At 37.3% G+C, this 115,343-nt stretch carries 102 protein-coding genes and 3 tRNA genes (1 of these 105 running past the window's edge); 60 read left to right on the forward strand and 45 right to left on the reverse strand.

Translation table 11 applies throughout. The annotated features are described in order from the left end of the window. From ACJJVW_RS00025 to ACJJVW_RS00060, 8 genes are all read right to left on the reverse strand, one after another. A partial coding sequence (locus ACJJVW_RS00025) for a choice-of-anchor L domain-containing protein (protein WP_405250313.1) occupies positions 1-3,226 on the reverse strand: 3,226 nt, incomplete at its 3' end. 341 nt (positions 3,227-3,567) lie between these two features. Beyond that, positions 3,568-3,641: transfer RNA gene (locus tag ACJJVW_RS00030), tRNA-Arg, on the reverse strand. A 14-nt stretch (positions 3,642-3,655) separates the two neighbouring features. Next, positions 3,656-3,730 (reverse strand) — tRNA-Pro (locus ACJJVW_RS00035). Between the two features lie 71 nt (positions 3,731-3,801). Then, positions 3,802-3,890, reverse strand: a tRNA-Ser gene (locus ACJJVW_RS00040). A 211-nt stretch (positions 3,891-4,101) separates the two neighbouring features. Next, positions 4,102-5,862, reverse strand: coding sequence for a T9SS type B sorting domain-containing protein (locus ACJJVW_RS00045; RefSeq protein ID WP_405250314.1), 1,761 nt, complete (start codon positions 5,860-5,862; stop codon positions 4,102-4,104). A gap of 97 nt (positions 5,863-5,959) precedes the next feature. Then, entirely contained in the window at positions 5,960-8,644 is a 2,685-nt protein-coding gene (locus ACJJVW_RS00050) for a DNA gyrase/topoisomerase IV subunit A (RefSeq protein ID WP_405224394.1), read from the reverse strand. A 19-nt stretch (positions 8,645-8,663) separates the two neighbouring features. After that, complete coding sequence (locus ACJJVW_RS00055) at positions 8,664-9,089, reverse strand: hypothetical protein (RefSeq protein ID WP_405250315.1); 426 nt, start codon at positions 9,087-9,089, stop codon at positions 8,664-8,666. Between the two features lie 95 nt (positions 9,090-9,184). Beyond that, entirely contained in the window at positions 9,185-11,044 is a 1,860-nt protein-coding gene (locus tag ACJJVW_RS00060) for a DNA topoisomerase IV subunit B (protein WP_298328055.1), read from the reverse strand. Positions 11,045-11,247: 203 nt separating this feature from the next. Between ACJJVW_RS00060 and ACJJVW_RS00065 the strand changes: the two genes are divergently transcribed. Further along, positions 11,248-12,006, forward strand: a complete 759-nt coding sequence (locus tag ACJJVW_RS00065; RefSeq protein ID WP_405250316.1) for a hypothetical protein — start codon at positions 11,248-11,250, stop codon at positions 12,004-12,006. A 1-nt stretch (position 12,007) separates the two neighbouring features. Here the strand turns inward: ACJJVW_RS00065 and ACJJVW_RS00070 are convergent, their stop codons facing one another. From ACJJVW_RS00070 to ACJJVW_RS00125, 12 genes are all read right to left on the reverse strand, one after another. After that, a complete protein-coding gene (locus ACJJVW_RS00070; protein ID WP_298328049.1) occupies positions 12,008-12,256 on the reverse strand; it encodes a phosphopantetheine-binding protein in 249 nt (82 codons plus the stop codon). A 53-nt stretch (positions 12,257-12,309) separates the two neighbouring features. Continuing rightward, positions 12,310-13,581 (reverse strand): beta-ketoacyl-[acyl-carrier-protein] synthase family protein, encoded by a 1,272-nt coding sequence (locus tag ACJJVW_RS00075; protein WP_405250317.1) that lies wholly within the window; start codon positions 13,579-13,581, stop codon positions 12,310-12,312. After that, complete coding sequence (locus tag ACJJVW_RS00080) at positions 13,581-14,015, reverse strand: 3-hydroxyacyl-ACP dehydratase FabZ family protein (RefSeq protein WP_405224380.1); 435 nt, start codon at positions 14,013-14,015, stop codon at positions 13,581-13,583. Before ACJJVW_RS00080 ends, ACJJVW_RS00075 begins: the two co-directional genes overlap by 1 nt. Next, positions 14,012-14,800 (reverse strand): SDR family oxidoreductase, encoded by a 789-nt coding sequence (locus ACJJVW_RS00085; protein ID WP_405250318.1) that lies wholly within the window; start codon positions 14,798-14,800, stop codon positions 14,012-14,014. Before ACJJVW_RS00085 ends, ACJJVW_RS00080 begins: the two co-directional genes overlap by 4 nt. Before the next feature lie 3 nt (positions 14,801-14,803). Continuing rightward, the gene (locus ACJJVW_RS00090) at positions 14,804-15,856 is read right to left on the reverse strand and encodes a type III polyketide synthase (protein WP_405250319.1); all 1,053 of its coding nucleotides are present in this window, start codon (positions 15,854-15,856) and stop codon (positions 14,804-14,806) included. Further along, positions 15,853-16,560 carry a methyltransferase domain-containing protein gene (locus ACJJVW_RS00095; RefSeq protein WP_405250320.1) on the reverse strand — a complete coding sequence of 236 codons (708 nt, stop codon included), beginning with the start codon at positions 16,558-16,560 and terminating at the stop codon, positions 15,853-15,855. Before ACJJVW_RS00095 ends, ACJJVW_RS00090 begins: the two co-directional genes overlap by 4 nt. Beyond that, a complete protein-coding gene (locus tag ACJJVW_RS00100) occupies positions 16,560-17,678 on the reverse strand; it encodes an NAD(P)/FAD-dependent oxidoreductase (protein WP_405250321.1) in 1,119 nt (372 codons plus the stop codon). The genes ACJJVW_RS00095 and ACJJVW_RS00100 overlap by 1 nt, the downstream gene beginning before the upstream one ends. 85 nt (positions 17,679-17,763) lie before the next feature. Beyond that, the gene (locus ACJJVW_RS00105) at positions 17,764-18,474 is read right to left on the reverse strand and encodes an OmpA family protein (RefSeq protein WP_035336740.1); all 711 of its coding nucleotides are present in this window, start codon (positions 18,472-18,474) and stop codon (positions 17,764-17,766) included. A 35-nt stretch (positions 18,475-18,509) separates the two neighbouring features. Beyond that, positions 18,510-18,995, reverse strand: coding sequence for a lipocalin family protein (locus ACJJVW_RS00110; RefSeq protein WP_405250322.1), 486 nt, complete (start codon positions 18,993-18,995; stop codon positions 18,510-18,512). 74 nt (positions 18,996-19,069) lie between these two features. Then, on the reverse strand, positions 19,070-19,231 hold the full coding sequence (locus ACJJVW_RS00115) for a DUF1328 domain-containing protein (protein ID WP_013752004.1): 162 nt from the start codon (positions 19,229-19,231) through the stop codon (positions 19,070-19,072). A gap of 221 nt (positions 19,232-19,452) precedes the next feature. Continuing rightward, positions 19,453-21,456: a thiamine pyrophosphate-dependent enzyme gene (locus ACJJVW_RS00120; protein WP_405250323.1), complete on the reverse strand. Its 2,004-nt coding sequence runs from the start codon at positions 21,454-21,456 to the stop codon at positions 19,453-19,455. Between the two features lie 166 nt (positions 21,457-21,622). Then, on the reverse strand, positions 21,623-22,708 hold the full coding sequence (locus tag ACJJVW_RS00125; protein ID WP_405250324.1) for a methyltransferase: 1,086 nt from the start codon (positions 22,706-22,708) through the stop codon (positions 21,623-21,625). A gap of 284 nt (positions 22,709-22,992) precedes the next feature. Here ACJJVW_RS00125 and ACJJVW_RS00130 point away from each other — a divergent pair, with 284 nt between their 5' ends. Continuing rightward, positions 22,993-24,042, forward strand: coding sequence for a flavin monoamine oxidase family protein (locus ACJJVW_RS00130; RefSeq protein WP_405250325.1), 1,050 nt, complete (start codon positions 22,993-22,995; stop codon positions 24,040-24,042). Positions 24,043-24,145: 103 nt separating this feature from the next. On the opposite strand, the gene ACJJVW_RS00135 is transcribed toward ACJJVW_RS00130, so the two are convergent. Then, on the reverse strand, positions 24,146-24,784 hold the full coding sequence (locus ACJJVW_RS00135) for an SDR family oxidoreductase (RefSeq protein WP_405250326.1): 639 nt from the start codon (positions 24,782-24,784) through the stop codon (positions 24,146-24,148). A 242-nt stretch (positions 24,785-25,026) separates the two neighbouring features. On the opposite strand from ACJJVW_RS00135, the gene ACJJVW_RS00140 reads away from it, so the two are divergent. The 6 genes from ACJJVW_RS00140 (at position 25,027) to ACJJVW_RS00165 (ending at position 31,208) form a co-directional block, all read left to right on the forward strand. After that, positions 25,027-25,977, forward strand: a complete 951-nt coding sequence (locus ACJJVW_RS00140) for an isopenicillin N synthase family dioxygenase (RefSeq protein WP_405250327.1) — start codon at positions 25,027-25,029, stop codon at positions 25,975-25,977. A 2-nt stretch (positions 25,978-25,979) separates the two neighbouring features. Continuing rightward, positions 25,980-26,312, forward strand: a complete 333-nt coding sequence (locus ACJJVW_RS00145) for a translation initiation factor (protein WP_013751998.1) — start codon at positions 25,980-25,982, stop codon at positions 26,310-26,312. A 48-nt stretch (positions 26,313-26,360) separates the two neighbouring features. Continuing rightward, entirely contained in the window at positions 26,361-27,290 is a 930-nt protein-coding gene (locus ACJJVW_RS00150; protein WP_405250328.1) for a DUF1835 domain-containing protein, read from the forward strand. A 3-nt stretch (positions 27,291-27,293) separates the two neighbouring features. Beyond that, positions 27,294-28,184 (forward strand): nucleoside phosphorylase, encoded by an 891-nt coding sequence (locus tag ACJJVW_RS00155; protein ID WP_405250329.1) that lies wholly within the window; start codon positions 27,294-27,296, stop codon positions 28,182-28,184. Between the two features lie 113 nt (positions 28,185-28,297). Then, complete coding sequence (gene ppk1, locus ACJJVW_RS00160) at positions 28,298-30,352, forward strand: polyphosphate kinase 1 (protein ID WP_405250330.1); 2,055 nt, start codon at positions 28,298-28,300, stop codon at positions 30,350-30,352. Between the two features lie 4 nt (positions 30,353-30,356). Continuing rightward, positions 30,357-31,208, forward strand: coding sequence for a substrate-binding domain-containing protein (locus ACJJVW_RS00165; protein ID WP_405250331.1), 852 nt, complete (start codon positions 30,357-30,359; stop codon positions 31,206-31,208). Positions 31,209-31,461: 253 nt separating this feature from the next. Here the strand turns inward: ACJJVW_RS00165 and ung are convergent, their stop codons facing one another. After that, complete coding sequence (ung, locus tag ACJJVW_RS00170; RefSeq protein ID WP_405250332.1) at positions 31,462-32,127, reverse strand: uracil-DNA glycosylase; 666 nt, start codon at positions 32,125-32,127, stop codon at positions 31,462-31,464. 120 nt (positions 32,128-32,247) lie between these two features. Here ung and ACJJVW_RS00175 point away from each other — a divergent pair, with 120 nt between their 5' ends. The 4 genes from ACJJVW_RS00175 (at position 32,248) to ACJJVW_RS00190 (ending at position 37,609) form a co-directional block, all read left to right on the forward strand. After that, a complete protein-coding gene (locus tag ACJJVW_RS00175; protein ID WP_405250333.1) occupies positions 32,248-34,425 on the forward strand; it encodes an endonuclease MutS2 in 2,178 nt (725 codons plus the stop codon). Continuing rightward, positions 34,415-34,831: a thiol-disulfide oxidoreductase DCC family protein gene (locus ACJJVW_RS00180; RefSeq protein WP_405250334.1), complete on the forward strand. Its 417-nt coding sequence runs from the start codon at positions 34,415-34,417 to the stop codon at positions 34,829-34,831. Before ACJJVW_RS00175 ends, ACJJVW_RS00180 begins: the two co-directional genes overlap by 11 nt. Before the next feature lie 93 nt (positions 34,832-34,924). Beyond that, positions 34,925-36,865, forward strand: a complete 1,941-nt coding sequence (locus ACJJVW_RS00185) for a mucoidy inhibitor MuiA family protein (protein WP_405250335.1) — start codon at positions 34,925-34,927, stop codon at positions 36,863-36,865. Positions 36,866-37,057: 192 nt separating this feature from the next. Then, positions 37,058-37,609, forward strand: a complete 552-nt coding sequence (locus ACJJVW_RS00190; protein WP_405250336.1) for a hypothetical protein — start codon at positions 37,058-37,060, stop codon at positions 37,607-37,609. Positions 37,610-37,703: 94 nt separating this feature from the next. Here ACJJVW_RS00190 and ACJJVW_RS00195 read toward each other — a convergent pair whose 3' ends face one another. The 4 genes from ACJJVW_RS00195 to hisS form a co-directional block, all read right to left on the reverse strand. Beyond that, positions 37,704-39,197 (reverse strand): polysaccharide biosynthesis C-terminal domain-containing protein, encoded by a 1,494-nt coding sequence (locus ACJJVW_RS00195; protein ID WP_405250337.1) that lies wholly within the window; start codon positions 39,195-39,197, stop codon positions 37,704-37,706. A 9-nt stretch (positions 39,198-39,206) separates the two neighbouring features. Further along, positions 39,207-40,490, reverse strand: a complete 1,284-nt coding sequence (locus ACJJVW_RS00200) for a glycosyl transferase family 1 (RefSeq protein WP_405250338.1) — start codon at positions 40,488-40,490, stop codon at positions 39,207-39,209. Further along, a complete protein-coding gene (locus ACJJVW_RS00205; protein WP_405250339.1) occupies positions 40,490-42,916 on the reverse strand; it encodes a YfhO family protein in 2,427 nt (808 codons plus the stop codon). Before ACJJVW_RS00205 ends, ACJJVW_RS00200 begins: the two co-directional genes overlap by 1 nt. A gap of 370 nt (positions 42,917-43,286) precedes the next feature. After that, positions 43,287-44,669, reverse strand: a complete 1,383-nt coding sequence (gene hisS / locus ACJJVW_RS00210; protein ID WP_405250340.1) for a histidine--tRNA ligase — start codon at positions 44,667-44,669, stop codon at positions 43,287-43,289. Positions 44,670-45,270: 601 nt separating this feature from the next. On the opposite strand from hisS, the gene ACJJVW_RS00215 reads away from it, so the two are divergent. Then, positions 45,271-46,506, forward strand: a complete 1,236-nt coding sequence (locus ACJJVW_RS00215) for an ABC transporter permease (RefSeq protein ID WP_298327971.1) — start codon at positions 45,271-45,273, stop codon at positions 46,504-46,506. Positions 46,507-46,593: 87 nt separating this feature from the next. Then, positions 46,594-48,027: a sodium:solute symporter gene (locus tag ACJJVW_RS00220; RefSeq protein ID WP_405250341.1), complete on the forward strand. Its 1,434-nt coding sequence runs from the start codon at positions 46,594-46,596 to the stop codon at positions 48,025-48,027. Positions 48,028-48,069: 42 nt separating this feature from the next. Here the strand turns inward: ACJJVW_RS00220 and ACJJVW_RS00225 are convergent, their stop codons facing one another. The 3 genes from ACJJVW_RS00225 to ACJJVW_RS00235 all read right to left on the reverse strand — a co-directional run bounded on the left by ACJJVW_RS00225 (position 48,070) and on the right by ACJJVW_RS00235 (position 50,199). Continuing rightward, entirely contained in the window at positions 48,070-48,453 is a 384-nt protein-coding gene (locus ACJJVW_RS00225; RefSeq protein WP_405250342.1) for a CoA-binding protein, read from the reverse strand. Positions 48,454-48,856: 403 nt separating this feature from the next. Next, positions 48,857-49,474: a trimeric intracellular cation channel family protein gene (locus tag ACJJVW_RS00230; protein ID WP_298327964.1), complete on the reverse strand. Its 618-nt coding sequence runs from the start codon at positions 49,472-49,474 to the stop codon at positions 48,857-48,859. Further along, entirely contained in the window at positions 49,474-50,199 is a 726-nt protein-coding gene (locus tag ACJJVW_RS00235; RefSeq protein ID WP_405250343.1) for an RDD family protein, read from the reverse strand. Before ACJJVW_RS00235 ends, ACJJVW_RS00230 begins: the two co-directional genes overlap by 1 nt. Before the next feature lie 35 nt (positions 50,200-50,234). On the opposite strand from ACJJVW_RS00235, the gene ACJJVW_RS00240 reads away from it, so the two are divergent. The 7 genes from ACJJVW_RS00240 to purB all read left to right on the forward strand — a co-directional run bounded on the left by ACJJVW_RS00240 (position 50,235) and on the right by purB (position 58,016). After that, the gene (locus ACJJVW_RS00240) at positions 50,235-51,227 is read left to right on the forward strand and encodes a stage II sporulation protein M (protein ID WP_405250344.1); all 993 of its coding nucleotides are present in this window, start codon (positions 50,235-50,237) and stop codon (positions 51,225-51,227) included. A 3-nt stretch (positions 51,228-51,230) separates the two neighbouring features. Then, positions 51,231-52,172, forward strand: coding sequence for a hypothetical protein (locus ACJJVW_RS00245; RefSeq protein ID WP_405250345.1), 942 nt, complete (start codon positions 51,231-51,233; stop codon positions 52,170-52,172). Beyond that, entirely contained in the window at positions 52,165-52,971 is an 807-nt protein-coding gene (locus ACJJVW_RS00250; protein WP_405250346.1) for a DUF4129 domain-containing protein, read from the forward strand. Before ACJJVW_RS00245 ends, ACJJVW_RS00250 begins: the two co-directional genes overlap by 8 nt. Beyond that, positions 52,968-54,185 (forward strand): DUF4350 domain-containing protein, encoded by a 1,218-nt coding sequence (locus ACJJVW_RS00255; RefSeq protein ID WP_405250347.1) that lies wholly within the window; start codon positions 52,968-52,970, stop codon positions 54,183-54,185. The genes ACJJVW_RS00250 and ACJJVW_RS00255 overlap by 4 nt, the downstream gene beginning before the upstream one ends. Continuing rightward, entirely contained in the window at positions 54,185-55,252 is a 1,068-nt protein-coding gene (locus ACJJVW_RS00260) for a MoxR family ATPase (RefSeq protein ID WP_339849068.1), read from the forward strand. The genes ACJJVW_RS00255 and ACJJVW_RS00260 overlap by 1 nt, the downstream gene beginning before the upstream one ends. A gap of 8 nt (positions 55,253-55,260) precedes the next feature. Then, positions 55,261-56,595: a DUF58 domain-containing protein gene (locus ACJJVW_RS00265; protein ID WP_405253034.1), complete on the forward strand. Its 1,335-nt coding sequence runs from the start codon at positions 55,261-55,263 to the stop codon at positions 56,593-56,595. Between the two features lie 77 nt (positions 56,596-56,672). Then, positions 56,673-58,016 carry an adenylosuccinate lyase gene (gene purB, locus ACJJVW_RS00270; RefSeq protein ID WP_405250348.1) on the forward strand — a complete coding sequence of 448 codons (1,344 nt, stop codon included), beginning with the start codon at positions 56,673-56,675 and terminating at the stop codon, positions 58,014-58,016. An 85-nt stretch (positions 58,017-58,101) separates the two neighbouring features. Here purB and ACJJVW_RS00275 read toward each other — a convergent pair whose 3' ends face one another. The 3 genes from ACJJVW_RS00275 to ACJJVW_RS00285 are packed head-to-tail and all read right to left on the reverse strand — an operon-like array spanning position 58,102 to position 61,787. Beyond that, complete coding sequence (locus tag ACJJVW_RS00275) at positions 58,102-59,919, reverse strand: hypothetical protein (RefSeq protein WP_405250349.1); 1,818 nt, start codon at positions 59,917-59,919, stop codon at positions 58,102-58,104. A 16-nt stretch (positions 59,920-59,935) separates the two neighbouring features. After that, the gene (locus ACJJVW_RS00280; protein WP_405250350.1) at positions 59,936-61,282 is read right to left on the reverse strand and encodes a GntP family permease; all 1,347 of its coding nucleotides are present in this window, start codon (positions 61,280-61,282) and stop codon (positions 59,936-59,938) included. 4 nt (positions 61,283-61,286) lie between these two features. Continuing rightward, positions 61,287-61,787: a gluconokinase gene (locus ACJJVW_RS00285; RefSeq protein ID WP_405250351.1), complete on the reverse strand. Its 501-nt coding sequence runs from the start codon at positions 61,785-61,787 to the stop codon at positions 61,287-61,289. A gap of 294 nt (positions 61,788-62,081) precedes the next feature. Here ACJJVW_RS00285 and ACJJVW_RS00290 point away from each other — a divergent pair, with 294 nt between their 5' ends. Next, on the forward strand, positions 62,082-62,597 hold the full coding sequence (locus tag ACJJVW_RS00290) for a hypothetical protein (protein ID WP_405250352.1): 516 nt from the start codon (positions 62,082-62,084) through the stop codon (positions 62,595-62,597). On the opposite strand, the gene ACJJVW_RS00295 is transcribed toward ACJJVW_RS00290, so the two are convergent. Beyond that, positions 62,575-62,730 (reverse strand): hypothetical protein, encoded by a 156-nt coding sequence (locus tag ACJJVW_RS00295; RefSeq protein ID WP_405250353.1) that lies wholly within the window; start codon positions 62,728-62,730, stop codon positions 62,575-62,577. The genes ACJJVW_RS00290 and ACJJVW_RS00295 overlap by 23 nt on opposite strands. A gap of 379 nt (positions 62,731-63,109) precedes the next feature. Beyond that, a complete protein-coding gene (locus tag ACJJVW_RS00300) occupies positions 63,110-64,465 on the reverse strand; it encodes an NAD-dependent succinate-semialdehyde dehydrogenase (protein WP_405250354.1) in 1,356 nt (451 codons plus the stop codon). A gap of 162 nt (positions 64,466-64,627) precedes the next feature. On the opposite strand from ACJJVW_RS00300, the gene ACJJVW_RS00305 reads away from it, so the two are divergent. The 3 genes from ACJJVW_RS00305 to ACJJVW_RS00315 are packed head-to-tail and all read left to right on the forward strand — an operon-like array spanning position 64,628 to position 66,336. Further along, entirely contained in the window at positions 64,628-65,527 is a 900-nt protein-coding gene (locus ACJJVW_RS00305) for a mechanosensitive ion channel family protein (protein ID WP_405250355.1), read from the forward strand. Positions 65,528-65,554: 27 nt separating this feature from the next. Then, positions 65,555-65,860, forward strand: a complete 306-nt coding sequence (gene hpf, locus ACJJVW_RS00310; protein ID WP_298327901.1) for a ribosome hibernation-promoting factor, HPF/YfiA family — start codon at positions 65,555-65,557, stop codon at positions 65,858-65,860. 11 nt (positions 65,861-65,871) lie between these two features. Continuing rightward, on the forward strand, positions 65,872-66,336 hold the full coding sequence (locus ACJJVW_RS00315) for an arsenate reductase family protein (RefSeq protein WP_405250356.1): 465 nt from the start codon (positions 65,872-65,874) through the stop codon (positions 66,334-66,336). A gap of 61 nt (positions 66,337-66,397) precedes the next feature. Here ACJJVW_RS00315 and ACJJVW_RS00320 read toward each other — a convergent pair whose 3' ends face one another. Then, positions 66,398-66,994 (reverse strand): nitroreductase family protein, encoded by a 597-nt coding sequence (locus ACJJVW_RS00320; RefSeq protein WP_298327895.1) that lies wholly within the window; start codon positions 66,992-66,994, stop codon positions 66,398-66,400. 278 nt (positions 66,995-67,272) lie between these two features. On the opposite strand from ACJJVW_RS00320, the gene ACJJVW_RS00325 reads away from it, so the two are divergent. Further along, complete coding sequence (locus ACJJVW_RS00325; protein WP_298327892.1) at positions 67,273-68,568, forward strand: OmpA family protein; 1,296 nt, start codon at positions 67,273-67,275, stop codon at positions 68,566-68,568. Between the two features lie 140 nt (positions 68,569-68,708). After that, positions 68,709-69,128, forward strand: coding sequence for a glyoxalase (locus tag ACJJVW_RS00330; protein WP_298327889.1), 420 nt, complete (start codon positions 68,709-68,711; stop codon positions 69,126-69,128). Between the two features lie 169 nt (positions 69,129-69,297). On the opposite strand, the gene ACJJVW_RS00335 is transcribed toward ACJJVW_RS00330, so the two are convergent. From ACJJVW_RS00335 to ACJJVW_RS00345, 3 genes are all read right to left on the reverse strand, one after another. Further along, positions 69,298-69,981: a DUF2461 domain-containing protein gene (locus ACJJVW_RS00335; protein WP_298327887.1), complete on the reverse strand. Its 684-nt coding sequence runs from the start codon at positions 69,979-69,981 to the stop codon at positions 69,298-69,300. Positions 69,982-70,130: 149 nt separating this feature from the next. Then, a complete protein-coding gene (locus ACJJVW_RS00340; RefSeq protein WP_405250357.1) occupies positions 70,131-70,679 on the reverse strand; it encodes a type 1 glutamine amidotransferase domain-containing protein in 549 nt (182 codons plus the stop codon). Between the two features lie 141 nt (positions 70,680-70,820). Next, the gene (locus ACJJVW_RS00345) at positions 70,821-71,600 is read right to left on the reverse strand and encodes a tRNA pseudouridine synthase A (RefSeq protein ID WP_405250358.1); all 780 of its coding nucleotides are present in this window, start codon (positions 71,598-71,600) and stop codon (positions 70,821-70,823) included. 90 nt (positions 71,601-71,690) lie between these two features. Here ACJJVW_RS00345 and ACJJVW_RS00350 point away from each other — a divergent pair, with 90 nt between their 5' ends. The 4 genes from ACJJVW_RS00350 to ACJJVW_RS00365 all read left to right on the forward strand — a co-directional run bounded on the left by ACJJVW_RS00350 (position 71,691) and on the right by ACJJVW_RS00365 (position 75,285). Next, entirely contained in the window at positions 71,691-72,125 is a 435-nt protein-coding gene (locus ACJJVW_RS00350; protein WP_405250359.1) for a hypothetical protein, read from the forward strand. 89 nt (positions 72,126-72,214) lie between these two features. Continuing rightward, positions 72,215-73,018 carry a DUF1853 family protein gene (locus ACJJVW_RS00355; RefSeq protein WP_405250360.1) on the forward strand — a complete coding sequence of 268 codons (804 nt, stop codon included), beginning with the start codon at positions 72,215-72,217 and terminating at the stop codon, positions 73,016-73,018. Positions 73,019-73,146: 128 nt separating this feature from the next. Next, the gene (locus ACJJVW_RS00360; RefSeq protein ID WP_405250361.1) at positions 73,147-73,941 is read left to right on the forward strand and encodes a LytTR family DNA-binding domain-containing protein; all 795 of its coding nucleotides are present in this window, start codon (positions 73,147-73,149) and stop codon (positions 73,939-73,941) included. Positions 73,942-74,043: 102 nt separating this feature from the next. Beyond that, entirely contained in the window at positions 74,044-75,285 is a 1,242-nt protein-coding gene (locus ACJJVW_RS00365) for a hypothetical protein (RefSeq protein WP_405250362.1), read from the forward strand. 60 nt (positions 75,286-75,345) lie between these two features. Here ACJJVW_RS00365 and hisIE read toward each other — a convergent pair whose 3' ends face one another. Together hisIE and hisF are read right to left on the reverse strand one after the other, a co-directional pair. Beyond that, complete coding sequence (gene hisIE, locus ACJJVW_RS00370; protein ID WP_298327865.1) at positions 75,346-75,945, reverse strand: bifunctional phosphoribosyl-AMP cyclohydrolase/phosphoribosyl-ATP diphosphatase HisIE; 600 nt, start codon at positions 75,943-75,945, stop codon at positions 75,346-75,348. Between the two features lie 22 nt (positions 75,946-75,967). Further along, positions 75,968-76,723, reverse strand: coding sequence for an imidazole glycerol phosphate synthase subunit HisF (hisF, locus tag ACJJVW_RS00375; protein ID WP_108879017.1), 756 nt, complete (start codon positions 76,721-76,723; stop codon positions 75,968-75,970). A 215-nt stretch (positions 76,724-76,938) separates the two neighbouring features. On the opposite strand from hisF, the gene ACJJVW_RS00380 reads away from it, so the two are divergent. From ACJJVW_RS00380 to ACJJVW_RS00440, 13 genes are all read left to right on the forward strand, one after another. After that, positions 76,939-77,136: a hypothetical protein gene (locus ACJJVW_RS00380; protein WP_144784234.1), complete on the forward strand. Its 198-nt coding sequence runs from the start codon at positions 76,939-76,941 to the stop codon at positions 77,134-77,136. Positions 77,137-77,180: 44 nt separating this feature from the next. Beyond that, entirely contained in the window at positions 77,181-77,597 is a 417-nt protein-coding gene (locus ACJJVW_RS00385) for a VOC family protein (RefSeq protein ID WP_339849023.1), read from the forward strand. A gap of 3 nt (positions 77,598-77,600) precedes the next feature. After that, on the forward strand, positions 77,601-78,638 hold the full coding sequence (locus tag ACJJVW_RS00390; RefSeq protein WP_298327855.1) for an AI-2E family transporter: 1,038 nt from the start codon (positions 77,601-77,603) through the stop codon (positions 78,636-78,638). A gap of 110 nt (positions 78,639-78,748) precedes the next feature. Further along, positions 78,749-79,495 carry a polyphosphate--glucose phosphotransferase gene (gene ppgK / locus ACJJVW_RS00395; protein ID WP_405250363.1) on the forward strand — a complete coding sequence of 249 codons (747 nt, stop codon included), beginning with the start codon at positions 78,749-78,751 and terminating at the stop codon, positions 79,493-79,495. Positions 79,496-79,605: 110 nt separating this feature from the next. Then, positions 79,606-82,125 (forward strand): M14 family zinc carboxypeptidase, encoded by a 2,520-nt coding sequence (locus tag ACJJVW_RS00400; protein ID WP_405250364.1) that lies wholly within the window; start codon positions 79,606-79,608, stop codon positions 82,123-82,125. A 42-nt stretch (positions 82,126-82,167) separates the two neighbouring features. Then, a complete protein-coding gene (locus tag ACJJVW_RS00405; protein ID WP_339849013.1) occupies positions 82,168-82,428 on the forward strand; it encodes a hypothetical protein in 261 nt (86 codons plus the stop codon). 229 nt (positions 82,429-82,657) lie between these two features. After that, on the forward strand, positions 82,658-83,893 hold the full coding sequence (locus ACJJVW_RS00410) for an MDR family MFS transporter (RefSeq protein WP_405250365.1): 1,236 nt from the start codon (positions 82,658-82,660) through the stop codon (positions 83,891-83,893). A gap of 5 nt (positions 83,894-83,898) precedes the next feature. Then, the gene (locus ACJJVW_RS00415) at positions 83,899-84,657 is read left to right on the forward strand and encodes a DJ-1/PfpI family protein (protein WP_405250366.1); all 759 of its coding nucleotides are present in this window, start codon (positions 83,899-83,901) and stop codon (positions 84,655-84,657) included. Positions 84,658-84,667: 10 nt separating this feature from the next. After that, entirely contained in the window at positions 84,668-85,306 is a 639-nt protein-coding gene (locus tag ACJJVW_RS00420; RefSeq protein WP_405250367.1) for an HAD family hydrolase, read from the forward strand. Between the two features lie 9 nt (positions 85,307-85,315). After that, positions 85,316-85,663: an arsenate reductase (glutaredoxin) gene (gene arsC, locus ACJJVW_RS00425; protein WP_405250368.1), complete on the forward strand. Its 348-nt coding sequence runs from the start codon at positions 85,316-85,318 to the stop codon at positions 85,661-85,663. A gap of 17 nt (positions 85,664-85,680) precedes the next feature. Beyond that, entirely contained in the window at positions 85,681-86,016 is a 336-nt protein-coding gene (locus ACJJVW_RS00430; protein ID WP_405250369.1) for a hypothetical protein, read from the forward strand. Positions 86,017-86,165: 149 nt separating this feature from the next. Continuing rightward, complete coding sequence (locus tag ACJJVW_RS00435) at positions 86,166-87,014, forward strand: universal stress protein (RefSeq protein WP_405250370.1); 849 nt, start codon at positions 86,166-86,168, stop codon at positions 87,012-87,014. Further along, the gene (locus ACJJVW_RS00440) at positions 87,011-89,242 is read left to right on the forward strand and encodes a SulP family inorganic anion transporter (RefSeq protein WP_405250371.1); all 2,232 of its coding nucleotides are present in this window, start codon (positions 87,011-87,013) and stop codon (positions 89,240-89,242) included. Before ACJJVW_RS00435 ends, ACJJVW_RS00440 begins: the two co-directional genes overlap by 4 nt. 53 nt (positions 89,243-89,295) lie before the next feature. On the opposite strand, the gene ACJJVW_RS00445 is transcribed toward ACJJVW_RS00440, so the two are convergent. Further along, positions 89,296-89,649, reverse strand: coding sequence for a 4Fe-4S dicluster domain-containing protein (locus ACJJVW_RS00445; protein ID WP_013751940.1), 354 nt, complete (start codon positions 89,647-89,649; stop codon positions 89,296-89,298). Positions 89,650-89,710: 61 nt separating this feature from the next. Between ACJJVW_RS00445 and ACJJVW_RS00450 the strand changes: the two genes are divergently transcribed. The 9 genes from ACJJVW_RS00450 (at position 89,711) to ACJJVW_RS00490 (ending at position 98,276) form a co-directional block, all read left to right on the forward strand. Further along, a complete protein-coding gene (locus tag ACJJVW_RS00450) occupies positions 89,711-90,790 on the forward strand; it encodes an acyl-CoA reductase (protein ID WP_298327816.1) in 1,080 nt (359 codons plus the stop codon). Between the two features lie 83 nt (positions 90,791-90,873). Next, positions 90,874-91,938 (forward strand): 3-phosphoserine/phosphohydroxythreonine transaminase, encoded by a 1,065-nt coding sequence (gene serC / locus ACJJVW_RS00455; RefSeq protein ID WP_144784248.1) that lies wholly within the window; start codon positions 90,874-90,876, stop codon positions 91,936-91,938. Between the two features lie 50 nt (positions 91,939-91,988). Further along, positions 91,989-92,939, forward strand: a complete 951-nt coding sequence (locus ACJJVW_RS00460; protein ID WP_405250372.1) for a D-2-hydroxyacid dehydrogenase — start codon at positions 91,989-91,991, stop codon at positions 92,937-92,939. Between the two features lie 188 nt (positions 92,940-93,127). After that, positions 93,128-93,763 carry a DUF937 domain-containing protein gene (locus ACJJVW_RS00465; protein ID WP_013751936.1) on the forward strand — a complete coding sequence of 212 codons (636 nt, stop codon included), beginning with the start codon at positions 93,128-93,130 and terminating at the stop codon, positions 93,761-93,763. A gap of 204 nt (positions 93,764-93,967) precedes the next feature. After that, positions 93,968-94,375: a DUF6146 family protein gene (locus ACJJVW_RS00470; RefSeq protein WP_298327802.1), complete on the forward strand. Its 408-nt coding sequence runs from the start codon at positions 93,968-93,970 to the stop codon at positions 94,373-94,375. An 18-nt stretch (positions 94,376-94,393) separates the two neighbouring features. Continuing rightward, on the forward strand, positions 94,394-94,909 hold the full coding sequence (locus ACJJVW_RS00475; RefSeq protein ID WP_339848979.1) for a DUF6787 family protein: 516 nt from the start codon (positions 94,394-94,396) through the stop codon (positions 94,907-94,909). Continuing rightward, positions 94,906-95,238, forward strand: coding sequence for a hypothetical protein (locus ACJJVW_RS00480; RefSeq protein ID WP_339848976.1), 333 nt, complete (start codon positions 94,906-94,908; stop codon positions 95,236-95,238). Before ACJJVW_RS00475 ends, ACJJVW_RS00480 begins: the two co-directional genes overlap by 4 nt. A gap of 38 nt (positions 95,239-95,276) precedes the next feature. Beyond that, complete coding sequence (locus ACJJVW_RS00485; RefSeq protein ID WP_405250373.1) at positions 95,277-97,673, forward strand: TonB-dependent receptor; 2,397 nt, start codon at positions 95,277-95,279, stop codon at positions 97,671-97,673. Positions 97,674-97,712: 39 nt separating this feature from the next. Further along, positions 97,713-98,276, forward strand: a complete 564-nt coding sequence (locus ACJJVW_RS00490; protein ID WP_405250374.1) for a type 1 periplasmic binding fold superfamily protein — start codon at positions 97,713-97,715, stop codon at positions 98,274-98,276. A gap of 70 nt (positions 98,277-98,346) precedes the next feature. Here the strand turns inward: ACJJVW_RS00490 and ACJJVW_RS00495 are convergent, their stop codons facing one another. Then, complete coding sequence (locus ACJJVW_RS00495; RefSeq protein ID WP_298327784.1) at positions 98,347-99,894, reverse strand: NAD(P)H-hydrate dehydratase; 1,548 nt, start codon at positions 99,892-99,894, stop codon at positions 98,347-98,349. A 392-nt stretch (positions 99,895-100,286) separates the two neighbouring features. On the opposite strand from ACJJVW_RS00495, the gene thrA reads away from it, so the two are divergent. Together thrA and ACJJVW_RS00505 are read left to right on the forward strand one after the other, a co-directional pair. Next, positions 100,287-102,722: a bifunctional aspartate kinase/homoserine dehydrogenase I gene (gene thrA, locus ACJJVW_RS00500; RefSeq protein ID WP_405250375.1), complete on the forward strand. Its 2,436-nt coding sequence runs from the start codon at positions 100,287-100,289 to the stop codon at positions 102,720-102,722. Between the two features lie 7 nt (positions 102,723-102,729). Next, positions 102,730-103,701, forward strand: a complete 972-nt coding sequence (locus ACJJVW_RS00505) for a homoserine kinase (RefSeq protein ID WP_405250376.1) — start codon at positions 102,730-102,732, stop codon at positions 103,699-103,701. A 77-nt stretch (positions 103,702-103,778) separates the two neighbouring features. Here ACJJVW_RS00505 and ACJJVW_RS00510 read toward each other — a convergent pair whose 3' ends face one another. From ACJJVW_RS00510 to ACJJVW_RS00520, 3 genes are all read right to left on the reverse strand, one after another. After that, positions 103,779-105,068, reverse strand: coding sequence for an amidohydrolase family protein (locus ACJJVW_RS00510; RefSeq protein WP_405250377.1), 1,290 nt, complete (start codon positions 105,066-105,068; stop codon positions 103,779-103,781). A 1-nt stretch (position 105,069) separates the two neighbouring features. After that, complete coding sequence (locus ACJJVW_RS00515; protein WP_405250378.1) at positions 105,070-108,030, reverse strand: amidohydrolase family protein; 2,961 nt, start codon at positions 108,028-108,030, stop codon at positions 105,070-105,072. A gap of 82 nt (positions 108,031-108,112) precedes the next feature. Next, complete coding sequence (locus tag ACJJVW_RS00520; RefSeq protein WP_405250379.1) at positions 108,113-109,210, reverse strand: DUF3810 domain-containing protein; 1,098 nt, start codon at positions 109,208-109,210, stop codon at positions 108,113-108,115. Between the two features lie 1,082 nt (positions 109,211-110,292). Here ACJJVW_RS00520 and ACJJVW_RS00525 point away from each other — a divergent pair. The 5 genes from ACJJVW_RS00525 to ACJJVW_RS00545 form a co-directional block, all read left to right on the forward strand. Next, positions 110,293-111,894 (forward strand): FMN-binding glutamate synthase family protein, encoded by a 1,602-nt coding sequence (locus tag ACJJVW_RS00525; RefSeq protein WP_405250380.1) that lies wholly within the window; start codon positions 110,293-110,295, stop codon positions 111,892-111,894. Positions 111,895-112,203: 309 nt separating this feature from the next. Further along, a complete protein-coding gene (locus tag ACJJVW_RS00530; RefSeq protein WP_405250381.1) occupies positions 112,204-112,941 on the forward strand; it encodes a hypothetical protein in 738 nt (245 codons plus the stop codon). A gap of 137 nt (positions 112,942-113,078) precedes the next feature. Beyond that, positions 113,079-114,143 carry a tetratricopeptide repeat protein gene (locus tag ACJJVW_RS00535; RefSeq protein WP_405250382.1) on the forward strand — a complete coding sequence of 355 codons (1,065 nt, stop codon included), beginning with the start codon at positions 113,079-113,081 and terminating at the stop codon, positions 114,141-114,143. Positions 114,144-114,484: 341 nt separating this feature from the next. Continuing rightward, the gene (locus ACJJVW_RS00540; RefSeq protein WP_405250383.1) at positions 114,485-114,760 is read left to right on the forward strand and encodes a hypothetical protein; all 276 of its coding nucleotides are present in this window, start codon (positions 114,485-114,487) and stop codon (positions 114,758-114,760) included. Positions 114,761-115,034: 274 nt separating this feature from the next. Further along, positions 115,035-115,343, forward strand: the 5' portion of a protein-coding gene (locus ACJJVW_RS00545; RefSeq protein WP_405250384.1) for a hypothetical protein. 240 nt of this gene lie beyond the right edge of the window; the window shows 309 of its 549 coding nt (coding positions 1-309); the start codon lies at positions 115,035-115,037; its stop codon lies beyond the right edge, outside the window.

The raw sequence follows: 115,343 nt of genomic DNA on the forward strand, positions 1-115,343 counted from the left end.
TTGTGTCATAACAACCTATCGCATTAAACACACGAGCAAAAATGATCTGCTCAAAAGGGTCGTTATTGATATACATTGCTGCGTCCAGCTCTTGGCCTACAGGCGCGTTATCTGCATCTGCTTGGGTGAGGTAATAAGCAACACTTAAACTAGGGTCACCACCAGTAATTTCAGTATCTCTAGATGAAAGCACAAAAAAGTCAAACACACCATCATTATCATCATCACAAGCCTCATAGTCGGCTGGAGTGACAGCCACAGGAACTGGGAAGCTACGAATGCTTAAACTCGTCGTTGAAAAACAACCTGTTGTATTATCAGTCACACGTACTCCTACAATCTGAGGATTGCTCGTGGTGGTAAACATGGTGCTATCTGGGATACTTGAATCACCAGTAGTTGCGCCAGCGGCATCCAAGTGATAGGTCACTGTAAAATTTGCATTAAAACCACTAGTGATTTCTGCATCTTTTTGAGAAAGATCAACCGTTGTAAAGCCATCGACCACACCATCTTCATCACACACTTGAAGTTCTGACGGCGTGATAGCCACAGGATTTTGATTAACAATAGTCTCAAAATTCATCGCAGTATCAAAGGTCGTACATGTGCTACTCGTACTTCTTAAACTATAGAAAATAGTCTGAGGATTACTACTGTTTGAAAAAGAAGTAGGACTTGCAATCGCTACAGGAGGTGTTGCTGTGTAAGCCGCGATACTCTCGTAAAAAGTAACTTCTAGATCTGAGTCTCCACCAGTGATCTCCGCTACATTCTGCGTTAAATCAAAAGTAGCTGCATTTGCTACAGCAGAACAAGTCTCAATACTACTGATTGTAGGAAGGAATGTTGGGTTGGGAGTCACTGTAAGTCTCACGTGCTCTCCAAGGCCTACACAACCATTATCCGTATCTGCCTCTACACGAACCCAAATATCTTGAACGCCACCAGCACTTGTGAATAACGGATTATTGCTATAAGCAGCAGTATCTATAATAGGGTTAATCTCAGATAAGGCTTCTTGCTCTGTTTCATAATAAGCAACAGATACTACTTGTGGTGAGAAAAATGTTTCTATCGTAGCAGTAGCGCCAGAGAAATCAAATACAGCAATACCATCACTATCGGTATCACACTCAATCTCATCTGCAAAGAGTGTTCCTGTTGGAATTTGAGAAGCACTTACAATCACGTTAATAACGCCTTCTCGTGAACATCCATCTAGGTTTGTAACAGTCACAGCAATAGCCTCATTAAAAGGAGAACCACTGTTTATATAAGCCGTAGGATCAGTTATAGGTGTGCCAGAAGCGTCTACATAAGTAAAAGTCTCGTTGGCCGAATTTGTACTCAACTCGCTTTGTGACTGTGTTAAGTTTAAAGTTGTAACACCGTTTGTATCATCATCACACTGACGTAAAGTTACTGGTGTGGTTAGGACTGGGAGCTCACCTACCACAAGTGAAATATTTCTAGTAGCAAAGCAATTTACGTCACTATTATTTTCCACGCGTACTACAATAGTTTCACCACCAGCATTAGAATTAGTGTAAGCAAGTGGTAAAGGATTGTCATTATTGTTAGCATCTACACCTCCACTATGAAAGCTCACATTGAATAAAGTAGGGTCTTGAACTCCTAAAATAGTATCCGTAATACTAGATAGATCAAAAACAGTTATTCCATTAGTATCGTCTCCATCAGTAGCATCGTCACAAACTAAAAATGGCCCAGGATCATTTGCTACAGTTTGGTCGCTTACAGATATTACAAACGAACCTACATCAAAACAATTTGAACTTAGCATGGTCTCTATACGGACAAAAATCTCTTCTGATGGACTTGTGTTTGTATAAGCCCCTGGGTTAGATATGTTATTTATATCCATTTCTGCATCCGATTGAAGCGTATGAAAAGTAACCATTACATCTGTTTGCCCTGAGGTGATAGCGGCTAACTGATCGTTTAAGTTAAATACTTCAACTCCATCGCCAGATGGATCATCGCAAACCATAATATCCATAGGATCATTATACATAGCAGACGCAAACTCTATCGCTACCGAATCCTCACCTATACAACCACTACCAGTATCTACTAAAACTTTATATTGACCATCAACCATTACATCAAGCGTTCCATTAACTTGAGCTGGAACAAATGATTCAAACATACTAGTTGTAGTATTAAATTGTTGCCACTCAAATGTTGTAGTTGCAGTTGTATTATCTGTTGCATCTAGCGTTATAGTCTCTCCTTCACAAGCAGCATTGAAATTAATACCAACTTGATCTGCTCCAATATCTACACCCAAACTCAAACTACCACCACGCAAAAATACAGCTGAGTCAAAACCGTTATCAGAACGATCTGCAATTACCATTTTGAGCGTGTACGTTTCATTAGGTACTATTGCTACTGTCGTTGTGGTCAATACTGTAGTCAATCCATCAAACTGAGTAGGGATATCATTAAGATTATCATTAGAATTACTTACATACAATTCTGGAAAATAATTTACACCTAAGTCCTCTGAACCGCATAAAAATCCATTGATGGCATCTTGCGTAGGATCTAAATGTATTGTTGCTGTACTTACAGCAACATTTGAAGATCCTTGTATAGCAGCAATATTAGTACCTCCAAAAGCAGTACCCGAGTCATCTGGAATTCCTGGACCTTTCACTAAAAAAGCAAAACCATCTCTGAAATTATCATCACACTCAAATTCATTTTCATACTCTTCAGAAGCAAAAATAAATTCAAAATCTACAGTATCGATATTTGAAGAAAAGGTAAATTCAAATACAGTAGCATCATTTGTAACAGCTACTGTACCATATAAGTTGTCTAATATTGTTTGAAGGTCAGTATCTCCATTCCAGCCACCTGCACTATTGCCACCTCCGTCATCATTGGGACCTTCTGCTAGGCGAGCAAAACCCGATGTAAGGATAATTCCATCTTGAAAAGGAAAATTAGAACCGTTTGCATTAAAATACCCCCAACTTTTCTGATTTGAATCTGTAGCACCTCCGGGATTTTCTTGAAAATTAGTAAGCGACACATCGGCACATGAAGATCCACTTATAAGTACATTTTGGATGAGCTCTTCTGCAGTAAAAGCAGATTCTGGATAAACTGGATTATTAACAGCTATACTCTGCGCTGATGAACTATTGTAACAAGAAAAAAATAAAATAATAGCTAGTAAAAATACTCTCATATAAAAATGCTTGAAATTTAAAAACAGAAAAAAAATATCTAGTGTATGAGTTTAGATAGAGATTTTCAAAACCTTCAGTATGTAATTAATAATTGACTATCACTGTTCTGTTTTATAGAACAGTTGAGATTATAAAATCCATAACAAACATTGAAAATTAATTCTCATAATTATTGAGAATACTAAAAATTTCTAAGCTATTGATTTTAAGGTTCGAATATATAAAAACATCGAGCTATAAATAAGAGGATATCCTCATATTGTGACAAAAAGAGTTATTTAATTAAAATCAATCCAAAAAAAAACCACATTCTAAAAAGAATGTGGTTTTTAAAGTGATGTGAGCCCTGCAGGATTCGAACCTGCGACCGCCTCCTTAGAAGGGAGGTGCTCTATCCAGCTGAGCTAAGAGCCCTAATCAACAATAAGTCGGGGTAGCAAGATTCGAACTTGCGACCTCCTCGTCCCAAACGAGGCGCGATAACCGGGCTACGCTATACCCCGAAATATACACTTAGTGTATAAATCTTTAAATAACAAAACAGATGGTTACTCATCTGTTTTGTTATGACTTGCGGAGAGACAGGGATTCGAACCCTGGGTAAGTGTTTCCACCTACGACGATTTAGCAAACCGCTCCTTTCGGCCACTCAGGCACCTCTCCTTTTAATAAAATAATGAACTTGCTTGTTGTAAGCGGATGCAAATTTACATCAACAAATAGAAGAAAACAAGAATAATTTCAACTTTAATTCAAAAAAAAATAAAGATTAAATACCGCACGATTCTATTTGATTAAAAATCAGATACTCACCTCTAATTATTGTAAATAAAATAATTTAAAAAAAATAATATTTTCGCGAAAGCGGTATACCTTAATACCTTCTTAAAGCAAAATATCCAGTAAACGTCACGTTTGAACGCGTATTTGCTTTGTACCAAAAACCATTATCAAAAAGCATTTTACCTTGATAGCTTCCATCCCAACCTTGCCCATAAGGAGAAATGGTTTTGAGACGCTTTCCAAATCTGTCATAAATTTCTATACTCGTAACTGTCTCTCCATTTACCATTACTCCCCTAACCTGCCAGGTGTCATTAACACCATCTCCATTAGGAGTGAAATATTTTGGAAATCCCGGGTCAGGTTTGATACGCCTGCTATCCATTCCACAACCGTTGCGGTCTCTTACATAAACCTGAATATCTGTCGCATCAATATTTGTAAGTAATGCACTAGATTGATAAGGACCATTCTCACTCGTGCTAGAATATTCAAAATCACCTTCCTCTTCTAATTCTACTAGAACGTTTACCGTGTTTCCTTGGTTGGAGATTACTAAGTTATCAATGATGGGAGGATCAATTATAGACACCTCAAAAGAATGTGTAGCGGTACAAATAATAGTACCAGAGTCAATAACTGTTTCTGTGCTCACCTCCACTATATACACTCCTGAAGCATTTATAGTAACTTGAGCGTCTGAGGATATGGTCACCATTTCACCATCATTTATTGTACTCCACACAATGCGCTCATACGGTTCTAGATAGCTCAGGATTAAAGGAGCATTATCTCTGCAAATCTCATAATTTTCGGCGAGATCAATTAAGGGATTTAGGTCAACCATTTCACCTGTAATGCCATCTGTATAAGGACCGCAGCCAAAGGTGGTCGTAAAGCTTGTTTGCGTGCAATTTTGTGCCTCTCCAGCGGCATTAAAAGGTGTTATGGTTACGTAATACGTAGTACCTTCAAGAAAGTCCAGTACCGCTGTAGATGTAGCTAGACCAATATCTGTATTTGCAAGCACGTCTGATCCTCCTGGGATTGTACCTATTCTTATAAGATAACCCTCTACATTAGTCACTGCCTGCCATTCAAGTATTGGTGTGAGCGCAACTTCAGTTGCTCCATCTATTGGCGCTATAAGTTGGGTGCAGTCTGGAACTTCCGTGGCAATATTTTCTGTAGTAAATGAGGTTTCTGTGCAGCCTGTTGCTTGTCCATTCTCATTATATGATATCAGCGTAACATAATACGTAATACCCGGATTAAAGTCTACAGCGCTATTGTAAGTCAACATATTACCCAAGTTTTGACCATTTACAACATCTACCGCTCCAGGTGAAGTACCTATATTTATGATGTAGCCCGTAGCTCTAGGCGCATAAGGCCAACTTATTGTAGTGTTTAAAGAAACGTCTACGGCTCCATTTACTGGAAAACTTACTTGCGTACAGGACGGAATAACGGTAACATCTTCCGTAGTAAAAGACTGACTATTGCATGACTGCGAGCCACTTACAAAAAAGGATCGGACCGTAATGTAGATGATGGTACTTTCTGGCATTCCCTGCGGAGGATTAAAACTCGCTGAAATACCTACACTAAAATTATCAAGTATATCTGTACCTCCTGCAGTAGTACCTAAGTCTATAAAGTAATTAACTGCTCCGGCTACTGGCTCAAAACTTATTGGAGCAATTACAGAAACATTGGTTTCTCCTTGAGCTGGAGAAATAAGCAAAGCACAGCTGGTGTCTTGAACGGCCGCTTTCGCGAAAACGTGAAAAACACAAAACAATCCTATTAAATAGAACCGAAGGCAACTCTCTTTACTGCTCAAGTTCATTCTACAAAGTTTTCAAAATAAAGACTTATCAAATATACTGACTAGTCGTTAAAGCATCTTGTAGGAAAAAATAGGTTGATTTTAAATCAATTAAAATCTAAAATAAAGAGGTTTGCGACTCAGAATCATCATCATCGTTGCCTACTTCACCATCTGCTTTTTTTGCGGGTTGAGAAGAACTCTTTTCTGGAGTTACTTCTTCCTCACCTACCACTTCAATATTTTCTTTTTCCTCTTCTACCTCCTCATAAGGCAAAGACTCCATCCAGTTTACACCTTTAAGCTTTTCTGTATAAAACGTATTACCTAGGGCACTTATACCTTTTACAGCTATAAAGTCTTCCATGGATACAATCTCATTTTCCTTAGCCTCCTTACCTCGTTGCTTATAAAATATCATTTCGGCTACTGGTCGCCAGTCGGTAGAAACTAGTTCTAGCACGCTATTCTCATGATCAGATATAAATGTTTCTTCTTTATCTGGAGTATCTATCAAGAATCGCTTACCATAATAACGATCCTTATTACCATCCCAATAGATAGCTGTAATAGGCTTTTGAGGATTCCATTTTTCTAGTACAATCATATCTTCGTCAAAATGATGTGTCACCTCTGGAATAATCGTGCGCACATTACCATGCTGATTGATAATCAATAAACGGTCATCTGGACGAAATTCACCCAGAAGATCTCCGCGCTCGTCAAGGTTAAGGCGTTGTACTGTATTATCAAACCATATCTTACGTGGTTTAAGTGTAGACAGCCCTTTTTCTTTAAGCTCTACAGATTTTACTGCATTTTTAGAAACGATGTTACCTTTAGAAGATCGGCCTTTTATGATAACATCTGCAAAGTCTATTTCTAATCGGAGCTTCTTTATGGAAGCAACTGCCCTCAAGTATACTGTAACTAGTTCTGCCTCTCCATTAGGATTTGCACTAAAATAAAGCACCTGAGCGCTCTTCTGGTCTCCAGCCAGCTTGTAATCATTATTACGTGTAACAGAGGTAACGTTAAAGCGCTTAACGTACGTAGGCAATCCATTACCTGCTCTGTAAATCATATTGTATGTTGTACGCTTATCCTTTTTCTTAAAAATGGCTACATGTAAAATATCCTTACCAATAAAGGTTTTAGATTCCACCTTTACCACCATCATCGTTCCAGACTTTGTAAATACAATTACATCATCTATATCAGAACAGTCGGTTACATACTCATCTTTTTTGAGAGATGTTCCCACAAATCCTTCTTCACGATTTACGTAAAGTTTCGTATTTCTCAATACTACCTTGGCTGCTTGAATATCATCAAAGATTTTAATCTCTGTTTTACGTTCTTTTCCAGCTCCGTAGTCCTTTTTTAACCTTGTGAAATAATCTATCGCATACTGCGTAAGATTATCTAAGTGATATTTTACTTGAGTGATTTGATCCTCAAGTGCATCTATCTTCTGTTGAGCTTTATCTATATCAAACTTAGAAATTCGCTTAATACGTATCTCCGTTAATCTTGTGATATCCTCAACGGTAACCGCTCTTTTTAAGTGACCTATATGTGGTTTTAAACCATCATCTATCGCTTTAATAACGCCATCCCAAGTCTCTTGTTCTTCAATGTCACGGTAAATTCTATTTTCAATAAAAATACGCTCCAGTGAAGCATAATGCCATTGGTTTTCAAACTCACCTAGTTGAATCTCAAGTTCTGCTTTTAATAAATCTTTTGTGCGGTCAGTAGAGCGACGTAACATCTCTGTTACTCCCACAAAGAGTGGCTTATTATTTTCTATAACGCAACTAAGCGGTGATATAGAAGTCTCACAATTTGTAAATGCATATAATGCATCAATTGTTTTATCTGGTGAGATTCCAGCAGGAAGATGTACTAATATCTCTACGTTTGCAGAGGTATTATCTTCTATTTTTTTAATCTTAATTTTACCCTTATCATTTGCTTTAAGAATAGAATCTATGAGTGATGTTGTGGTCTGCCCAAAAGGTAACTCAGTAATTACAAGCGTATTTTTATCTTGCTGACTTATACGAGCTCTACAACGTACTTTACCACCTCGTAATCCATCTTTATAGTCAGTAAAGTCGGCTATACCAGCCGTAGGAAAATCTGGATATAATGTAAATTTCTTGTCCTTAAGATGTTTGATAGAAGCATCTATTAGTTCTATAAAATTGTGAGGAAGTACCTTTGTACTTAAACCTACGGCAATACCTTCTGCTCCAGATGCTAGAAGCATTGGGAACATTACTGGTAGATTTATAGGCTCCTTCTTACGACCATCGTATGATGCCTGCCATTCTGTTATTTTCGGATTGTAGACAACATCAAGTGCAAACTTGGTAAGTCTTGCTTCTATATAACGAGAAGCTGCTGCACGGTCACCAGTTAGAATATTTCCCCAGTTACCCTGTGTATCAATGAGTAGATCTTTTTGCCCTATTTGCACCATAGCATCACCTATACTCGCATCACCGTGAGGGTGATACTGCATCGTGTGACCTACTACATTTGCAACTTTATTATAACGACCATCATCAAGCTCTTTGAGAGCATGCATAATACGACGTTGTACCGGTTTGAATCCATCTTCTATAGATGGAACGGCACGCTCTAGGATTACATAAGATGCATAATCTAAAAACCAGTCTTCAAACATCCCCGAAACTCGAGTGATGGTTTCTCCTCCACCGTCCACTACTTCAGCAGGAAGTGTCTCTGGGTTTAATTCTTCGTCTTCGTTATGGTCGTTTATTTCTTCGCTCATTAATTGGTTGTAATAACACTTACTTTTCTAATGGTTCCATCGTGTCTTGCCACGGCGTTACAAATACATTTATAAATCTATGGTCGCCATAGGTTTGAACTCGCACTTCCCTTTTGGCTTCATTTTCCTTAAAGCTTGCAATAAAGCGATAGTTCATAGTATCTGAGGTCGTCCCTTTAACACTTTTCAATTTCAACTTTTTTAGAGCTCCTGTTTCGTTTCTTATCGTTTTATAATAAGCTACACCTTCATCACTCTTCAAATATCCCTTCAAATCGCTAGACACAGAAAATTTTCTGAAATCAATTGGCTCATCCCTCATTACGGCTTTGGCAAATCGTTTTGCTTCTCCTGTATTAATCTTCATTACCGTATTAATTACTGCAGAGGCACACCCCATCAATAAAATACTTACCATCGCAATAAATGTTAATCTCCTTATCATATTTCTTGTTTTAAAGTTCTATAACTATAGACGCTTAAAAACTTGTAATGGTTGTCTCAATCTTTCTTTATTCACGTTTTCGCGAAAGCGGACTACTAATCCTCCTCCACTACTCTATCTAATTCTACCTTGAGATTTTCAATAATAAACTTCTGTCTATCTGGCGTGTTTTTACCCATGTAGAAAGACAACAATTCTTCAATCATCAAGGCTTTGTCTAACATTACTGGCGCTAGCCTTATATCTTCTCCTATAAAAAACTGGAACTCATCTGGAGATATCTCTCCAAGTCCCTTAAATCGAGTAATCTCTGGCTTTGCGCCTAAGCGGGCCATAGCATCTGCCTTTTCTTGATCACTATAACAGTACACTGTTTCTTTCTTGTTACGTACTCTAAAAAGGGGTGTTTCAAGAATATATAAATGGCCTTCTTTTATGAGCTCTGGAAAAAACTGCAAGAAGAAGGTTATTAGTAATAATCGTATGTGCATACCGTCAACATCGGCATCTGTTGCGATCACAATGTTGTTATAACGTAAGTCCTCTATAGACTCTTCTATATTAAGTGCAGCTTGCAAGAGATTAAACTCCTCGTTTTCGTAAACGATTTTCTTTGAAAGTCCGTAGCTATTAAGAGGCTTTCCTTTAAGACTAAAAACAGCTTGTGTGTTTACATCACGTGACTTTGTAATTGATCCAGATGCAGAATCTCCCTCGGTAATAAACAACGTAGTCTCGAGGTTACGTTCTTTCTTACTATCTGTAAGGTGGATACGGCAATCTCTTAATTTCTTATTGTGAAGGTTTGCTTTTTTTGCCCTGTCTTTTGCTAGTTTACGTATTCCAGAAAGATCCTTTCGCTCACGTTCTGCTTGTAATATTTTACGTTGCAGTGCATCGGCTACAGGAGTATTTTTATGTAAAAAGTTATCAAGTGCAGTTTTAAGAAAATCATTAATATACGTTCTCACGGTAGGTAACTCACCTCCCATATCTGTAGATCCTAGTTTGGTCTTCGTTTGCGACTCAAAAACAGGCTCCATCACTTTAATACTAATCGCAGATACAATTGACTTTCTAATATCTGATGCCTCGTAACTCTTATTGTAAAACTCACGAATGGTTTTTACTATGCTTTCGCGAAAAGCTGCCTGGTGTGTTCCACCCTGCGTTGTATTTTGACCATTTACAAAAGAGTGATACTCCTCAGAATATTGCGATTTACTGTGTGTTATTGCAACTTCAATATCTTCCCCTTTTAAGTGGATAATATCGTACAGTCTATCTCCTTCTGCGATACTTTCTGAAAGTAAATCTTTTAGTCCATTTTCAGAAAAGAATTTCTCACCGTTAAAAACAATGGTAAGTCCTGGATTAAGATACACGTAGTTCTTAATCAAACGTTCTACATACTCAGAGCGAAATTTGAAATTTTTAAATATCTCACCATCTGGAACAAATGACACTTTAGTACCACGCCTGCGCGAAGTCTCATCTAGTAAATCTTGATTCTGTAATTCACCACGTTCAAACTCTGCACTTGCAGATTTTGCATCTCTAGTAGATTCTACTCTAAAGTAGCTAGATAATGCGTTTACCGCCTTAGTACCTACACCGTTTAGACCTACAGATTTTTTAAATGCACGCGAATCATACTTACCTCCCGTGTTCATTTTTGAAACAACATCCACTACTTTTCCAAGCGGAATACCACGACCGTAATCACGTACGATTACTTTTTCTCCTTGTATGGAAATCTCTATGGTCTTCCCGGCTCCCATCACAAACTCATCGATACAGTTATCAAGCACCTCTTTTACAAGGATATAGATACCGTCGTCTGCGCTAGAACCATCACCTAGTTTACCTATATACATCCCTGGACGCATGCGGATGTGCTCTTTCCAATCGAGCGATCGGATATTATCTTCGTTGTATTGTGTTTCTTGAGTCATAAAATGTCGTGGAGTCGCTAATATAAGGACTTGCAATGGCTTAAAGAACCTCAAAATAAAGAAATAATTAACAATTTTGAAAATAGCATTGTTGATTACCAAATTCTCTATGCTTTCGCGAAAATGTGATTAAATTATTCTCTCTTCTTTTTCTTTACAAACCATGCGATTTGTATCTTTCTATCCTTACAAAGTTAGATTTTATGGCAGTACTAAATGGATTAAATCGAAGATTATTATTAATTGCCTTTGTGGGTGGTGCTATCGCTATATTACTGATTTATAGAAACCAAACAACAACGCCACCCGAAGTTCATACTGCCGAAGATTTATTAGAAAAAGTAATGAACGCCAGTGGGACAAAAGAGCGCTACAACAACATAAAAAACATACGCTTTACAAAAGCTTTTCATTTATACCATGAAAATGGAACTGTAGAAATAGATCGTACTGAGTTACATCAATATGATTTTAGTGAGGGCACTCAACGCAATGTAAGTTGGTCATCAGGTACTACAAATTACAAGCTCATACAAAAGGATTCAGATATATACCAGACTATAAATGACATCAGAGATACCACCACCACAAAAGTTTCACTACAAAATAAACTAAACGCCGCTACTTTCGTTTTAGGACTGCCCTACACTTTAGATAGTGATAGTTCGATAAAAGTATACAATGGCTTACAAGATTTTGAAGGCGTAAAAGCACATGAACTGGTCGTTACATTTACAGGCAGCAAGGATGTCTGGAGTCTTTATTATGAGCCAACAACGTTTGCATGGCTAGGTTACTGGGTGCAAACCTCAGATCACTACAGCCTTGTTGTTAATGATGAAATGACGGAGGTGGATGGATTCCAATTTTCGCGAAAGCGCACCAGTTATCGCACAGATTCCTTAAAAGTGAGACAATACCTAAGAGCAGATTATAACTACTCTAATTATGAAATAAAGTAACCTAAGACTGTACTTTTGCCTCGATAACTTCGATAGCAGACTGCACCGTTTCCATCTTTTCTATCTCATCATCTTCAATAGTAATATCAAAGTGATCTTCTACGTCAAGCACTATATCTACTAGATTTGCAGAGTTTACATTAAGTTCTTGAGTTAAGTGGCTTGTAGGTTTTATATCATCTACAGATACATCTTCTGGTAGGTAAATTTTGATAATATTCTTTAGTGCTTCGTAGTGTTCGTTATTCATAATCTTATGTGTAAACTGTGATGATTAACACAGTATGTTATTTTTATCTCTAGTTATTCAAATTTCTTAAAAATCATACAGCAATTCACATCGCCAAAACCAAAACTAGCTTTTGCCGCTACCTTTACAGGCATATCGATGGTTTTTGTGAGTACTTTATCTTGAGCTACTCGCTCTAATATTTCCGGATGTATGTGAGCAGAGTTAATATTCCCAAAAATACGACCTTCCTCAAGTTCTAAAATAGTCGCTACGGTCTCAATACTCCCAGCCGCCGCGAGACAGTGTCCAGTCATGCTTTTAAGCGAATTGATATAAGGAAAATCCTCTCCTTTCAATTCAAGAGCTTCACTCCAATTTGCAATTTCTGTTGGGCACATCCCAGTAGAAGTGAGATGCCCATTTATGGTATCAATTTCCGTCGCAGATACTCCTGCATTTTTAACCGCAGTTTTTATACAATGCTGTACAGCCTCACTATTAGGTGCTGTCATCGTCCCACCATTACGCTGTCCTCCACTATTTACTGCACCACCTAGAATTTCGGCATATATCTTTGCCCCTCGTTGCTGTGCACTTTCGAGAGTTTCTAGTACTAATGCTCCTGCTCCAGCGCCTGGCACAAAACCATTTGCATCTTCTTGCATAGGCCTGCTTCCAGCTTCTGGATTTTCATTATATTTTTTTGTGAGTACGCGCATTGCATCAAAACCTCCCCAAATGTAAGGACCGCTATCGTTGCAACTACCCACTAGCATTCGCACTGCATCACCGTTGCGCACACGCTCATAGCCCATAAGTACGCTTTCTAGTCCTGTAGTGCAGGCACTAGAATTTGTAGTGACTTGGTTTCCACAACCTAGATACCCTCCTAGATATGCACTTATACCGCTTGCCATCGTTTGCACGACAGAAGTACTACCTAAGCGGCGTACTTTGCCTTCATCAGTTAGGTAAATAGCACTTCTAAATTTTTCGGCGCCTAGTAAGGAAACTCCAAAGACGATTCCACTATCATAATCGACAGTATCTTTATCTGTAGGCGCGAGTCCAGCGTCTGTCCACGCATCTACTCCAGCTATCATTCCGTACTCAATTCCAGAGCTTTGTAAATCTCGAAGTTGCAAGGCTGTAAAGTAGTTTTCGAGCATTCCTTCCGGAATTTCTGGCTGTCCAGCAATCTGACACCCAAAATTGAGGTCTGCTAGTTTCTGGTGAAATTTAATTCCACTTTTACCAGAGAAAATGGCATCAGAAAATGCTTTGAGCCCTATTCCATTAGGTGCACAAACGCCCATTCCAGTTATAACTACTCTATGCTTCATTATTTAGTGCTAAAAATTCCTGCAAGTGTTCCTTTTACACAGACCTCATCTTGTGCATTAAGAAGCTTCACATTACATTTTAATTTATTAAATCTAAAATAGGCCTCCTCTGATACAACAGTCACTTTCTCCCCAGGCATCACAGGTTTTAAAAACTCAACATCTGCGCTAGTAAATGCTACTTTTAAAGCAGCTAAATCTTGACCTGCCAACTTAGAAATACCCAAACTTACTAAACCTATTTGCGCCATGCATTCTGTGAGTATCACACCAGGTGTAACAGGATTACCCTTAAAGTGTCCTTCATAAAAATAAGATTCTCTAGAAAATGTATAAGAACCAACAATATATGAGTCGCCCAGCTCTTCTATCTGATCTACAAATAGAAAAGGCGCCGTATAAGGCAATAACGCTATGATCTCTTCACTGCTCATCGTATGTGTTCCCCTCCGTCTACGGGAATCACAGCGCCATTAATCCAGGCTGCTTCATCACGTGTTAACAAATACACAGCATTACCTACATGCTTAGGCAGTGTTAATCGCTTGTAAGGATTACGTTGCTGTGCCATTTCTTTCATATGCTCGCTCCCTGGTATGAGACGCAAGCTCTCTGTATCTGTCACTCCTGCCTGAATACAGTTAGACGTAAGCCCAAGTGGCGCAAACTCTAGTGCAATCCCTCTAGAAATGGCTTCAAGAGCTGCCTTGGCTGCAGCAACTGCGCCATATTGTGGCCATGCTTTGCTGCTACCTTCACTTGTAAATGCAATGGCTCTTGCAGATGGGGTAAATAATTCCGCTTTCGCGAAAGCGGATACCCAATCATAATAACTCACCGCCATGGCGTCTAGAGTACCTTTGAAATCCTCATTGCTAAGTGTGGCACTATCTTCTGAATATAATGGCTTCAAATTACCACGGGCGATGCTATGCACCACTACTTTTATTGCTCCTGCGCCAACTGTATCCTTTATTTCTGAGATAGTAGCTTGACGCTTATCTGCATTAAGGGCATCTGTATTATATGACAATATGGTCGCTCCAGAAACTTCCATCTCGCGCATAGCGTCTTCAAAAGCTGCTATCACACTACGACGAGATCTGTGAATGATAATAATATTCATTCCCTCATGCGCTAGTTTCTTTGCGGTGGCTAGCCCAAGACCTGAGCTACCTCCTAAGATTACTGCGTATTTATTTTTATAAGATTGACTCATCACTTACCATTTTAATAATACACGTTGCGCCGAAAATCCTGGACCAAAACTTAGCATAATTCCTAAGTCACCTTCCTCACATTCTCTATCAAGAAAACGTTCTAAAACGTACAACACAGTAGCACTACTCATATTTCCATATAATTTAAGTACCTCCTTCGTGTCGTCTATATTCTTTCCAAGCTTACCAAAGAGATCTTCCACCGTTTCAACAATCTTACGCCCTCCTGGATGAAATATAAGATGGTTTACATCTGCTATAGTATATCCATTCTTTTCTAAGAAAGGATGAATTATATCTGGAAACTTATCTGCTATCTGTTGTGGCACTCGCTGGTCTAAAATCATCTGTAAACCACTATTTACAAGCTTAAAGCCCATCATTTCCTGCGCATCATAAAAGTGATACATTTCTGTATCCACTATTTCCGGTCCGCTATCTTCTTCTTTACTTGACATGAGAACGCAAGCCGCACCATCTCCAAAGATAGCTGCACTCACCACGTTTACCATCGAGTAATCATCATGTTGAAAAGTAGCCGTAGGACTTTCTATCGCTATAACAGCTGCTCGTTTTCCAGGATTTGCTTTAAGAAATTCATTTGCATATAGCACACCGCTTACTCCAGCAGCACACCCCATCTCCGTTACCGGTAATCGCACAATGTCTTGGCGTAGTTTGAGCGCATTAATTAAATATGCATCTAGGGAAGGAATCATAATACCCGTACAACTTACCGTAATAATATAGTCAAGGCTAGTACCATCCCATGAAGCTTTAGTAAGCGCTTTAGATAATACCTGCTCTCCTAGCTTTACAACCTCACGAGTATAAATGTCATTCTTCTCTTGAAAACTAGTAGCTGTAAATACCTCTTCTGGCGCCATAATGCTATAGCGCTTATCTACTGCTGCATTACCAAAAATCTTCTTAACCTTTCGTTTAAAACGATCTTCTTGCCCATCTAGCCATATGTCTAGAAAAGGCATTATCTCTGCTGTAGTACGTGAATATTGTGGTAACTGTTTTGCTACCGTCGTAATGGTTACGCTCATATAGTTTTTATCACCCACAAATATCTAAACGCCCATTTCCATTGTATGGAATAGTTGTCTAGTGCAAGTTGTTTTGAATAGGTTTCTAATTCTTTTCTTCTAAAAGAGCGGGCAATGCTCACCCTTCCGTCGTATTTGGCAATCTTACTTTTCATAAATATACCGCTAAAAAGCTGAAATAAACGGTACGCTATCTTACTTCGCTGTAAATCGTTTACTATGATACCAATACTTGCCAATTTTTTAAATTTCTCCATAAACACAAGTAGTTGTTCATCAGAAAAATGATGCATTGTTAAGGTGCAAATAATCACATCACATTCAAAAGTAGTATCATCTATCGTTAATATATTTTGACGGCTAAAGGTTAAGTTATCATAGCCCTTAGATTTCTCTCGGGCACTATCAATACTTTTATCATTAATGTCTACCCCATAAAATGAAATATCAACAGCACTATTTTTAAAGTGCTTTGCTATGTGTCTTAATACTTCTCCATCACCACAGCCCACATCTACAACGTTCCATTTCTTTTTCTCAGGATGTGCGCTTATTAAGTCTTCTAGCGCTGTTATCGTGATATGATTACCACCTAGGTATTTATTTACCGTAGCGAGATCCTTTAATGCTAGATGTAAGTCTACCTCTGGAAGACTGGGATCATCCATTAATTCAGGAGTAGTACTACGATTTTTAAAATTCATTATTTTATAAGATTTCCATGTGTTGACTGTATCACGCTACTCAATAATCTAGGTGATTTTTGAAGTATTCCTACCCCTAGTCTAGTTATTGTTGCGTTATGCAAGCCACGTTGTATAAGCGCCCCGTTACGCATTCTGGTCGCAAAGGTTTGCTTCCACTGCTTCGTATATTCTTTTTCTAGCTGCTCCCGCTTTTTTGAAGTACTTATATGGTTACTAAGACACTCACTTGCAATCTTTGCGCTATGAATTGCCATTGCCATACCGTTACCGCATAAAGGATGTATGAGTCCTGCACTATCACCTATCATTAATAAGTGATTCTCCACCGCAGATTTATCTTGAAATGAGATCTGACTAATGGTGAGTGGTTTTGCAAAAATTGGTTCCGCTTGCGCGAAAAATTCTTTTAAATGACGATTTTGCTCTAACACCTTAACTCGGTACGTATCTAAGTCTTTATGTTTCTTAAACGAATTTACATCTGCTAGGTAACAAACGTTTATCGCATCTGTTTCCACTTTTGATAACCCACAATAACCTCCTGAAAAATTGTGTAATGCCACCAAATCTTCTGGGAATTGTCCAGTATAATGTGCTTTTACACCCATCCAAGGGGATTTTGTACTTATAAATTTTCGCGAAAGCGTGATATCTAATCCGCTCCTCTTACCATAGGCTCCAAGAGCATAGGGTGCTCTAAAACTTTTATCTTTTGTGGTAACCTCAAATTGCTCCCTCCCGAAAGTAACATTTGTAGCGGTTGCCTGCTCAAATACCAATCCTAGGCTTATAGCTCGTTCATACAAAGCTAGATCTAAAGCATACCTGCTGATACCAAAACCTCCTAAAGGAAGTTTGATTTCAAGTGCATTGCCAGAGAGTCCAGAAAATTGAAATCGGTTTATTTTCTTAGCGCCATTGTTTATGGGATAAATACCCAACACGTCTAAATATGGCAATACTTCATTTGAAACATACTCACCGCAGACCTTATGCTTAGGGTATGAATTTTTCTCAATAAGCATCACAGAGAAGTCAGCTTGCAGTAAGTGTACAGCGGCTGTGAGTCCGGCAAGACCCCCACCTATTATTATGATATCGCAATCTTGTTCCACTATGTGAATTTACAGATTAGATCGCATAAAAAATCCCCAAAACATAAGTTTTGAGGATTTTGTGATTTCTGTTTAACAGAAGAAATTAGTTCCCTCCGTTTGCTTCTTTCATAGCATCTTGCTTCATCTCTTCGTTAGGAACAATAGCAAGTTGTACACGTCTGTTTTGAGCACGTCCCTCTGCTGTATCATTACTAGCTGCTGGTTGCGCTTCACCGTACCATACCGTTGTAAATCTTCCTGCAGATAATCCTGTACTTACCATATAGTTAGTCACAGCATTTGCTCTGTTTTGAGATAACGTCATGTTATTTACATCAGATCCTACACTGTCTGTATGACCTGCTACAATTACGTTAGTTTGGTTATACTCCTTCATAATGTTAGACATTTTATTAAGTAATGTCTGACTAGCTGGATTCACGTTATATTTTGCTGTATCAAAATAAACTCCTGAGTTCTCATCAAAAGTTACTACGATACCATCATCTACACGCTCTACAGTTGCTCCTGGAAGTTCTTGCTCGATTTGTTGCGCTTGCTTATCCATTTTGTTTCCAATAAGGACACCTGCTCCACCACCTACTACACCACCTATAACAGCTCCTAGTTCTCCATTGCCACCTTTACCGGCATTGTTCCCTATAATTGCTCCAAGGATAGCTCCTCCAGTTGCACCTATAACAGCACCTTTCTGTTTATTGTTTGCATTTTTTGTAGCCTCACAACTTGTGAAACCTGTAAGCATTGCTGCTCCTAATGCTATTACTGTAATATTTCTTACTATATTTTTCATAATCTTAATTCTTTAGGTTGATTGTTAACTACAGACTACTCTGCAATTTTGGTAAAATTCATTGTAATGTTAAAAGGTTTACCCTCTACGCTTACTGTTTGTGACATTTGTAATTGGTCTTCAGAAAGGTAAGAAAGCGCTACTCTAAAACCAGCGTTAGTTTCAGACTTCATTTTAGCATCTGTTGGCTTCACAAGAATATTATAATTCATATCATCGCCTTCATTATCTGGAATACTCCATACGAAGTAACGCTTCTCTATATCACAGCCTACTCCCGAAAGTTCGTAATTTCCAAAGTTATTATTAGGGATAAAACGCCATGTGCTTCCTTCCATACATTCTTGTGATGCGTCATTAAAAAGGTTAATATTAAAAGTTCCTTGACGATCATAACTTACTTCGTTAAGCGTCCAAGTTCCTTTGAGTGTTTTTTTAGATTGCTTTACCACTTGAGATGGTCCACAGCTTGCCATAGTAGCAACTAAAAGAACGAGTATTACTGATTTTATATATTTCATAATAGTTAGGGTTAAATTAAAAAAAGCAACCTTTCATAAGTGAAAGGCTGCGTTTTAAGTATGTTTAGATAGTCTTATCTTTTAAATAATCTACTTACTAAAGAAAGTAAGAAGAGTACAATAAAGATGAAGAATAATATTTTTGCAATGCTTTCCGCACCTGAAGCGATTCCGCCAAATCCGAAGACTGCTGCGATGATTGCAATGATGATAAAAATAACTGTCCAGCGTAACATAATATATTGTTTTTATTGATTAGTATGATGTAAAAGTATCTGGATACACCGTTTTATTTTTATTCTTTAGCAGCTTTTAACTAGGATCTGTTAACGATACGCCAATAATACTAGCAAACATTGGTTTTTGCTTAAAATATTAACATCCTACATCATCATATAAAAACAAAACCCCCAACTACATGACGTAGCTAGAGGTTTTTAATTTTTTTATCCTTGTCTTAGTAATCTAGTAACTCTTGAAGTGTGGTAGCTAATCGCTCTACAGGTAAGTACTGTTTCTCAAGTTCCGAATCAAAAGGAATGGGAGTATCTAAACTCGCTACTCGCCTAACTGGTGCATCTAGGCTTTCAAAACATTCTTCCATAATCATTGCCGAAATATCAGACATTACAGATCCAAAGGCGCTGTCTTCTGTAAGTAGTAACACTCTTCCCGTTTTACGTACAGAAGTAATAATAGCTTCCTTATCTAACGGCTGTAAAGTGCGTAGATCTAACAAATCTGCAGAGACATTCATACTATCAAGCAACTCAATTGCCCAGTGCACACCCGCACCATAGGTGATAATAGTTACTCGCTCTCCTTCTTTAATTAAAGATGCCTTGCCTAATGGTAATGTATAATAGTTAGTTGGCACCTCTTGACGGATGCTGCGATATAATTTTTTATGTTCAAAAAAGAGCACTGGATTAGGATCCTCTATCGCAGTCGCTAGCAATCCCTTTGCATCTGCTGGAAACGCTGGATATACCACTTTTAATCCTGGTGTATGAGTAAACCATGCTTCATTAGTTTGCGAGTGAAAAGGTCCAGCTCCCACGCCAGCTCCACAAGGCATACGTATCACCACATCTGCTGGTTGTGACCAGCGATAATGTGATTTTGCAAGGTAGTTTACAATAGGATTAAAGCCAGAAGTTGCAAAATCTGAGAATTGCATTTCCATCAGCGCTTTTTTACCATTGATAGCAAGACCCATAGCTGTTTCTACAATGGCGCTTTCACATATAGGAGTATTGCGCACACGATCACGACCAAACTGCTCCACAAAACCATCTGTGATTTTAAAAACACCTCCATACTCGGCTACATCTTGTCCCATAATCACAAGATCATCAAACTTCTCCATAGATTGTCTCAGTCCGTGAGAAATGGCATCAACCAATCGAAGCTCTTCTGTGTCTTTGCTAGGTACGCTTTCGCGAAAGCCAAACGGAGCGTATACATCCTTCATCTCTGTTTCTAGATTAGGAGTAATGTTCTCCTCTGCATATGCCTTATCAAGATGTTCTGTAATTTCCTCTTTAATAGAAAGCTCATAGGACTCTTTTACCTCTTGAGAAAGAATATCTTCTTGTATCAAGTACTTTTCAAAATTAAGTAGAGGGTCTTTTTCTCCCCATGCTTCCATAAGGTCTTCAGGCACATACTTGGTACCACTTGCTTCCTCATGACCTCGCATTCTGAAGGTTTTAAACTCTATTAAAACTGGTCGCGGATTGTTACGTATATCTTCTGTAATTTCTGAAATCTTAGTGTAAACCTCTAGAATGTTATTCCCATCAATGATGTGAGATTCCATCCCATAGCCTTTTGCTCTATCTGCAAGATGCTCACAGTTATATTGCTCCGTTGTAGGTGTAGATAATCCATAACCGTTATTCTCTATGCAGAATAAAACAGGTAACTGCCATACAGAAGCCACATTGAGCGCCTCATGAAAATCTCCCTCACTTGTACCTCCTTCCCCAGTAAAAACAGCGGTTACAGCTTTCTCATTGCGCAATTTATGTGCAAGTGCAATACCGTCTGCCACGCCAAGCTGTGGGCCTAGGTGAGAGATCATACCTACTATATTAAACTCTTGTGTCCCAAAGTGAAAGCTACGATCACGTCCCTTTGTAAAGCCGCTCATTTTCCCTTGCCATTGTGTAAATAATCTATATAAAGGAATCTCACGAGTGGTAAAAACACCGAGGTTACGGTGCATAGGTAATATGTACTCTTCTGGCTTCATCGCAGCAGTAACTCCTACGGAGATTGCTTCTTGGCCTATTCCAGAAAACCATTTTGACACCTTTCCTTGTCTTAGTAAAATAAGCATGCGCTCCTCTATTAATCGAGGTTTAAGCATTGCTCTATATAGTCTAAGTAAGGTATCGTTATCTAAAGATGCTCTATTGTAAATAAAGGGTATGCTAGATTTTGTTGTAGTCGCCATTAGGTTGTTGTCTATTACCTCAAATGTAGCGAATTATAAGAACGAAAACGATATCGCGATTTTAATTTGATTTCGTTTCTAATTTACTGTTACCTCTATTGCATAAAATAGCCCATTATGATACGAGCAACATAATGGGCTATTAGTAAATATTCAAAAAATTCTCCTATTCAGGTGCTACGTATTCTTTATGAGTAAGTATCCATAGTTCAACTTCCTCATCCTCTCGCCAGTGTTGGTCACGTTTTGTCTCTTGAGAGGCTTTTCTAACTTTCTTCTTCAAACATTTTTCTAATTGGAACCTTCCACCTTTTTCAAGCTCTTGCTCTATAGGGTGCGTGTCAATTAGATGTGTGATTTTTGCAAGGTTTGAAAATATGAGTACTAGTTTTCCATCAGGTAATAATGCCTCTTTTGCCTTAGCAAAAAATGTTGGAAAAAGATCTTCATTGTAATACATTGCCTCATCAATATTCTCAAGCTTTTGAGAAGATGGCAACCACGGCGGATTAAAAACAATAAGCTCAGTAGGCTTATTAAATTTACCAAAATACGGCGCATAATCCAGCTCAATCTTACGAGAGAGCTTTGTGTCTCCCATAGATTCTTTTAATCCTATAATAGCATTAGGATTTGTATCTGTACCAAATACTTTTTGAAAACCAGACTGTACCATCTGCAATGATAATACACCACTACCTATACCTACATCAATAGCCGTTTTCTTAGGTCCTTCATAACGCTTTAACCAGTTATCAAAAAGCTTGAGATGATCAAAACGCGTAGGGAAATATGTTCCATAATGTGGATGCACTTTATTACGCAACACAGGGATTACAATTCCATTTTTATACCACTGCCATGCACTATTAAGTCCTTGAACTTGAGGAAACGTAAGTAAAAAGTCTTCTGTTTCTGGATATAACTTTGCAAACCAACCTATAGAAGGTGCTTTTTTTACAGCAAGCGCATGATTAACCACTTCTATCACAATAAAATTTGACATTCTATGATACGCTTCACGGTGCGCACGCTGCTCTTCAAAAGAATCATTAGGCATTGTTCTGTCTAAGTGAACCTTAAGCGCTTTGAGTAGCGTCAACCCATCACTATAAAATGCAGAAATTAAAACCTCCTTACCTTGCTCTAGCAATCTAATGGTGCGTTTTACATCTGTATCACGCTCAAAAGTACCTCTTCTCTTTTCTGAAGTAATCGGGGTAGGTCTATGTAATGGTATGTCTGTACTCATGCTGTTATGTCGTTTAGTATTGGGATTGGAACTCTATAATTATAAGTTGTAGAGAACATCCCATAATCAATTATTGCAGTGCGCGAAGATATAAACTGCTTCTTAAAGGTACGCTATTAAAACCCATCGATATAAAGGCATAAATAAAGTAATTGAAATATTTAAGGATGACTATAATAATGTTATCGCTTTCGCGAAAATGTGAGTAAAAGCAGCCCATCTCTTTATAATAAATCACATAGTTAATAATCTCAACCTATACGCTATTTTTCTACTTTTGTAAGATGGTTATAATTATAGGAGCTGGATTATCAGGATTACTTACCGCATATCGGTTACAAAAACAAGGGATTCCCTATACCATTCTCGAGGCGAGATCTCGTGTAGGAGGAAGAATTAACACACTTTACAATGAGCATCAAGCTCCCGTAGAAATGGGCGCAACATGGTTCGGAGATTATCATACGGAAGTGGTTCGTCTTCTAGAAGAACTAAAAATCTCTCGGTTTAAACAGCACATGGATGCAACTGTTTTTTATGAGCCTGTGGGAAGCAATGGAGCACAGCAAGTAAAAATCCCACCACAAGCCGCAAGTTATAGAGTAGCCGGTGGAACATCTGCTTTAATCAATGCGATTTACAACAAGCTTGATAGCGCAAATGTATTGCTGAATCAATCCGTAAAATCTATACGATACGTCAATAATAAAGTACAAGTTTTAAGCAAAAAAGCCTTTGAAGGAGATGTTGTCGTTCTGGCACTACCGCCTAAACTTTGGGGTTCTCAAATCAATTTTGAGCCGCAGTTATCAAATAACTTAAGACTACTTTCATTACAAACCCACACTTGGATGGAAGACTCCATAAAAGTGGCGATTACCTATCCTACACCTTTCTGGAAAGAAGAGCAAAAGCCTAGTACACTTTTTAGCAACATAGGACCAGTAACTGAATTTTACAACCATGAAAATGTAGAAAAATCAAAATTTGGGCTTTGTGGTTTTATAAATGCCTCTTATAGCAAACTGACTAGTGATGAACGTCAAAAGCTTGTTATAAATCAGCTAGTGAGTGTTTTTGGTAAAGGTGCTCAAGAGTATACAGCATATCATGAATGCGTATGGAGCAAAGAGCCTCAAACTCATATAGTATCTGAGAGTCCATTATTCCCGCATCAAAACAATGGTAATCCGTTGTTTCGTGAATCTCTATGGGATAACCGTTTATTTATCTCAAGTTCAGAAAGTGCAAAAGAGTTTCCAGGATATATGGATGGTGCAATTTTATCTGCAAATGAAACTGCTGCCAAAATCATAAAACAACTAAGCTCATAATTGACTCCTCAATCATCTTAAATAATTAAACTCAAAAATAGAGAGCAAAAAAAAATGCGCCTTCCCTATGGAAGTCGCATTTTTTTTAGTCGGTCGTATTTTATTAATGAACGGCTACTTTATTTAAAGCGTCTGCAATGATTGTTTCACCTTTAATAATTTCAAATGTTGACTTATTAGCTACATCATCATTTAATGTACGCACTAAAGTTTGTGCAACGTCATTACGGCTTATCTCACCTCTTTTATTAAGTTTTTCGGCAAGCTCGATTTTATTTGTTAGTTCGTTATCTGTAAGACTTCCAGGTCTTATAATAGCATAATTCAATCCACTACCTTTTAGATATTCATCTGCGTTGTGCTTTGCTTTCAAGTAATCTTGTAAGTCTTCGGCTTCAGACGGATTATCTGCTCCCATGGAGCTTAACATCACAAATTTTCTGATGTTGTTCTTCTTTGAAGCATCTACAAGGCGTTTTGCACCCTCTTGATCCACTTCTACAACTTTCTTTCCTCCAGAACCTGCTGCAAATAATACTTTATCTATGTTGGTGTTAAATACGTGTGATACATCTTCTTCAAGATCTCCCATTACCGTATCAACTCCTTGTGATTCGAAGAAACTCTTTTGCTCTTCTTTTCTCACCATTGCAATCGGGTTGAAATATTGAGATTCTTTTAATAAGTTAACTATTTTTTTTCCTGTGGTGCCATGTGCACCGGCTACTAATATCTGTTCCATGACCTCAAGGTACGGGCTTACCGCATCTTTTGAAAAAAATGAGGCTCAGTTTAACTATGATTTAATAGTAATACGACAATATTTAAGTTATTCATTAAAGTTATTAACACTATGAGGAAACTTTTAAGAGTGCGCTTTCGCGAAAGCGTAACCCTAAAAAATCACGTCTTCACCCCTATTAACTACTGATAAAACCTACAGAAAATTCTTATCTTCGTAACACAACCCTAAAGAAGGAAAAGATGAATAATATACCAAGTGTAGATCTCGCAGATTTTTTAAGTGAAGATCCTAATCGTAAAGCAAAATTTGTTCAAGAAATAGGTTCTGCATATGAAGACATAGGATTTGTATCACTGAAGAATCACTTTCTAGATGACCAACTTGTAGACGGATTATATAAGAATGTGAAAGGCTTTTTTGCCCTTCCTGAAGATACTAAGAAAAAGTACGAAATAGAAGGTGGTGGTGGCCAGCGTGGTTACATTTCTTTTGGTAAAGAACATGCAAAAGGAAAGAAAGAAGGAGATTTAAAAGAATTTTGGCATTTTGGACAAGAAGCAGACGATGACGCAAACCTTGCCGAAGCATATCCAGAAAACATTGAAGTAGCAGAATTACCTGAGTTCAATGAAAAAGGTATGGAAGCATATCGTATGCTTGAAAAGACAGGTATTTATGTACTTAGAGCACTTGCATTATATATAGGACTTGATGAGTTTTATTTTGATCACTGGGCAAATAATGGAAATAGCATCTTGCGCCCTATTCATTACCCACCTATAAGTGAAGAGCCTAAAGGAGCGGTACGTGCAGGAGCACACGGAGACATTAATTTGATTACGTTATTAATGGGAGCATCTGCTGGAGGTCTTCAAGTGTTACGTAAAGATGGAGAGTGGATAGACGCTATCCCTAACGAAGATGAGCTTGTGATTAATGTAGGTGACATGCTGGAGCGCCATACTAATAATAAGTTACGTTCTACCATACACCGTGTAACTAATCCACCTAAAGAAGAATGGGGAACGGCTCGTTACAGCATTCCTTTCTTTATGCACCCACGATCAGATATGAAACTTAACTGTCTTGATGAGTGTGTAAATGAAGAGCACCCTAAAGCCTTTGAAGATATTACAGCTGGAGAGTTTTTACACCAGCGCCTTGTAGAAATAGGATTGATTAAAGAATAAGTATGGACTTAGGCGATCAATTAAAGAATCTTTTTCCGGATCACACTCCGGAAAAAGATCCTATAGAAAATCTTGACATAGAAGATACGCTCTGGATTCAAAATGACCCACTCATTTGTAAATATGAGAAACGCAAAGGCAAACCCATTACAATAATTGAAGGTTATACTGGAGAAACATCAGACTTCAAAATCCTTGCTAAAGAGATTAAGGTCTTACTAGGTGTAGGAGGAAGTTTTAAAAATGAAAGTATCATCATTCAAGGCGATTACAGAGATCGCATCATGAGCTTTTTAAAAGAAAAAGGCTTCAAAACAAAACGTGTAGGCGGCTAGTACATCTATTATTTAAACTGTTGCCATTTTAAAATATCCCTCCGTATTATGAAGAAAACGTTACACGTTACTAATGGTGACAGTCTTAATGACCGCCTATTAACTATGAAAATAGAAGGTGATTATGCAGTATGGAGAGAGATGCTTTGTGAGGGAAAAACCATAGTAGATCTTACGAGTAGCGCTTTTAGAAAAACACGTGTTGATTTTTTTAAAAACAACTACCCTGACCAAGCAGGAGATTATGATGAGAAATTTGGTAGTCAGCTAGCGATTATTGCAGATGCTCATCAATATGAAGAGATTGTATTGTGGTTTGAATATGATCTTTACTGCCATATTAATATGCTCGCCTGCATAAGTTTCATAAAATCTCGTGGATATAAAGGAAACGTTTATCTAGTATGCAGTGGCAGGGTATTTGGAGAAAAGGATTTATTTGCGCTCTCTCAATTATCTGAAAAACAATTACTGAGTCATTATAATGATAAAGTGCTACTCAATAATCATGACCTTTTTATTGCAGATGATTTATGGAGACTATATTGTGGTAAAGACCCTCTTAAGTTGGATCCAAAAAGAGCCAAAGATTCTAATTTCACCTATCTATCTAATTGTATAAGCGCTCATAAAGAACGTTTTCCTAGTGTAATTACAGGGCTCAATACGCTAGAGACAAATATGCTTAGACTCATAAGAAAATACGATATTAAAACACCACATCAATTATGTGGTTATATGCTCAACTACCAAGGTTACTATGGCTACGGTGATATACAAATCAAAAAAATGATAACTCGCATGTCTCCATTTTTTACGGACACAGAAGGTCGTCTTACCCTCACAGAGAAAGCAAATAACATTCTAGACAATTCATACAATGTTTTTAAAGAAATGAAGTACCCCTGCACATTAGGAGGTGCATCAAAGTATGAATATGTTTACAACAACGATAACCACCAACTTACAAAAGCTTAATACATGGCAATAGCACCATCAGAACTTATACTTAATCCAGACGGTAGTATTTACCACCTAAATTTAAGACCAGAACACCTAGCATCTACCATAATAACTGTAGGAGATCCTGACCGTGTAGATACGGTGACAAAATATTTTGACAGTGTGCGTTTTACCACGCAAAAGCGCGAATTCAAAACAAGCACCGGAACTTATAAAGGAAAAAAAATCACTGTTATTTCTACTGGGATAGGCACAGATAACATCGACATTGTACTCAATGAACTTGATGCGCTAGTTAATATAAACTTAGAAACAAGAGAGATAAATAAAGAGCACACTAGCTTAGATATTGTACGTATAGGTACAAGTGGTTCTATCCAGGCAGACATTCCTGTAAACTCTTTCTTAATGAGCCGCTATGCGATAGGACTAGATGCCCTACTCCACTTTTATGATAGTAAACACGTACAGCATCCAGCAATTCAAAAAGCTTTTATAGAGCACATGTCATGGGCACCAGATAAAAGTGATCCTTATGTAGTGGCTTGCGATGAGCAACTTGCAGATAAATTTGCTTCAGATAAAATGGTCGATGGATTTACTGCTACAAATATTGGATTCTATGGGCCGCAAGGAAGAGTGTTAAGACTTAAAACAACTGACGCTACCATGAATGACAAATTAGGAACTTTTTGCTTTCGCGAAAGCGCAACTAGCAAAGAACTTAAGGTTACTAATCTTGAGATGGAAACTTCTGGAATATATGGCCTTGCAAAATTACTAGGACACCGTGCCGTTTCTCTTAATTGTATTATTGCCAATAGAGCCAATATGACATTTAGCGAGCAACCTACAGAGCAGACCGAAGCTCTTATCCAGTATACACTTGACGCGATTACTAAAGATTAATACGCTTTAGGTCAATATCATTTACTTTAAGAGGAGCATTTATTGCTCCTCTTTTAACATAGACTTAATCCTTTCAGGGTAGTGCTTTTGTACATTTGAGTAAACACCCTGAGATGATTAAACTTACCGATGAAAATTTTAGACATAGAGATTTAAACTGGCTTAGTTTTAACGAGCGAGTACTTCAAGAGGCCGAGGATGTTGAGAATAATCCGCTGTATGAGCGTCTTAAATTTCTAGCGATATATTCTACTAATCTAGATGAGTTTTTTAGAGTGCGCGTGTCACAATTGCGCCAACTCAAAAGAGTTAAGAAAGAAATTAGAAAGCAATTATCATTACAACCTAATAAGATTGTAAAAGAGATAAAAGCAACGGTGCATGAGCAGCAGCAACGTTTTGGTCACACGTTTAGAAAAGTGATTATCCCAGAACTTGAAAAGCATCACATCCACATACTTACTTCAAAAACCTATACAGACAAGCATAAAATTCTTGCAGATGGCTGGTACACTTCTACCATAAGAGAACATCTTGATGTAAAAAAGGTTGACCTTAAGGCCAAGAATGATATTTTTCTAGAAGATCAGTCACTATACTTTTACGTACTCTTTAAAGATAACTCAAAGGTGGGATTTGTCACAATCCCTACTCATAAAGTAGATCGTTTTGTACATCTACTTAAAGATAATGGCGAGCACTATCTTACTTTTATAGATGATATTATTCATTATAAAATGGATACTATTTTTCCTGATGAGGAAATACGTGGGATTTTTGAAGTGAAAATCTCTAGAGATGCAGAGTTATATCTAGATGATGAGCTTGACGGTATTCTTGCAGATCGTATTTATGAATCCTTAAAGAGACGCCACAAAGGGCAGCCTACAAGGTTGCTTTATGATGCATCTATGGATAAAGATGACGCAAAAAAATTGCGCAAGCTCGTGCGTGTCGGTAAAGTTGATATGATGCCAGGCGGTCGCTATCACAACTTTAATGACTTTTTTGCTTTTCCGGATCCTACAGAAAATCCTGAGCTACATTTTAAAAAACAACCATTAATAAAACATAATGCGCTCGAGAAAGCTACAGACTATTTTGAAGTATTAAAAGAACGTGATCATCTCGTACACTTTCCTTTTATGTCTTTTCATTATGTAGAGCGTTTTATAGAGCAGGCCTCAGAGGATAAAGATGTAACAGAAATAAAGATATCCTTGTATCGTGTTGCAAGTGAATCTCCACTTACTTCGGCGCTTCTTAAGGCGTTAGATAATGGTAAAAAGGTGTTCATCTTTATAGAAGCAAAAGCTCGCTTTGATGAAGAGAATAACATTACATGGGGCCGCACTTTTGAAGAAAAAGGAGCCACTGTTATTTATAGCTACCCGCGCATCAAAGTACATTCAAAAATATTACTTGTAAAGCGCAGAGAGGAAGGAAAAAATAGAAGATACATCTACATAGGAACGGGCAACTTTAATGCAAAAACCTCAAAAATCTATGCAGATCATGGATTCTTTTCGGCAGATAAGAAACTGGGCAAAGAATTAAACCGTGTGTTTAAAGTGCTAGAAGGAGACCTCATTGTACCTCGTAACAAGCATTTATTGGTCTCGCCTTTTACCACGCGACGCACTTTTGAAAAGCTCATCAATGACGAGATTGATTTTGCTCAATCTGGAAAACACGCAGAGATCAAAATAAAAATGAATAGCCTTGAGGATAAGGATATGATTAAATTACTCTACAAAGCGAGTCAAGCCGGAGTAAAAATCACAATGCTTGTGCGCGGCTTTACCGCTCTTATCCCTGGAGTAAAAGGACTGAGCGAGAATATCTATATGACTTCAATTTTAGATAGATATCTTGAGCATGGTCGCATTTACTGGTTTAACCATGATGGCGATGAGCAACTTTTTATGGGCAGTGCAGACTGGATGACAAGAAATCTGGATAGACGTATTGAGGTACTTGTTCCTATTACGGACGCAGATTGTCGCAAGGAGTTAAAAGAGATTTTTGACATTCAGCTCTCAGATAATATCAAGGCTCGTATTCAAAATAAAGAAGAGAATAACGCTTTCGCGAAAGCAGAAAAAGAAACACCAAAAATTAGATCACAATATGCTATTTTTGACTATCTAAATGCGAAGCACAATTAAGCATATGACTACAGTACGAATAGGTGGAGTACCAGAACATTTTAACCTTCCATGGCATCTAGCAATAGAGGATGAAATGTTTGTTGAGCAAGGAGTACATGTACAGTGGATAGATTTTCCAGAAGGTACAGGCGCTATGAATAAAGCTTTACGTGATAACGAGATTGATCTTGCAGTTATTTTAACTGGTGGAATCATTAAAGATATCGCAAATGGTAATCCGTCAAAAATTTTACAAATATTTGTTTCTTCTCCACTGCAATGGGGTGTTCACGTTGCTGGCAGCAGTACATTACAATCTATAGAAGAACTTGAGGACAAAGTATGTGCAATAAGCCGTTATGGCTCTGGATCGCATGTGATGGCTCATGTTCAAGCAGAACAAAGAGGATGGAATACGGATGAACTTAAATTTAAAGTAATAAATACCTTAGATGGCGCTATTACAGCACTTACAGAAGGTACTGCAGATTATTTTATGTGGGAACACTTTACTACAAAACCTATTGTAGATAAAGGAGTCTTCAAGAGATTAGGTGATTTTCCTACACCTTGGAGTTGCTTTGTAATTGCGGGTAGAGAAGATTTTATTTCTGAACATAACGAGGCTATTAATATCGTACTAGAAACTATCAATACTGTTTCTGCAGATTTTAAAAATATCCCTTCTATAGATCGTACGCTGGCTAATAGATATGAGCAGCAGCTAGAAGATATTCAGAAATGGCTCACGATGACCACTTGGTCTCAAGAGCAAATCACAAACAAAGAAATTGAGCGCATACAATCTCGACTATCAGATTTAAAAATGATTGCTAACAAGCTTGAAGCGAGTCTCTTTAAAGCAACGCTATAATATTTACTACATCCCTACGCAACCATTCCCATAGATAAGCATCTATAAGGGACAAACTACATATTTTTTCTAATGACCATTTTTTTTAGTGTGATAGCAATCCTTATTGCTATCAATTTTCTGCTGTTGCAATTTTCATGTAATGAGGTTGCTGAACCTGAAGCAGAGGAAGAAGAAGAATAACATTCAACCTTTAAAGTAAACGGCGCTGAAAGCTAATTCAAATTTTCGGCGTCGTTTTTTTTGTCTTAATCTACCATTTAATGGGAGCCTCTCCTTTACTCAATAAAATCTCATTTACCTTACTAAAGTGCTTATTACCGAACCAGTAACCGCGATTTGCACTTAGCGGTGATGGATGCCCAGAGAGTAGTATAAAATGTTTTGAAGCATCTATTTTCTTTCCTTTCCTTTTGGCAAATCCTCCCCAAAGTAGGAAAATAATGTTTTCACGTTTTCGCGAAAGCGTATCTATCACCACATCTGTAAACTGCTCCCAGCCTTGTTTTTGATGTGACCCAGCCTCACCTGCTCGTACCGTAAGCGTTGCATTAAGAAGTAAAGCGCCTTGTGCTGCCCATCTATCAAGATTGCCAGATACAGGTGTTTCAATTCCTACGTCTGTCTCAATTTCTTTAAAAATGTTTTTAAGTGACGGTGGATGAGCAATTCCATCTTGTACAGAAAAACATAATCCGTTAGCCTGCCCTGCTCCATGATAAGGATCTTGACCAATGATGACCACCTTAACCTTATCAAAGGGACAATGATCAAAAGCCGAAAAGATCTCTTCGCCGGGTGGATAACAGATATGTGTATGGTACTCCTGTGTTACAAAATCTGTAAGAGATTTAAAATATGGCTTATCAAATTCTTCCTTAAGTTCTTGCTTCCAGCTTGCTTCTATTTTTACGTGCATTATCCGTATTTTTGTTAAGGAGTTTGTTCTTATTATTAGACAACCCAAAGCTATAGAAAAAGAAAATAATTACAAGAGTCGTTTGTGGCTCTATTACGCTTTCGCGAAAGCGAGATCCCTATGATAAAGATCACTAATAAAACATTACAAGATTTAGAGTTTGATACTGTATGTGAGCAAGTCTCAGAGCGCTGTACTACAGAAAAAGGTAAGGCAAAGGCACTAGCCATAGAGCCATACCCTACACCTAAGCAGGCAATTTTTGGACTTCATCAAACTAATGAATATCTATCTTCACGTACTGCAGATGCTGCGATCCCTAATCATGGTTTTGACAGCCTTGATCATGAAATAAAGTATCTTGCTATTGAAGATAGTACCTTAGAAAAAGGAAGTTTTAAAAAACTTTCTAGTATTTCTGAGACTGTAAATATTCACCTCAAATTCTTTAAGAAATTTGAAGAGCTTTACCCTACTTTATATAATACGGTAAGAGAGACAGAATATACTACAGATATTATTGATACCATCACGCGCATTATTGATAAATACGGTGAGGTACGTGATGATGCAACGCCTACGCTGGGCACATTACGTAGAGCTATAAATCAAACCAAAGGACGCATCAATTCTAGTTTTGCTAGCGCTTTAGGTCAATATGCTGGTTATGGATACCTAGATGATATACGAGAAACTATAGTAGATAATGTCCGCGTGCTTGCTGTTACTGCAATGCACAGACGTAAAGTCAAAGGTTCTATTATGGGAAGCTCAAAGACTGGAAGTATTACCTACATCCAGCCAGAAGCGACATTGCAGGCACAAAGAGAACTTAATAACTTAGTTTTTGAAGAAGACGAAGAGGTAAAACGTATACTCAAAGAGCTTACAAATAGCATGCGACCTTATATTCCGCTTTTTGAAGAATATCAAGAGTTGCTCAGTGATATTGATCTGATTGCGGCTAAAATGAAGTACGCCGAAAAGATGAATGGCTTACTGCCTAAAATCACTACAGATCGAGAGCTCACTATAAAAGAAGCCTATCATCCATTATTACTTTTAAGTAATAATGCGAAAAAAGAAAAAACCTACCCACAAGATATTCACCTAGATCAAGGAAGCCGAATTATTGTGATTTCTGGACCTAACGCCGGTGGAAAGAGTATTACACTTAAAACCGTAGGATTACTTCAATTAATGTTACAAAGTGGGATGCTCATACCTGTACACGAGTATTCACGCATGTGCTTATTTGATAAAATCCTCACAGATATAGGTGATAATCAGAGTATAGAAAATCACTTGAGTACCTATAGTTATCGCCTTAAGAACATGAATTACTTCTTAAAGAAGTGCGATAAAAACACGCTTATCCTCATTGACGAATTTGGTACAGGATCAGATCCAGAGCTGGGTGGAGCACTGGCAGAGACGTTTCTAGAAGTTTTTCACGAGCGCGAGGCCTTTGGAATTATTACCACGCACTACGCAAACCTCAAGATGATGGCAAATGAAACGCCAGAGATTGTAAATGCAAATATGCTTTTTGACGCACGCACGCTTGAGCCGCTTTTTAAACTACATATGGGAGAAGCTGGTAGCTCCTTTACTTTTGAGGTAGCACAAAAAAATGGCATCCCCTACTCGCTTATCAATCGCTCTAAGAAGAAAGTAGAACGTGGTAAAATACGTTTTGACAAGAGTATAGCAAACCTACAAAAGGAACGCAGCAAACTCTCAAAAACTACGAGTTCGCTTAAAGCGAAAGAGCAACAAGCGGCAAAAGAAAAAGAACAGCTTGCCGAAATAAATGAGAAAGTACAAAGCAAGCTCGAGGCTTATCAGGAACTGTATGATAGCAACCAGCGCTTGATTTATCTAGGTACAAAACTAGATGGAATCAGTAAAAAATTCTATCACGATAAGAAAAAGCGCGACCTCATGGACGAGTTTATGAAAATCGTACAGATAGAAAATAGCAAACGTAAAAAACAAAGTGCTAAACAAGCAAAAGCCGAAAAAGCAAAAGAACAAGCCACTAAAAAGGAAGCCGAAAAACACGTACAAGTAATACGCGAGAAAAAGAAAGAGGCTAAGAAAAAAGAACCAGAAGCTGTAAAACCAAAGGTGACTTTAAAAGAAGGAGATCGCGTGCGTATGTTTGACGGGAAGGCTGTTGGTGTTATTGATAATATAGAAAAAGGTAAAGCCACTGTAGATTACGGAATGTTTACTACAAAAGTTTCTGTGGAGCAACTAGAACTTGTACAACGCAAGAAGAAGAATGCAAAATAAAAAAATCATCCTTTTTGACGGAGTTTGCAACTTGTGCAACGGCGCCATCACTTTCATCATACAACGTGATAAAAATGATGTGTTTAGATATGCACCTTTGCAAAGCGAAGTGGGTAAAAATCTTGCCGCAAAACACAATATAGATTTAGATAAAGTAGATTCTATCATACTCGTTACAGATCAAAGTGCCGTCGCAAAGTCTACGGCTGCACTCCGTATCGCAAAGCATCTTTCTGGTGGGTGGCCTTTACTCGCAGTATTTTTTATTCTTCCTACGTTCTTGCGTAACGCAGTGTATGACTTTATTGCTCGCAATCGCTATAAGTGGTTTGGTAAAAAAGATGCTTGCATGATTCCTACTCCTGAGCTTAAGAGTAAGTTTTTAGATTATGAACAGCCACAATAGCTCGTTCACTCATTGAGATGAACCACTCACTCAATAACTATTTTATTTTCATTGGTGTACTTATAGATTTGACCAACTATAAAAATCACACCAATGAAAAGAACTATATTATTACTCGCCTTATGTTTTATGAGTTATGCTTTCGCGAAAGCGTCTTCTACCCCACCACAAACTAAAAGTACTAACCTATCAAAAGTAACTGTTTACTTAAGCGGCGCACAAATAGAGCGTACTGCTGAAGTTATGGTAACAGAGGGAACAAATAGCTTTATATTTAATAACCTCTCGAACGATATTGATGAAAGTAGCATCCAGATTTCTGGCTTAAAAAATGCCTCGATACTCTCTATTAATTTCGGAATTAACTATCTCACAGAACAACTTAACACGAAGAAAGTAGACAGTCTGCGTAGTTTAAAAACAACACTTGAGACAGATATCCTCAAGCTCAATAGCCTCATGAGTGGTTTACATAAAGAGGAGGAAGTAATTACATCCAACCAACGACTAGGTAGCAACACCACCGAAATAGATTTAGCTAAAATCAAAGAACTATCTACCTACTACAGGAAACGAGTAACCGAAATTAAAAATGCTATCCTCGATGCCGAAATTGAAAAAACCAACTTACAGAGACGTGTAAATGATCTCACGAAGCAATTTAATGAGTTTAATGTCACAGAAGAAAAAAGCAAAGGTCAGATTACCTTAAAACTTAACGGTGAGCAGCGAGAGACTTTAAAACTTAAAATCACCTATAATGTAAGCGAAGCAGGCTGGTATCCAGAATATGACTTAAAAGCAATAGCAACAGATGCTCCCTTACAATTATCATACAAAGCCCATTTATATCAAAAAACAGGAATAGACTGGGATGATGTTAATCTTGTATTATCAACAGGAGATCCTAACACTAATAATCTTAAGCCAACTATTGACACAAAATACTTACGCTTTGTAAATCGTAATTACCGTAATAATAGTAATGCTACAAAGGCCTACAACTATAAATACAATCCAACTATTAAAACCATCACAGGGATAGTAACTGAAACTAATGGACCACTACCAGGAGCAACTGTAGTAGTGAAAGGAACAACAAACGGGACGCAAACTGACTTTGATGGAAAGTACACACTGCAAGTAAACGAAGGAGAAACGTTACAGTTCTCTTTTGTAGGGTACAATACAACTGAAATTCCCATTCATGCGAGTATCATCAATGCAAACCTAGAGGCAGATAATGCATTGGAAGAGGTGGTTGTTACTGCATATGCAACCTCAAGCTCTAGGAGAACACAATCATATGCCGTTACTACTGTGGAATCTGAAGATATAAGTAGGACCTTACAAGGTAAAGCTGTTGGAGTTAGAATACGCGGGGCAAGTAGTATCACAACGGCTACAGGTGATCAAAAAACAGAAGGAATTACAACAACTACTTTTGAAATCAATAAGAAATACTCAATTGACTCCGATGGAGATGTGACAGTTATAGAAATTGACAAGTTTGAGGTGCCAGCAACCTATGAATATTTTGTCGCTCCTGCTATTAATGAAAATGTATTTCTTACAGCTTCTATAAAAGACTGGGTGCGTTATAGTTTACTTCCTGGAGAAGCAAATATTTACTTTGAAGGTAGCTTTTCTGGTAAGACCTATATCAATCCGCTAGAGACTACAGAGGAGTTATCTGTATCACTTGGCGTAGATCCTAATATCATTGTAAAGCGCAAACAACTTGATAATTTTAAGTCAACTTCTTTTATTGGTTCGCAACGCATTGTCGATATGGCGTACTCAACAACGGTGAAGAATAATAAAAGTACAGGTATCAATCTAAAGATGGTAGATCGTGTTCCTGTATCTCAAAACAAAGAAATCAAAGTAGATGATATCGAAACATCTGATGCAACTTATGATAAGGATACAGGTTTGCTTGAATGGATAATAAAACTTGCACCATCAGATAGTTCAAAAAAGGAGATTAGTTACGAACTAAAATATCCAAAACATAAGAGAGTAAATCTTTAAAATCGACAAGAAGGTCTTCGCACTGTACACAACAAGTTGCAGATGTATGATTCATTTCACATTTTCGCGAAAGCGTGAACGCCTATGAATACAGCACATAACAGTATTTTTTCATTTTTGGCACGCTGATTGCAAACTACCTAACAAGCGCATACCGAAAGACGGTAACGTACAAACCCTAATACTTTTAATATGAAAAAGCTATTACTCGCAGTATTGTTCCTAGGAGGAATGACTGCACAAGCAAACACAGTGACAGATCTCGATCTATCTATAGAAAAAGGGAAACGTTACAATCAGCCACAGTCTATCACATTTACAGAACGTGGTGTTGAATTTGAAGTTTTTATAAATGGGCAGTTTGATTTTGCTCGTACTGGAGAACGTTTTCAGATTCGCAATCAAGGTCGCAGAGGATATGCTCAAAGTACACCAGGTACAACTTACGGAGTGAGTTTTCCATACAGAGGTAACAGCTTTGTAAAATATGATCGTCGTGGAGACATCTATCAAGTAGGCCGTAATGTGATAAACTATAACCGAAAAGGAAAAGTAAATCAAATAGGTACTGTTGCACTTCGCTACGAGAATGGTAAACTAGCTCGTGTAGGTGACATGCATGTAATCTACAACAGAAGCGGCCGTATTGTGAAGCTTTCAAGATTTGCACGCGGAAACAACGCACCTTATAAAGCAAATAAAATAAAAGTGAATACTAAAAATAATAAGCGTCTTAGAGGTTAGGAATAATCCCGACGATGACTAAACGATAACTTTGGTTGGTTTTTTAAAGCCTCGGTCTGTTTCATTACAGGCTGGGGTTTTTCTATGGAATAAATTATCCTCTTTTTTTAACGATGTTAAGTACTTTATCCATGGCAGTATTAATGTCTTGGGATAACTTGAATACGTAAGAAATCAATAGATATCCTATAGTGATAACCGAGCCTTTTAAAGCAATTGCTACTAGCGGATTTATATTAAAATCCCAAAAATAACAGAGACAAAACACACCTATAATTAGCCCAAAAGTCTTAAGCGAATTTTTTGAAAATGGCTGCATCTTGAATTTAGATTTTACTACAAGAAGCTTAGCAACAGAATATCCTACTGTAGCAATAAGCGTAGCAACTCCTGCACCATTAATACCTAATGCCGGGATTAAAATCATATTCAATATGATTGCTACAATCACGGCAACCACACCTATTACTAGCACGATGCGATAATAGTCGCTATTAAAAATGATGGCATTATTGATACCCAGGCAATTATCTAATAATTTTGAAGCACTTATAAAAAGCACCACATACAAGCCAGTGGCATACTCTGGACCCACAATTAAGTACAAGCTTTTAATATTACAGACTATAAGTAAAAACAACAAACCAGAAATTACCAGCAAGCTAAGACTACTCTTTTTATAAAGTACGCGCATCTCACTCCACTGCTTTTTATTGAGCATCTCTGCAACCATAGGATATGTAATCTGGTGCATCGCTCTAGAAGGCACACCAATAACCGTAGCGATATAAATAGCAACGGCATAGTAAGCCACATTCTCTATTGCCACATATTTCCCTATCATAAACTTATCGATATCTATAAGTAAGGTCGCCACAGATCCTGCGATGATAATAAGTGTTGAATATTTGACAATTGCAGAGCGCTGTACATCCAGTTTTGAAGTGGTATTTGCACGCTTTCGCGAAAATGTGATTACCGGCCTACGCTGCTTGAAGGCATACACCATCATGATGATCATTCTTACAATATAAATCGCAACTATAAGAATTATAAAGGTATCTACATTAATAACAGATAGTGCTAGTAAAACGAGTAGCAGTGTGACTCCCAAGCGATGGAAAACTTCCTTAAGAAAATTACCAAACGTACTTTTGAGTTGCACCTTAGACCAAGAGAAGAAAATCTCAAAATATGCCGAAGACAAGGCTATTATGAAGATATACCAAACATATCCAGCAACAATCTCATTTTTTGACGAAAGAAAGTCTGCTATTTGTTGATGTAAGAAATAGGTGATTCCAGTAAGAGGTATAATTAAGAATAATGGCAATAAGAGCATCCAACTCATAAAGCGATCTTGATCTTCTCCTTCAAAAGAAGAATAAAACTTTACCATCGTATTTTGAACACCAAAAGCTAGAAACGGCACTAAAATAAAAGCCGTAGAAAGAATAAAGCTCACTAAACCATAATACGTATCGCTCATGAAATTCACGTACAGAAACAACGTATTTACCGCTCCTAGTCCAAAGCCTAAGTAAGTCGTTATAAGATTCTGAAAAGATTGTTTTAATACAATTCCCACGTTATGATATTATAGTTGCGCTATTAAATTACTCAGTTGTGCTGTGAGTTCTCTCCTATGATATTTGGTTACTTCGTTTTCATTACTAGCATACTTGTAGTCACCAGTAAATAACTCTTTAATTACTGATTTCAACTTTTTCTCTTGACTGTAATCTACAAAACTGCCTGTTGCTGTTTTTTCTATAATAGCTCCTATGTCTGCACCCTTTGGACCTATAGCGACTATAGGTCGCTGTGCGCTTAGGTATTCAAAAAGTTTTCCGGCTATAATGCCTTTTGTCTTATTGGCGTTAATTTCTATGAGGAGCAAGGCATTTGCTTGTTCTTGTAATCGCTGTGCTTCTTGATGACTTACATAACCTACAAGGTTCAATTGTGACTCTAGACCTGCTGCCATTATTGCGTCAATGATTTCTTGACTTACTTTCCCTACAAGCTGTATTTCTAACGCTCTAGAAAAAGCTGGTAACTCATCACTTAATTCTCTCAACACCTTCCACAACAACTGCGGATTGCGGTCTGAGAGTAAAGAACCTATGTGAGATAATATAAACCGCTCTGTAGGTTGATGCGGATTGATTACTCTATCATCAAACCCATTTGTGATAACGGTAATAGATCTTTCTGTAAGCGATTGAAACTCTCTTTTTGTTCCTGGGCTGGTTACAATTATATGATCTGCAGTGGTGAGTACTTGCTTTTCTAACTGCTTGTGACGCGCTTTTGTTTTGGCGGTCATTAGGAGTTTATCGTGATACCCAATAGTCGTCCACGGATCTCTAAAATCGGCTAACCAATTAAGGTTGGGTTTCCATTTTTTAAGTTGGTTGCCTATGAGATGTAGACTGTGCGGCGGTCCTGTAGTGATGATTTTTTCAATATTGTTTTCTTCGACGTACTTTTTCAAGTACTCCACAGAAGGTGCTACCCAACCTACTCTCGCGTCTGGCACAAAGAAGTTTCCACGCACGTAGAGCATCGCTTTTTGTAACAAGCTTTGCTTTCCTTCCTTAGGTAAAATGCCCGATGAGATGGTTTTAGTTTGCTTTCGCGAAAGCTTACTCGCCCACCCATAAGGTTCTTTAATAGGTTGTTTAATCATAGTCACCTTATCTGAAACCTCAGCAACCAAAGAATCATCTATGATAGGGTAACTAGGATTTTCTGGAACGTAAACAATAGGTTCTATGCCAAATTCTGGTAGGTACTTTGTAAACTTGAGCCATCGTTGCACACCAGGACCACCAGCGGGTGGCCAATAATATGCGATGATGAGTACCTTGTTATTCATTAAGCCTGTGCTTCTGTATCACGGTTTTTTACCGTGTAGAATATTCCTCCCACAACTAGTAAGAAAAGTAATAAACTACTGCCTAGCATAATCATCCCTCCGGTTTTTACCACTTGTGGCTCAAAAGTCATCACCACTTCGTGAGCGCCTGCAGTCACCTTTATACCTCTCAAGGCATAGTTTACTGGTAAAATGGTAGTTTCTACACCATCTACGGTTGCAGTCCATCCATTTTTGTAATAGTTCTCTGCAAAGACCATAAAGCCATCGCTTCCATTTTCTACTTGGTACACGAGTTTGTTAGGCTGTACCTCTTTAGTTTGTACCACAGCTGTGCTATCTCTACGAGGCTGGAAGTTTCCTAGTTCCTCACGATATTCTTCACGGATGAGTACTGTATTTTTTGTATCTACTTTAGCGAGACCATCAAACTCTGCATTATAATCTGGTACGTACTGTATCTCATTTACAAACCAAGCTGGACCGTTTGCTTCTGGGTTTTTGCTTATCCCCATACCCTGCTCGCTGTCTTGAAGGATGTATTTTACATTGTACATATTAAGCACCTCAGCATTACCCTGAGCAATCTGCTGATTGTATAAATCATCAATCGTACGCGGTTGTACAGCTGAATAGCCGTTAAGCGAATTGAAATAGTACGAAGTATGGCTATTATTAAATCCTCGAGCAAGATCAATCACGCGGAAATAGCTATCATCCTTAAGCATCTCCTCATCTGCTGGAGTAATCTGGAAGTTTTGATCATATTGTCGCTGGGTGATGAAGTTTTCTTCATTTACAGAACGTCTATCTACACCTACAAGGTCAAAAACTATAAGCGCACCAATGGTGATTATTGCAATGTTTTCTGAAATCTTTTTCTTGAGCGTTAACCACAGAGCGGTTCCTATAAAAAGTACAAATAGTAAAGACCTCAACACATCACTTTTTAATACAGCGAGACGATCTTCTTTTATGGCATTTAATATTTCTGGTTGCTCGATGGCCATCTGTCCTTCGGCGGCAGAGCGTAGGTTAAATAAGCTTCCGCTAAAAAGGTAGAGTATCACAAAAAGACCTGCTAGCGAACCTATAGCGATGAGCAACTTCTTTTGCTTTTCGGCTTGATCAACTCGGTCGTTTAAAAATCTGTGTAAACCTACCATTGCAGCGATAGGTAACAGTAATTCTAAAATCACTTGTACACTCGTAACCGCTCTAAACTTATTGTACAACGGCACATAGTCAATAAAGAAACGTGTAATTCCTTCTACGTTCTTTCCCCAACTCAGTACTAAGGAAACAATCATACCTGCTAGTAACCACCAGCGCAATCTTCCATTTACTAGAAACAGTCCTAATAATGCAAGTGCAAAAACAGTTATTCCAAGGTATGGAGGAGCTTCTACAAACGGTTGTTCTCCCCAGTACAATCTCGTTCCTTGCGCATAGTAACTTACTTCATTAGGAGGAACTCCTAACTCGCTTAGCTTTTTCGCGAAAGCGGAATCACGACCCAAATCGGCAGCGGTACCGGTTCCCATAAAATCTGATGCAATGAGATTGAGGGATTCTAGCTTTCCATAACTCCACTGCGTTATGTAATCAAACCCAAGACCGTCTTCTACGGCGTCTTTGGCAAGGTCATCTTTTAATAATTGCTCGCCACGTATACTTGTCTCTGCATACTCTGCAGTAGCAAGTAAGGTGGTTGCGTTTGTAGCGAGACCTAATAGTACAGCAATTACTAGTATTCCCGAAGCTTTAAAGAAATGTGGAAGTTGTTTTTTCTTGATAGCATCTATGAGGTATGCAATCCCTAAAATCACACATAACAAGCCTAGATAATAGGTCATCTGGTAGTGATTTGCTTGAATTTCTAGCCCCATTGCAACGGCAGTGAGTAAAAATCCCCAGAGATATCTTTTTTGATACGTGAGTATGATACCCGCAAGTACGAGCGGGAAATACCCTATGGCGTGCACCTTTGAGTTATGCCCTACGCCTATAATGATAATGAGATACGTAGACAGGCCAAAGGCAAGCGCACCAACTACGGCGAGCTTCCAAGGAACGCGCATCACGAGCATTAACGCATAAAAGGATATAAAATAAAGAAAAAGATAATCTGCTGGGCGTGGTAAGAAGCGAATCAAACGGTCCAACTTATCCATCATATCATACTCAAACCTCGCTCCCATCTGGTAGGTAGGCATCCCTCCAAAGGCACTATTAGTCCAGTAGGTCTCCTCACCCGTCTCTGCTCTAAAGTCACGATGTTGCTTTGCCATCCCTTCATAGAGCTTGATATCATTTTGATAAATGCGCTTCCCAGATAACACCGGATTGAAGTAAACCAGCGCCACGACTATAAAGCCAAGTAGAACTAGAATATGCGGAAGGAGTTTTTTAAAATCGATGTTCATAGGTGTTATGTCAATAGTCGTTAGTCACCGAGCTTTCCCCATCCCTGAAGGGTAGCTCGGTTTATTCATTATATTTTTTGTCCCTTTAGGGCTGGGAGAATAAAAAATTTATCGCCGAGCTTTCCCCGTCCCTAAAGGGTGGCTCGGTTTATTCATTATAATTTTTACTCCCTTTAGGGCTAGGGAAAATAAAAATCTATCGCCGAGCTTTCCCCATCCCTGAAGGGTGGCTCGGTTTATTAATTAGAAATTTTTACTCCCTTTAGGGTCGGGGAATAAAGAATTCATCCGAGCTTTCCCCTACCCTGAAGGGTGGCTCGGTTTATTCATTATAATTTTTACTCCCTTTAGGATTGGAGGAAACAAAATTTTATTTCAAAGCTTCTACTAACCCATCAATCCCGACTGTCTCTTGCGAGCCTTCTGCCATATTTTTGAGTGTGTATTGTTTTGCATCCATCTCTTCTTTTCCTGCAAGTACCAAGAACGGAATATTGCGACGGTTTGCATAGGTCATTTGCTTTTTCATTTGCTTATTGCTCGTCACGGCATCTGGATATAACTCGGCTGAGATTCCTGATTGGCGTAGCTTGCTTATCGCTTGCATTGCATAGCTTGCTTCTTGATCTCCAAAGTTTACAAAAAACACTTTTACACCTTCTGTGGCCTCTTCTGGAAATAAGCCTAACTCTTCTATCACAAGGTAAATACGATCTAGACCAAAAGAGATCCCTACACCACTCATATCTTTAAGTCCAAAAATACCTGTAAGATCTGCATAGCGACCACCGCCACCTATGCTTCCCATCTTTACACCTTCTGGAGCGCTTACTTCAAAAATAGCTCCTGTGTAATAGTTGAGTCCGCGGGCTAGTGTTACGTCTAGTTGTAGTGTTGCGGTTTGTAGACCTAAGTTTTCTATAGCATCATTAATAAATAGAAGTTCGTTAATTCCTTCCATTCCCGTCTCAGAATCTGAAAGGAGAGTTTTAAGCGTCCCTAGCTGATCTCCAAAAGAACCAGATAGTGTAAACAACGGTGCAACTTTATCTATCGCCTCTTGAGTAATGCCTTTTTCAAGCATTTCTTTAGTTACGCCCTCTTCTCCTATTTTGTCAAGCTTATCTAGCGCTACGGTAAAATCTATGAGTTTATCACTTGCGCCTATCACCTCTGCAATACCAGAAAGTACCTTGCGGTTGTTCATTTTGATAGTCACTCCTTCTAGCTTTAATGCGGTAAAAACAGCATCATATAACTGTACAAACTCCACTTCTTGCCATAGAGAATCACTTCCTACCACATCTGCATCACACTGATAGAACTCGCGGAAACGTCCTTTCTGTGGGCGATCTGCTCTCCATACGGGTTGCATCTGGAAACGCTTGAATGGGAACACAATATCATTTTGATGTTGTACAACGTATCTCGCAAAAGGTACCGTAAGATCATAACGAAGTGCTTTTTCTGAGATTTGTGGTGTGAGTGCCGTTGAGTCCGCTTTCGCGAAAGCGTCATCCTTCACCTTACGTAAATAGTCACCACTATTAAGAATCTTAAATATCAAGCGGTCACCTTCTTCTCCGTACTTTCCCATCAAGGTGCTGCTGTTTTCAAAACTAGGCGTCTCGATAGGCTGAAAACCAAAACGCTGAAACTGCGTGCGTATGGTGTTCATAATATAGCTGCGTTTTGCAACTTCTTCTGGTGAAAAATCTCTGGTTCCTTTAGGTATAGAAGGTTTTGTACTCATATTATATGTTAGACGTTAATCCTTTACGTTTATATTTTGGTAATCTGGTGATTGATTCTATTAAAATATTACCTACATTTTACTTATGCTAGAAGCTATTACTCTTGCTTTCATCCCTGACTCTCTCTTCATAGAGAAATACTGTTTAGGAGAATGATCTGTTTACGCTTTCGCGAAAATGTGATTTACAAGCACCAAATACTGTTTATATTAATCATTGCTGAGAAGATGTTTACAGTCAAATCCCTGCAAATCCACTACCAATATTACCAAACGGCATTGCACAAATATCTTAAAAAATGAGGGGTTGCGAGCAAGATTTTTAAACTTTGACAAGACTTCTTATTTCATTCTCTTTTACTCATGTGAGTCGCTACGCAAAAACAATGCTCTCTAGCCCCGATTGTAGTGTAAATCCCGAAAGCAATGGCTTGGCCATGCTGAGGAATTGCAACGGAAAGCGGGAGGAAACGCTCGCAAATACACAAAACTTTTGATGCTCCCTATAACTAAAACTGAAAAGAATCTAGAAATAATGGTAACGTTTTGACCACTTGATAGTCTTATTGTAAATTGTTCCAACCAATTCTGATCTAAAAATATGTTTTCACTCTTCCGCGAGAATCTTCGTATTGCCTTTGATAGTATCAAAAGTCAGCTTCTTAGAACTGTCTTAACCGTTTTTATTATAGCGATAGGAATTACGGCTTTAGTAGGTATACTGAGTCTCGTAAAGGCGCTTGAGAATACAATAAGCTCAGATTTTGCAAGTATGGGAAGTAATACGTTCAATGTACAACGTTATGAGTTTACCTCTAGACGCTCTGATGAGAAGCAAGTCATTAACCCGATTATAGGCTATCGTCAAGTAAAAGAATTTACAGAACAATATAACTACCCTACTGCGCTTACGGCTATCTCTTTTCAAGGAACACGAAGTGCTGAGGTGAAGTACGAAAGTGACAAAACAGATCCAGAAGCAAGTGTGGTGGGTGTGAATGAAAACTTTTTAAACAACTCCGGACTCAAGCTAGAAAAAGGAAGAAACTTTACTTCTTTTGACATCGATAATAATACACGAGTGTGCATACTAGGAAGTGATTTTTATAAAAATATCTTTAAAGATGACAACCCCATAGGCAAAACGATAAGTGTACGTGGTACTAAGTTCAACGTAATCGGGATGCTTGAGGAAAAGGGTGCCACCTTTGGAAACAATCAAGATTTACGCGTGCTTATCCCTATACAAGTGGCGAGAACTATGTATACTCAAGCAAACATTAATTATAATGTGAGCGTGATGGTAGAAGATGCCGAATATATAGATAGTGCTGAGGAAGAAGCTATTCTCACCTTTAGAAACATACGCGGACTCTCACCTATAGAGGAGAATAACTTTGGGATAGGACGCAGTGATGACCTGATTAATCAGATTAGTGAGATTACAGGCGTACTAGGTGTTGCTGCCTGGGTAATTAGTATTATCACCATTTTTGGTTCATGTATTGCCCTTATGAATATTATGCTCGTTTCTGTAACGGAGCGTACACGAGAGATAGGTGTAAGAAAAGCACTGGGTGCCAAAAAATCTGTAATTGCCGCTCAGTTTCTATATGAAGCAATTATCGTTGGACAACTAGGCGGACTTCTAGGAATCATACTTGGTATAAGTATAGGAGCACTAATAGCCTCTGTTGCTGGATTTGTATTTACAACTCCATGGGGAGCAATCATTGCGGCAACAATTATAACTTTTGTTATTGCTATTCTATCCGGATTATTTCCTGCTATAAAAGCTGCTAAGCTTGACCCAGTAGAGTCATTGCGTTATGAGTAGTAGGTAGTAATTATCTAGATAATTTTATTCTTACAATCTGCAATTATTTATCAAAAGGTTATATTCGTATGACCTAACGATTCATGTATGCAACCCATTCATATTTTACTTCTCATTGGAGGATACTTCGGTATCTTAATGCTTATAAGTTACCTTACAAGTAGAGGAGATTCTAACACAGACTTTTTTAAAGCTGGAAAGCAATCCCCTTGGTACCTAGTTGCCTTTGGGATGATAGGTGCTTCGTTATCTGGAGTTACCTTTATTTCTGTACCTGGATGGATTGAGGCATCAAGCTTTAGTTACTTTCAAGTCGTACTTGGTTACACTGTGGGTTATGCAGTCATAAGTCTTGTACTCCTACCTCTCTACTATAAGCTCAACCTTACCTCTATTTATACTTATCTTGAAGGAAGATTTGGTACATACTCTTATAAAACGGGAGCCTCCTTCTTTTTATTAAGTAGAATTATAGGTGCAAGTTTTAGATTGTACTTAGTAGCAAACGTTTTACAACTACTCGTTTTTGATGAGATGGGTGTTCCGTTTTTTGTTACAGTTACGATCACTATACTGCTTATCTGGTTATATACCTTTAAAGCAGGTATCAAAACTATTGTGTGGACAGATACCTTGCAAACACTCTTTATGCTTATCGCAGTAGGTGTTGCTATTTACTTTGTAAGTGACGAGATGGGACTAAGTGCAAGTGCCTTAGTCAATCTTATTTCTGAAAGTGATATGAGTCAGATTTTCTTTTTTGACGATTGGAAAAGCGGTGACTTCTTTGTAAAACAATTCTTATCTGGAGCTTTTATTTCTATTGTAATGACAGGACTTGATCAAGATATGATGCAAAAAAATCTTACTTGTCGCAATCTAGAAGACGCACAAAAAAATATGTTCTGGTTTACCATAGTGCTTACCATTGTAAATCTTGTATTCTTAGCACTAGGATTATTACTCACTGTATATGCTTCTCAAAATGGAATCGATGCTCACAAAGACCAACTCTTCCCTACCATTGCTGTAAATAGCGGCTTAGGAATAGGACTCGCTATTGTTTTCTTACTAGGATTAATTGCAGCTGCATATTCAAGTGCAGATAGCGCGCTTACCTCACTTACCACTTCCTTTAGTATAGATATTCTAGAGATCGAAAAGAAATACGACGCAATTAAACAAGTTACCATACGCAAGCGCATACATATCGCTATGTCTATAGTACTTATACTTGTAATCATCATTTTCAAATATGTGATTGCAGATGCTACTGTAATTGCAAAGTTATTTACGTTTGCGGGATATACTTACGGTCCGCTATTAGGACTTTATGCCTTCGGCTTATTTACAAAGTGGAATGTGAACGACAAGTATGTTCCTGTCGTTGCCATTGCTTCGCCTATCCTAGCCTACTTTATAAGCGCTTTTGCTTCTACGGTTGGGTTTGAATTTGGCTTCTTTATATTGATCTTGAATGGCGCCTTAACATTCTTAGGACTACTTTTTATTAAGAAATAATGGGTACGCTTTCGCGAAAGCGTGATTAGAAAAACTACCGCTTTAATATTGACCCGTAGCGAGCATAACAAGGGTGCATGCAGATTCTGTAAGAATACCTTTAGATTGTAATTTCATGGCAAATGCAGGATTCTCTGTTCCTGGATTAAAAATCACACGCCTAGGGTTGAGGTCTATGATAAAATCATAATACTCCTCTTGACGCTGTGGATTGAGATACAAAGTAATGGTATCCAGGTTTTCTTTGAGAGTATCACATTGTGCGACCGCTGTATCAAATGTAATAATCTGCGTAGTGCCTACTTTTCCTTCTCTTAGACCGATTGCAATGACAGGAATGTTTAGAGCGTCTAAACGTATAATTGCACTATGTGAATATCTCTGTGGCTTCAATGAAGCGCCTATAACCATGGTAGCTTTTAACATAAGGTAAAGTTAAATAATAATTATGGTGTAACGTTGACTCAATTAAACCGTCTATAGGGTAAGTTAACTTATTTGTTAGGAACGTTTTTAATTCGTTTTGATGGTTAGTGTTTATTAAAAACGATACCTAGCAAAGAAATCCCGAGAACTCGAGTCTCGGGATTTTGTTTTTTGAGGCTTTTCAGTCCAAATAAGCCTTCCCAGGTTAAAAAATTGTTAATTCAATACATGCCTTGAAACTTTGCTCACTTTTTCTCGTCTATGAGTATATACTGTAGTCTCAACACTGGAACTAACTTTTGGTTTTATAAATTATTTGAATTAGCCTTTAAAATATTTTAAACCTGTTTTCTAAAGAGTCTATTAGGTTTTAAAAGGTTTTTGCTAGCGCAGAAACCTTTTTTTATGCTTGCTGTTTCCTATAAACACTAGGTAAGCTCCATTTCTTTACTACAGCGAGTGTTCTTATAAGAATAGTGATACTGCCTGCAATAAGCATCGCATATACTTTAGGTAAGCCAGAAGTTTCAAGTGACAAATAGATACTTCCGCCTAGTATACATACGGTGGCATATATCTCTTTATGAAAAATCACAGGGATTTCATTACATAATATATCACGCAACACTCCACCAAAACATGCAGAAATAGTACCTAGCACTACACAAATAACGGGATGTAAACCTGCTGCACTTGCTATTTGAACTCCTGCCATCGTATATAAAGCAATTCCAATAGTATCAAACAAGAATAAGGAACGTCTAACATACTTGAGCTGACTTCTAAAAATAATAGCTATGATGGTCGTTCCAAATATTACGTACACAAACGTCATATTGAGCATCCAGCTCACAGGGGTTTTCCCTATGAGTATATCTCTCAAAGTACCACCACCTACAGAAGTGACAAGCGCAATAATAAGAATGCCAAAAACATCCATTTTTTTACGCATAGCCGTAAGCGCTCCGGATATTGCAAAGGATATTGTCCCGAGTATATCAATAATTGTAGTAATCTCCATTATTGCTGTGTATAGTAGTTGTAATCTGCAAGGACACGCTCTACAAATTGAATATTGTTCTCGTCTGGAGTAGTTACATCCATTTTCTCCCTGAGCCTATCTGCTAGTTTTATAATCACATTGTGATTACCATTGCGCTTAGCATTTAAAAATAGTGTTTTAATAAGCTGTACATCTTTATCATTAAAGACGGTAACTTGAGGATAAGTAGGCACGTAATCTAAAGGAATATCTACTATGAGACTATCAGAAAGACGCACACGTTTCTTTTCTGTTATTACGGTAGTTCCTGCTGCCATATCTCCTAAGCGCTGTCCTTTCTCGCTTATTAATATACTAACTACGGCAATACCCCCAGAGGAACCTGCAATATCAACAATGCGCATAATCCACCGTACAAAATAGCTTCCAAAACCTGGTTTTGAACCATCTAGCTTGACTACTCTAATTTTCATTGCCGCTTTCCCCGGTGTTTTTCCGTCCCAGAATGTTTCAAAAAGAATGTAATAAAGAAAAATAGGCAAGCCCAGCACCATATAGTAAACCCATAAATCCCCCATAGACTGGGAGTCTAACCCAAACTGTGCTATTAAAAACAAAGAAAAAATCCAATAAGCAATCAAAATCAATCCATCAATTAGGAATGCAAGAATGCGATCGCCTATGCTCGCAACATTCTGATAAATACTTACATTTTGGGCGGTTTCTATTTGAAAGTTATCCATATATTCTTTTTCTTTACCTCTATAACAAGGTGTATATGCGTGAAGCTGCTTTTGTCAAGCAAAATAAGGATAAATGGTTAACATTTGAAAGTGTTCTGGTCAACAAAGATCAGATTCATCCAGATGAGCTATCTAGTCTTTACATGGAAGTGACAGATCACCTAAGTTATGCGCAAACATTTTACCCTCAAAGCAAGACTTTAGAGTATTTAAATCACCTCGCCTCTCAGTCTCATCAAATCATCTATAAGACAAAACGTGAGTCAAGTAAGCGCTTTATAACATTCTTCACAGAGGAGTTCCCACTTATTATGTATCGCTACCAGCGACAATTGCTTATCGCTTTTTTAACCTTTTTACTGTTTAGTATTATAGGCGCTTACAGCGCTGCAAATGACGGGTCTTTTGTAAGAAGCATTATGGGTGACGGTTATGTAAACATGACACTCAGTAATATTGAGAAAGGAGACCCTATGGGTGTTTATAAGAAGCAAGGAGAGCTCAATATGTTTTTAGGGATTACCATAAACAACATAAAAGTAGCATTGATGGCTTTTGTGTATGGAATCTTCTTAACCATAGGATCGTTGTACATCATCATGCGCAACGCTATCATGCTAGGCAGTTTTCAATACTTCTTTTTTGAGCAAGGCGTAGGCTGGGAATCTGTGCGTACTATATGGATACATGGTACTATAGAAATCTCAGTAATAATCATAGCAGGATGCGCAGGCATGGTGCTAGGTAATTCTATTTTATTTCCTCAAACATACACACGCCTAGAATCTTTTAAAAGAGGAATGAAAAATGGTCTCAAAATCGTTGTAAGCACCATACCTCTTTTTGTGATAGCAGGCTTTCTAGAAGGGTTTGTAACAAGACATACAGAAATGCCAGACTGGCTTGCAATTGTAATTATCGCAAGCTCTCTCGCTTTAATCATATTTTATTACGTGTACTACCCTATTAAAAAACATAAAGAAGAAGCTGCTAGACTAGCGCTTATTCCTAATCTTGAAAATTTATAATTAATGACCTTAACTAAACTAGTGGAATTTAGAAAACAGCGTGAACTTGGCCAGATCATAAGTGATACATTCACCTTCTTACGCCGTAATGCAAAACCACTTCTTTCTGTACTTGTGCGCACTTGTGCCATCCCATTTATTCTTCTCATTGTCGCGGTGGGATTCTATACAAAATCTACAGCGGGTGCAAATTTCTTAACAAGTTTTGGTGATGGATCAGATATGAGTAGTTTCTTCATCTCCGTTGCATGCCTTGCCATTGTGGGTATTATATACAACTCAATGCTTTATGGAAGCGTTTCTGAATATATAAAAGCTTACATCGCTGGAGGTGACGTTCCTGATCCTACTACAGTAGTAGATACTATTAAGTCAAAAACTGGAACCTTTTTAGGTCTAGGTTTTACAAACTTATTGATCATCCTAGTTGTCGCATTAGTTCCTGTGGGATTAGGTGGTGCCATATTTGCAACAGGATCTGAGGCTATAGGTGTCTTAGTTGTGATACTAGCTATCTTCCCATTACTTTATGTTTATGTGAAGCTTAGTGTGATCTTTCCTACGCTTATAAACAAGAATCTTAGCATAAAGGAAACTATAAAAGAGAGTTCAAGCTTGATTAAAGATGAATGGTGGATGACGTTTATAACGCTTATCATCATTGGTTTTTTAATTGGGGTAATTGGCTTTGTTTTTCAAGTTCCCGTGGTTATTTATACGCTTATTAAGACTATAACTAGTGTACAATCTGGTTCTATGGGTGATCCTACAGCGCTTTTTGATAACGTTTATCTTGTGTTACAGGTTCTTGCCTCTGCAATGAACTATATCTTATACACTATACTCGCTATCTCTACAAACTTTATTTATTTCAACCTTAACGAGCGTAAAAATCAGGCAGGAAGTCTTGATCAGATAAACAATATAGGCAGCGATAATGCATAAACTGTGGTTGCTATGTATGCTGTTTCTATGTTCGCTTTGCGCGAAAGCTACTGCTATACAACAAACTAAAGAAGAAACTACTACTGAGGAAATCGTTGAAGAGAAAGTAATCTATCCCGAAAACACCTATCATGATCCTCGTGGTATTGTTTCTTATGATGAGGGAACAGTAATACCGCTTCCCATCTCTGAAAATAGTCTTGATGAGTACAAACAAGACGATGAGTTCAATTATAAAGAAGCGACTCCAGAAGATACCTGGTGGACACGCTTTAAAAGAAAAATTGATGACTTATATAGCGCCTTCATACGCTGGCTTACTGGTGGTAATGAAGCATCTGGTATCTGGGCAGTCGTAGTAGAACTACTACCCTATTTGCTAATCATAGGTTTACTAGTATTCTTTGTATGGCTATTTATGAAAATAGATAGCGGTTCCTTATTAATGGAAAAAATAAAAGCTCCGGAGACATTATTATCTGATGATGAGGAACTCATACAGCGACAAGACCTGGACCAACTCATTGAGCAGGCTATTGCTGCTGGTAATTATAGACTAGCTGTGCGTTTTTATTATCTACGTGTACTTCAGAAAATGAGTGCTCAAGATCTTATATACTGGCAAGTACAGAAAACAAATCATGACTATTTATTCGAGATAGAAGATCTTAATTTAAGAAACCAGTTCAGAAAAGTGACAGATATTTACGACTATATCTGGTATGGAAATTTTGAGGTTGATGAGACCGCTTTCGCGAAAGCAAAAACCTCTTTCACCCAAATAAATAATGAGCTATGAGCAATAAATTTAAAGTAATTGCTGGTGTGCTACTACTTGCTCTTGCACTCGTTATTTATATGGAGTCAAGTACTAAGGAAGATATAAACTGGTATCCAAGTTATACGAAGACAGATAAAATCCCTTACGGAACGTATGTGTTACACGATCTACTAGAAAACAACTGGAAAAAGGATAAGTTTAAGGAAGTGCGCATACCTCCTTATGAGTTTATGTCAGATAGTACGGATGCACGTGGTACTTACTTATTTGTAAATGATTACATCCTTTTTAGTGAAGACGAATCACTCAAACTGTTATCATGGGTAAGTGAGGGCAACACGCTATTTATTGCAGCAAGAGGTATTGGAGAGACTATACTAGATACCTTGTCTCTAGAAACTGATCTATATTATGATTATGATAATTTTGAGCGCAAGCCGCTTGTAAATCTTGTAAACCCAAGCTTACGTAGAGAAACTCCTTATCATCATGACGTTGAGACCACCGCTGCCTTTTTTGAAGAGTTAGATACTATTAATACGGTTGCTTTAGGGGAGTTTGGCCTCATGGTTGACAAAGACACCATAACCGTCGCAGAGCCTAGAATAAATTTTATAAAACAAGATTTTGGTAAAGGTGAGATTATCATCCATCTTATGCCTGAGACGTTTACCAACTATTTTATATTAAGAGAGGATAACTATACATATACAAAGAATGCACTGTCATATCTAGATCAGAATGAAGTGCTTTACTGGGATAATAATTATAAAAATGGTAAAACTATTTATACGAGTCCGCTGTATATATTCTTTCAAAATAGATATTTGAAGTGGGCATATTACATCCTACTTATAGGTGCTTTTTTATGGGTGGTTTTTGAAGGAAGGCGCAAGCAGCGAGCTATCCCAATTATAAAACCACTACCTAACCAGACGCTCACATTTACAAAGACTATTGCGGGAATGTATCTTGATAAGAAAGATCACAAGAGCATCGTGAGCCATCAAATAAGTCATTTTCTAGAGTTCATACGCAGTAACTATGCTCTAGACACCAATGTGATAAGTGAAGGATTTATCAATAAGCTAGCATCCAAAAGCAGCAACACACTAGAGCAAACTAAATTACTGATTAATTATATGGTGGCTTTAAGAGCTAAGCAAATCATAAGTCAGGAAGAATTATTAGAACTTAATAAACGCATAGAAGCATTTAAAAATCAAAAATAATGGACGATATCACACCACAAGATCCAGATAATACAACAGATGGAATCACTAATGCTACTCCTACTCCATCGCAAGATGTAAATCAAGCAGATGAAGGAATCGCGTTTACTAATAGAATCCCATTAGAAGAACTACGCAATGCTGCCGAAGCAATACGAGCAGAGCTTGGTAAAATTATTATTGGGCAACACGAATTTATAGAGCTCCTCATTGTTGCTTTACTTTCTGATGGTCACGTTCTCATAGAAGGTGTTCCTGGTATCGCAAAGACAGTAACTGCAAAGTTATTTGCAAGAACTCTAGACACACAGTTTGGACGTATACAGTTTACACCGGATTTGATGCCAAGTGACGTATTAGGAACTTCGATTCTTAATATGAAAACTAGCGAGTTCGAATTCAAGAAAGGTCCTATATTTTCAAACATCGTCCTTATTGATGAGATTAACCGTGCACCAGCCAAGACACAAGCTGCACTTTTTGAATCTATGGAAGAACGCCAGATTACTATAGATGGCACAAAATATACCATGGAACCTCCTTTTATGGTGCTTGCAACTCAAAACCCAGTAGAGCAAGAAGGAACATATGCACTACCAGAAGCACAGCTAGACCGTTTTCTATTTAAGATTAAAGTAGATTACCCTACACTAGAACAAGAAGTAGCTATACTGCAGAGTCATCACGATCGTAAGGGTGGTGCTCCACAAAAAGGTATTGAGGCTGTACTTAATCCAGCTAAGCTTGCAGATTTTAGAAAGCAAACACAAGAAGTGCTTATAGAAGAAAAGATTTTAAATTATGTCGCAGAGATTGTTGTAAAATCTAGAACGCACCCACATTTATACCTTGGAGGATCTCCTCGTGCATCACTTGCTATCATGAATGCTTCAAAAGCATTTGCTGCCATTGCAGGTAGAGACTTTGTGATTCCAGAAGATGTAAAACGTGCGGTTATACCAGTAATGCGTCACCGTTTAATACTCGCTCCAGAGCGTGAAATGGAAGGAATGACCACAGAGCAAGTGATCGATATGATTGTTCAATCTGTTGAAATACCACGATAATAGTGGCTATTATAAGATTTATAAAAGGTTTTTTTGTTCACCAGCGCCTGTTTTATGCGCTGGGAGTTATCGGTGTACTTTATTTGATTTCCTATTGGTTTAATAGCCTATTTGGAATCACTAATATCTTACTGCTATTATTGGTGCTCGCATTTTTTGTGGATGCATTAGTTCTTTTTCGCGCAAGCGGAAAAATAAAAGGTGTAAGAGAACTACCAGAAAAATTCTCAAACAGTGATGCAAACGAGCTACCTGTAATTCTTGAGAATAAATACCCATTTGCAGTAACGCTTGATATTATAGATGAAATACCAGAGCAGTTTCAAAAACGTGATTTTAGTAAAGTAATTGAGATTCCAGCACGAGAAACAAGATCATTTGTATATTCCTTGCGTCCTACAGAGCGCGGTGAGTACACTTTTGGGCATCTCAATGTGTATGTGAGTACAAAGCTCAAACTTGTAAAACGTCGCTACCGCTTTGAGAAAGATCAGATGGTAAAGGTGTACCCATCTTTTATCCAGATGAAAAAGTATGCATTTCTTGCCCTAGATAATAGACTTACTATGCACGGCATGAAAAAAATACGCCGCCTGGGACACACGATGGAGTTTGAGCAAATTAAAGATTACGTCCCTGGTGATGATGCACGTACCATTAACTGGAAAGCAACGGCAAAGCGTGCGAGCCTGATGGTAAATCAGTTTCAAGACGAGAAGTCGCAACCTGTATATGCGCTCATAGATGCTAGCCGTGTGATGAAGATGCCTTTTAAAGGCCTGACGCTTCTGGATTATGCGATTAACAGTACGCTGGCATTTTCTAATATTGCTTTAAAGAAAAAAGACAAAGTGGGCATGCTCACCTTTGCAGAGACTATTAAAAATCACCTTCCTGCGAGTAGTAAAAAAACGCACTTGCAGACTATTCTAGAGGTGCTTTACAATATTGATACTAAGTTTTTAGACAGTGATTATGGTGCGTTATACAACCAAGTAAAACGTAAAATCACACAACGCAGCTTACTACTATTGTACACAAATTTTGAGCACATAACTGCGCTTGAAAGACAGTTACCTTATTTAAAAGCGCTTTCGCGAAAACATGTCTTGGTGGTTATCTTTTTCCAAAACACAGAACTCGATCAGCTTATTGCAACACCTGCCAAAACACTTCCCGAGGTGTATCACAAAACGATTGCCCAAAAAGCAGATCTTGATAAAAAAGTAATGGTTGCACGACTTGAACAATACGGTATTCAAACCATATTAACTAAGCCAGATGATCTCACGGTAAGTACTATTAATAAATATCTAGAAATTAAAGCAAGAGGCCTATTATAATCTGTCGATTTTTGCATTAGAATTCGGATAGACGAAGTCTTCTATATATATTTGTCCCTTAACTAAAATCACAACAAATGTCGTTGTCACCACTTCAAGCCATCTCACCTATTGATGGTCGTTACGCTTCAAAAACAGAAACTTTAGTTCCTTTCTTTTCTGAAGCCGCACTTATCAAATACAGAGTAAAAGTAGAAGTAGAATATTTTATCGCCTTGTGTGAGCTACCACTTCCGCAACTTGAAGGCGTAGATAAAAGTGTTTTTACCGCTTTGCGCGAAATTTACCAAGACTTCACTACAGAAGATGCGCAGGCAATAAAAGACATTGAGAAAGTAACAAACCACGATGTAAAAGCGGTTGAATACTTTATCAAAGAAAAGTTTGATGCACTTGACCTTTCATCTTACAAGGAGTTTATCCACTTTGGATTAACGTCTCAAGATATTAATAATACTGCGATCCCGATGTCCCTTAAAGACGCGATGAATCAAGTATATATTCCAGAACTATTGGAGGTTGTAGATCACCTTAAGCAGCTTGTAGACGAGTGGGCAAATATTCCATTACTAGCTCGTACTCATGGACAACCAGCTTCTCCTACTCGTTTAGGAAAAGAGATTGAGGTTTTTGTAGTTCGTATAGAGGAGCAGCTTAATCTATTAAATGATATTCCTAGTGCTGCAAAGTTTGGTGGTGCTACAGGAAACTTCAACGCACATAAAGTAGCATACCCATCTATAGACTGGAGAGCATTTGGAAAGTCATTTGTACATGACACGCTTAAAATGCACCACTCCTTCCCTACTACACAAATAGAGCACTATGATCACATGGCGGCATTATTTGATGGATTAAAGCGTATAAATACAATTTTAATTGATCTTGATCGTGATTTCTGGACCTATGTGTCTATGGATTACTTCAAGCAGAAAATTAAAGCTGGAGAAGTAGGTTCTAGTGCAATGCCACATAAAGTAAACCCAATTGACTTTGAAAACAGTGAAGGAAACTTAGGTATTGCAAACGCTATTTTTGAGCACCTTTCTGCAAAGCTACCTATCTCAAGACTACAAAGAGATCTTACGGATAGTACAGTATTGAGAAACATAGGTGTTCCATTAGGACATACATTAATAGGATTACGTTCTACTGTAAAAGGATTGAACAAGCTATTAATAAATGAAGAAAAAATCGCTGCCGACCTAGAGAATAACTGGGCAGTAGTAGCTGAGGCTATCCAAACTATTTTAAGAAGAGAAGGATATCCTAATCCTTATGAAGCACTTAAAGCACTTACTAGAGTAAACAGTAAGATTACAAAGAAGTCTATGGCTGAGTTTGTAGATACACTTGAGGTAAGCGCGGCAATTAAGAAAGAATTAAAAGCAATTACTCCTCAAAATTATACGGGGATATAGTAGTTCGCTTTCGCGAAAGCGCAACACTCATTAAATTAAAAGAGCTAATTTTCATAAATTTAGCTCTTTTTTTTTAATACCTATCTTATTTTTTTATTTGTCTAGGCTCAAAGATACCAGGCTTCTTGAGCTTTAATCTCTCTTCTACAGCTTTATTTTCTCTACTGAAATCTATAGTCCACAACTGGTTATTATTGTTAACATATATAGAACCTGATGAAAGCTCATCTATCGTATTATTTGACAGATTTAAAGCACTAGCATATACACCATAACTTCCACCTGTAATAATCGTTTTTTTGCCAGCTAGTTTGTTATTACTTAAATTCCACTCACCATTTCCATAAGCATATATAGAACCCTCTAAGCGCTTATCAAATGTGCTATTAGTTATACTGATACTATTTAATGTTACATCCATCACTTTACTACTCGGATAAATGGCAAATCCTTTAGGAATTATATTTTTATTATTACTATCAATAGTAAATGAACAATTATTAAAAAGAATTTTATTTTTTATCTTACCAAGCGTTGTTAAATAGGAGGCATTTACAGATTTAATTGTATTAGAATTGATATCGTATGGTAATAAGATTTTACAATTATCAAATACTCCATCTACCGAATTTAGTAGTCTCTTAATCGTTAGCGTACTATTAACGGCTTCAAAGCGGATAGATCTTACTACAAAATCAGTAGAGGTTACATTGTCTACTTTCAATGAACTATACATTGGATCACCATAATCACCTTCCGTATACTCAATAGTGCTAATAGTACTATTTCTCATGATAGCATGCCTCTGCCTTTCTCTTGTAGATACAGAACTCGCGACAGGTTCAACTTGTATATATCTCAAGTCAAGATTCTCCATTAAAATATTATCACTAAAACAGCTTATTTCTAGATCACCTCGTTGTCCATACTTTAAATTTGGACGATTGTAGCCGTTGAAATCTTTTTCTGTGATATTTTCTATAATTACCCGACCCACTTTTGTAGAGGCAGCTGAAAAATTTATACCCGCTCCAATTTTATCAATAATTTCAAGATTCTTAAGTTTGATTGATTCTATTCTTTCTGGAGCATTCTTACTAGATGCCCAAGACCAACCGTGCGCTTGCTCCCATTCATATAGTGAAGATGGAATTTTTGTCAATGATCGTCCATTTTTATCAATTGAAAAATCTGACAGTTCAATCTCATTAATATTATTTTTATTATTCAAATAATGGTAAAATATTTTAGTGTATCTCCCAAAACGTTGTGTCTTACCATCAAGTTCTCTGAAAACAGTTTTATTCTTTCCAGCACCAATCAGTTTAAAACTTTGACCAGATTGAGTCATTTCAATTCTTAGTGATGTCTGTTTTGTTTTAGAATTTATGTCTCCAATTAAATATACTCCTTCATTTACACGTAAATCTAAACCGCCTTTGATTGATGCATTAATGGCATCTTGCAATGGTATTATATTATCAGTGCCATAACTCCCCATGACATTGCTAACATTATTTAAAGCTCGATCATTCAATAATACAGTGGTAGGATTTATTACCTTATAAATAGTGCTCAATAAATGTTGACCACCATCACCTGCACTTGCAATACTTACTATTTTTCCTCTATCCGCATCTGTAAATAATGCCGAATTTGACCTAAGTTCATTTCCTTTTACACTAAAATCAACCAATTGGATAGCATCACCTTTGGCTCCGAAATTTGCAGCTTGGATATATAAACTAGTAACATCTCCTTTTGAATACTCAGGATTCTCTATAGTTTTCCGTTCTAAATCTGTAGGTTTCTCATTTTGAACTTGAGTTCTATTGACTGTTACTAACTCTGCATTGCCACAAGAGCAAATAATAAAACTTAAAAAAAATATTACTATTCTCATTTCGAAGAAATTAAATTTATACTATAAACCAGAGTACCGTAGATACAACAAGTCCTACGATTGCAATGAGTGAAGTCATGACTGTCCATGACTTAAATGTCTCTTTCTCTGTGAGACCAAGGTACTGCTTCACGAGCCAAAAGCCACTGTCATTTACATGAGAAAATATACTAGCACCTGAAGCTATTGCAATTACAAGCACTGCTAGCTGTGGCGCGCTAGTTTCTGTTAAACCTAACAACGGAGCTGTTATTCCAGCGGCGGTAATCATAGCCACCGTTGCACTTCCTTGCAATACTCTTACAATAGCCGCAACGAGAAAACCAAAAACCACAGGAGGAAAGAAGTCACCACTTAAACTCTCGGCAATCATTGTTCCTGCTCCGGTATCTATTAGTATTTGTTTAAAAGCTCCACCGGCACCGGTTAGTAAAATAATAACTCCAGCTGGATAGAGAGATTTTGTTGAAATATCAAGAAGTTCATCTCTAGTAAATCCTCTTTTAATTCCTAAGAAGTACCACGCAACAACATTTGCAATGATAAGTGCAACAAATGGATGACCTAGTAAATTTGCTCCAAAAATCAGCCAACTAGGTAAAGTTCCTTCCTGAAATAGTGGACTGTTAAGTACAGTATTACATACTATTAAGAAAATAGGAATCGCTATTATAAGTAATATGCTACCTGCACTTGGTGCATTTGCTGGCACTTCCATTTCTGTCACCATATCTTCTGGAGATGTGATATGCATCCTTTTTGATAAATATCGTGCAAGTAATGGCCCAGCAATAACAGCCGCAGGTAAACCGGCTAAAAACCCGAATATTATAACATAACCAAGATCGGCTCCTAAAATTTCGGCTACAGCAATAGGTCCTGGTGTGGGCGGTATAAAGGTATGCGTGATTGCTAGTCCTGCAAGCAGCGGAATAGCATAGAGAAGCAAGGACTTTCCCGTTTTCTTCTGCAATGCATAAACGATAGGTATCAAAATGATAAATGCTACGTCAAAAAATACGGGAATAGCCACAAAAAATCCAGTGAGCATGATTGCCCAAGGAGATTTATCTATCCCAAACTTTTTTAATAAGGATTCTGCTAGTCGCTGTGCTCCACCTGATCGTTCTAAAATAGCGCCAAATAAAGCTCCAAGCCCCACTACCGTTGCTACAAAACCTAAGGTCCCTCCCATTCCATTCTTTACGGAATCGAGAATAGATTTCGGTTCCATACCAGCAATTACACCTACTACAATACAAGTAATAAGCAGTGCTAGAAATGCCTGAATTTTAAGCCTAAGGATTAAAAAAAGTAAGACAGAAATTCCAACAATTACAGCCAGAAGTAGTTGATAATCCATAAACCTATTGTTCTATAATTTGTTGTATTCTTCTAATGATGTCTTCTTTTGCTAAGGTTGCTTCCACATGAACACCATAATGGGGTACTTCTAGTGTATCAAACTGTGATTGCAATAATGAAGGATCAAAAAAATGATTCTTTCTAGAAGCTAGCCGTTTGCTTAATGCTTCAAAATTTGCATCAAGATAGATAAAGTTTTGTTTTGCTTTCGCGAAAGCGGAATTAGAAAATAAACGCTCTCTATAACTCTCCTTAAGTGCAGAGCAAGCAAGTACCGCTCCTTTATCACTTGACCACTGTTGTATCTCTAGAGCTAGGCTATCGAGCCACGGCCATCTATCCTCATCTTGCAATGGTGTGCCAGATGCCATTTTATCTACATTAACTTGGGGATGAAAATCATCTGCATCGTAAAAAGGAACTTGTAATTGCTTAGATAACATCTTACCTATGGTACTTTTTCCGCAACCGGAAACGCCCATAACTATGTATACATTCTTCATTAAAATAAGGTATTTACTCCACCACTTGAACTATGAGGGATATGAAGATTTATATCTAATGGTAGGTTGGTTTTCCAAGCCTTCCGCAAATTGCTGCGCTAATTAAAACTTCTGTGAACACTTTTAGGTTTCTCTAAGTTATGATTATCTAAAAAGAAGCAGAATATCGCCACAATTTAAGATGGAAATTATATATTAAAATTTTTGATATTTATAATACAAATATAATTTGTAACACTTTATATTAGATATTATATAATAAACTAATTAACATTGGTTTAAATTAAATTTTAAATGAAAGGAAATAAAACAAAAAAAAATAAAGAAAAATCAATTGATTTTTTACAATACGAAATGTGGAATAACCATATTAATAATGTAAATGAAAATATTAATTATTCCATGAGAAGAATGGATTTATTAATAATAACTCTTTGCGGAGGTGGTCTTTTTGTTTTATTTGAAAGTTTAAAAGAATTAAAACAAAGCGAAAACCTAATCCAATTTAAATCAATAATTTTCCTATCGGGTATATTCTTTCTTATATCCATTATTTTGAATTTTCTTTCGCAACTTAGCTCATACGAAGCAAATATTTATGAAGTTAAATATGCACAACTTCAATTGAAAGATATTGGACACAAAACGTTAGATAAGGGTGAAAAAAAAAGCAGTGAAGAATTTGACAAGAAAAAAAACAAATATGATATGAAAACTAAGTATTTGAATCTTTTCTCAGTATTACTAATGTTATCAGGTTTAATAACTATAGTAATTCTTTATGTCCTTATTTTTTGGGTCGAACTGTAACTCTTAGTCCTTTTAATCCTGCAGCTCCATTTTTTGATGCCTTACCATCAGCAAGTCTGACGATTTTTGCAGAGCCACTTTTGTTATTATTTGCTTTTTTACTTCCTAAATTACTACCATTTTTTTTTGACATATGATTTTTTTTTAAAAATAAAAACAAATCCCTAACCAACAACCTGAATAACAGTGTAGTTATTAACTTTTATCCACACATAATTATTAATTATTAAAAAATATAGATCTTTTTATTTCCCTTTATGTTGCTAATAATATTATTTGATTTGAATCTTAATATTTAAAAAGTACTAGTAGTTAACTCTGGATGTCTACTACGCCAAATTTCATAAACTTTGTTTTGTGTAGCTAAGATAAGATTACTGTTGGCAGTGTAAAGGAGGTATCAGAATATGCCTTAAATTAGAAACAGTATCATTAATATAATCTATAAAATAGCCGATTCATAAAATTATGAATCGGCTATTTATGTTTTGCGCTTTCGCGAAAGCGGGCTATTATTTAATATAAACCGTCTTTTTATTTACAAACTCTTGAATACCGTCTATGGAGAGTTCGCGACCGTATCCCGAAATTTTTGTTCCTCCAAAAGGAAGATTAGGGTTACTCTTAACCATATCATTTACAAATACAGCACCATCTTCAAACTGCGGTATTAAGGTCTCCATGCGTTCTTCACTCTCTGTAAAAATGGATACTCCTAAGCCAAAATCAGATTGATTTACTAGATGTAATGCCTCCTCGTCAGTTTTAAATGTTGTTACTCCTATAACAGGCCCAAAGGTTTCTTCTTTAAATATTGTCATCTCTGGTGTCACTCCTGTAACTATCGTTGGCTCAAAATAAGCCTTCTGTCTGTGTCCACCTATTAAAATTTTTGCTCCTTCGGCAATTGATTTATTTAGTTGGTCTTCTAACTCTTCAGCAAGGTCTTCACGAGCCATTACTCCAATATAGGTATCTTCATCCATAGGGTCACCAGATTTTAATTCTGTCACCGCTTTCGCGAAAGCTTCTAAAAACTTGTCTTGAATACTTTCATGAATAATAAGTCTCTTTCCAGCGATACAACTCTGACCTGTATTTTGAAAACGCGCTTGCACACACGTTAGTACCGTTTCCTCAAAATTACAATCATCAAAAACTACTAGCGCATTACTACCTCCTAACTCAAGCACAGATTTTTTAATCTCGCTTGCTGCCGTGCTTGCTACGGCTGCTCCTGCTGGCTTACTACCTGTAAGTGTTATTGCCTTAATACGAGAATCTCGAACGATATTTTCAATGCGCTCACTTCCTACCGCCATATTTTGGAAACATCCCTTAGGAAGTCCTGCACGTTCAAAGACTTTTTGAATATTTTCTGCACTTTGCATTACATTACTTGCATGTTTTAATACACCTACATTACCTGCCATAAGCGCTGGAGCAATGAATCTAAACACTTGCCAGAATGGGTAATTCCATGGCATTACCGCAAGTACAACACCTATAGGTTCATATCGCACATAACTTTTGGAAGCATCTGTTTTTATCTCTTTAGGTGCTAGTTGTAATGGTGCATTATCTGCATAATATTCACATACCCAGGCACACTTCTCTACTTCGGCAATAGCTTGAGAGATGGGTTTACCCATTTCCTTGGTCATCATCTCTGCATATTCTCGAGCATTCTTTCTTAATTCTTTTGCTACATTATTAAGATGTTGTGAGCGCTCTGCAAAAGAGGTATTGCGCCAAGAAAGAAACGTTTGTTGTGCATTTTCAATTTTATCTTCTATCTCTTCTAAGTTGAGGGCTTTTATTTTGGCTACTTCTGTTCCGTTGTACGGATTTGTAGATACTATATTCATAAGTCATTTTTTTATAAAGTTAATACGTGCCTAGTGGTAAATGAGAAAGGTTAAGAGCATTTTAACTCGCTTGTACTAAAAGGTCTTAACAAAATGTGAATTGATAAGGTTTTAAGAATAAATGCAGGTAGGAGCAGTATTTTTAATGAACCAATCAGAATTATGTCTTTACAAAATACAAAAACGTCTGTTACAGAAGCATTTCAAGACTCTGTAAGCAATTTTATCGATCAGCTACCACAAATAGCAATGGGTATCCTTATTGTTGTCTTGGGGATTTTAATAGCTGGATGGATAGGAAAATTTGCTAGACGAAGAATTTCTGCCAGAACAGAAGATCCTTTGATGAGTAAATTTTTAGGAACGGCAATTAGATACACCTTCATTATCATAGCTATAATGCTCGCATTAAGAGCTGCAGGTTTGGGAGGTATCGCTGCAGGAATACTAACGGCAGCTGGAGCGAGTGCTGTTGTACTAGGATTTGCTTTTAAAGATATTGGTGAAAATTTTATTGCAGGAATTATACTTGCCTTTAATAGACCCTTCGACGTTGATGATACTGTTGAAATAGGCTCGAACTTTGGTAAAGTCAAAACACTTGATCTTAGATATACAAAGTTAAAGACCTTTGATGGCAAAGATGTTTATATCCCTAATAGTGATGTACTTACAGAACCGGTTACCAATTATACAGAAGATGGCTTTTTTAGATGGGATTTTATCATAGGGATTGCATACGAGGATAATATAGAAGGCGCAAAAGAAACAGTATTACAGGCGCTAGCTAAAGAGCCTAATGTAATTAATGATGAAATTCATGAAAACTTTGTCATTGAAGATGAACTTGCCACAAGTACAGTAAATTTAAAAGTATTCTTTTGGGTAGATACTAAAGACTTTAGAAAACAAGCTTTGATTACAAAAGGGAATGTAGTACGCAATGTAAAAGAAGCTTTAGAAGATGCTGGGTATTATATGCCTGCAGATATACAAGAAATTAAACTTTATGGCGGTGTGAAAGAATTTCCGCTTAGCCTTCGTCAGCTAGCTGACAAATAATAACTATCTTAATTAAAAATAAATACTATGGAAGTAATATTTGAATACCACGACGTAACTGCAAGTGCAGAATTAGAAGCTTTCGCGAAAGCGGAATTAAAAAAATTAAGTGATAAATATCAATTTGCACATAGAGCAGATGTTTTCTTTAAAACTGAAAACACATCAAGTGATCAAACTGGAAAAATAGCCGGAGTACAAATAAGTATGCCTGGTCCAAGATTATATGCTGAACATAGCTCTGATGATTTTTATCCTTCATTAAAGGAAGCAATAGGTGAAGTAGAGCGCCAACTTAGAAAAAAGAAAGAAAAAATGCAGTCTCACCACTAACATTAATCACCATGCCAACTGATATGACACTAGCAACAGATAATAATGAACTAATAGTAATCTACTCTTCTGAATCAAGTATTGGAAAACAAACGCTTGGTTATGCAAAAAGTAGCAATGCAAAACTGAATTTAATCAACATTACAGAAGCAGGACTTACTGGAACGCAGTGGAGTGAAGTGGCAGATTTACTTGGTGCAAGCATAGACGAACTAGTTTCTAAAGACCATCCAGATGTGGATGACTTTGCTAAAGATGCAACAATGAGTGATGACCACTGGATTAAATTTATACAGAATAATCCTAATGCTATTCAAAACCCTATATTAATACAAGGGAAACGAGCGAAACAAATCACAACTCCGTCGCAAGCTATGCAATTTATCGACGTTGACTCTGCTGGTCTTGAAAAGCACCCTATAGGCGAAAGCCCTGAAATTTCTTCTAATACAGATGATGAGCATCAAGTAGATTAATTAACAATAAAAAGAGCCACATTTAATATGTGGCTCTTTTAGTTATGGAAAATTTTTAAAATTATTCTCCTTTAAAAGTATCTTCATTAAAGTCTCCATTAAAAGTGAAAGACTCTTGTTTCTTTCTTGAACGAGGTTTTGTTTCTTCTCCTTGTAAATCCTCAGGAAGCTTATCAACATCTCCACCGTAGTATCCTACGGCAATACCAGTCGCAATATGATAATCATCCGGCACACTAAACTCTGACATTGCTTTTTTATAATTTACTCCAGCCATTTGATGCAGTGCTATACCCATGTGCTCTGCTTGTGCAGAAACGTTACCCATGAATAATCCTAAATCGTGCAAAGCATGAAAACTCTCCTTACCGTCATCGTTAGTCTTTTTATAGCCACCTAAAAATAGTGCTTGAGCGTTTTTTGCCCAAGATTGATTGAACTCATCAAGACAACTAAAAATTCGATCAAAAGCAGGAGTTCCCTTTATTCCCCATATAATCAACCAAGGTTGTAAATTATTAGAACTAGCTGCCCACCTACCTGCTTCAAACATCGTACGGAGTTCCTCTTCCTTTATCACATCGTTAGTAAAAACCCTTGGACTCCATCTAGTTGCTAAAATTGGTAATATTTCAAATTCAGTATTTGCCTTTTTCATAATTCTTTTTTTTTTACAAAAATATTTTTATGAATCAATATAGCTCTCTTATTTAATAATAATTAACAAATACCAAAATTAAATTTAGACTATCACAACAATTAAGGATTTCATTAACAATAATGCAAATAATAGCACCATATTTTATGACTAATACTACAATCTACACTTTGTGTTAAGTTTGTGATAATAAGGCGTTAATTAATACTAAATCCCTTGACCAAGACTTAAATATTGGTATTTTTGCGGCTTGAATATTTCAAAACAAATACTTTATTATGAAAAAAATTTCACTTGCTATAGTTGCCCTTGTTGGAATGCAATTAGCATTAAATGCACAAGAAACTGATACTCCTACAAATGACTTTAATAAGTGGTCTGTAGAGCTTACTGGTGGTGTTAACAAAGCTGTAAGACCATTATCATCTGGATTTTACTCTAACACTCCATCTCTTTACACTGTAACTGGCGGAGTAAGATACATGTTCAATGAGAAGTTTGGACTTAAAGGAGGAGTTGCTTATAATAGCTTCAGAAATGATGACGAGAGTCGTGAATTTGATACTGCTCTTTACAATTTTTCACTAGAAGGTGTTGTAAACGCAGGTAACATTCTTGGATTCAGAGAATGGACTGATACTTTCAATGTACTAGTACACGGGGGTATGGGATATTCACAATTAACAACTGATGCTCCTGCAGCAGTAAGAAATTTTGGAGATGGAGACCAAATGTTAAGCTTTATGGCTGGTATTACTCCACAAGTAAAAATTACTAATAGAATAGCACTTGTAGCTGACTTAACAGTAGTTGGAAATGTACGTCAAAATCTGACATTTGATGGTTTACAAGATCAAGGTCAAGTAAGCGGATTTGATGGTTTTTACGTAAATGCTACTGCAGGTATTAATATATATCTAGGTAAAGCAGACAAGCATGCAGATTTCTACTCAAGAGAAAATGTTGCTGAAGAGCAAATCGCAGATTTACAAAATCGTCTTACTAAGTTAGAGACTGATCTTATCGATACTGATCAAGATGGTGTTGCTGATTATTTAGATCGTGAGCCTAACACTGTATCTGGTGTTGCTGTAGATACTAAAGGTATCGCTGTAGACAAAAACGGAAACGGAGTTCCTGATGAATTAGAATCTTCTTTAGATATACGTTATGCTAAAAAAGGAGATATAGTTACTACTCAACCAGAAATGAAAACTGGAGGAGATGTAATCAAGAAACTTATCAATGAAGGGTATGTAAATGTATATTTCCAATTCAATAGTACTAAGCCAGAAACTTATAGCTTAGAATCAATTAACTACCTAATCAAGTACATGTCTGAGAACTCAGGTGCATCTGCTCAATTAGTTGGATATGCTGACGAAATTGGAAATGCATCTTCTAACCAAGGTCTTTCTGAAAGAAGAGCACAAAAAGTAAAGGATATTATGATAGCAGCAGGAATTTCTGCTAGCCGTCTTACTGCAACTGGAAACGGTGAAGATGCTTCTGTAGATAAAGCTTCTGCTCCTGCACGTCAGTTAGTACGTAGAGTTACTTTTAAACTTAACTAGTCGCAAGATTATTTTAAGTGTTAATTGCAGAGCCTCCGATTTATCGGGGGCTTTGCTCGTTAATAAAGTATTGAGAAGTTATAGCATATCAATTGCGAGCCCCCTTATCATTGCTTAACTTTAAATAAAAACAAAGTGCCATGAATGATAGACCAAACGATATTAAAAGGATTAGACCGGAAATACCTAAGGCAAAAGTACATGACCAAATGAGTAATGAAGAGCGCTTTCAGAATGCTACGCTTAGACCCATTGTAAAGCTTCAAAACCCGCTGCTTATAGAAGTATTCAAGTCATACATTATAAAGAGAAAGAATGTCTTTCATAATTTGAGTTTAGAAAAACGATTACTGTATATTGAAAATGCAGTAAACAAGGATATGAAATTTCGCAATAGCATTAGAGGTATGATTGTAGGTCACTTTACTGTAGATGAATATCTACAATATAATAGGGATTCTTCTGCTTATAATAAACGAATCGCTAACTTAATAAGGGAACGTCTTATAAGTCAAGTGCAACTTTTTGACATCCCTAAAGAAACAATAGACACTTTATAGTTATGCAAATACCAACAGACGTACCTAAACCGCAAAATAATAGCCCTATAGATCCTTCATCGCCTATAGAGCTATTAATATTTATAATATTACCTGTTCTTTTAATTATTGTCTACTTCGTAAACAGAAAAAGAGTCAAGAATAAGAATAAGAATAAGCAGAAATAAAACTAAAGTAATGATTCCCCATTGAGGTCAGTAGTTAATACGTCACTCATATAATCAAAAAAGGGTCTTAGTAATCTAAAGTGACTCAAGGCAATCTTTGTGAAATCTGGAGATGTAATTTCTTTATCAGTAAAGTTTTTCCTTACTACGAAGTTTTTGAGCCTTATGAGATCAATATTCGGATCATTTACGTCAAAACCTCTAGGTGCTGTCTTGACAGGATTCCATGCATCAAAGGCGCCTCCAAACGCTTTCGCGAAAGCGGTATCAGAAAGAATCTCCCGTATCTCACTAGCATCCATTTGAAATTCTGTGCGTATACGTTTCAAATCGGCTGGTTCTGGATTAAAAAAACCGCCTGCTATTGCAGATTTATTACCAGGCTCAATTCTTAAATAATATCCACCTCGACGGTGTGCTCCTACTCTACTAAAACTTGCAGAACGATGTACGTTATAAGGAGTTTTGTCATTGCTAAATCTTACATCCCTATTAATACGAAAGACCTTAATTTTCTCAATTTCATCAGTTTCATTAAGTCCATCTACTATAGAGGCGTAAATTTGCTTTAAGGCTTTCTCATTAGCCTGATAATCTTTCTTGTGCTCTGTCATCCACTCACGCGAATTATTCTCACGTAAGGATTCTAGAAAAGATAAAGTAGATTGAGGTATCGAAGTAGTCATATGTTATTTTTGCTGAGTTACTAAATTAGTTATCTAATATTAGAGCTGCAATCCTCAATCTTAAGTAAGGTATGCATTATCTAACGTAAAGGCATTAAAAAACCATCACATTCAAGTGATGGTTTTAATATTGTCAATTTGATAACAAATTATGCATGTTGTAAATCATGCTTTCCCTCTTTAATTTCCTCAATTAACTTAGCGTTAAAGGCTGGTAAATCATCTGGATTTCTACTTGTTACTAACGCTTCATCAACCACAACTTCTTTATCCACCCACAGAGCTCCTGCGTTTTCTAAGTCAGTTTTTATACTATTAAATGAAGTCATTGTTCTTCCTTTTACCACGTCTGCTTCAATAAGTAATTGTGGTGCGTGGCAAATAGCTGCTACTGGCTTACTTTGCTTAAAAAAATCTCTAATGAAGATGAGCGCATCATCATTACGTCTTAATTTATCAGGATTAATAACTCCTCCTGGTAACATTAATGCATTATAATCCTTTGCACTTACATTATCTATTGTATCTGTTACCTCATAAGAATTAGACCAATTTCCATCTGCCCATCCTTTTATAGTTCCAGATTTCTCACTTATAATATCTACGGTGAATCCTTCGGCTTTCATTGCCTCCATCGGTGATTTTAACTCACTTTCTTCAAATCCGTCTGTTGCTAATATTGCTACTCTCTTATTCATAATCTTTCTATCTTTTAGTTATACAATTAATTATGATACAAAGATACTAGCACACTCTAGCTGTGGCCGTTAAAGAGATTATAACAAAAACAAGCTTTGGGTTAAACCTTTATTAATGCAATGAACAATTTGTTAAGATTGTTAAATCTGGACATTTTGAAGCAATAATCCGCTGGCTTGAGCAATTCTAGTCAATTTAATATCATTGCTAGCATCTAGCGTTTTCTTGAAGAAGTCTAAATCTACATTACCCTCGCCTATATCAAACAGCATCCCCATCATTAATCTTATTTGATGTCTCTTAAAACCTTTACCGCTTACGCGAAAGGCAAAACTTTCCTTAGGAAAAAAATTTGCTGTATATAGTTCGTTTGTCTCTATTAGAGAAGAAGATATATTACCAATAGTCTTTGTCTCTGGATTAGGCTTATAAGCATAAGACCTAAAATCATGTTCTCCTTCAAATAATCGCGCAGCCTCTTTCATCAACTCAATATCAAGTGATCCAGCGATATTAATCATGTAAGGTGCTGCAAAGGGATGATTTTTTTCACCGTAAGAAAATAAATAAACATACTCCTTAGCTATAGGAGCATCCATCACATTAAATTTCTTATCTACTTGGGTTATCTCAAGGCATCTTATATCTTGAGGTAAATTATCATTAAGAAGCGTGAGAAATCCATCTTCAGGGAGCGGACTATCATTTAAAAATAACTCAACATAAGCCACATTTGCCGAAACCTTTGCATCTGTTCTTCCAGAAGCAAGTAGTTTAAAGTTTTTACGATCTAATACATATGAAAAAGTACGTTCCATCATACGTTCTACAGTAAGAACGTCTGGCTGTTTCTGCCAGCCATGATAACGAAATCCTAAATATTGAATCTTAAGAAGGTAATAAAAGCGCTTGTCAAACATTCTTCAAAAGTAATAGCCTTACACCAATTAAAGTTTGATAGTTAAAAAATAATTGTAAATTAAAACACAACTATTTAAAAACCAATCTCTATGACGACTTCACAAAAACCCTCTACGCTATTTTGGGTAATAGCAATTGTTTTACTTCTTTGGAATTTTATGGGAGCCAGTGCTTTTATAGTAGACAACTTCTTTACCGATGCACTCGCTGGCACTTATAGTGATGAACAAATGGCTGCTATAAATGCAACACCTATATGGTCAAAAATATTATACGGTATTTCAACAATAGGCGGTCTCCTTGCAGCCATATTACTGATTACTAGAAAAACAAAAGCTGTTCAAGTTTATGCCATATCTCTTATTGCTGTAATTATACATACAGTTTACAATATAGGTTTTGCAGGTGCTATGGAGCTTTTTGGTGTGGGAGAAGGACTCATATTTCCACTAATCATAATTGTACTCGCGATTTTTGAATACTGGTGGAGTCGTTATAGCGCATCAAAAGGGTGGCTCAAGTAAGCCCCAACGCAAATCATTTAAAGAGCTATCCCAATTATTGCGACAGCTCTTTTTGTTTGTTATGGATTCATAATCAGTATTTTTAACTTATGAAGCATATCAATGGATTTTTAGCTACGCCACCACTTTGGACGCAAACAGCATTTGGCCTTTCCCAGTTTGAAATGCCTAGCATTGATCTTTCTACGTTTGTTACGCAGCCTATTCCCTCAAAAATTAGATTAGGTCATCAAATTGAGTATATATTCAAACAACTTTTAAACCACACAGAGCGCTATAAAGTACTGGCACACAACATTCAGATTTTACGAGATAAGAATACTATTGGAGAATTAGATTTTATAGTAGAAGACCGCTTTCGCGAAAGCAAAAAGATCCACATTGAGCTCACCTACAAATTCTACATTTTGGATGACACGATTAAAGAGCCTCTACATAGACTTGTAGGACCCAATAGAAAAGATAGTTTTTTTACCAAAATGGAAAAAACGAGAGATAAACAGCTACCTCTTGTATTCACTCCAGAAGGACGCACTACCCTCTCCACCCTTGATATAGATCCTGACGAATTAGAGCAACAAACCTATTTTCTAGCACAGCTTTTTAAACCTTACGGCCAGCTATCACCTACTATTGAGCCACTCAACGAGCAGTGCATTGTTGGGTATTGGATACGTATGGAGGGTTTAAACACCAGTGACTTTAAAGAATACACTTTTTATATCACGCTCAAAAATGAGTGGTTGCATGAGCCTCATCTTGAGAGAACTTATATAAAGCACGAGGATGCACTTACATCTATAGCCGAGAAACATAACCATAAAAGAGCACCGCTATTATGGATAAAAAAACCAAGTGGAATTATAGAAAAATGCTTCGTAGTTTGGTGGTAAAATCAGTAATACTTAAGTTTAATGGGCTATTGTAAAACGCTTTACGGCAATTACTTTATAAAATGTATTACACACGCATTAAAAATGAAGCATTATATCTCGTTATTTCAAAATTAAATTAATTCATATTGAAAAAACATCCATTTGATCCTTCCATAAAACATCAACTTATTATAGCCTTAGGCATGGCTTTATGGATTTTTACATTTCTATATTTTACAGAGCCACTTGATGTTTCTCAGCTACATGATAGTGAACGTCTCTTTATCTTATCACTTTATGGTCTTCTTGGCGCACTTTGCTATGTAACCATACTTCCATTTCAATACTGGTTATTTAAAAAAACTAATAATCAATGGTTACTTATTAATGAGATAAGCTTTTTTCTTGTCTTTGTTATTTGGTCAATTGTCGTGATGCGTAGTTTTTACATGTATGTCGTAGTACGTGGCGAACCTAATCCGTACTCTCTTTACTATTATCTAACTTCTATTTTTCTTCCAGCGGTCCTTACCATTTTTCCTATAGTTCTCATAGGGCGTTTTGGTTTTGGAAAGTATAAACAAAAGCAAATTGAAGAACAAAAAATAGAAATAAAAGGTGATGGCAATTATGAAGGAATCAGATTATTCCTATCAGATTTAATAGCACTAGAAGCGTCAGATAATTATGTAGAAATTCATTTTCAAGATAATGGCTCGTATAGAAAACAATTAATTAGAGCTCGATTATCTCACCTAGAAAAATCACTACCAAGTATGATGAGAACACACCGCTCTTATTTGATAAATCCATCGCATTTTTTATCCTATAAAACAGAATCTGGTAAGTTAGGTCTCGTTCTCTCTCATGAAATTTTTATACCTGTGTCAAAAACTTTTGCGCCTAGCACAAAAGAAGCCCTGAATTTTACCACAAACTAAGGACATCTCACCCCAAAGCACTGTGTTTATTGAGATTGTTGATTTTGTAATTCTAGATTTGTTTCATCAAGTATTTAGAATTAATCTTTAAAATCATCTATTATGAAAACACTTATCACACTTTCAATAGCCGTATTTTTTCTTTTTTCCGCTTTCGCGAAAGCGCAATCCACTCAAACCTGCAACTGCGTAGAGGAACTCTCTTTCATTAATGAACAAATAAAAGAAATGACTTCTTTTAAGAAACAAATGAAAGGAAATAAACTCTCAGAGTACACAACTACCTTAAATCAATTAGAGCGAGAAGTGAATACACAAATGAGTGTTACAGATTGCTTTTCTAAGCTCAATGCACTACTATCTGTTGTAAAGGATAAACATGCACACATACGTCATATGAAGCCTGTAATCACTTCCGAAATAGTAGACCAAGATGTTGAATTAGAACTTTTTCGCAAAAGCGAACTATTTAAGAATCATCCTAAGAGTAATATGAGCGTTGAAGAACTCATAGCAGAATTATCAGAGAAGTCTTTTGAAAGTCTAGAAGGCATTTATGAGAAAAAGGAATCTATGACGGTAGGCGTTATTAAGAAAGGTGATGCTTATGAAGGAGTTGTCCTTACCTCTAATAATAAAGGCTGGATTCCTGAACAGATTGCTTATAGAATTACGCCAAATGGAGAAAATATGTATGATGTACTTACAAGCGATATTCCTGGCGGAAAGTTAAGATATGTGAGAGGACTTCTATATTCTAATGGACGCTTATGGCATCTTAAAAAAGAAGCTACTAATGTGATTTCTGAGGTTAAGGAAGACCAAATAGATTGGGAATTTAAACAACTTACACCAGACACGCAGTATGTATATATGGGGACATTTTCAAATAATAGTAAAAATGTAGCCGCTTTTAATAAGTTTTATGAGGAAACAAAAGATAAGTTTACTGCAAAAAATATTATCGTAGATCTACGTGATAATTCTGGAGGTAATTCTAAATATTCAGATCCTTTTTATAAAATCTTTAAAAAGAACAAAATGAATGTTTATGTCGTTACAAACTTCTGGTGTGGAAGTAATGGCGAGCAATTTACTCTCAAACTGAAAGGATTAAAAAACGCAAAACATCTAGGCCAGCGCACGTATGGTGCCCTTGCTTATGGTTCTAATTATGGGAATCTAATAGACTCACCATCCGGTCAATTTGCAATTTACCCTACAGATATGAATTTTCATAAATTTATAAATTATGAATATGTAGGCGTACAACCAGAAATCAAATTAAGTTTTGATAAGGACTGGATTACTCAAACCTTAGATATCATTGAAAATAACAACTAATTAAGTGTGATAGCTGGTCAACTGGAGAAGTAGTATTATTGCTACTTCTCCATTGATTTTTTATTTATGTCTAGAGATAAGTGTTTTCTCTACATCACGTAAGTGGAAACCTTTTGCTTGTAGCAATACCATAATGTGAAAAAGAAGATCTGCACTTTCATTTAAGAATAAGTGATCATTATCATCTTTTGCTTCTATTACAACCTCTACTGCTTCTTCTCCTACTTTTTGAGCTACCTTATTGATACCGCTATTAAATAGTGATGCAATGTATGAATCTGCGTTGTCCTTATTATTCCAACGATCTTCTATAATTTCTTCTAGCTGTGTTAAGAAGCTGAAGTTACTTTTATTGCTTTCTCCCCAGCAGGTATCTGTTCCTTTGTGACACGTAGGTCCTTGTGGTGTTACCTGGATAAGCAGTGCATCATTATCACAATCGTTCTTGATGTTATCTAGCAATAAGTAATTCTTAGTTTCCTCTCCCTTTGTCCATAGACGTTGCTTAGAGCGACTAAAGAATGTTACTTTATTTGTAGCAATTGTTTTCTCGTATGCCTCATTATTCATAAAACCTAGCATCAAGACATTCTTAGTTCTTGAATCTTGAATGATTGCTGGTACGAGACCATTCTCGTATTTTTTAAAATCTATTTCCATTACTTTTTTTTATGAACGAGTTTTATGATCTCATCGCTATTCCTTGCGAAGTTAACTCTTGTTTTAAATCTGTTATTTCTATTTCTTTAAAGTGAAACACACTTGCCGCTAGTGCTGCATCTGCTTTCCCTTCTATAAAAGTATCTGCAAAGTGTTGCATGTTTCCCGCGCCACCACTTGCGATTATAGGTATGTTTAAACTTTCAGAAAGTCTTGCTAGTGCTTCATTTGCAAATCCATCTTTTGTACCATCATTATCCATTGATGTAAATAAGATTTCTCCTGCTCCACGAGTTTCCACCTCCTTTGCCCAATCAAAAAGATTTAGTTCTGTAGGTACTTTTCCGCCTACTAAATGTACTATCCACTCGCCATCTATAAACTTTGCATCTATAGCTACTACGATACACTGTGAGCCAAATTTTGCTACTAGTTCATTTATTAATTCTGGTCTTTTTACAGCACTAGAATTAATAGAAACTTTATCGGCGCCATTTTGTAGTAAGATATCTACATCTTCTACAGATGAGATTCCTCCTCCTACTGTAAATGGGATATTTACCTGTGATGCTACTCGCAATACTAGGTCTGCAAGGGTCTTACGACGTTCTTCTGTTGCAGATATGTCTAAAAAAACTAGCTCATCTGCACCAGTATTAGAGTAGAGCTTTGCAAGCTCTACTGGATCTCCAGCATCACGCAAGTTTACAAAGTTAGTTCCTTTTACAGTTCTACCATTTTTAATATCAAGACAAGGGATAATTCGTTTTGTAATCACGCGGAACGTCTAAAAGATTAGTAATTAAGGTTGCAAATTTAAATAAAAGTGCCGCTACTACCCCACAAAATAAAAACTGCTTTTCCCAAAGATTGCCAAAATGTACCTCACATTCATAAACTCCTATTAAAACTGTGATAATGTGATGTTAACTAGTAAATCATCACTCCATCAATCAATTACTTTTAACTTCTAAATAATAAAACGAATAAGTTATGATTAAGATTATAGGAGTAATAGCGTTAATTGCAGGTGCCATTATGTTAGTACTTGGTGTTATGGGAATTTTTGGAAGTTTGAGCACAGGGATGAGCCCGTGGGCATTTACAATACTTGGTGTAGTATTTTTCTTTGCAGGCATCTCATTACTTAAACATAGAAAAGATACAGACGCAATTGCATCTGAAAAATAAACAAAGCAAAAAATGGTGTAAATTAGTACTTCAAAACATCCATTATGACAGTACGACCATTCCACCTTGCTATTCCCGTAGATGACGTAGAGAAAGCAAGAGTTTTTTATAGAGATATTTTAAATCTACCTGAAGGCCGCAGTAGCGATCATTGGGTAGATTTTAATTTTTTTGGGCACCAACTTGTAATACATTATAAAGAAAAATCTACCGTAGATGAAGTTCACAATGAGGTAGATGGTAAAGCAGTTCCCGTCCCACATTTTGGAGTGGTTTTAGAATGGAATCAATTTCAAAAATTTGCTGAGGAAATTGCACCCCACGTAACTTTTGTAATAGCTCCTTATACACGCTTTGAAGGACTTGTAGGAGAGCAATCAACAATGTTTTTTTATGACCCTTGCGGTAATGCTTTAGAATTTAAAGCTTTTAAAGACGATTCTCAAATCTTTGCAACATAATATATGCAATCAATAAAACCTGGATTACTTAGACAAGCCTTTGTTATTTTCCTAATCATACTATTAGGATGGCTTATTTTTAAAGAAATGGCAACGTATCTTTCAGGTGTTCTGGGAGCAATCACGCTATTTGTATTGATGCGTAAATGGCAAGGATATCTTGTAAAAAAACGTAAGTGGAATCCAGGTATAGCAGCAGGATTATTAATGACTGCGTCTTTTCTCGTAATCCTCCTTCCTATCGCTGGGCTAGTACTTATGCTTACCTCAAAAATAAGTAAGGCAGTAGAAAATAGCGGGAAAGTCATAGATATTGTTAAAACGCAATTATCTTCTCTAGAGACTAGGTTTGGGATGGATCTCGCTAGTTCGATAGATACAAGTTCCATTACAGAGTGGGTTAGTAATAATCTTCAAGGCCTCGTAGGAAGCACGTTTAATATCTTTATTGCTATAGGGATCATGTACTTCATGCTTTACTATATGCTCACTAATAGGAGAACATTTAGAGAATCACTTTTAGAGTACATCCCACTTAGTGACAAAAACTTAAAATTAATAGGAAAAGACAGTGTAGATCTAGTAAAATCTAATGCCATTGGTATTCCGCTGGTTGCACTGCTGCAAGGTGTAGTCGCTCTCATCGGGTTTCTGATTTTAGGTGTAGAAGATCCATTTTTCTGGTTTGCAATAGTAACAGTAGGATCTATGATTCCATTTGTAGGGACCGCTTTAGGGGTAATTCCAGTATGTATTATCCTATATGCGGCTGGTGATGTTTGGCAGTCTATAGTGCTTGCTTTGTACGGCATTATCGTTGTAGGATCTACAGATAATTTATTTAGGCTAGTGATACAGCAACGTCTTGCAGATGTACACCCGCTAGTAACTATTATCGGAGTTATTGTGGGTGTGCCGCTTTTTGGTTTTATAGGCTTAATCTTCGGCCCTATTGTAGTGAGTATTTTTCTACTTATTGTAAAAATTTACAAGCAAGAGTACGGTAAAGAGGTTCATGAGGAAGAAAAAGAAGTACTATAACTACCTACTAGTATTTGTTTTACGCTTTCGCGAAAGCGTAACTTAGAGATCATTCTTTGAGTTTTATTCAAAATTCCTATCTTTCACTTCCCAAAGCAAACCATCACTACATGCAAATACTAGGCATAGACATAGGCGGAACCGGAATTAAAGGAGTTCCCGTAGATCTTGAAACTCAAGAATATCTAGGAGAACGTTTTAGAATAGATACACCACGTCCCGCAAAACCCAAGGCTATTGCACAGTGCGTACAAGAACTTGTAGAACATTTTAATTGGACTGGTCCCATAGGTGTAGGTTTTCCTACAGTAGTGGTAGATGGTAAGGCCATGGCTTACGGCAATATGCATAAAAGCTGGCAAGGAGTTCAAATAGACAAACTTTTTACCGAAAAAACAGGACTTCCATGCTCTGCCATAAATGATGCAGATGCAGCTGGCCTTGCAGAAGTAAGATATGGCGCAGGAAAGGATTTAAAAGGTCTTGTTGCTGTGATTACAGTAGGAACTGGAATTGGTTCTGGCTTGTTTTATAATGGCCAGCTCATCCCTAATTTTGAATTAGGTCGTTTACCATACAAAAAAAAGCCTATTGAACAATATGCAGCAAACTCTGTGCGCAAAGCAGAAGACTTGACTTACAAAGAATGGGCAGAGCGTTTTAATTTTTTCTTAAAAAATGTAGAGTTGATTTGTACTCCTAACCACTACATCATAGGCGGTGGCATAAGCAAACACATGGAGGAATTTGAAAAATATCTTACTACAGATATCCCTATCGTAGCTGCCAAAACCAAAAATCATGCAGGTATTATAGGAGCAGCTTGTGGGTATCTTGATAAAATGGAACGCAAGTAATATTAATTTTCATTTACTTGTAGTTATTATTTGAGTTTACACTTCTCACGTGCGAGCACGATTTCTTTTGTTTACTTTTAAAGCGTAACAACTTTAAATCGACCAAAAGAATGCGTTTATTACTTACACTTACTACCCTACTATTAAGTTGCCTTAACACACTTGCTCAAACTGGCAGTGTAGATATGGATTACTACCTTCCTAAAGATGTAACTTATGATCAATCTATTCCTACACCAGAAAGCATTATAGGCTATACGCCTGGAGAATGGCACGTAAGTCATGATAAACTTTCTGAGTACATGCGTACACTCGCAGCTGCTAGTGATAGAATTACAATAGAAAACAGAGGTAAAACTTTTGAGGGTCGCCCTATTCTTTTACTTACAATTACTTCTCCTAACAATCACAACAACCTAGAAGCGATACGCGCAGAGCATGTAAAACTTACAGAAAACGGAAGCGGTTCTTTAAATACTAGTGATATGCCTATCGTAGTATATCAAGGACTTTCTATACATGGTAATGAACCTTCTGGGGCAAATGCTGGACTTGTAGCTGCTTACTATCTTGCCGCTGCACAAGGCCCTAAAATCGATGACTTACTTAAGAACACAGTCATCCTTTTTGATCCATCCTTTAATCCAGACGGTTTACAACGATTTGCATACTGGGCAAATACTAATAAGAGTATAAACATCAATCCTGACCCACAAGATCGTGAATATAATGAGGTATGGCCTGGCGGACGTACTAACCACTACTGGTTTGACATGAATCGCGACTGGCTTCCTGTACAACTTCCAGAATCTCGTGCTCGCATCAATACCTTTCATAACTGGTATCCTAATATTCTTACAGATCACCACGAGATGGGATCTAACAGTAGTTTTTTCTTCCAGCCAGGAATACAATCACGTACACACCCACTCACGCCTGCTTTAAACCAAGAGATCACAAAACAAATAGGTAATTATCACGCGGCAGCACTAGATAAAATAGGTAGCTTCTACTACACAGAAGAAAGCTTTGATGATTTTTACTATGGAAAAGGATCTACATTTCCAGATATAAATGGAGGTATTGGGATTCTTTTTGAACAAGGAAGTAGCCGCGGCCACGCTCAAGAAACAGAAAATGGATTACTAGAATTTAAATTCACCATACGCAATCAGTTTACTGCTATCTTATCCACATTAGAAGCAGCGCAAGGAATGCGTTCAAAATTACTAGACTATCAGCGCGATTTCTTTAATAACGCTCGAGGCGAAAAAGCGAATGGTGCATACGTTTTCGGGAGTGAAAAAGATGCAAGTAGCTCTTATCACCTTGCTGAAATACTAAAGCGTCATAAAATTAAAGTGCATGAAGTAGACAAAGATTTTACCGAAGGTAATAGCAACTTCAAAAAAGGAATGAGCTACATGGTTCCAAAAAACCAAAGACAAAGCCGCCTTATAAAAGCTATGTTTGAAAAACGAACTACATTTCAAGACAGTTTGTTTTATGATATTAGTGCATGGTCTTTCCCACTAGCATTTGGTGTAGACTTCTCAGAAAATGCATCTTTAAATAACGCGGGTAATGAGATTCAAGAGTTATCGATGAAGCCAACGCCTGCCGTCGCTTCAAGTACCTATGCATACTTGATGGAATGGCATGACTACTATACTCCCAAGGCACTTAACAGCATCTTAAATAAAGGAATAAGAGCAAAAGTAGGTATGGAGCAATTCATCCTAGAAGGTGCTACTTATGACTATGGGACTATTATGATTCCTGTGCAAAATCAATCATTGAATCCGCAAGAGTTAAATGCCTTTATAAATGAGATAGCTCAAGATGCACATGTAACTATCAAATCTGTGAGCACCGGGCTTACACAAGGAATAGATCTCGGTAGTAATCAGTTTAGAGCGCTTAAGCCTGCAAAAGTTGCTATTATTGTAGGGGAAGGCATTAACCCGTACGATGCAGGAGAAATCTGGCATCTATTTGATACACGTTATAATATGCGTATCACAAAACTCGACACTAAGAGTTTAGGACGCGCAGACCTATCTCAATACACAGATATCATTCTACCTAATCTCTGGGGAAGCGCTATAGATAAAGGCACTACAGAAGATATTAAACAATGGGTTCGCGATGGTGGTACACTTATAGGATATAAAAATGTAGCCAACTGGTTCAAGGGTAACAAAATGCTGAATATTTCTTTTGAGGAAACTAAAAATCCTGCTAAGAATGTGAGCTTTGAGCAGCGCAGAGATTTTAGCGGTGCGCAAGTAATAGGAGGAGCAATCTTTGAAGCAAAGCAAGATAGATCTCACCCTATTAACTTTGGATATACAGGAGATAAGGTTTCCTTATTTAGAAACACCACTATTTTTGTCAAAGCAGACTCTACTAGTTATAAAAACCCTATCCAGTATACTAAGACTCCTTTGCAAGCTGGTTATATTTCAAAAATTAACCTAAAAGCAATTCCAGAAACTAGACCTTTTGTACATCAAAGTACTGGACGTGGTGAGGTGATTTTATTTACAGATAACACAAACTTTAGAGCGTTCTGGTATGGTACCAATAAATTATTAATGAACGCTATCTTCTTTGGTAGCGAGATGTAATCGCAATATTTAATTTATTTTTAAAACATATCAGTAATCAAAATGAAAATAGATCTTTCTAATAAAACCTCTAACCAACTTCGCTCTAATCTTAACTTGATTACAGTGATTATTGTTGCCTTGCTTATCGTGATATCATTTCTAATTGGTATCTCGATTTACGGGATTACTACAAGGGAAGATTCAAATTCTTTTATAGCTACACTGGTAGTTGGTATTTCTTGCTTGGGTACAGTTCCATTGCAGTTTATTATAAGAGGGGCTATCAAAAAAGAATTGAAATCAAGAGGAGAGATTGTATAAACGTTACGCCTTCGCGAAAGCGTACTCAACTCAATTATTTTTATAACTTTACACATAGTATGATATTAATCACAACATATACATTCATCTCGTGTGCAACGCTGCGCCAGACTTGATATGTTGTCACTATATGATTATAAAGAGTAACAATATAAAAGAGTCCGGCCACCACGCTGGACTCTTTACTTTTATGGTCTAGCGTAGGTCTTTACCATCTAATCTATCGTTTATGAAAACACTACTACGCAACTATACAAATACTTTTAAAGGGCTATCTAGAGAAATCTGGTGGCTATCGCTCATCACATTGATAAACAGAGCGGGCGCTATGGTGATTCCTTTTCTTTCTATTTATTTAAATAAAGATCTCCATTTTAGCCTGCCAGATGTTGCATGGATTATGACGTCTTATGGTCTTGGTTCTTTTGCCGGAGCATGGCTAGGTGGTAAATTGTGTGACATAATAGGTTATTATAAAGTCATCCTTTTAAGTTTAATTTTTACTGGAATAAACTTTTTATGGGTGATGCATGTAGAGACTTTCTGGGTAATGTGCTTCTCATTTTTTATCCTCATGGCACTGGCAGATATGGGGCGTCCTGCGTTTTTTGTAGCGCTAAGTGCCTACTCAAAACCAGAAAATAAAACACGCTCACTTACCCTAATACGACTTGCTATTAATTTAGGTTTTTCTGTAGGGCCCGCTGTGGGAGGAATTCTTATTGCCACAGCAGGATATGATGCGCTATTCTATGTAGACGGCTTGACGTGTCTCTTTGCTGCTATCCTGATGACTCAAGTATTAAATCCTAAAAAAACAAAGGAACTTGATAAAGAAGTCATGATTGAAAACCCTAAAAAACCTTTGCTTGACACGCCTTATGTGCTGTTTCTCGTTGCGCTTGCGTTATTTGGGATTGTCTTTGTACAATACTTTTCGACAGTGCCATTATATTATAAAGATGAATATAAACTTGGTGAGGATGCCATAGGACTTATTCTTGCTCTTAACGGTATTTTGATTGTAGTGTTTGAAATGCCACTCATCGCTTGGATGGAAAAGAAAAACCTCTCTAACGTACAAAGCACCATCTTGGGATTACTCATGACAGGTGCTAGTTTTGTGTTACTACTATGGGAAACATGGGTAGGCATTATAGTCATTGGGATGATTATCGCAACCTTTGGGGAGATGATTTCGTTTCCCTTTAGTAATAAATTTGCTTTAGACCGCTCTAAGTTAGGAAGACAAGGCGCATACATGGGCGTTTACAGCATGTCATTTTCGGTAGCGCATATTTTTGGGCACAATAGTGGTATGCAAATCACAGAAGCATTTGGTTTTCAAACGACGTGGATATTTTTGATAGGACTCACGCTTATCGCTTGGCTATTGTTATATATTGTTAAGCGCATGCTTGCAAATGAAACACCGCCAGAACCTGTATCTTTAACTTCAAAATAAGATTTATGAGAATTATTATTATCATTTTAAGTGCCCTTTTGGTACAAGCATGCAATACTAATAAAGACGATCAAAAGTCATTACAAGAGCATATTACAAATGAAAATAACGCTTTCGCGAAAGCGCAACCTGTATTAGATACATCTAGGTATAACGTAGCTTTCTTAATTATGGATGGCACTTTTAATACGGAACTCACGGCGCCTTTTGATATTTTTCAGCACACGATTTACAGAGATAGTATTAAGGCAATGAATGTGTTTACCGTTGCAAATACACTGGATCCTATTAGAACATTTGAAGGTATGTACCTCCTACCCGATTTTGATTATACACAGGGAAATATGCCTAAGATTGACATTCTAGTAATCCCTAGCGCAGAGCATCACCTAGATACAGATCTAGATGATGCGGCGATGATTTCGTTTGTTCAGAAAGTAGATAAAGAAGCTCTTTTTATGACTTCTCATTGTGACGGTGCCTTTGTGCTTGCAAAGGCAGGACTTCTCAATGATAAAGTTTCTACTACTTTCCCGAGTGATATAGATAAAATGAGAGCTAAATTTCCAGCACTAGATATTAGAAAAGAAACCCTATTTGTTCATGACGGAAAATACATTACCTCTGCTGGTGGTGCCAAAAGTTTTGAGGCTGCACTCTACCTTACAGAACACTTATATGGTGCAGAAATAGCACGTTCACTAGCAGGAGGATTAGTGATAGACTGGAATCTAGATACCGTCCCACACACGATTATTGACTAAAAAAAGAGCTATGAAAGAACAAAATATTAATACTATTATTTTTGATCTAGGCGGTGTACTTATAGACTGGAGTCCAGAATACGTTTATCTCAAAGAATTTAGAGGAGATCGAGCAAAGATGGATTGGTTTCTCAATCACATTTGCGCATGGGACTGGAATGTTAACCAAGACGCTGGTTATTCTCTAGAGAAAGCTACACAAGAACGCATAGCAATGTTTCCAGAATATGAAAGGCTCATAAAAATGTATTATGGGCGATGGGAAGAAATGCTCGGTTTTACTCATGAAGGCACGCTACAGGTTCTTAAAGAACTTATAGATAATCCCGACTATAGAGTGCTTGCACTTACTAACTGGAGTGGTGAGACATTCCCTATTGCGCTTAAAAAGTTTCCTTGGTTGCAATGGTTTGAAGGAATTCTAGTCTCTGGAGATGAGGGAACTCGTAAACCCTTTAGAGATATCTATGATCTTATGCTGGATCGTTATAAGATTGAACCGTCTCAAGCTATATTTATAGATGATAGTCTAAAAAATATCCAAGGTTGCGAGGTGGCTGGAATAACAGGTATTCATTTTACAGATGCACAAACACTTGCGGTCCAACTTAGATCAAAAGGAGTACACGTAACACTACAAGAAAAATAACTATTACATATGATTAAAATATATCACAATCCTCGCTGTTCAAAGAGCAGACAAGGTCTAGCTTTGCTAGAAGAGTCCGGAAAAGAATTTGAAGTAATAAAATATCTTGATAATCCTCTTTCTGAAACAGCGCTTGCATCTCTTATTGATATGCTTGATATATCTCCTATGGAACTCGTAAGAAAAGGCGAAACTATCTGGAAGGAAAACTATAAAGGAAGAGAACTTAGCGATACGGATGTTATAGCCGCTATGTCTCAACATCCTAAATTAATAGAGCGTCCCATTGTAGTTCTCGGAAAAAAGGCCGTTATTGGACGACCTCTAGAAAATATAGAAAAGCTCTTGAGCTTATAATTTTAAAAATAAATATTATGAAAATAATTATCGCATTAGTACTCTTTGCCTTTGTTGGAATATCAAATGTTCAAGCACAAAGCCCTAGCATAAGTACTACAAATACAGAAAAAGTAAGTGAGATTGACATGCTTAAACAGAAACTCAATCTTAGCTCAGAACAAGTAGCAAATATTTCTAAAACTATAAAAGCATTTAAATCTACAGAAGATAGACTTAGAGCTGGAGGTCTTAGCGCTGCAGATAAAAAAGAAGAGCTTGCTAAACTTGCCAAACGTAAAGATGGTAATATGCAAACGTTTTTAACTGAAGAGCAATATGCTATATACAGTAGTCTCAAAAACAGTAATTAAAAACTAAGTTTAATAACATCCAGATGTTCAAGCATTTGGATGTTCTGTTTTACAACAGCTTGTTGTCATCATATCTGGAAAGTCAGGATATACATCATTATTACGTATAATTATGTTACCTTGACTCACTCATAAAACTAAACGACTCTGTGAGTCCCAATCCCTTTAAAATTATAGGCGTAGGCGCCACCTTCTCTCCTAACCTCAAAGCAAATTTGTATGAGGCTGCTAGACTATGTCTTCATTTTAATGCAACGTTAGTAGTGATTCACGTAGGTGATCATACAGATGAGAAACATCAATCTTTTGAGAAATTACTCACTAGTTTTCATCAAGAAGGTCTTAAATCTGAAATAGTATTTAAGCCTGGAGACCCTGTTAAAGTGATGATAGAAGCTGCCAGTACTTTAAAGATTGATTTACTCATTGTTGGTGCGCTTCAAAGAGAAAATTTTGTCAATTACTACTTAGGGTCTATTGCCAGAAAAATAACGCGAGGTGCCTCTTGCTCTGTGCTCTTACTTATCAATCCCTCTGTAACACGTATTCCCTGTAAACATGTAGTTGTAAATGGCCTTGAAGACCCCAAAACAGAACAAACCATAACCACTGCCTTTTACGTTGCTCACGGTCTGAGTGCAGATAAAATGACCATCGTAGAAGAAATTACTGAGAACGAAATTCACGTAAATGTAGATGATGATACCTCACTACGCCGAGCAAATATTGCTAAGGAAAAACTGCGTAGACGAGAGGAAAGCAGAGTACAGCAAATTATAAATAAAGTGCCTCAAGAAATACAGCAACGTGTAGATGCAAGGTCTCAAGCCATTTTTGGTAAACGAGGATACTCCATTGGTCATTATGCGGAGGTCGTAAGAGCAGATTTATTAATCATGAACGCCCCATCAAAAACATCATTTTGGGATCGTTTATTTCCACATGATATTGAGCATATTCTCACAGAACTCCCTACAGATGTATTAATTGTACGATGAGTCCAAAAGAGAATTCTATAAATATTTTTTTTAAAACGCTTCCGCGAAATATTTTTTCGGGATTTGTAGTAAGTCTAATTGCACTACCATTAGGTTTAGGACTTGCAATGGCTAGTGAGGCTCCGCCTATCTCAGGAATTATCACTGCTGTTGTAGGAGGAATATTAGTATCCATACTTGGCGGAAGTAATGTAACTATCACAGGACCTGGGAATGGTCTTGTGGGAGTAGTACTCATAGCAATTACAGCCCTAGGATTAGAAAGCACGTATGCTGCTATTATTTGTTCTGGTGGACTACTTATGTTATTAGGTTTTCTGCGTATGGGAAAACTAGCAGATTTCTTTCCCTCTTCTGCGATACAGGGGATGCTAGCCGCCATCGGTCTTATTATTCTAGGAAAGCAGTTCCACATCATGCTAGGTAATAAAATTACTCGCGACGGTAGCCTTGACTATCTACTGGAAATCCCAAATTCAATTATTGGCGTTTTCAGTTATACAGATACAGGACTCATCTTTGCCGCTATCTTTGGCTTAGGCAGTCTTGCAATTATGATTTTTTATGGAAAAATCAGAAACAAATATTTACAACTCGTCCCTGCACCTATGTGGATTGTGTTGCTTTCTATAGGTTTTAGTTATTATTATGAGCTTGTACTTGGTTTACCTAACCCTATTGCTCAAGAATATATGATAAGTGGTATCCCAGCACTAGGAGATATCGTAGAGGATTTACCAATACCTAATTTTGGGTCTGTTGGGACATTTACCTTTTGGGCAAGTGTCTTGTCACTTACCCTCATCGCAAGTATAGAATCGTTGCTTAGTATAAAAGCAGTAGATAAGCTAGATCCCCTCAAACGTAGGTCAAATATTAATCGTGACCTCAAGGCCTTAGGTCTGGCAACTGTAGGATCAGGGTTTTTAGGTGGTCTTAACGTAGTTACTGTTATTGCTAGAAGTTCTGTAAATGTAAATAATGGTGGTACTAATAGAAGTGCCAACTTTAGCCACGCTACATTCTTAGTCATTTTTATCGCATTATTTAGTACGCAACTTACGCGTATTCCCTTACCGGCTTTAATGGCTATTCTTGTGTATACAGGATATAAGCTTGCATCACCTGTAGTTGTGAGAAAGATGTTTACTATTGGTAAAGAGCAAGTACTTATTTTCTTTGTTACGCTATTGACTACGTTGTTTGTAGATCTTATATCTGGTATTCTAGCAGGTATTGTCATCACATTTATCATTCATATTCTTTTAAATAAAAGCACAGGGCTATTTCTTAGAAACATGTTTAAGCCAAACGTGTTGATGTTCCAAGAAACGGGAGACAAAGGAGGAAGTAACTATTATGTGAGTGTAAAACACTTTTGTACCTTTTTAAACTTTTACAAACTCAAACAAAAGCTAGAAGCTATTCCTGAGAGTCAGGACGTGGTGGTAGATTTTTCAAAATGTAGCTTTGTAGATCACACAGTCATGGAGAATCTTCACGACTTTCAAGAAGTATTCAGTAAAAAAGGTGGGCACTTTGAGGTTGTAGGCCTCGATATGCATGATACAGACTCTTCACATCCTTTTGCACTGCGCAAGATGATAACAGTGCCTAAGATGTTTACAAAGAGTAAAACCAAACGCCAAGTATCACTTGAAGAACTTGCTCAAAGCTATAATCTAGAATATCATCCAGAAAAAAATGAAGATGTTCATGAGCTTACAGATTTTCTTTATTTCCAGACAAAACATATAAATCACTCATATAACGAGTTTAAGGATGATGATAATGTCCTGCATCTCTTTGATATTATTTACTCAGAAGGAGAATTTATAGCACAGGGAACCGTACGCTCAACTATGATCACCATAGACTTGCCTACTCCTATTCCATCGTTTACAATAGATAAAGAAGGATTTTTAGAAAAGTTTTATGCGATAACGGGTTGGAATGACATCAACATTGATGGTCACACAGACTTTTCTAATCGATTTTTTTTATTAGGAGAAAACGAGTATGCCATTAAGAGTTTCTTTTCTAATGAGCTTATTCATTTCTTAGAGAGCAATCCTTATTACCACATAGAATCAAAAGGAGATCAGCTACTTATTTTTAACAAAGAGCGACCTGCCACGATTAAAGAAATTAAAGCGTTGCTGGACTATGCTAGAAGATTACAGCAAGTTATCCATAACATTACCGGAGAACTTGTAGCGGTTATTTAAAACAACAACGCCATCCTTACAGGATGGCTTTGTTGTTTTATAGAGCATAATACTTATGCATCTTTATGCATAAATGATTGTTTTGCTAGCAATACCTCCTCTGTTTCTACATGCTCATCATCCGGTACACAGCAATCTACTGGACATACTGCAGCACATTGTGGCTCGTCATGGAAACCTTTACATTCGGTACACTTATCTGGAATGATATAGTAAATCTCATCACTCACAGGTTGTTGTGCTTCATTTGCATCTACTTCTTTTCCGTTAGGTAAGACAACATTTCCTTCTAGGTCTGTTCCATCTGCATAGCGCCAGTCATCTGCGCCTTCGTAAATGGCAGTGTTAGGACACTCAGGCTCGCAAGCTCCACAGTTTATACATTCGTCTGTTATGATAATTGCCATAGTTTTCTTTTTGGGTAACTTTGCACAAAAATAACGCCTAGACACCGATTTGCCAAAACCTATGACACTTCAACTACGAATTAACGCTTTTATTGAGCTAGGAAAATTTTTAAGTCAGTTTACACGTGACTCAATTGCCCAAAAAGAAGGAGTACTACACAATGATCTCTTCTTTGACGGAATGCAGCATCAGTTTAAACTAGCCAGCGAAAACAACGGCTGGTTCACTAAAGAAAATATACTCTTCGCTTTAGAAGGCTGGGCACAGTCACTTACTCAAGAAAAACTTACTGAGTGGCTTGATGGGTACGATACCGCTTTCGCGAAAGCGCAACCACAACAAACCGTTGCCGTAATCATGGCAGGTAATATCCCATTAGTAGGCTTTCATGACTTTATGTGCGTATTAATTGCTGGGCATAAATTTGTAGGAAAACAATCGTCTAATGATAAGCACCTCCTACCCTTTCTTGCAAAATATCTAGAATATGCAGAACCTGCTTTTAAAGAAACCATAAGCTTCACCGAAGATAAATTACCAGCCTACGATGCTGTAATTGCGACAGGAAGCGATAATACTGCTAGGTATTTTGAATATTACTTTGGTAAAAAGCCTAACATCATCCGTAAAAACAGAAATTCTGTTGCAGTACTTACAGGTAATGAAACAGAAGATGAGCTTATTGCGCTAGGTGAAGATATATTTAGATACTACGGTTTAGGATGCCGTAATGTATCAAAATTGTATGTGCCACAAGATTACAATTTTGATGCCTTTTTCAAAGCTATTTATCACTGGAGCGATATTATGAATGGTGCAAAGTATGCCAATAATTATGACTACAATAAAGCGGTGTATTTAATGAGCCTCTTTGAGCTCTTAGAGAATGGTTTCTTAATGCTCAAGGAAGATGAAAGCTACGGCTCACCTATCGCGACTTTATTTTATGAAAAATATGAATCAATGGAAAGCCTAGTTGAAAAGCTTGAAGCAGATAAAGATCGTATTCAATGTGTTGTGGGGAATACAGCACTAGAAAGCCAAGTTAAGGAGCTCACTCCAATAGGAAAAACTCAAAAACCTGAGCTTTATGATTATGCAGATGGAGTTGATACTATTACATTTTTGACATCATTATAGCCAATATTTTATCGATTTATCTATTGCTTTTTATAACGTTTTGGGCATCTTTGTAAAGCACAAAACGCATAAAATAGCACACCATGAAGAAGCACAACTTTAGCGCAGGACCTTGTATCTTACCTCAAGATGTTTTTAAAGAAGCATCACAGGCTATATTAGACTTTAATGATTCCGGACTTTCTATTCTTGAGATTTCTCATAGAAGCAAAGACTTTGTAGATGTAATGGACGAGGCTAGAAATCTAGCATTAGAATTACTGGGTTTAGAAGGCAAAGGTTATAAAGCACTTTTTTTACAAGGTGGAGCGAGTATGCAATTTTTAATGGTAGCATACAACTTACTAGAAACAAAGGCTGGTTATATTAACACTGGAACTTGGAGTGATAAAGCTATCAAAGAGGCAAAACTTTTTGGAGAGGTTGCTGAGGTTGCATCTAGTAAGGAGGCAAATTTCAATTACATACCTAAAGGATTTATACTTCCAGAAAACTTAGACTATCTACATCTCACAAGTAACAACACTATTTTTGGGACACAAATTAAGCATTTCCCAGAGGTAGATTGTCCTCTTATATGTGATATGAGTAGTGACATTTTTTCTAGAGAGATTGATTTTAATCAATTTGACTTAATCTATGCAGGTGCTCAGAAAAATATGGGACCAGCAGGAACTACACTTATTATAGTAAGAGAAGATATTCTTGGTAAAGTGACTCGTAAGATTCCATCTATGCTGGATTATCAAACGCACATAAGTAAAGGAAGTATGTTTAATACGCCTCCTGTATATGCAGTATATATCTCAATGCTTACTATGCGCTGGTTAAAAGAACAAGGTGGCGTAAAAGCGATTGAAGAAATCAATAATAAAAAAGCAACACTACTTTATAGCGAGATAGAACTTAATCCACTATTTAAAGGATTCGCTGCCAAAGAAGATCGTTCTACCATGAACGCTACATTCTCACTTACAGATGGTGATCTTAAAGATGCCTTTGATGCCATGTGGAAAGAAGCAGGCATTAATGGTTTAAATGGTCACAGAAGTGTAGGCGGTTATAGAGCTTCTATGTACAATGCCCTATCTATGGATAGCGTAGGTGTACTAGTAGACGTAATGAGCGAACTAGAAAGAAAAGCTTAAATCCACAAGGACAAAACAACAATATTAAACCGCATATAATAGCATTTACTATGAAAGTATTAGCAAACGACGGAATATCACAAACGGGAGTAGACGCTCTTACAGCTGGAGGATTTGAAGTAATTACAACAAATGTTGCTCAGGACCAACTGGAAAACTACATCAATGAAAAGCAGATTGATGTTATTTTAGTAAGAAGTGCTACCACAGTGCGTAAGGAACTTATTGACGCTTGCCCATCTATAAAAATTATAGGACGTGGTGGCGTAGGAATGGATAATATTGATGTGCAATATGCCAGAGATAAAGGACTTCATGTAATTAATACACCAGCAGCATCGTCTGCATCTGTAGCAGAGCTCGTATTTGCTCACTTGTTTAACGGAGTTCGTTTCTTATTTGATTCTAACCGTAACATGCCACTTGAAGGTGATACAAAATTTAAAGGATTAAAGAAAGCTTACGCGAAAGGAACCGAGCTACGTGGTAAAACACTAGGTGTAATTGGTTTTGGTCGTATAGGTCAAGAGACTGCAAAAATTGCTTTGGGAGTGGGAATGAAAGTTATCTTTCATGATCCGTTTACAGAAAAAGCGACAGTTACTGTTCCTTTCTTTGACGGACAGTCTGTAGCGTTTGATCTTACTTCTGCATCAAAGGAGGAAGTTTTAAAATCTGCAGATTTCATAACACTTCACGTTCCTGCACAAAAAGACTATGTAATAGGTAAAGCAGAGTTCGATCTTATGAAAGATGGCGCTGCACTAGTAAACGCTGCAAGAGGTGGTGTTATAGATGAAGTAGCTCTAGTAGCTGCTTTAGATAGCAACAAACTTTCATTTGCAGGTCTAGACGTTTTTGAAAACGAACCTACTCCAGCGGTACAAGTACTTATGAATCCTAAGGTGAGTTTAACTCCACACATTGGAGCAGCAACTGGTGGAGCCCAAGATCGTATTGGTACAGAACTAGCAGAGCAAATCATAAAAATCCTTAAGTAACAATAGCATTTACAAATGCAGTAAGCTTAAACATTCGATGTTAGTTTTACTGTTTATCGATTTAAAATTGATTTTAATCGACAAGATTCTAAAAAAACCATCCAAGAGGGTGGTTTTTTTATGTCAGCAATTTTAGAACTTATAATATTTTGTACCTTGAATTTTGTAAACATTAAAAAACAACAACGATGGCAGGATTATTAGATTTATTAAATAGTGATATAGGAAAATCTCTTATTAGTGGAGCAAGTGCAAAATCAGGACAATCTGAAGGTGCAACTGCGCAGGTTTTGAGCATGGCACTTCCAGTACTTATGGGAGCCATGAAGAAAAACGTACAGACACCAGAGGGAGCAGCTGGATTAATGGGCGCTTTATCTGGAAAGCATAGTGGTGGTATTTTAGACCAACTTGGAGACCTTATGGGTAACGGAGGACCTAGTGACGACGTAGTAAATGATGGTGCTGGAATTTTAGGACACCTTTTAGGAAACAAACAACCTGCTGTTGAAAATGCATTAAGTAGCAAGTCTGGTGTAGACGCTGGATCTGTAGCTCAAATATTAAAAGTTGCTGCGCCTATCCTTATGGGAGTACTAGGAAAGCAAACTAAAGAAAATAACGTAAGTGATGGTACTGGTATGAGTGCTTTATTAGGCAGCATGCTAGGTGGTCAACCTCAAGAAAATCAAAGCCTAATCACTACTCTACTAGATGCAGATGGAGATGGAAGCATCTTAGACGACGTAGCAGGAATGGTACTAGGAAGCAATAAAAAACAAGGTGGTATAGGAGGTCTTCTAGGAGGACTTTTTGGAAAATAATCCATAAATCATCTATTCATATATTAAAGAGTGCCTGAAAAGGCACTCTTTTTTTGTTCCCTCATTGAGAGGTCTCATTTACTCATTGTAGCTTTAAATAAAGGTTACTGCTTAGTAAGTTTACACGGTATAACAATTAGTACTATCGTTAATACTACGATAAAACAAACCTGTATCACAGGTAAAATCTTTAACTTTAAGATTATGAAAAAGATAATTTACTTAGCAATTCTTACCGCTACCATAATAGGTTGTGCAACTACAAGTGGTACAAAAGACATAGGCAATACTGCAGATAATGCATCAGACACGATACGTATTGCAAATGACAGTCTAGAATATGAAATTATTATTATAGAACCAGGGTTTAATACATGGCTAGTTACACAAAGACCTAGAGGGTTTTATGGACAGTTTTTCTTAGAAAATAAAAATAGGTTTTATGTTACTGAATATAACAACAGAGTAAATAACATATCACAATACGACCCTAATCTATATATACAGCGCATAGATTACAATTCGAATACCGATTATGGCTATGAAGTAAATTACCTATTATATAATTGGTTTGAATTTTTTCAAGAACGCAACAATCAGAAACTACGATAATCGTATTTTTGCAGCGTTATGAAAGACTTTAAAAAACGCTGGGAAATTACTCAAAACTGGCAATTTATACATATTATTCTTGGCTTGATAGCTGCTCTTTTTTCGGCATATTTAATTGCTCGAGCTATTTATGTGCCTGCATATGATACTTCTGTACCCGTAGCAACTATTTTACTTAGTTTGCCTATAGCTTTCTTAATTATATGGATCACGCTTTGGCTATTTAAAAAGCTCTATTCAAGATGGGGAGTTACTTATCGCTGGGAGCTCGTAGCAATATTTCTTGCATTTGCAGTAACCGGTTCAACAGCTGGAAGACTTTCTAATCCTTTAATGGATCTTATAGGCTTAGGTAAGGATATTACAACTGGTTGGATTTACTGGCCTGTTAGAATCTTGTTAATTTTTCCTATTTATCAAGTGCTTTTAGTGATATTTGGTTGGCTATTTGGTCAGTATGCGTTCTTTAAAGCGTTTGCTACAAAAATGGTTTCCAGATTGGGACTAGGATTTTTATTTTCAAAAGAAGCTTGAAGAAAGACAGTACTCATATAATTATAAGACTTACAGCATTGTTTACAATGCTTGTATTCTTGTTACCTAGTGTAGTATCTTTTTCTCACAGCACAGCAGACCATGAACATTATGATACTTGTAAATTTACAGGAGAAGTACACGTTCATGAATCAAAACTAGATTGTGATCTTGGTGATTTACACGTTGTTAAAGCAGGAGTTTACGCTTTCGCGAAAGCGTACCAATCACCCACCATACATATCTCAAAAGAAGTAGATGTTCTATTACAGACATCATACACAACCACCATCTTAAGTTCCTCAGACCGTGGTCCCCCGTTTTGTTAAGCATTGAATTACATTCAATAATTAGCAAAACAAATTTTATGAAATTTTATTTATGGCTTAGCATTGCCTTGCTGAGCATTACGAGTACAGCACAAGAGTGTACCTATACCCTATCTGGTTATGTTATAGACCTGCACGATAATGAAGTATTATCTGGTGCAACCATTATTGTTGCAGGGTCTGAAGACGCTGTAATGACAGATAGCCTAGGCAAATATGTTATCACAGGACTTTGTGCCAACAATTACACACTACAAGTATCACATCCAGCATGTGAGACACAAATTATAAAAGTAGATGTAAGTAGAAATACTACTCGCAACATCAACATGGAGCATCATCTAGAATCTCTAGGCGATGTCCAGATTGTTGCACATGCTCATAAAAGCAAAAGCCGTACAGCGACAGAAGCTGTTGTAAACCACAGCTTACTTGAAAGTAATAGTGCAGCCTCACTAGGTGATGCTCTTAAAAACCTAAGCGGGGTTACCTCATTAAATACAGGTAACTCTGTAGTAAAACCGGTAATACAAGGGCTACACTCTAGTAGGGTTGTTCTTATTACAGAAGGTACGCGTTTACAAGATCAAGAATGGGGTGTAGAACATGATCCTAATATTGATGTGAATGCTGCTGGCGAAGTCACTGTTATTAAAGGTGCCGCAGGATTACAATATGGCGGTGATGCTATAGGTGGTACTATAATTATAGAACCAGAGCAGGTGCCTGTAAAAGACACTATTTTTGGAAGAACTATTATTACTGGTGCGACCAATGGTCGTGGAGGTTCTATTACAACTTCATTGATAAAATCTTATAATAATGGCTGGTATGGTGGCATAAACGGGACTTTGAAACGTTTTGGAGATTTTGAAGCGCCAGATTATGTCCTAAGTAATACAGCCTTGTATGAGAGAGACCTTTCTGCACGTATAGGAGTTAATAAATATCGTTACGGTGTGGAGGCTAGCTACTCGATTTTTGACAAAGAATCTGGTATTTTGCGCTCATCACACGTAGGTAATGCTGCAGATCTCTCGGTTGCAATAAATAGCCAAGAGCCATTTGTGGTAGCGCCATTTACGTACGATATTAATGCCCCTAGACAGGAAGTAAAGCATCAAATTGCAAAACTTAAATCATTTTATCGTTTTGATAACTTTGGAAAATTAAGCGCACAGTATGATTACCAGCGCAATAATAGACTAGAATTTGATATACGTAGAGATAGTGATGATTTACGACCTTCTATCGACTTACAACTTGAAACTGTAGGCGGTAAAATTGATTTTGATTACACTGCAGACAATACGCTTACAGCAAAAATAGGCGTGTCTGGAAGGTATCAAAAACATTTTCCTGATCCATCTACAGGGGTAAGAAGACTCATACCAGATTACCAAGCTCAAGATTTTGGTGTTTATGCATTAGCATCTAAAGACCTTGGAAAATGGACAATAGAGGCTGGTGCTAGATATGATTACAACAGAATCTTAGCCGAAAAGTTTTATACTACGAGCTTATGGGAAGAAAGAGGATACAATGTAGACTTTGCTCAGTTTGTACGTCAAGAATTTGATAACCAAATTTTTGTAGAGCCAGATTTTGAGTACAAGAATATATCTGCCACTGCAGGAGTATCTTATCAAATCTCTGACGCAAGTACTATATCTTTTAACTATGCGCTCGCATCTCGCTCACCTAACGTGTCAGAATTATTTTCTGACGGGTTACACCAGAGTGCTGCACGTATAGAGCTAGGTGACCTAAGTTTTAATCAAGAAGTCGCAAATAAAATTTCATTAAACTTTACAAAATCTACAGACACTTGGAGTTTTACTATTGCTCCGTTTGCAAACTTTATCGAGGATTTTATCCTCATTGAGCCTACAGGCGTACAGCAAACTATAAGAGGAAGTTTTCCTGTATGGGAGTATAGGCAGACACAAGCTAGACTGTTAGGTTTTGACATAGACAACAATGTTCAAGTAACAGATCGTATTGAGTTTTCTAACCAATTTTCGTTAGTAAAAGGAAAAGACATAACCTTAGACAATGCTTTAATTAATATGCCTTCGGCGAGTACGCGTAACACCATTACATACCGTATTCCTGAAGTTAAAAATTTAAAGCTGTCACTTGAAAGTAACTATGTATTTCGTCAAAATGAATTTCCAGATACAAACTTTGACGTATTTATACCAGAAACCAACACTACAGAACTATTAGATATAAGCACACCTCCCGATGCCTATCATCTCATAAATTTTAAAGGATCTGTTGATTTTACAATCAACGATAAAAGTGATCTTAATGTAGGTCTTATGGTAAACAATCTATTTGACACCTCTTACAGGGAGTACCTAAATCGCCAGCGCTATTTTGCAGACGATTTGGGTAGAAATATCTTACTACAACTTAAAATTAATTATTAAAATCACGCTTTCGCGAAAGCGTACTTAACAAAACAAACAATGAAAAACTTTATAAAATATACATTCCTTGCCTTTACTGCTATAACGATCACCTCTTGTGTTAGTGATGATGATGGAGCAATTCCAGAGATTGTAAACGAAGAAGAAATTATCACAACAGTTTCTCTTACATTGATGTCAGACACAAGCAGCGTTCTTCTCACATCACAAGATCTTGATGGAGATGGACCTAATGCACCTACAATAACCGTTTCTGGTGACTTAGATGTAAATACTGTTTATAACGGTAGTATTGAGTTTCTGAATGAAACAGAAAGCCCAGCCGAGGATATCACCGAAGAAGTAGAAGAAGAATCTGACGAGCACCAAGTATTCTATACTCCTAGTACAGGCCTTGACGCAGCTGTGACTTATGAGGATTTTGATGGTAACGGTAATCCACTAGGAACTTTAGTTACACTTACGACTGGTGCTACTGCAGGTTCTGGTACACTTACTATCACACTACGTCATGAGCCTACAAAGCCTAACGATGGAACTTTAGGTAATGCTGGAGGAGAGACAGATGTGCAAGTTTCTTTTCCTGTAGCGATTACAGAATAAGATAACTTTCATGTATAAAAAAATGGATAGCGTTTACACGCTATCCATTTTTTTTTGATGTATCTATAATTTATTGCTGTGGTGCTGCCCCACCTTCTTGCTCTGGTTTTTCAAAAAGACTCATTACTGCTCTTCCTAAAAACTCTGTCACATCACCTGCTATGAGTCCTTCTATTCCATATTGATTTACGGCAACATCTGCTGCAAGTCCATGAAAATAAACTCCCATCATAGCGGCTTCCATAGGATGGTATCCTTGTGCTATATGCCCAGTGATAACTCCTGTAAGCACATCTCCAGTACCAGCAGTAGACAATCCAGGATTACCAGTAGTATTTATATAAAGTCTCATATCATAAACAGTAATTGTATGAGCACCTTTAATTACGATAATGACATTATGATTTTTGGCAAATTTTGCCGTTTTCTCTAGCTTATCAAAGTCGTCATCCCACTTGCCTATTAAACGCTCCAGCTCACCTGGGTGTGGCGTAAAAATAGATAATGGAGGTACTTGCTCCATAAGTGATGGTCGTTTTGAGATGATATTAATTGCATCTGCATCTATCACTAATGGTTGCTTTTGCTTCTTTAAGAAAGACTCCATTGCTCTTACCGTTTTCTCATCGGTTCCCATTCCCGGGCCTATTGCAATAGCATTTGCTTCGGTTTGAAAATCAATTTCTTCAAACACTTTTCCATTATAATTATCGGTCTCTACCATTACTTCTGGAAGCGCCGTTTGTAATATAGGAACTCCTATTTGCGGTACATAAGCCGTCACAAGACCACTACCCGCTCTTAAAGCAGCTTTACTAGCAAGTTGCACAGCGCCCATTTTTCCAAAACTTCCTCCTATAATTAAGCTATGGCCGTACATTCCCTTGTGTGAATACTGTGATCTCCCTTTGTACATCTGCTGGATTTCAGGTTTTGAAATTAGCGTTACATCAGTAGGAGTTTTTGCAAGAAATTCTGGGTCTAGACCTATATCAATTGTATCCCACATGTTAATGTACTTACCCGTTTCTGGTAAGAAAAAAGCAAGTTTTGGTGACATGAAGCTTAGTACAAACGTTGCATGTACAATTACATCATCCTTTGCTGGTCCTCTATCTGAATACATTCCAGATGGAATATCTATAGAAAGTGTATAAGCCTTAGACTCATTAATTTTTACAAAAAGTGCTTTTACCCAATCATCTGGACACCTATTAAGTCCTATCCCAAAGATTCCATCTACCACAATATCTTGCGGAGTGATTACTGGAAAGTCTTCAACACTTTTAATGATTTCTGGCCATTTTTTTACTTCACTCTTGAGAGCGTCATACGCCTTTAAGAAGTCTGGAGAGCGCTTATCATTACAGTGTACTATATAAGTATCAACATTATAGCCATTTTTAAGAAGTAAGCGAGCAATTACAAGTGCATCACCGCCATTATTACCGATACCACAAAATACTTTTATAGGCACAGGCTGCCCTTGTAAACGCTGGTTCATCCACTCATAAACGTACCCACCGGCGCGTTCCATGAGATTATAAGATGGAATCCCTTCCTTTTCAATGGTTGCTTTATCTGCTTCGTAAATTTGTTTGGCGCTGTATATTTTCATTTAGCTATAATTAGGTAGTTTCTTCATCTTTATGAAGAAAAATGTTCTTTAATTCATTAAATATTCACGAAAGTAAACTTCAAATTATCACATTATCAGTATCGTGCTAGAAGTACGTCAAGAATTGTCATATCCTCAAAACTCAGAACTACATCTTGCCTCCTTAGGTAAATGTACTACATTTAACATATCAGAAACAAGATGAGAACAACACAATACACTTCGATTTTCTTGACTACCACTATTACTATTGGTACGATTACCCCGTTGGGGTTATAGTCGTACATATTATCTATCTATTACTTGCGCGAGCAAGGATCTCTTCCACACACACAAATTAATTAGTTTATTCATACCATTTTCGCTTTCGCGAAAATGTAAAATTGCATACTATGCGCGTATTAAAATTTGGAGGCACTTCTGTGGGGAGTGTTAAAAACATAGAAAAAGTAATTGCCATTGTAAATAACCAAGCTGCTTCACATCCAGTAGCTGTTGTTGTTTCGGCAGTGGGTGGAATTACAGATTTATTGCTAAAAGCCGGAACGCTTGCTGCTCAAAAAGATGAAACCTATAAGGATGTATTTTTAGAAATACACCAAAAACATACGGCTTTTGCAAAAGCACTTACCGAAGGTGATGCTATAGTAATGGCAGATATAAGTGCGCTTATGTCGCACTTAGACGACTTACTCAAGGGTATTTTCTTAATTAACGAGCTTTCTCCTAAAACACTAGATAAGCTTGCCGCTTTTGGAGAGCTTACCAGTAGTCGTATTATAACGGCAGCCTTTAATCATCAGGGTATCGAAGCTACTCTTAAAGATAGTAGACAACTTATCATTACCGATGGCAATCATACCAAAGCCAGTGTATTGTATGATCGCACTAATGAAAATATCAAAGAATTTTTCGCGAAAGCGTCACAGAACATTACCATCCTAGGAGGATTTATTGCGAGTACTGCTACGGGAGAAACAAGTACACTAGGTCGTGGTGGCTCAGACTTTACTGCGGCTATAATTGCAGCTGCGCTGGAGGTCGACCAACTAGAAATATGGACAGATGTGAGTGGGATGTTTTCAGCAAACCCGAAGCTTGTAAAACAAGCAAAACCTATACGTGACATATCATATCACGAGGCGATGGAGTTATCGCATTTTGGTGCAAAGGTGCTCTACCCTCCTACTATTGTGCCTGCGCTTAGTAAAAATATCCCTATTTATATCAAAAATACGATGGCTCCAGATGAAGCTGGAACTCGTATAGGCGAGCAAGAAAGGAGCAATGGAAACCCTATTAAGGGAATCTCTCATATAAGTGACGTTGCACTACTCACGGTAGAAGGCGCAGGAATGGTGGGAATTTCTGGAATTTCAAAACGCCTTTTTGAAGTACTCTCTTTACAGCAGATTAATGTGATCCTTATTACACAGGCTTCTAGCGAACATAGTATATGTATAGGAGTAATGGAGGCAGATGCCTTGCGTGCAAAAACAGCAATAGAAACAGAGTTTGCTTACGAGCTATCGCTACGTAAGATTGACCCGGTGATTGTTGAGACTTCTCTTGCAATAATCGCACTCGTAGGAGAATCTATGAAAAGTCATCAAGGGATTTCTGGAAAAATGTTCTCCACACTTGGAAAAAACAACGTGAATATACGCGCCATTGCACAAGGAGCGAGTGAGAAAAATATCTCTGCAGTAATTGCCGAGAAGGATGTAAAGAAAGCGCTTAACAGCTTGCATGAAGTTTTCTTTGAAGGAAACAGAAAGCAAATTAACCTCTTCATTACTGGTGTAGGAAATGTGGGAGCAAAACTCCTAGATCAAATTAACAGTCAGAAAAAATATCTTAAAGACCATCTCAACCTTAATATAAGAGTACTAGGACTTTCTAATAGTAGAATGATGCTCGTCTCAGAACAAGCTATTGATTTAGATAATTGGGAAAAGGCGCTTGCTCAAGGTGAGAAGGCAGATATTGTACGCTTTCGCGAAAACGTAATTGCTCTCAACCAGCGCAACTCAGTTTTTGTCGATATTACTGCAAATGAACCCGTAGCGATGGCATATGAAGAATACTTGCGAAATAGCATCGCAGTGGTTGCATGTAATAAAATTGCTGCCGCTGGAAAACAAGAATACTATGCAAATCTTAAACGATTGAGTAGAAAATATAATGCTCCCTTTAAGTTTGAAACCAACGTAGGTGCTGGTTTACCTATAATAGATACTTTACAGAACCTTATCGCGTCTGGTGATAGTATTACTAAAGTACAAGCTGTGCTTTCTGGAAGTTTAAACTTTGTTTTTAATAACTTTAAAAGCGGTGATAGCTTTTATGATGTGGTACAACAAGCCAAAGAGGAGGGCTATACAGAGCCAGATCCTCGTATTGATTTGAGTGGTGTAGATGTAGCTCGTAAAATCCTAATACTCGCAAGAGAAAGCGGACTTAAATTAGAACTAGAAGATATTGTGAACACACCTTTTCTTACAGCAAATAACCTAGAAAGCACAGACGTTCCTCACTTCTTTGAAACACTTAAAGAAGACGCAGCACACTTTGAAAAACTAGTTGCCGACGCTACAGCAGCAGGTAAACGCCTTAAATATGTAGCACAGTTGGATAATGGCAAAGCAAGCGTAGGCTTACAGTCTGTAGGTGCAGACAGTCCGTTTTACAACCTTGAAGGGTCTGACAATATTGTTTTATTTTACACGGCACGCTATCCAGAGCAGCCGCTCATTGTAAAAGGTGCAGGTGCAGGTGGTGATGTTACCGCCAGCGGACTCTTCAGCGATATCATAAGACTTAGATAATAATTATATGTCTCAAGAAATACATAAAAAAGCCACGGTACAAAGCCTTGATAATCCTACTGAGATACGCGTATTTTGTCCCGCTACAGTGGCAAATGTAAACTGTGGTTTTGATTCGCTAGGCTTTGCCCTCGAAGGTATAGGCGATGAGATGGTTTTTAGAAAAACCGAAGGTCGCGGAGTAACGATTACAGAAATCACAGGTGATACACTCCCTATAGAAGCTCATAATAATGTTGCTGGTGTGGCGGGTAATGCCATGCTAGAAGGCATTAACGCCAACTTTGGAGTAGAAATAGAGATTCATAAAAAAATACGCTCCGGTTCTGGAATAGGTAGCAGCAGTGCTAGCGCAGCAGGAGCTGTGTATGGTATTAATCAGCTTTTAGAAAAGCCATTATCTAATCTTGAACTCACGCGCTACGCTATGAAAGGCGAAGCACTGGCGAGTGGTAATGAGCATGCAGATAATGTCGCGCCTTGCATTTATGGAGGTACCACGCTAGTAACTGGCTATAACCCATTTAAGGTAATAGCGTTACCTCCCATGGATACGGTTTACGTTGGGATTTTACATCCTCATATTACTATTAAAACTAAAGAAGCGAGGGAGATTTTACCTACGCACGTGCCTCTTAAAGATGCTATTGCACAATCACAACATCTGGCAGGCTTTGTTGCCTCACTGTATGAATGGGATAAGGAATTATTTAAGGAAAGTATCAAAGATGTACTCGTAGAGCCACATCGCAAGCAATTGATTCCGCATTTTGATGAGATTAAAGCGATTTCTCAGCAGAATGGATGCATTGCCTTTGGTATTTCTGGCAGTGGACCTAGTATGTTTTGTCTCGCTTTCGCGAAAGCGGACATAGATAAATACCTATCTGAAAGTACCGCACTTTATGAATGTAATGGACTTCAAGTAGACAGCTACTCCAGCCGAATTTCTGGTGAAGGTTGTAAAGTGATTAAATAGCAGTTACTAAATTACCGCAAAACAAAAGCCCGAGCAATTGCTCGGGCTTTACTAATTAATATAACTAAGATTAAGGATTACTCCTTCTGTCCGTACTTCTCTGCATAACGCTTTGCAAGCTTGGTCTGATGAGACTCTAAACTTATATCACGTCCTTGGATAAATGCTCTCGAAAGGATGTTTCCTCTCATGTCTAGTGCATTTCCTTCGCTTATAAAAAGTGTTGCATCTTTTCCTACTTCAAGTGTCCCAACAGTATTTGAAACTCCCATTATTTTTGCAGGATTCATCGTAATCATTTTAAGTGCATCTTCATCACTCATACCAAATTGAGTAACCTGTCCCGCATAAAAAGGAAGATTACGTACTTGCCAGTACTCTGAGTCATATCCTAACGCAACTGTAACACCAGCGTCTGTAAGAAGCTTAGGTAACTTATATGGTAAGTCATAATCATGATCCTCCATAGAAGGTAAATCTTGTACACGTTGTAAAATTACTGGCATATTTGCAGCTACAAGTTCTGCAGTTACTTTGTAAGACTGGTATCCGCCTACAAGCACAACGTTTGTGAGATTCATCTCCTTTGCAAAAGCAATCACATCAAGTATTTGCTTCTGATCATTTGCTGAAACATACACATTTTGAGTTCCTTCAAAAACACCACGCATCGCTTCAAAAGGAAGGTTTTTTGAGGTGTTCCCTTTTCCATAAGCTCGTGAGTTTTTGAAAAAGGTTTTGATTTCGTTTACATCTTTACTGTAATCCTTGTTTGGTTTATAACCTGGCTCTTCACCTAACCACCAGCGCCCACGGCGCATCGTGCGAGGCCATTCCATAAAGATACCTTCGTCTGTTTTATAAGCAGCATCTTCCCAGTTCCAAGCATCAAGTTGTACGAGAGAAGAAGACCCAGAGATGGTGCCTCCCACAGGACGAATTTGCGCCATAAGCACGCCATTCGGTCTCATACTCTCCACTACTTTAGATTCTGCATTGTAAGCGATAATACCACGTACATGCGGTATTAACTCGCCTATCTCATCATCATCATTAGATTGTCTCACGGCTGCTGCTTCTACAAGACCTAATGTGGTGTTTGTTGCAATAAAACCAGGATACACATGCTTTCCAGTAGCATTAATGACTTCGCCTTTAGTGGCTGTTCCTCCGCTTTGAATCGTGCTTATTTTACCGTTTTCAAAAACGATAGTGGCGTTTTCTACTACGGTTCCGTTACCTATGTGAGCAGTTGCTCCCGTAATAGTAAATGCGGCAGCTTGTGCTGCTGCAGGTGTTTGCTGTGCGCTTGCAGTTGCTCCTAAAAGGAAAACAACGGCTACTAATAGTTGTTGTAGTGTTTTCATCTTAGTAAAGTGTTTGTTCTGTATCACAATGCATACGTTGTTTTTCTTTCTTTTTGGCAGGTTGCGTCTGTAAGCCTTTATTCTTTTCTGCAAGCATCATTGCAGTAAGTTGTGCTTTCTCGCGCTGTACGGTCTTACGAAGTTCTTCGTCTTTTTTCATATCAAAAAATACTTTTCCTTCAATAATCGTTTTCTCTGCTCTCGCTTTAATACTAAGTGGATGATCTGTCCATATTACAACATCTCCATCTTTACCAGGTTTTAAACTACCTGCGCGATCATCCATGTGTAATAGTTTTGCTGGATTAAGAGTTACCATTTTCCATGCATCCTCTTCAGAAATACCACCGTACTTATGAATTTTTGCAGCTTCTTGATTAAGACGTCTTGACATCTCACCATCATCTGAGTTGATAGCAACGGTTACTCCTGCTCTGTGCATGATGGCTGCATTGTAAGGAATAGCATCATTCACCTCATATTTATAAGCCCACCAGTCTGAGAATGTTGATCCTCCTACACCGTGTTCGGCCATTTTATCTGCAACTTTATATCCTTCAAGTATGTGTGTGAATGTATTGATATGAAAACCAAACTGCTCTGCCACTTTCATGGTCATGTTGATTTCACTTTGCACATAGGAGTGACAAGAAATTAAACGATCCATATTAAGGATGTCTACTATAGTTTCCATCTCCTCATCCATGCGATAAGGTTGACCGCTCTTTTTCTTTGCTTCGTATTCTTTTCCTCTTGTAAAATAATCCACAAATACTTGCTCTACTCCCATTCTCGTTTGTGGGAATCTTGAGAAGCTATTCCAGTTTGCTTGCTTTACGTTTTCACCCAAAGCAAATTTGATAAACTTCTTATCTGCAATCACCATCTCATCAATAGGTGCTCCCCATTTTAATTTCATTACTGCGCTCTGTCCTCCAATAGGATTTGCAGATCCGTGTAATAATTGAATAGCTGTAACTCCACCAGCAAGATTGCGATAGATATCAGAATCGTCTGGGTTAACTACATCACTCATGCGAACCTCTGCCGTAGAGTTGTGACCAGACTCGTTGATTGCAAAAGCCGCAATGTGAGAGTGCTCATCTATAATACCAGAAGTTACATGCTTACCAGTACCGTCTACTACCATAGCACCACGAGCAGAAAGATTTTTACCTACTGCACTGATTTTTCCATCTTTTATTAAGACATCTGTGTTTTCCAGAACACCCTCTGCTTCATTAGTCCACACAGTGGCATTTGTGATTAAGATATCTTGCTGTGTTGGTCTTGTTTCAAAACCAAAAGCCATATTAGGAAAGGTAAGTGGCATTACCGTAAGAGGTTTATCCTCTTCTTTCTTATCGTCTTTATCACCACTCTTAGCTAGTGCTTTCTTAGTAGAAGTAAAATTTTTCTCAGAACCATCTGCAAGAATTGCTTTGCCGCTTAGACCATCTGCAGATGCTCTTGCTACAAGACGTACAAATTTTCCTTCGCTTTGAGGGAACGTTACTGTTACCCATTCATCCTTATAAGAAAATTCACTTTTTACATCTTCTGTTCCCTTTTTAAGAGATGCTTTTGCTTTTTCTAGCGCGTTTTTAATCTCTAGCTCATAAGTAGCTCCACTAATATTCATTGTATAAACACCGTCAATATTAACTGTATTTATATCCTTGATTACTGTTTTGTTACCTTGAATCCAGTGCTCATAAAGCTCTGTGTCTTTTTCAAATACTTCTCCAGAAGTAATCATGAAGTTTGCCCAAGCTCCTGATTTGAGTACTCCAAGCTCACCGCTCTTTCCAATCATTGTTGCTGGAATAGTAGTAAGTGCTTCTAAGGCTCTTTCCTTAGACAGACCATACTTAATTGCCTTCATCAAGTGGTCTTTAAAATCTTTTGGAGATTTATGTGAGAATGTAGTAAGTGCAAATGTTACTCCTGCATCTTGTAATGCTTTAGGATTTGTAGGTGCTTGATTCCAATGTTTCATATCAGAAAGCGCTACATATTCGGCAGCGTATGGATTTTCCATATCGTAGGCATCTGGAAATTTAAGTGGGAGAATCATCTTACGATTCATCGCCTTAACTTCTCCGATACGCTTATACTCATCACCACCGGCAACGATTACATAATCGATACCAAACTGGTCACCAAGTTTATCAATACGAAGGTCATCATATAAGCCATCACCTTCAAAAAACTGCGGAAGCCCTTTGTTTCGCGAAAGCGCCTCTAAAGAAAGATCCTTAGTAGCTATATTTCCTTTCTCATACCAGTCTAAATCGTGTTGTAACTGGCGTAGTAATGCTGTTGCACCCATCTTAGACGATGGGTATGACTGGCGCGAGGTTACACTCTTATCAAATGAGAAATACTGACCAAGGCGATCTTCTATCACGCGGTTTGCAGTATTTCCATCATTATTAAGTGCGATAAGCGCTCCTGTACCACGTGCAATACCATCGTGTTGATGTGTTGCAACTACGCCAAAACCAGCCTCAAGATATTCGGTTGCTTTTTTTGAATCGTACTTAAAATCTTGATAGCCATCTTGCTCAGATAAGATATGGTCATTCCAGTAAGCTCCCTCGCGAGAGTTATCATATTGTGAAGCACGTCCAGATCCTCCTGCACGCTTAGGCTTATCGATACCAAAATTAGTATAGATGTCTACAAAAGATGGATAGACATGTTTACCATTAAGATCTACAACAATAGCATTTTGTGCATATGATGAAGATTTGCCTACAGAGACCACTTTTCCATCTTGCACTACAAGTGTTCCATTTTTAATGGTTTCTGTGGGAGTTGTGTGGATGGTGGCGTTTGTAAACACCGTGTAATTTTGGTTTTTGGACTTGACTCCAGCGTTTGCTGGAAAGTAATCTTGCCCATACATCGTAAATGAGCAGCTTACTAGCCCAAAGACAAGTAATTTTTTAAAGAACATAGGTTGAAAGTTTAGATCCTAAAGATAGCCACCGCGTTAACGTTCTATTAAGGTTTAGGAAACTTTTAAGAGACTTTTAACATCAGAATGTATCTGGAAAACGCTGATCATAGTTAACCAAAAGTGCTACCATATAACTATAGCTCTTTAATCCACCTGGCTGATTATTTGCCTTTAAGTAATTGCTGTAAAACAGATCAAACAGTGGTTCCAGCGGATTATCCATCGCATCCCAGAAATCTCTAGAGTCTTGATAATTTACTAAAATACCTGGATTAAGACGTGCTTTCAAGTCTTCTCCTAATTCCTTATCACGGCTGTACACATCATTGAGCGCATAACGCAACGCAAAAATACTCCCTGAATATTGAAAATATAAATCCTCATTATTAAGCGTTGCCATCACTGCGATAAAGTTAGCTTCATTTTCCTTTGCAAAACCTAGTTGATGTGCTTGCTCATGTGAGGAAATCACTGGCCATCGATGAGCCGGCACCATTCCATTAACTTGCGCCTCATTAGTAATAGGATTGAGATAACCACTATACCCCATTATAGACAGAGGGTATCGCAATAGCGAATTCTTAATACTCTTAGGTGGGTAACTAAGCTTTGGGAACTGAGTTTTAAGCGTCTCATAACCATTAAGCGTTCCGTTGAAAATTTCTTGCAAACAAGCATTTTCACCTTCTATGTTATCACAATAAACCACGCGACTGTTTTCATCCTCGGCGAGTTGATTGTGGAGGTTATTGCTATTTTTAATTAGCTTCTCTGTAAGTTGGACTAGCTCTTCGGTGGTGTACTCATTATCTATTCCTAAGGATTCGTGCAATGGAAGCCTGTTATAATTCATTCCCCAAAGTAAGTTAAACGCTCCATACACTATCGAAATGATGGCTAGCGTCTTTAGAAGAAAGGTTTTAAATCCTCTAAACTTGTTTTTAATGAGTAGTACAATTTCGCGCAAAGCGAGCACAATAAGCACCGCATACATGATATCACCAAATGAAAACGGCAACCAGCCAAAAGCATATCGAGACGCCTTTGAAATGATAGGATACAATCCGTTGCTATAATACGTCTCCACCAGTTGCGGGTAACTCGCCAGCCAGCGAACCAAGACCATCTGCGGAATGAGAAGTAAGCCAATAATTAATAAGGTTTTATGTTTTTTCAATGTAGATGTGCTCTTTATAGTCTTCCGTAAATTTATGATAAGTTATTTGATTTGTGAGGGTGTGGAGGAGTTTGATGTGTTTACTCGAACTCAAAAACATCTCTCCTAACCCCTCTTCTAAGAGGGGGAATTTGTTTATGTTCTTACTCGCATGTCAACATCTCCCCTAACCCCTCTTCAAAGAGGGGAACTAAAGAAGTCTTTTTTGCTCAGCAAAAAAACTTAAAAACACAACAGTGTCCCTCTTTGAAGAGGGAGTCAGGGAGATGTAACACATAACGCATGAAAATGGCTCACTCGAACCCAAAAACATCTCCCCTAACCTTATGCATTCCTCTCGGTCGTTCCTCCCTCGTCGGATGCAAGGAAGAGGGGAACTAGAGAAGTTCTTTTTGCGCAGCAAAAAACCTAAACCCCACAACAGTGTCCCTCTTTGAAGAGGGAGTCAGGGAGATGTTGCGCATAACGCATGAAAATGGCTCACTCAAATCCAAAACATCTCCCCTAGCCTTATGCATTCCTCTCGGTCGTTCCTCCCTCGTCGGATGCAAGGAAGAGGGGAACTATAGAAGTTCTTTTTGCGCAGCAAAAAAAACTTAAACCACAACAGTGTCCACTTTGAAGAGGGAGTCAGGGAGATGTAACAAATAAGATATGCTCACTCAAACCCAAAACATCTCCCCTAGCCCCTCTTCTAAGAGGGGTACTATAGAAGTCTTTTTTGCACAGCAAAAAAAACTTAAACCACAAAAGTGTCCCTCTTTGAAGAGGGAATCAGGGAGATGTAACACATAACGCATAAAAATGGCTCACTCGAACCCAAAAACATCTCCCCTAACCTTATGCATTCCTCTCGGTCGTTCCTCCCTCGTCGGATGCAAGGAAGAGGAAAACTAGAGAAGTTCTTTTTGCGCAGCAAAAAAACTTAAAAACACAACAGTGTCCCTCTTTGAAGAGGGAGTCAGGGAGATGTTGCGCATTGTACATCAACTAAAACTTACCATGAGAAGTAAATAATAAACTTGAATTAAAATTTCAGACTACGAGATAGTAAATTGTATTTTAGTGCAAAAATTGAATAAATGGAAGGAGTACTCGAGTTTTTAGGTAATATCTCATGGTGGATGTGGTTGATTTTGGTGGTGGTTATTGTCGCTATACGAGATATATTTTTTAACAAAAAACATATCATCACGCGCAACTTCCCAGTTGTTGGGCATTTTAGGTATATGCTTGAGAGTATTGGGCCAGAGTTGCGCCAGTATATTGTGGCAAATAACCGTGAGGAACTTCCTTTTAATCGTATAGAGCGCGGGTGGATTTATGCCTCTGCCAAAAATGAAAATAACTACGAAGGTTTTGGTACCGACCGTGACATCAATCAGTCGCATTATATCTTTATTAATAATGCTATGATGCCATATAAGGTAGAAGAAAATCACCCCAATGCAAAAGACCCTTACTTCCTTGCATGTGCAAAAGTTATGGGTGCTGGTAGAAGATCGCGCCCTTACAGACCTAGTTCTATTATTAACGTGAGTGCTATGAGTTTTGGTAGCCTTTCGGCGAAAGCTGTAGAATCTTTAAATCGAGGTTGTGCAAAAGCATACGCATATCACAATACTGGTGAGGGCGGACTCTCACCCTACCATAAAAAAGGCGGTGATGTGGTGTTTCACTTTGGAACAGGATATTTTGGAGTGCGCACTGAAGATGGCGGTTTCTCTATGCCAAAAATGAAAAAACTTGTAGACGAAAATCCTCAAGTACGCGCCATAGAAGTAAAACTATCACAAGGTGCCAAACCTGGAAAAGGAGGTGTACTCCCAGGATCAAAAATCACTAAGGAAATTGCCGAAATACGTGGTGTAGAAGTGGGTAAAGATGTACTCTCTCCTCCTAATCATAAGGCATTTTCTAATGTGCCAGAATTGGTTGACTTTGTAGAAAGTATTGCTCATGAAACAGGACTCCCAGTAGGGATTAAAGCCGCCATAGGAAAACTGGATGCGTGGCGCGAACTAGCAAAAATAATGGCAACTACTGGTAAAGGACCAGATTTTATCACCATTGATGGTGGTGAAGGTGGTACCGGTGCTGCCCCACCAAGTTTTGCAGATCATGTGGCGCTACCGTGGGTTTATGGATTTTCAGATATTTATAAGATTTTTAAGGAGTACCAGCTCACTGAGCGCGTGGTATTTATAGGCTCAGGAAAGTTAGGCTTCCCGGCTAAAGCCGCCATGGCTTTTGCGATGGGTGTAGACTGTATCAATGTTGCCCGTGAAGCTATGCTTGCCGTAGGTTGTATACAAGCAAAGGTGTGCCATAACAACACCTGCCCTTCTGGTGTTGCGACTCAAAATAAGTGGTTACAACGCGGCATAGACATTCCAGATAAGGCAGAACGCACACACTATTACTTTAAAAACTTCAAAAAAGAACTACTAGAAATCACTCGCGCCTGCGGCTATGAGCACCCTTGCCAGCTCACCATGGACGATGTAGACATTAACCTAGGAGATAAAAACCTCACCCAGACCCTAGCAGATGTGTATGGATACAATAAAGTAGCCATACCCTTTAAAGGAGCCGCTACCCTAATGGCCTGCCCAGATCTAGGAGGTAATTATAACAAAGCAACTGTTGCCGAAGAAATTGATATGAAAGACGTGCGTTACTAAAAGTACGCTTTCGCGAAAATGTGAACCCTAATCACACAATTGCATTAAATATCACCATAATGCGGAAAACCGTATGTAAAGAACAAAAAGGAGTTGTATGTTTAACAACTCCTTTTTTGGATTTAAGAAGTGGCTTATTTTTTAAGCAGCTTTTTTACTGTTGATAAAAGAGTATAATTGATGCAGTGACCACTTGGGAAGTTTCTCTTATCTTCCTAATATTGAGACGTCAATATTCGAATAAAACAAACATATCTACATTTAGATGATATGTAATAATTTGTGCTCATTAATTAGTTGTGTTACATTATGACGGATTTCAATAATAAAATAGATCAAGATTTTTTAAATGTTCTTTTAAATTTAAGCACAAATACCGAAGTTAATTTAGGAACATTTGTTAGTAATTGTATTCTTAAAGAAGAACGTGCCATTAATATTTATGAGAATAAAGTTGAACTATATTTAAATATCGAAAAAGAAAAACTAGAAAACTTTATAAATGATCTTTCTATAGTTGTATCACTAATTGAAACTTTAAAGAAAGATAATTTAATTTTTACCCACAATAATCCAGAGATTTTAAAACAAACAATTTCCACAAAGTCAAAAAATCCTGACATCTATTCAGCTCTAACGTGTGACAACGAACTTGAGGAGAAATATAGAAAAAACCCTGATGTTTACAGGAAATGGGAATTACCTACAACTTTAGGAAACTATATATTGACTTATGTCGATGAGTTTTGTTATGTAAGACCTGAGCTGAAAGAATATATAAATAATGGATTCATTTCTCAAACGAAGCTAAGATTCATAACTACTTTAAGATGGACCTATGTAGCTATAATTATAGCCTTTTTAGGTTTACTCGTTGCTATTATTCTACCTTTTATCACAAGTACTACAATCAATAAAATTCAACTAGATGAATTAAAAAGGTCTATTGAAGTAAAACAAATATTGATAGATAGTCTACAATTTGAACAAATAATTAAATCAAATAAAACTAATCCTATTCTTAAGGACACATTGAGCATAAAATGAAAAACTATATATAATAAAAACCAATTCGAAAAACTTATTTAGGCTATGCTCCAGTACTGGTTCTAAATGCTAAGTTCAATACTTGATAAAAGATTATCTTGAGACTTTTTTCTGAAATTTTTTAACAACACCATCTTATGAATAAAATAGTTCTATTTATCATTCTTCAACTCATTGTATGTACTGCTTTCGCTCAAACCAATAAAGAGCTAGCTCTAGAAAAAGCAAAGAAGGCCATCACTATAATGGATGAGGGTAGAATTGATGAAAGCATTAAGCTTTTGGAAGAAAGCCAGAAGCTCGATCCTATAAACTATGCCTACCCCTATGAGATTGCTTACGCCCATGTGTTAACTAAAGACTACAAGCAAGCTTTAAAAATTTTAAAAAAGGTAAAGAAATATGATACATTAAATAGCCAAGTCTATCAAATGTCTGGTAACTGCTATAGTTACTTAGGCAAGCCAGAAAAAGCTATTAGAGAATATGAAGAGGGAATGGAACGCTTTCCTAATGCCGGTAATTTACATCTTGAAAAAGGAAACGTATATCACCATCAAGAACAATATGATCAGGCAATAGTCAATTATCGACGTGGAATTGAAGTTGACCCTACATTTGCTTCAAACTACTTTAGACTTGCTAAGCTCTATTTAGATTCTCCTGATAAGCTTTCAGGTCTAATTTATGGAGAGATATTCATGAACTTAGAAAGAACCACCGACCGCACCATAGAGATGAGTGAGCTTCTCTATGAGACCTATAAATCCTCCATTACGTTTGGAGATACAGAAATCTCTATTGATTTCTGTGAGATTGTCATTGATGCTACAAAAGTAAATATTGACGAGCCTGTAAATCTTCCATTTTGTGGCGTTTTTGGTAAGAATATTATCCTAGCTATTGTTGAAGAAAAGGAAATCACTTTAAATTCACTATCAAGAATAAGAGAACGATTTATTGAGAATTACTACCAAGAAGATTTGAGCATACATCAAAATGTACTTTTTACTTATCAAAAAGAGCTTCTTGATAAAAATCTATTTGAAGCTTATAACCATTACCTGTTCCAAATAGGTAACGAAAAAGAATACAATGAATGGTTAGATACTCATCAAAAAGAATATGACGCATTCGTAGAGTGGTACACTAATAACGAGAACACAATAGATATAAATACTCAAAATAGATTCGTAAAATAAAATATTTTGAAACTGATTCGATTTTAGAGACTCAAAGAAAACAAAATGATTCCAACAAATAGTGCATTTGTAGTCTTGTATATAATTTATGTAATCGTCCTCATTCTAAGTATTTTAGGTTTGTGGTTTAAGAATACCAAAGAGTTCGCAATACATCTATTTGTTTATTTGTTATATACAGCTCTAATGGCAAGTATATTTAACAATGAAGATTACTTTAAATACGGTGGATCATTAGCAATTTTATTTTATGGATATTTATTTCCAGCTATACATTTCGTGATTTATGGAATAATTAAACTTGTAAAGTTGACTATAAAACATTGAATAACCTTACACTAATGAAATCACCACCAGATCACTTCTTAAATCAAATTATCGGGCAGACTGTTGAGAGCGTGTATCAAGTAGATTTCAATGAAAATAGAGACACTCACCTACCATGGCTTTTATTTATAACATTTGAGCGTTTTGATAAATATCTTGAAATTGAAGGCGGTTTTGATGGTGATCACATAAAACTAGATTTGAATGCCTTGTCGGAGCTTAACTCTAGACTTAAAGAAAATGATTTGAAGGACTTTCCCGACTTATGGCAAGTATATGAAGCCAGATAAATTGAAACCATTGGAAAACTAATACATCAATCTATAGTAAAGTGCGAATATGGAATAGATAAAGATGAGGTTATGATAAATGGTAATATAGTAAAAGGACAAAAAGACCTTTTTACATTTATATGCTTTTATTATAACAACAATTATATCAGAGTTGCTGCAGGTAGCGCTGAGCTCTCTATTTTAGATAAAGATCATAACGACTTGCACTTTAAGGATACGTTTGATATCTATGTTGCTTGTAAATCCTCATCATAAGAACATTTCTAAATATATGATTAAACAATTATTAATAATATTTGGGATTCTATTCTCCTTAAATTCTTGTGAGCAAAACGAATCAAGAAAAATTGATGATGGCAGATTAAAAGAAGTTGTAAAAACAAAAGTACAAACTTCAGATTATAAACCTGTTAAGGTATCCTATATTGAAAATGATAGTTTGGTATTTTCTTTAAAATCTAAATTAGAAAAAATTGTACGTAATAAAATATTTGCGATACAGAAAAAGCCAATACAAAATAGACACGTTGACAATTTAGTGGATACTATTATAACTCGAACGTTTGATAAGACAAAAATC

Source organism: Dokdonia sp. Asnod3-C12 (genome assembly GCF_045063975.1).
Taxonomy (GTDB): Bacteria; Bacteroidota; Bacteroidia; order Flavobacteriales; family Flavobacteriaceae; genus Dokdonia.

What these genes read in the sequence shown, in the direction of transcription:
- ACJJVW_RS00045 (WP_405250314.1), bottom strand. Translation starts at nt 5,862, where the DNA reads ATGAACTTGAGCAGTAAAGAGAGTTGCCTTCGGTTCTATTTAATAGGA.
- ACJJVW_RS00050 (WP_405224394.1), bottom strand. Translation starts at nt 8,644, where the DNA reads ATGAGCGAAGAAATAAACGACCATAACGAAGACGAAGAATTAAACCCA.
- ACJJVW_RS00055 (WP_405250315.1), bottom strand. Translation starts at nt 9,089, where the DNA reads ATGATAAGGAGATTAACATTTATTGCGATGGTAAGTATTTTATTGATG.
- ACJJVW_RS00060 (WP_298328055.1), bottom strand. Translation starts at nt 11,044, where the DNA reads ATGACTCAAGAAACACAATACAACGAAGATAATATCCGATCGCTCGAT.
- ACJJVW_RS00065 (WP_405250316.1), top strand. Translation starts at nt 11,248, where the DNA reads ATGGCAGTACTAAATGGATTAAATCGAAGATTATTATTAATTGCCTTT.
- ACJJVW_RS00070 (WP_298328049.1), bottom strand. Translation starts at nt 12,256, where the DNA reads ATGAATAACGAACACTACGAAGCACTAAAGAATATTATCAAAATTTAC.
- ACJJVW_RS00075 (WP_405250317.1), bottom strand. Translation starts at nt 13,581, where the DNA reads ATGAAGCATAGAGTAGTTATAACTGGAATGGGCGTTTGTGCACCTAAT.
- ACJJVW_RS00080 (WP_405224380.1), bottom strand. Translation starts at nt 14,015, where the DNA reads ATGAGCAGTGAAGAGATCATAGCGTTATTGCCTTATACGGCGCCTTTT.
- ACJJVW_RS00085 (WP_405250318.1), bottom strand. Translation starts at nt 14,800, where the DNA reads ATGAGTCAATCTTATAAAAATAAATACGCAGTAATCTTAGGAGGTAGC.
- ACJJVW_RS00090 (WP_405250319.1), bottom strand. Translation starts at nt 15,856, where the DNA reads ATGAGCGTAACCATTACGACGGTAGCAAAACAGTTACCACAATATTCA.
- ACJJVW_RS00095 (WP_405250320.1), bottom strand. Translation starts at nt 16,560, where the DNA reads ATGAATTTTAAAAATCGTAGTACTACTCCTGAATTAATGGATGATCCC.
- ACJJVW_RS00105 (WP_035336740.1), bottom strand. Translation starts at nt 18,474, where the DNA reads ATGAAAAATATAGTAAGAAATATTACAGTAATAGCATTAGGAGCAGCA.
- ACJJVW_RS00110 (WP_405250322.1), bottom strand. Translation starts at nt 18,995, where the DNA reads ATGAAATATATAAAATCAGTAATACTCGTTCTTTTAGTTGCTACTATG.
- ACJJVW_RS00115 (WP_013752004.1), bottom strand. Translation starts at nt 19,231, where the DNA reads ATGTTACGCTGGACAGTTATTTTTATCATCATTGCAATCATCGCAGCA.
- ACJJVW_RS00120 (WP_405250323.1), bottom strand. Translation starts at nt 21,456, where the DNA reads ATGGCGACTACAACAAAATCTAGCATACCCTTTATTTACAATAGAGCA.
- ACJJVW_RS00125 (WP_405250324.1), bottom strand. Translation starts at nt 22,708, where the DNA reads ATGAGTACAGACATACCATTACATAGACCTACCCCGATTACTTCAGAA.
- ACJJVW_RS00130 (WP_405250325.1), top strand. Translation starts at nt 22,993, where the DNA reads ATGGTTATAATTATAGGAGCTGGATTATCAGGATTACTTACCGCATAT.
- ACJJVW_RS00135 (WP_405250326.1), bottom strand. Translation starts at nt 24,784, where the DNA reads ATGGAACAGATATTAGTAGCCGGTGCACATGGCACCACAGGAAAAAAA.
- ACJJVW_RS00140 (WP_405250327.1), top strand. Translation starts at nt 25,027, where the DNA reads ATGAATAATATACCAAGTGTAGATCTCGCAGATTTTTTAAGTGAAGAT.
- ACJJVW_RS00145 (WP_013751998.1), top strand. Translation starts at nt 25,980, where the DNA reads ATGGACTTAGGCGATCAATTAAAGAATCTTTTTCCGGATCACACTCCG.
- ACJJVW_RS00150 (WP_405250328.1), top strand. Translation starts at nt 26,361, where the DNA reads ATGAAGAAAACGTTACACGTTACTAATGGTGACAGTCTTAATGACCGC.
- ACJJVW_RS00155 (WP_405250329.1), top strand. Translation starts at nt 27,294, where the DNA reads ATGGCAATAGCACCATCAGAACTTATACTTAATCCAGACGGTAGTATT.
- ppk1 (WP_405250330.1), top strand. Translation starts at nt 28,298, where the DNA reads ATGATTAAACTTACCGATGAAAATTTTAGACATAGAGATTTAAACTGG.
- ACJJVW_RS00165 (WP_405250331.1), top strand. Translation starts at nt 30,357, where the DNA reads ATGACTACAGTACGAATAGGTGGAGTACCAGAACATTTTAACCTTCCA.
- ung (WP_405250332.1), bottom strand. Translation starts at nt 32,127, where the DNA reads ATGCACGTAAAAATAGAAGCAAGCTGGAAGCAAGAACTTAAGGAAGAA.
- ACJJVW_RS00175 (WP_405250333.1), top strand. Translation starts at nt 32,248, where the DNA reads ATGATAAAGATCACTAATAAAACATTACAAGATTTAGAGTTTGATACT.
- ACJJVW_RS00180 (WP_405250334.1), top strand. Translation starts at nt 34,415, where the DNA reads ATGCAAAATAAAAAAATCATCCTTTTTGACGGAGTTTGCAACTTGTGC.
- ACJJVW_RS00185 (WP_405250335.1), top strand. Translation starts at nt 34,925, where the DNA reads ATGAAAAGAACTATATTATTACTCGCCTTATGTTTTATGAGTTATGCT.
- ACJJVW_RS00190 (WP_405250336.1), top strand. Translation starts at nt 37,058, where the DNA reads ATGAAAAAGCTATTACTCGCAGTATTGTTCCTAGGAGGAATGACTGCA.
- ACJJVW_RS00200 (WP_405250338.1), bottom strand. Translation starts at nt 40,490, where the DNA reads ATGAATAACAAGGTACTCATCATCGCATATTATTGGCCACCCGCTGGT.
- ACJJVW_RS00205 (WP_405250339.1), bottom strand. Translation starts at nt 42,916, where the DNA reads ATGAACATCGATTTTAAAAAACTCCTTCCGCATATTCTAGTTCTACTT.
- hisS (WP_405250340.1), bottom strand. Translation starts at nt 44,669, where the DNA reads ATGAGTACAAAACCTTCTATACCTAAAGGAACCAGAGATTTTTCACCA.
- ACJJVW_RS00215 (WP_298327971.1), top strand. Translation starts at nt 45,271, where the DNA reads ATGTTTTCACTCTTCCGCGAGAATCTTCGTATTGCCTTTGATAGTATC.
- ACJJVW_RS00220 (WP_405250341.1), top strand. Translation starts at nt 46,594, where the DNA reads ATGCAACCCATTCATATTTTACTTCTCATTGGAGGATACTTCGGTATC.
- ACJJVW_RS00225 (WP_405250342.1), bottom strand. Translation starts at nt 48,453, where the DNA reads ATGTTAAAAGCTACCATGGTTATAGGCGCTTCATTGAAGCCACAGAGA.
- ACJJVW_RS00230 (WP_298327964.1), bottom strand. Translation starts at nt 49,474, where the DNA reads ATGGAGATTACTACAATTATTGATATACTCGGGACAATATCCTTTGCA.
- ACJJVW_RS00235 (WP_405250343.1), bottom strand. Translation starts at nt 50,199, where the DNA reads ATGGATAACTTTCAAATAGAAACCGCCCAAAATGTAAGTATTTATCAG.
- ACJJVW_RS00240 (WP_405250344.1), top strand. Translation starts at nt 50,235, where the DNA reads ATGCGTGAAGCTGCTTTTGTCAAGCAAAATAAGGATAAATGGTTAACA.
- ACJJVW_RS00245 (WP_405250345.1), top strand. Translation starts at nt 51,231, where the DNA reads ATGACCTTAACTAAACTAGTGGAATTTAGAAAACAGCGTGAACTTGGC.
- ACJJVW_RS00250 (WP_405250346.1), top strand. Translation starts at nt 52,165, where the DNA reads ATGCATAAACTGTGGTTGCTATGTATGCTGTTTCTATGTTCGCTTTGC.
- ACJJVW_RS00255 (WP_405250347.1), top strand. Translation starts at nt 52,968, where the DNA reads ATGAGCAATAAATTTAAAGTAATTGCTGGTGTGCTACTACTTGCTCTT.
- ACJJVW_RS00260 (WP_339849068.1), top strand. Translation starts at nt 54,185, where the DNA reads ATGGACGATATCACACCACAAGATCCAGATAATACAACAGATGGAATC.
- purB (WP_405250348.1), top strand. Translation starts at nt 56,673, where the DNA reads ATGTCGTTGTCACCACTTCAAGCCATCTCACCTATTGATGGTCGTTAC.
- ACJJVW_RS00275 (WP_405250349.1), bottom strand. Translation starts at nt 59,919, where the DNA reads ATGAGAATAGTAATATTTTTTTTAAGTTTTATTATTTGCTCTTGTGGC.
- ACJJVW_RS00280 (WP_405250350.1), bottom strand. Translation starts at nt 61,282, where the DNA reads ATGGATTATCAACTACTTCTGGCTGTAATTGTTGGAATTTCTGTCTTA.
- ACJJVW_RS00285 (WP_405250351.1), bottom strand. Translation starts at nt 61,787, where the DNA reads ATGAAGAATGTATACATAGTTATGGGCGTTTCCGGTTGCGGAAAAAGT.
- ACJJVW_RS00290 (WP_405250352.1), top strand. Translation starts at nt 62,082, where the DNA reads ATGAAAGGAAATAAAACAAAAAAAAATAAAGAAAAATCAATTGATTTT.
- ACJJVW_RS00295 (WP_405250353.1), bottom strand. Translation starts at nt 62,730, where the DNA reads ATGTCAAAAAAAAATGGTAGTAATTTAGGAAGTAAAAAAGCAAATAAT.
- ACJJVW_RS00300 (WP_405250354.1), bottom strand. Translation starts at nt 64,465, where the DNA reads ATGAATATAGTATCTACAAATCCGTACAACGGAACAGAAGTAGCCAAA.
- ACJJVW_RS00305 (WP_405250355.1), top strand. Translation starts at nt 64,628, where the DNA reads ATGTCTTTACAAAATACAAAAACGTCTGTTACAGAAGCATTTCAAGAC.
- hpf (WP_298327901.1), top strand. Translation starts at nt 65,555, where the DNA reads ATGGAAGTAATATTTGAATACCACGACGTAACTGCAAGTGCAGAATTA.
- ACJJVW_RS00315 (WP_405250356.1), top strand. Translation starts at nt 65,872, where the DNA reads ATGCCAACTGATATGACACTAGCAACAGATAATAATGAACTAATAGTA.
- ACJJVW_RS00320 (WP_298327895.1), bottom strand. Translation starts at nt 66,994, where the DNA reads ATGAAAAAGGCAAATACTGAATTTGAAATATTACCAATTTTAGCAACT.
- ACJJVW_RS00325 (WP_298327892.1), top strand. Translation starts at nt 67,273, where the DNA reads ATGAAAAAAATTTCACTTGCTATAGTTGCCCTTGTTGGAATGCAATTA.
- ACJJVW_RS00330 (WP_298327889.1), top strand. Translation starts at nt 68,709, where the DNA reads ATGAATGATAGACCAAACGATATTAAAAGGATTAGACCGGAAATACCT.
- ACJJVW_RS00335 (WP_298327887.1), bottom strand. Translation starts at nt 69,981, where the DNA reads ATGACTACTTCGATACCTCAATCTACTTTATCTTTTCTAGAATCCTTA.
- ACJJVW_RS00340 (WP_405250357.1), bottom strand. Translation starts at nt 70,679, where the DNA reads ATGAATAAGAGAGTAGCAATATTAGCAACAGACGGATTTGAAGAAAGT.
- ACJJVW_RS00345 (WP_405250358.1), bottom strand. Translation starts at nt 71,600, where the DNA reads ATGTTTGACAAGCGCTTTTATTACCTTCTTAAGATTCAATATTTAGGA.
- ACJJVW_RS00350 (WP_405250359.1), top strand. Translation starts at nt 71,691, where the DNA reads ATGACGACTTCACAAAAACCCTCTACGCTATTTTGGGTAATAGCAATT.
- ACJJVW_RS00355 (WP_405250360.1), top strand. Translation starts at nt 72,215, where the DNA reads ATGAAGCATATCAATGGATTTTTAGCTACGCCACCACTTTGGACGCAA.
- ACJJVW_RS00365 (WP_405250362.1), top strand. Translation starts at nt 74,044, where the DNA reads ATGAAAACACTTATCACACTTTCAATAGCCGTATTTTTTCTTTTTTCC.
- hisIE (WP_298327865.1), bottom strand. Translation starts at nt 75,945, where the DNA reads ATGGAAATAGATTTTAAAAAATACGAGAATGGTCTCGTACCAGCAATC.
- ACJJVW_RS00380 (WP_144784234.1), top strand. Translation starts at nt 76,939, where the DNA reads ATGATTAAGATTATAGGAGTAATAGCGTTAATTGCAGGTGCCATTATG.
- ACJJVW_RS00385 (WP_339849023.1), top strand. Translation starts at nt 77,181, where the DNA reads ATGACAGTACGACCATTCCACCTTGCTATTCCCGTAGATGACGTAGAG.
- ACJJVW_RS00390 (WP_298327855.1), top strand. Translation starts at nt 77,601, where the DNA reads ATGCAATCAATAAAACCTGGATTACTTAGACAAGCCTTTGTTATTTTC.
- ppgK (WP_405250363.1), top strand. Translation starts at nt 78,749, where the DNA reads ATGCAAATACTAGGCATAGACATAGGCGGAACCGGAATTAAAGGAGTT.
- ACJJVW_RS00400 (WP_405250364.1), top strand. Translation starts at nt 79,606, where the DNA reads ATGCGTTTATTACTTACACTTACTACCCTACTATTAAGTTGCCTTAAC.
- ACJJVW_RS00405 (WP_339849013.1), top strand. Translation starts at nt 82,168, where the DNA reads ATGAAAATAGATCTTTCTAATAAAACCTCTAACCAACTTCGCTCTAAT.
- ACJJVW_RS00410 (WP_405250365.1), top strand. Translation starts at nt 82,658, where the DNA reads ATGAAAACACTACTACGCAACTATACAAATACTTTTAAAGGGCTATCT.
- ACJJVW_RS00415 (WP_405250366.1), top strand. Translation starts at nt 83,899, where the DNA reads ATGAGAATTATTATTATCATTTTAAGTGCCCTTTTGGTACAAGCATGC.
- ACJJVW_RS00420 (WP_405250367.1), top strand. Translation starts at nt 84,668, where the DNA reads ATGAAAGAACAAAATATTAATACTATTATTTTTGATCTAGGCGGTGTA.
- arsC (WP_405250368.1), top strand. Translation starts at nt 85,316, where the DNA reads ATGATTAAAATATATCACAATCCTCGCTGTTCAAAGAGCAGACAAGGT.
- ACJJVW_RS00430 (WP_405250369.1), top strand. Translation starts at nt 85,681, where the DNA reads ATGAAAATAATTATCGCATTAGTACTCTTTGCCTTTGTTGGAATATCA.
- ACJJVW_RS00440 (WP_405250371.1), top strand. Translation starts at nt 87,011, where the DNA reads ATGAGTCCAAAAGAGAATTCTATAAATATTTTTTTTAAAACGCTTCCG.
- ACJJVW_RS00445 (WP_013751940.1), bottom strand. Translation starts at nt 89,649, where the DNA reads ATGGCAATTATCATAACAGACGAATGTATAAACTGTGGAGCTTGCGAG.
- ACJJVW_RS00450 (WP_298327816.1), top strand. Translation starts at nt 89,711, where the DNA reads ATGACACTTCAACTACGAATTAACGCTTTTATTGAGCTAGGAAAATTT.
- serC (WP_144784248.1), top strand. Translation starts at nt 90,874, where the DNA reads ATGAAGAAGCACAACTTTAGCGCAGGACCTTGTATCTTACCTCAAGAT.
- ACJJVW_RS00460 (WP_405250372.1), top strand. Translation starts at nt 91,989, where the DNA reads ATGAAAGTATTAGCAAACGACGGAATATCACAAACGGGAGTAGACGCT.
- ACJJVW_RS00465 (WP_013751936.1), top strand. Translation starts at nt 93,128, where the DNA reads ATGGCAGGATTATTAGATTTATTAAATAGTGATATAGGAAAATCTCTT.
- ACJJVW_RS00470 (WP_298327802.1), top strand. Translation starts at nt 93,968, where the DNA reads ATGAAAAAGATAATTTACTTAGCAATTCTTACCGCTACCATAATAGGT.
- ACJJVW_RS00475 (WP_339848979.1), top strand. Translation starts at nt 94,394, where the DNA reads ATGAAAGACTTTAAAAAACGCTGGGAAATTACTCAAAACTGGCAATTT.
- ACJJVW_RS00485 (WP_405250373.1), top strand. Translation starts at nt 95,277, where the DNA reads ATGAAATTTTATTTATGGCTTAGCATTGCCTTGCTGAGCATTACGAGT.
- ACJJVW_RS00490 (WP_405250374.1), top strand. Translation starts at nt 97,713, where the DNA reads ATGAAAAACTTTATAAAATATACATTCCTTGCCTTTACTGCTATAACG.
- ACJJVW_RS00495 (WP_298327784.1), bottom strand. Translation starts at nt 99,894, where the DNA reads ATGAAAATATACAGCGCCAAACAAATTTACGAAGCAGATAAAGCAACC.
- thrA (WP_405250375.1), top strand. Translation starts at nt 100,287, where the DNA reads ATGCGCGTATTAAAATTTGGAGGCACTTCTGTGGGGAGTGTTAAAAAC.
- ACJJVW_RS00505 (WP_405250376.1), top strand. Translation starts at nt 102,730, where the DNA reads ATGTCTCAAGAAATACATAAAAAAGCCACGGTACAAAGCCTTGATAAT.
- ACJJVW_RS00510 (WP_405250377.1), bottom strand. Translation starts at nt 105,068, where the DNA reads ATGAAAACACTACAACAACTATTAGTAGCCGTTGTTTTCCTTTTAGGA.
- ACJJVW_RS00515 (WP_405250378.1), bottom strand. Translation starts at nt 108,030, where the DNA reads ATGTTCTTTAAAAAATTACTTGTCTTTGGGCTAGTAAGCTGCTCATTT.
- ACJJVW_RS00525 (WP_405250380.1), top strand. Translation starts at nt 110,293, where the DNA reads ATGGAAGGAGTACTCGAGTTTTTAGGTAATATCTCATGGTGGATGTGG.
- ACJJVW_RS00530 (WP_405250381.1), top strand. Translation starts at nt 112,204, where the DNA reads ATGACGGATTTCAATAATAAAATAGATCAAGATTTTTTAAATGTTCTT.
- ACJJVW_RS00535 (WP_405250382.1), top strand. Translation starts at nt 113,079, where the DNA reads ATGAATAAAATAGTTCTATTTATCATTCTTCAACTCATTGTATGTACT.
- ACJJVW_RS00540 (WP_405250383.1), top strand. Translation starts at nt 114,485, where the DNA reads ATGAAATCACCACCAGATCACTTCTTAAATCAAATTATCGGGCAGACT.